The 115,343-nt window shown below is 41.9% G+C and carries 107 protein-coding genes and 1 other annotated feature (1 of these 108 running past the window's edge); of the genes, 34 read left to right on the top strand and 73 right to left on the bottom strand.

What is annotated here, in order from left to right; genetic code table 11:
* The 9 genes from manA to ACWODM_RS06870 all read right to left on the bottom strand — a co-directional run.
* Positions 1 to 672, bottom strand: partial view of a mannose-6-phosphate isomerase, class I gene (gene manA / locus ACWODM_RS06910; protein ID WP_455320642.1) — the 5' portion only. The gene continues 279 nt to the left of window position 1, outside the view; the window shows 672 of its 951 coding nt (coding positions 1-672); its start codon is at positions 670 to 672; its stop codon lies beyond the left edge, outside the window.
* 67 nt (positions 673 to 739) lie between these two features.
* The gene (locus ACWODM_RS06905; protein WP_455320641.1) at positions 740 to 1,711 is read right to left on the bottom strand and encodes a DUF1861 family protein; all 972 of its coding nucleotides are present in this window, start codon (positions 1,709 to 1,711) and stop codon (positions 740 to 742) included.
* The gene (locus tag ACWODM_RS06900; RefSeq protein ID WP_455320640.1) at positions 1,712 to 3,439 is read right to left on the bottom strand and encodes a phospho-sugar mutase; all 1,728 of its coding nucleotides are present in this window, start codon (positions 3,437 to 3,439) and stop codon (positions 1,712 to 1,714) included.
* A 3-nt stretch (positions 3,440 to 3,442) separates the two neighbouring features.
* Positions 3,443 to 4,504: a BtaManbiosPhlase gene (locus ACWODM_RS06895; RefSeq protein ID WP_455320639.1), complete on the bottom strand. Its 1,062-nt coding sequence runs from the start codon at positions 4,502 to 4,504 to the stop codon at positions 3,443 to 3,445.
* 12 nt (positions 4,505 to 4,516) lie between these two features.
* A complete protein-coding gene (locus ACWODM_RS06890) occupies positions 4,517 to 5,413 on the bottom strand; it encodes a DUF1861 family protein (protein WP_455320638.1) in 897 nt (298 codons plus the stop codon).
* A gap of 58 nt (positions 5,414 to 5,471) precedes the next feature.
* Positions 5,472 to 6,308, bottom strand: a complete 837-nt coding sequence (locus ACWODM_RS06885) for a carbohydrate ABC transporter permease (protein WP_455320637.1) — start codon at positions 6,306 to 6,308, stop codon at positions 5,472 to 5,474.
* Positions 6,295 to 7,206 (bottom strand): carbohydrate ABC transporter permease, encoded by a 912-nt coding sequence (locus ACWODM_RS06880; RefSeq protein WP_455320636.1) that lies wholly within the window; start codon positions 7,204 to 7,206, stop codon positions 6,295 to 6,297. Before ACWODM_RS06880 ends, ACWODM_RS06885 begins: the two co-directional genes overlap by 14 nt.
* On the bottom strand, positions 7,169 to 8,230 hold the full coding sequence (locus tag ACWODM_RS06875; RefSeq protein ID WP_455320635.1) for an extracellular solute-binding protein: 1,062 nt from the start codon (positions 8,228 to 8,230) through the stop codon (positions 7,169 to 7,171). The genes ACWODM_RS06880 and ACWODM_RS06875 overlap by 38 nt, the downstream gene beginning before the upstream one ends.
* Positions 8,193 to 8,489 (bottom strand): hypothetical protein, encoded by a 297-nt coding sequence (locus ACWODM_RS06870; protein WP_455320634.1) that lies wholly within the window; start codon positions 8,487 to 8,489, stop codon positions 8,193 to 8,195. Before ACWODM_RS06870 ends, ACWODM_RS06875 begins: the two co-directional genes overlap by 38 nt.
* Before the next feature lie 173 nt (positions 8,490 to 8,662).
* On the opposite strand from ACWODM_RS06870, the gene ACWODM_RS06865 reads away from it, so the two are divergent.
* Positions 8,663 to 9,652 (top strand): LacI family DNA-binding transcriptional regulator, encoded by a 990-nt coding sequence (locus ACWODM_RS06865; protein WP_455320633.1) that lies wholly within the window; start codon positions 8,663 to 8,665, stop codon positions 9,650 to 9,652.
* A 43-nt stretch (positions 9,653 to 9,695) separates the two neighbouring features.
* Here the strand turns inward: ACWODM_RS06865 and ACWODM_RS06860 are convergent, their stop codons facing one another.
* Positions 9,696 to 10,670, bottom strand: coding sequence for a serine hydrolase domain-containing protein (locus tag ACWODM_RS06860; RefSeq protein ID WP_455320632.1), 975 nt, complete (start codon positions 10,668 to 10,670; stop codon positions 9,696 to 9,698).
* Positions 10,671 to 10,833: 163 nt separating this feature from the next.
* Here ACWODM_RS06860 and ACWODM_RS06855 point away from each other — a divergent pair, with 163 nt between their 5' ends.
* A complete protein-coding gene (locus tag ACWODM_RS06855; protein WP_455320631.1) occupies positions 10,834 to 11,076 on the top strand; it encodes a hypothetical protein in 243 nt (80 codons plus the stop codon).
* Between the two features lie 45 nt (positions 11,077 to 11,121).
* On the opposite strand, the gene ACWODM_RS06850 is transcribed toward ACWODM_RS06855, so the two are convergent.
* From ACWODM_RS06850 to ACWODM_RS06820, 7 genes are all read right to left on the bottom strand, one after another.
* Entirely contained in the window at positions 11,122 to 12,021 is a 900-nt protein-coding gene (locus ACWODM_RS06850; RefSeq protein WP_455320630.1) for a ketose-bisphosphate aldolase, read from the bottom strand.
* Between the two features lie 22 nt (positions 12,022 to 12,043).
* Entirely contained in the window at positions 12,044 to 12,898 is an 855-nt protein-coding gene (locus ACWODM_RS06845; RefSeq protein ID WP_455320629.1) for a class II fructose-bisphosphate aldolase, read from the bottom strand.
* A gap of 9 nt (positions 12,899 to 12,907) precedes the next feature.
* Entirely contained in the window at positions 12,908 to 13,987 is a 1,080-nt protein-coding gene (locus ACWODM_RS06840; protein WP_455320628.1) for a PTS fructose transporter subunit IIC, read from the bottom strand.
* 13 nt (positions 13,988 to 14,000) lie between these two features.
* A complete protein-coding gene (locus tag ACWODM_RS06835; protein WP_455320627.1) occupies positions 14,001 to 14,306 on the bottom strand; it encodes a PTS fructose transporter subunit IIB in 306 nt (101 codons plus the stop codon).
* Between the two features lie 14 nt (positions 14,307 to 14,320).
* Entirely contained in the window at positions 14,321 to 14,803 is a 483-nt protein-coding gene (locus tag ACWODM_RS06830) for a PTS sugar transporter subunit IIA (RefSeq protein WP_455320626.1), read from the bottom strand.
* The gene (locus tag ACWODM_RS06825; RefSeq protein WP_455320625.1) at positions 14,766 to 16,268 is read right to left on the bottom strand and encodes a BglG family transcription antiterminator; all 1,503 of its coding nucleotides are present in this window, start codon (positions 16,266 to 16,268) and stop codon (positions 14,766 to 14,768) included. The genes ACWODM_RS06830 and ACWODM_RS06825 overlap by 38 nt, the downstream gene beginning before the upstream one ends.
* A gap of 296 nt (positions 16,269 to 16,564) precedes the next feature.
* The gene (locus tag ACWODM_RS06820; protein WP_455320624.1) at positions 16,565 to 17,371 is read right to left on the bottom strand and encodes a VOC family protein; all 807 of its coding nucleotides are present in this window, start codon (positions 17,369 to 17,371) and stop codon (positions 16,565 to 16,567) included.
* Between the two features lie 413 nt (positions 17,372 to 17,784).
* On the opposite strand from ACWODM_RS06820, the gene ACWODM_RS06815 reads away from it, so the two are divergent.
* From ACWODM_RS06815 to ACWODM_RS06805, 3 genes are all read left to right on the top strand, one after another.
* Positions 17,785 to 18,213, top strand: coding sequence for an HIT family protein (locus ACWODM_RS06815; protein ID WP_455320623.1), 429 nt, complete (start codon positions 17,785 to 17,787; stop codon positions 18,211 to 18,213).
* Positions 18,213 to 18,557, top strand: coding sequence for a YtxH domain-containing protein (locus tag ACWODM_RS06810; RefSeq protein WP_455320622.1), 345 nt, complete (start codon positions 18,213 to 18,215; stop codon positions 18,555 to 18,557). The genes ACWODM_RS06815 and ACWODM_RS06810 overlap by 1 nt, the downstream gene beginning before the upstream one ends.
* Positions 18,558 to 18,692: 135 nt before the next feature.
* The gene (locus ACWODM_RS06805) at positions 18,693 to 19,625 is read left to right on the top strand and encodes a peptidylprolyl isomerase (protein ID WP_455320621.1); all 933 of its coding nucleotides are present in this window, start codon (positions 18,693 to 18,695) and stop codon (positions 19,623 to 19,625) included.
* A gap of 44 nt (positions 19,626 to 19,669) precedes the next feature.
* On the opposite strand, the gene ACWODM_RS06800 is transcribed toward ACWODM_RS06805, so the two are convergent.
* Genes ACWODM_RS06800 through ACWODM_RS06790 form a run of 3 tightly spaced genes read right to left on the bottom strand, consistent with a single transcriptional unit; the run spans position 19,670 to position 24,505 of the window.
* The gene (locus ACWODM_RS06800; protein ID WP_455320620.1) at positions 19,670 to 20,614 is read right to left on the bottom strand and encodes a 3'-5' exoribonuclease YhaM family protein; all 945 of its coding nucleotides are present in this window, start codon (positions 20,612 to 20,614) and stop codon (positions 19,670 to 19,672) included.
* Between the two features lie 37 nt (positions 20,615 to 20,651).
* A complete protein-coding gene (locus ACWODM_RS06795) occupies positions 20,652 to 23,315 on the bottom strand; it encodes an AAA family ATPase (RefSeq protein WP_455320619.1) in 2,664 nt (887 codons plus the stop codon).
* Positions 23,312 to 24,505: a metallophosphoesterase family protein gene (locus ACWODM_RS06790; RefSeq protein ID WP_455320618.1), complete on the bottom strand. Its 1,194-nt coding sequence runs from the start codon at positions 24,503 to 24,505 to the stop codon at positions 23,312 to 23,314. The genes ACWODM_RS06795 and ACWODM_RS06790 overlap by 4 nt, the downstream gene beginning before the upstream one ends.
* A gap of 256 nt (positions 24,506 to 24,761) precedes the next feature.
* On the opposite strand from ACWODM_RS06790, the gene ACWODM_RS06785 reads away from it, so the two are divergent.
* Positions 24,762 to 25,340: a hypothetical protein gene (locus tag ACWODM_RS06785; RefSeq protein WP_455320617.1), complete on the top strand. Its 579-nt coding sequence runs from the start codon at positions 24,762 to 24,764 to the stop codon at positions 25,338 to 25,340.
* 41 nt (positions 25,341 to 25,381) lie between these two features.
* Here the strand turns inward: ACWODM_RS06785 and ACWODM_RS06780 are convergent, their stop codons facing one another.
* The 3 genes from ACWODM_RS06780 to ACWODM_RS06770 form a co-directional block, all read right to left on the bottom strand.
* Entirely contained in the window at positions 25,382 to 25,951 is a 570-nt protein-coding gene (locus ACWODM_RS06780; RefSeq protein ID WP_455320653.1) for a helix-turn-helix domain-containing protein, read from the bottom strand.
* Between the two features lie 202 nt (positions 25,952 to 26,153).
* The gene (locus ACWODM_RS06775; protein WP_455320616.1) at positions 26,154 to 26,495 is read right to left on the bottom strand and encodes a YlbF family regulator; all 342 of its coding nucleotides are present in this window, start codon (positions 26,493 to 26,495) and stop codon (positions 26,154 to 26,156) included.
* 68 nt (positions 26,496 to 26,563) lie between these two features.
* A complete protein-coding gene (locus ACWODM_RS06770; protein ID WP_455320615.1) occupies positions 26,564 to 28,717 on the bottom strand; it encodes a PBP1A family penicillin-binding protein in 2,154 nt (717 codons plus the stop codon).
* Positions 28,718 to 29,000: 283 nt separating this feature from the next.
* On the opposite strand from ACWODM_RS06770, the gene ACWODM_RS06765 reads away from it, so the two are divergent.
* A complete protein-coding gene (locus ACWODM_RS06765) occupies positions 29,001 to 29,855 on the top strand; it encodes an RluA family pseudouridine synthase (RefSeq protein WP_455320652.1) in 855 nt (284 codons plus the stop codon).
* Positions 29,856 to 29,982: 127 nt separating this feature from the next.
* Here the strand turns inward: ACWODM_RS06765 and ACWODM_RS06760 are convergent, their stop codons facing one another.
* The 3 genes from ACWODM_RS06760 to ACWODM_RS06750 form a co-directional block, all read right to left on the bottom strand.
* Positions 29,983 to 30,945, bottom strand: a complete 963-nt coding sequence (locus ACWODM_RS06760; protein WP_455320614.1) for a peptidoglycan DD-metalloendopeptidase family protein — start codon at positions 30,943 to 30,945, stop codon at positions 29,983 to 29,985.
* A gap of 162 nt (positions 30,946 to 31,107) precedes the next feature.
* Entirely contained in the window at positions 31,108 to 31,830 is a 723-nt protein-coding gene (locus tag ACWODM_RS06755; protein ID WP_455320613.1) for a pseudouridine synthase, read from the bottom strand.
* A gap of 114 nt (positions 31,831 to 31,944) precedes the next feature.
* A complete protein-coding gene (locus ACWODM_RS06750) occupies positions 31,945 to 33,591 on the bottom strand; it encodes a putative polysaccharide biosynthesis protein (RefSeq protein WP_455320612.1) in 1,647 nt (548 codons plus the stop codon).
* A gap of 272 nt (positions 33,592 to 33,863) precedes the next feature.
* Between ACWODM_RS06750 and ACWODM_RS06745 the strand changes: the two genes are divergently transcribed.
* Positions 33,864 to 34,094: a hypothetical protein gene (locus ACWODM_RS06745; RefSeq protein WP_455320611.1), complete on the top strand. Its 231-nt coding sequence runs from the start codon at positions 33,864 to 33,866 to the stop codon at positions 34,092 to 34,094.
* 111 nt (positions 34,095 to 34,205) lie between these two features.
* Complete coding sequence (locus ACWODM_RS06740) at positions 34,206 to 34,619, top strand: Ohr family peroxiredoxin (protein WP_455320610.1); 414 nt, start codon at positions 34,206 to 34,208, stop codon at positions 34,617 to 34,619.
* Positions 34,620 to 34,657: 38 nt separating this feature from the next.
* Here the strand turns inward: ACWODM_RS06740 and ACWODM_RS06735 are convergent, their stop codons facing one another.
* Positions 34,658 to 35,773, bottom strand: coding sequence for a glycerate kinase family protein (locus ACWODM_RS06735; protein ID WP_455320609.1), 1,116 nt, complete (start codon positions 35,771 to 35,773; stop codon positions 34,658 to 34,660).
* Positions 35,774 to 36,066: 293 nt separating this feature from the next.
* Positions 36,067 to 36,441, bottom strand: coding sequence for a GNAT family N-acetyltransferase (locus ACWODM_RS06730; RefSeq protein WP_455320608.1), 375 nt, complete (start codon positions 36,439 to 36,441; stop codon positions 36,067 to 36,069).
* Positions 36,442 to 36,549: 108 nt separating this feature from the next.
* Between ACWODM_RS06730 and ACWODM_RS06725 the strand changes: the two genes are divergently transcribed.
* Positions 36,550 to 37,419, top strand: a complete 870-nt coding sequence (locus tag ACWODM_RS06725) for a LysR family transcriptional regulator (RefSeq protein ID WP_455320607.1) — start codon at positions 36,550 to 36,552, stop codon at positions 37,417 to 37,419.
* Between the two features lie 94 nt (positions 37,420 to 37,513).
* Here the strand turns inward: ACWODM_RS06725 and leuS are convergent, their stop codons facing one another.
* The 3 genes from leuS to ACWODM_RS06710 form a co-directional block, all read right to left on the bottom strand.
* Positions 37,514 to 39,928 (bottom strand): leucine--tRNA ligase, encoded by a 2,415-nt coding sequence (leuS, locus tag ACWODM_RS06720; RefSeq protein WP_455320606.1) that lies wholly within the window; start codon positions 39,926 to 39,928, stop codon positions 37,514 to 37,516.
* A gap of 58 nt (positions 39,929 to 39,986) precedes the next feature.
* Positions 39,987 to 40,197: a binding site (T-box leader), on the bottom strand.
* Positions 40,198 to 40,244: 47 nt separating this feature from the next.
* Positions 40,245 to 41,156 (bottom strand): LysR family transcriptional regulator, encoded by a 912-nt coding sequence (locus tag ACWODM_RS06715; protein WP_455320605.1) that lies wholly within the window; start codon positions 41,154 to 41,156, stop codon positions 40,245 to 40,247.
* Between the two features lie 132 nt (positions 41,157 to 41,288).
* Complete coding sequence (locus ACWODM_RS06710; protein ID WP_455320604.1) at positions 41,289 to 43,538, bottom strand: LysM peptidoglycan-binding domain-containing protein; 2,250 nt, start codon at positions 43,536 to 43,538, stop codon at positions 41,289 to 41,291.
* Between the two features lie 272 nt (positions 43,539 to 43,810).
* Between ACWODM_RS06710 and ACWODM_RS06705 the strand changes: the two genes are divergently transcribed.
* The 3 genes from ACWODM_RS06705 to ACWODM_RS06695 are packed head-to-tail and all read left to right on the top strand — an operon-like array spanning position 43,811 to position 45,988.
* Positions 43,811 to 44,467, top strand: a complete 657-nt coding sequence (locus ACWODM_RS06705) for a phosphatase PAP2 family protein (RefSeq protein ID WP_455320603.1) — start codon at positions 43,811 to 43,813, stop codon at positions 44,465 to 44,467.
* Entirely contained in the window at positions 44,464 to 45,450 is a 987-nt protein-coding gene (locus tag ACWODM_RS06700; protein ID WP_455320602.1) for a TIGR01212 family radical SAM protein, read from the top strand. The genes ACWODM_RS06705 and ACWODM_RS06700 overlap by 4 nt, the downstream gene beginning before the upstream one ends.
* Complete coding sequence (locus ACWODM_RS06695) at positions 45,425 to 45,988, top strand: class I SAM-dependent methyltransferase (RefSeq protein ID WP_455320601.1); 564 nt, start codon at positions 45,425 to 45,427, stop codon at positions 45,986 to 45,988. The genes ACWODM_RS06700 and ACWODM_RS06695 overlap by 26 nt, the downstream gene beginning before the upstream one ends.
* A gap of 177 nt (positions 45,989 to 46,165) precedes the next feature.
* Here the strand turns inward: ACWODM_RS06695 and ACWODM_RS06690 are convergent, their stop codons facing one another.
* The 3 genes from ACWODM_RS06690 to ACWODM_RS06680 are packed head-to-tail and all read right to left on the bottom strand — an operon-like array spanning position 46,166 to position 47,937.
* Complete coding sequence (locus tag ACWODM_RS06690) at positions 46,166 to 46,855, bottom strand: MerR family transcriptional regulator (protein WP_455320600.1); 690 nt, start codon at positions 46,853 to 46,855, stop codon at positions 46,166 to 46,168.
* A gap of 1 nt (position 46,856) precedes the next feature.
* The gene (locus tag ACWODM_RS06685) at positions 46,857 to 47,483 is read right to left on the bottom strand and encodes an Hsp33 family molecular chaperone HslO (protein ID WP_455320599.1); all 627 of its coding nucleotides are present in this window, start codon (positions 47,481 to 47,483) and stop codon (positions 46,857 to 46,859) included.
* 58 nt (positions 47,484 to 47,541) lie between these two features.
* Positions 47,542 to 47,937, bottom strand: coding sequence for a DUF4809 family protein (locus tag ACWODM_RS06680; protein ID WP_455320598.1), 396 nt, complete (start codon positions 47,935 to 47,937; stop codon positions 47,542 to 47,544).
* Positions 47,938 to 48,142: 205 nt separating this feature from the next.
* On the opposite strand from ACWODM_RS06680, the gene ACWODM_RS06675 reads away from it, so the two are divergent.
* The 3 genes from ACWODM_RS06675 to pcp all read left to right on the top strand — a co-directional run bounded on the left by ACWODM_RS06675 (position 48,143) and on the right by pcp (position 49,684).
* Positions 48,143 to 48,586 (top strand): helix-turn-helix domain-containing protein, encoded by a 444-nt coding sequence (locus ACWODM_RS06675; RefSeq protein WP_455320597.1) that lies wholly within the window; start codon positions 48,143 to 48,145, stop codon positions 48,584 to 48,586.
* Between the two features lies 1 nt (position 48,587).
* Positions 48,588 to 48,944 (top strand): hypothetical protein, encoded by a 357-nt coding sequence (locus tag ACWODM_RS06670; RefSeq protein ID WP_455320596.1) that lies wholly within the window; start codon positions 48,588 to 48,590, stop codon positions 48,942 to 48,944.
* Between the two features lie 95 nt (positions 48,945 to 49,039).
* Entirely contained in the window at positions 49,040 to 49,684 is a 645-nt protein-coding gene (gene pcp, locus ACWODM_RS06665; protein ID WP_455320595.1) for a pyroglutamyl-peptidase I, read from the top strand.
* 86 nt (positions 49,685 to 49,770) lie between these two features.
* Here pcp and ccmA read toward each other — a convergent pair whose 3' ends face one another.
* The 11 genes from ccmA to ACWODM_RS06610 form a co-directional block, all read right to left on the bottom strand.
* Complete coding sequence (gene ccmA / locus ACWODM_RS06660) at positions 49,771 to 50,796, bottom strand: heme ABC exporter ATP-binding protein CcmA (RefSeq protein WP_455320594.1); 1,026 nt, start codon at positions 50,794 to 50,796, stop codon at positions 49,771 to 49,773.
* The gene (locus tag ACWODM_RS06655) at positions 50,771 to 51,610 is read right to left on the bottom strand and encodes an ABC transporter permease (RefSeq protein WP_455320593.1); all 840 of its coding nucleotides are present in this window, start codon (positions 51,608 to 51,610) and stop codon (positions 50,771 to 50,773) included. Before ACWODM_RS06655 ends, ccmA begins: the two co-directional genes overlap by 26 nt.
* Positions 51,607 to 52,413 (bottom strand): ABC transporter permease, encoded by an 807-nt coding sequence (locus tag ACWODM_RS06650; RefSeq protein ID WP_455320592.1) that lies wholly within the window; start codon positions 52,411 to 52,413, stop codon positions 51,607 to 51,609. The genes ACWODM_RS06655 and ACWODM_RS06650 overlap by 4 nt, the downstream gene beginning before the upstream one ends.
* A complete protein-coding gene (locus ACWODM_RS06645) occupies positions 52,410 to 53,243 on the bottom strand; it encodes an alkaline phosphatase family protein (protein ID WP_455320591.1) in 834 nt (277 codons plus the stop codon). The genes ACWODM_RS06650 and ACWODM_RS06645 overlap by 4 nt, the downstream gene beginning before the upstream one ends.
* Positions 53,233 to 54,312, bottom strand: coding sequence for an extracellular solute-binding protein (locus ACWODM_RS06640; protein WP_455320590.1), 1,080 nt, complete (start codon positions 54,310 to 54,312; stop codon positions 53,233 to 53,235). Before ACWODM_RS06640 ends, ACWODM_RS06645 begins: the two co-directional genes overlap by 11 nt.
* A 192-nt stretch (positions 54,313 to 54,504) precedes the next feature.
* Complete coding sequence (gene rpiB, locus ACWODM_RS06635) at positions 54,505 to 54,951, bottom strand: ribose 5-phosphate isomerase B (protein ID WP_455320589.1); 447 nt, start codon at positions 54,949 to 54,951, stop codon at positions 54,505 to 54,507.
* A 104-nt stretch (positions 54,952 to 55,055) separates the two neighbouring features.
* Positions 55,056 to 55,526 carry a PTS sugar transporter subunit IIA gene (locus ACWODM_RS06630; RefSeq protein WP_455320588.1) on the bottom strand — a complete coding sequence of 157 codons (471 nt, stop codon included), beginning with the start codon at positions 55,524 to 55,526 and terminating at the stop codon, positions 55,056 to 55,058.
* Positions 55,527 to 55,531: 5 nt separating this feature from the next.
* Positions 55,532 to 57,607, bottom strand: coding sequence for a BglG family transcription antiterminator (locus tag ACWODM_RS06625; RefSeq protein WP_455320587.1), 2,076 nt, complete (start codon positions 57,605 to 57,607; stop codon positions 55,532 to 55,534).
* Positions 57,608 to 57,687: 80 nt separating this feature from the next.
* Positions 57,688 to 58,740, bottom strand: coding sequence for a zinc-binding dehydrogenase (locus ACWODM_RS06620; protein ID WP_455320586.1), 1,053 nt, complete (start codon positions 58,738 to 58,740; stop codon positions 57,688 to 57,690).
* Positions 58,741 to 58,800: 60 nt separating this feature from the next.
* Positions 58,801 to 60,069 carry a PTS galactitol transporter subunit IIC gene (locus ACWODM_RS06615; RefSeq protein WP_455320585.1) on the bottom strand — a complete coding sequence of 423 codons (1,269 nt, stop codon included), beginning with the start codon at positions 60,067 to 60,069 and terminating at the stop codon, positions 58,801 to 58,803.
* A gap of 57 nt (positions 60,070 to 60,126) precedes the next feature.
* Complete coding sequence (locus ACWODM_RS06610; protein ID WP_455320584.1) at positions 60,127 to 60,420, bottom strand: PTS sugar transporter subunit IIB; 294 nt, start codon at positions 60,418 to 60,420, stop codon at positions 60,127 to 60,129.
* Positions 60,421 to 60,801: 381 nt separating this feature from the next.
* Here ACWODM_RS06610 and ACWODM_RS06605 point away from each other — a divergent pair, with 381 nt between their 5' ends.
* The 3 genes from ACWODM_RS06605 (at position 60,802) to ACWODM_RS06595 (ending at position 63,765) form a co-directional block, all read left to right on the top strand.
* On the top strand, positions 60,802 to 61,530 hold the full coding sequence (locus ACWODM_RS06605) for a DUF554 domain-containing protein (protein WP_455320583.1): 729 nt from the start codon (positions 60,802 to 60,804) through the stop codon (positions 61,528 to 61,530).
* A gap of 89 nt (positions 61,531 to 61,619) precedes the next feature.
* On the top strand, positions 61,620 to 63,083 hold the full coding sequence (locus ACWODM_RS06600; protein WP_455320582.1) for a DUF1958 domain-containing protein: 1,464 nt from the start codon (positions 61,620 to 61,622) through the stop codon (positions 63,081 to 63,083).
* 163 nt (positions 63,084 to 63,246) lie between these two features.
* Positions 63,247 to 63,765: a helix-turn-helix transcriptional regulator gene (locus ACWODM_RS06595; protein ID WP_455320581.1), complete on the top strand. Its 519-nt coding sequence runs from the start codon at positions 63,247 to 63,249 to the stop codon at positions 63,763 to 63,765.
* A 43-nt stretch (positions 63,766 to 63,808) separates the two neighbouring features.
* Here the strand turns inward: ACWODM_RS06595 and ACWODM_RS06590 are convergent, their stop codons facing one another.
* The 3 genes from ACWODM_RS06590 to ACWODM_RS06580 form a co-directional block, all read right to left on the bottom strand.
* Positions 63,809 to 64,114, bottom strand: a complete 306-nt coding sequence (locus tag ACWODM_RS06590) for a hypothetical protein (protein ID WP_455320580.1) — start codon at positions 64,112 to 64,114, stop codon at positions 63,809 to 63,811.
* A gap of 7 nt (positions 64,115 to 64,121) precedes the next feature.
* Positions 64,122 to 65,645 (bottom strand): ABC-F family ATP-binding cassette domain-containing protein, encoded by a 1,524-nt coding sequence (locus ACWODM_RS06585; RefSeq protein ID WP_455320579.1) that lies wholly within the window; start codon positions 65,643 to 65,645, stop codon positions 64,122 to 64,124.
* Positions 65,646 to 66,001: 356 nt separating this feature from the next.
* Positions 66,002 to 66,478, bottom strand: coding sequence for an S-ribosylhomocysteine lyase (locus ACWODM_RS06580; protein WP_455320578.1), 477 nt, complete (start codon positions 66,476 to 66,478; stop codon positions 66,002 to 66,004).
* A gap of 223 nt (positions 66,479 to 66,701) precedes the next feature.
* On the opposite strand from ACWODM_RS06580, the gene ACWODM_RS06575 reads away from it, so the two are divergent.
* Positions 66,702 to 67,649 (top strand): LacI family DNA-binding transcriptional regulator, encoded by a 948-nt coding sequence (locus ACWODM_RS06575; RefSeq protein WP_455320577.1) that lies wholly within the window; start codon positions 66,702 to 66,704, stop codon positions 67,647 to 67,649.
* A 128-nt stretch (positions 67,650 to 67,777) separates the two neighbouring features.
* On the opposite strand, the gene ACWODM_RS06570 is transcribed toward ACWODM_RS06575, so the two are convergent.
* From ACWODM_RS06570 to ACWODM_RS06545, 6 genes are all read right to left on the bottom strand, one after another.
* Positions 67,778 to 69,439 (bottom strand): glycoside hydrolase family 13 protein, encoded by a 1,662-nt coding sequence (locus ACWODM_RS06570; RefSeq protein ID WP_455320576.1) that lies wholly within the window; start codon positions 69,437 to 69,439, stop codon positions 67,778 to 67,780.
* 22 nt (positions 69,440 to 69,461) lie between these two features.
* Positions 69,462 to 70,289 carry a PTS system mannose/fructose/sorbose family transporter subunit IID gene (locus tag ACWODM_RS06565; RefSeq protein ID WP_455320575.1) on the bottom strand — a complete coding sequence of 276 codons (828 nt, stop codon included), beginning with the start codon at positions 70,287 to 70,289 and terminating at the stop codon, positions 69,462 to 69,464.
* 18 nt (positions 70,290 to 70,307) lie between these two features.
* Positions 70,308 to 71,132 carry a PTS mannose/fructose/sorbose/N-acetylgalactosamine transporter subunit IIC gene (locus tag ACWODM_RS06560; protein ID WP_455320574.1) on the bottom strand — a complete coding sequence of 275 codons (825 nt, stop codon included), beginning with the start codon at positions 71,130 to 71,132 and terminating at the stop codon, positions 70,308 to 70,310.
* A 13-nt stretch (positions 71,133 to 71,145) separates the two neighbouring features.
* Positions 71,146 to 72,099, bottom strand: a complete 954-nt coding sequence (locus tag ACWODM_RS06555) for a PTS mannose/fructose/sorbose transporter subunit IIAB (protein WP_455320573.1) — start codon at positions 72,097 to 72,099, stop codon at positions 71,146 to 71,148.
* 149 nt (positions 72,100 to 72,248) lie between these two features.
* Positions 72,249 to 73,238, bottom strand: coding sequence for a LacI family DNA-binding transcriptional regulator (locus ACWODM_RS06550; protein ID WP_455320572.1), 990 nt, complete (start codon positions 73,236 to 73,238; stop codon positions 72,249 to 72,251).
* Between the two features lie 237 nt (positions 73,239 to 73,475).
* Positions 73,476 to 75,530, bottom strand: a complete 2,055-nt coding sequence (locus tag ACWODM_RS06545; protein WP_455320571.1) for a methyl-accepting chemotaxis protein — start codon at positions 75,528 to 75,530, stop codon at positions 73,476 to 73,478.
* Positions 75,531 to 75,688: 158 nt separating this feature from the next.
* On the opposite strand from ACWODM_RS06545, the gene ACWODM_RS06540 reads away from it, so the two are divergent.
* A complete protein-coding gene (locus ACWODM_RS06540) occupies positions 75,689 to 76,579 on the top strand; it encodes a helix-turn-helix domain-containing protein (RefSeq protein ID WP_455320570.1) in 891 nt (296 codons plus the stop codon).
* A gap of 84 nt (positions 76,580 to 76,663) precedes the next feature.
* Positions 76,664 to 77,185: a hypothetical protein gene (locus ACWODM_RS06535; protein ID WP_455320569.1), complete on the top strand. Its 522-nt coding sequence runs from the start codon at positions 76,664 to 76,666 to the stop codon at positions 77,183 to 77,185.
* A 310-nt stretch (positions 77,186 to 77,495) separates the two neighbouring features.
* Here the strand turns inward: ACWODM_RS06535 and rpoC are convergent, their stop codons facing one another.
* Both rpoC and rpoB read right to left on the bottom strand, forming a co-directional pair.
* A complete protein-coding gene (rpoC, locus tag ACWODM_RS06530) occupies positions 77,496 to 81,146 on the bottom strand; it encodes a DNA-directed RNA polymerase subunit beta' (protein ID WP_455320568.1) in 3,651 nt (1,216 codons plus the stop codon).
* A 112-nt stretch (positions 81,147 to 81,258) separates the two neighbouring features.
* Positions 81,259 to 84,873, bottom strand: coding sequence for a DNA-directed RNA polymerase subunit beta (rpoB, locus tag ACWODM_RS06525; protein WP_455320567.1), 3,615 nt, complete (start codon positions 84,871 to 84,873; stop codon positions 81,259 to 81,261).
* Positions 84,874 to 85,013: 140 nt separating this feature from the next.
* Between rpoB and ACWODM_RS06520 the strand changes: the two genes are divergently transcribed.
* The 4 genes from ACWODM_RS06520 (at position 85,014) to ACWODM_RS06505 (ending at position 88,509) form a co-directional block, all read left to right on the top strand.
* A complete protein-coding gene (locus ACWODM_RS06520; RefSeq protein WP_455320566.1) occupies positions 85,014 to 85,412 on the top strand; it encodes a hypothetical protein in 399 nt (132 codons plus the stop codon).
* A gap of 459 nt (positions 85,413 to 85,871) precedes the next feature.
* Positions 85,872 to 87,191: a DUF1576 domain-containing protein gene (locus ACWODM_RS06515; RefSeq protein ID WP_455320565.1), complete on the top strand. Its 1,320-nt coding sequence runs from the start codon at positions 85,872 to 85,874 to the stop codon at positions 87,189 to 87,191.
* Entirely contained in the window at positions 87,169 to 87,516 is a 348-nt protein-coding gene (locus ACWODM_RS06510; protein ID WP_455320564.1) for a hypothetical protein, read from the top strand. The genes ACWODM_RS06515 and ACWODM_RS06510 overlap by 23 nt, the downstream gene beginning before the upstream one ends.
* Positions 87,517 to 87,552: 36 nt before the next feature.
* Positions 87,553 to 88,509, top strand: a complete 957-nt coding sequence (locus ACWODM_RS06505; RefSeq protein WP_455320563.1) for a biotin--[acetyl-CoA-carboxylase] ligase — start codon at positions 87,553 to 87,555, stop codon at positions 88,507 to 88,509.
* A 44-nt stretch (positions 88,510 to 88,553) separates the two neighbouring features.
* Here ACWODM_RS06505 and menA read toward each other — a convergent pair whose 3' ends face one another.
* The 4 genes from menA to ACWODM_RS06485 all read right to left on the bottom strand — a co-directional run bounded on the left by menA (position 88,554) and on the right by ACWODM_RS06485 (position 92,442).
* A complete protein-coding gene (gene menA, locus ACWODM_RS06500) occupies positions 88,554 to 89,498 on the bottom strand; it encodes a 1,4-dihydroxy-2-naphthoate polyprenyltransferase (protein ID WP_455320562.1) in 945 nt (314 codons plus the stop codon).
* 18 nt (positions 89,499 to 89,516) lie between these two features.
* Positions 89,517 to 90,632 carry an FAD:protein FMN transferase gene (locus ACWODM_RS06495; protein WP_455320561.1) on the bottom strand — a complete coding sequence of 372 codons (1,116 nt, stop codon included), beginning with the start codon at positions 90,630 to 90,632 and terminating at the stop codon, positions 89,517 to 89,519.
* Positions 90,633 to 90,752: 120 nt separating this feature from the next.
* Positions 90,753 to 91,685 carry an extracellular electron transfer flavoprotein PplA gene (gene pplA / locus ACWODM_RS06490; RefSeq protein WP_455320560.1) on the bottom strand — a complete coding sequence of 311 codons (933 nt, stop codon included), beginning with the start codon at positions 91,683 to 91,685 and terminating at the stop codon, positions 90,753 to 90,755.
* A gap of 172 nt (positions 91,686 to 91,857) precedes the next feature.
* On the bottom strand, positions 91,858 to 92,442 hold the full coding sequence (locus ACWODM_RS06485) for a polymer-forming cytoskeletal protein (protein ID WP_455320559.1): 585 nt from the start codon (positions 92,440 to 92,442) through the stop codon (positions 91,858 to 91,860).
* 225 nt (positions 92,443 to 92,667) lie between these two features.
* On the opposite strand from ACWODM_RS06485, the gene ACWODM_RS06480 reads away from it, so the two are divergent.
* The 4 genes from ACWODM_RS06480 (at position 92,668) to ACWODM_RS06465 (ending at position 96,752) form a co-directional block, all read left to right on the top strand.
* The gene (locus tag ACWODM_RS06480; protein WP_455320558.1) at positions 92,668 to 94,599 is read left to right on the top strand and encodes an NAD(P)/FAD-dependent oxidoreductase; all 1,932 of its coding nucleotides are present in this window, start codon (positions 92,668 to 92,670) and stop codon (positions 94,597 to 94,599) included.
* A 117-nt stretch (positions 94,600 to 94,716) separates the two neighbouring features.
* On the top strand, positions 94,717 to 95,133 hold the full coding sequence (locus ACWODM_RS06475) for a NusG domain II-containing protein (RefSeq protein ID WP_455320557.1): 417 nt from the start codon (positions 94,717 to 94,719) through the stop codon (positions 95,131 to 95,133).
* 10 nt (positions 95,134 to 95,143) lie between these two features.
* Positions 95,144 to 95,698 carry a Gx transporter family protein gene (locus ACWODM_RS06470; protein WP_455320556.1) on the top strand — a complete coding sequence of 185 codons (555 nt, stop codon included), beginning with the start codon at positions 95,144 to 95,146 and terminating at the stop codon, positions 95,696 to 95,698.
* A 67-nt stretch (positions 95,699 to 95,765) separates the two neighbouring features.
* The gene (locus ACWODM_RS06465; RefSeq protein WP_455320555.1) at positions 95,766 to 96,752 is read left to right on the top strand and encodes a polyprenyl synthetase family protein; all 987 of its coding nucleotides are present in this window, start codon (positions 95,766 to 95,768) and stop codon (positions 96,750 to 96,752) included.
* Between the two features lie 143 nt (positions 96,753 to 96,895).
* Here the strand turns inward: ACWODM_RS06465 and ACWODM_RS06460 are convergent, their stop codons facing one another.
* The 3 genes from ACWODM_RS06460 to ACWODM_RS06450 all read right to left on the bottom strand — a co-directional run bounded on the left by ACWODM_RS06460 (position 96,896) and on the right by ACWODM_RS06450 (position 99,450).
* Positions 96,896 to 97,531 (bottom strand): DNA alkylation repair protein, encoded by a 636-nt coding sequence (locus ACWODM_RS06460; RefSeq protein WP_455320554.1) that lies wholly within the window; start codon positions 97,529 to 97,531, stop codon positions 96,896 to 96,898.
* A gap of 57 nt (positions 97,532 to 97,588) precedes the next feature.
* Positions 97,589 to 98,935 carry a glutathione-disulfide reductase gene (gene gor / locus ACWODM_RS06455; protein WP_455320553.1) on the bottom strand — a complete coding sequence of 449 codons (1,347 nt, stop codon included), beginning with the start codon at positions 98,933 to 98,935 and terminating at the stop codon, positions 97,589 to 97,591.
* A gap of 62 nt (positions 98,936 to 98,997) precedes the next feature.
* Positions 98,998 to 99,450 (bottom strand): GNAT family N-acetyltransferase, encoded by a 453-nt coding sequence (locus tag ACWODM_RS06450; RefSeq protein ID WP_455320552.1) that lies wholly within the window; start codon positions 99,448 to 99,450, stop codon positions 98,998 to 99,000.
* A gap of 125 nt (positions 99,451 to 99,575) precedes the next feature.
* Here ACWODM_RS06450 and ACWODM_RS06445 point away from each other — a divergent pair, with 125 nt between their 5' ends.
* A complete protein-coding gene (locus tag ACWODM_RS06445; protein ID WP_455320551.1) occupies positions 99,576 to 99,848 on the top strand; it encodes a hypothetical protein in 273 nt (90 codons plus the stop codon).
* An 85-nt stretch (positions 99,849 to 99,933) separates the two neighbouring features.
* Here the strand turns inward: ACWODM_RS06445 and ACWODM_RS06440 are convergent, their stop codons facing one another.
* The 7 genes from ACWODM_RS06440 to ACWODM_RS06410 all read right to left on the bottom strand — a co-directional run bounded on the left by ACWODM_RS06440 (position 99,934) and on the right by ACWODM_RS06410 (position 106,414).
* A complete protein-coding gene (locus ACWODM_RS06440; protein ID WP_455320550.1) occupies positions 99,934 to 101,175 on the bottom strand; it encodes a peptidase U32 family protein in 1,242 nt (413 codons plus the stop codon).
* 32 nt (positions 101,176 to 101,207) lie between these two features.
* On the bottom strand, positions 101,208 to 102,128 hold the full coding sequence (locus tag ACWODM_RS06435) for a peptidase U32 family protein (protein WP_455320549.1): 921 nt from the start codon (positions 102,126 to 102,128) through the stop codon (positions 101,208 to 101,210).
* A 284-nt stretch (positions 102,129 to 102,412) separates the two neighbouring features.
* A complete protein-coding gene (locus ACWODM_RS06430; protein WP_455320548.1) occupies positions 102,413 to 103,120 on the bottom strand; it encodes an HAD family hydrolase in 708 nt (235 codons plus the stop codon).
* Positions 103,121 to 103,133: 13 nt separating this feature from the next.
* Positions 103,134 to 103,439, bottom strand: a complete 306-nt coding sequence (locus ACWODM_RS06425) for a nucleotide pyrophosphohydrolase (protein WP_455320547.1) — start codon at positions 103,437 to 103,439, stop codon at positions 103,134 to 103,136.
* Between the two features lie 187 nt (positions 103,440 to 103,626).
* Positions 103,627 to 104,514 carry a caspase family protein gene (locus ACWODM_RS06420; RefSeq protein ID WP_455320546.1) on the bottom strand — a complete coding sequence of 296 codons (888 nt, stop codon included), beginning with the start codon at positions 104,512 to 104,514 and terminating at the stop codon, positions 103,627 to 103,629.
* Positions 104,515 to 104,664: 150 nt separating this feature from the next.
* Entirely contained in the window at positions 104,665 to 105,534 is an 870-nt protein-coding gene (locus ACWODM_RS06415) for an Rgg family transcriptional regulator (protein ID WP_455320545.1), read from the bottom strand.
* Between the two features lie 331 nt (positions 105,535 to 105,865).
* Positions 105,866 to 106,414 (bottom strand): hypothetical protein, encoded by a 549-nt coding sequence (locus ACWODM_RS06410; RefSeq protein WP_455320544.1) that lies wholly within the window; start codon positions 106,412 to 106,414, stop codon positions 105,866 to 105,868.
* Positions 106,415 to 106,555: 141 nt separating this feature from the next.
* On the opposite strand from ACWODM_RS06410, the gene ACWODM_RS06405 reads away from it, so the two are divergent.
* A complete protein-coding gene (locus tag ACWODM_RS06405) occupies positions 106,556 to 108,682 on the top strand; it encodes a glycoside hydrolase family 65 protein (RefSeq protein ID WP_455320543.1) in 2,127 nt (708 codons plus the stop codon).
* A 96-nt stretch (positions 108,683 to 108,778) separates the two neighbouring features.
* Here ACWODM_RS06405 and ACWODM_RS06400 read toward each other — a convergent pair whose 3' ends face one another.
* Positions 108,779 to 109,384, bottom strand: a complete 606-nt coding sequence (locus ACWODM_RS06400; RefSeq protein ID WP_455320542.1) for an NAD(P)H-dependent oxidoreductase — start codon at positions 109,382 to 109,384, stop codon at positions 108,779 to 108,781.
* Positions 109,381 to 110,067, bottom strand: coding sequence for an NUDIX hydrolase (locus tag ACWODM_RS06395; protein ID WP_455320541.1), 687 nt, complete (start codon positions 110,065 to 110,067; stop codon positions 109,381 to 109,383). Before ACWODM_RS06395 ends, ACWODM_RS06400 begins: the two co-directional genes overlap by 4 nt.
* A gap of 198 nt (positions 110,068 to 110,265) precedes the next feature.
* Between ACWODM_RS06395 and ACWODM_RS06390 the strand changes: the two genes are divergently transcribed.
* Entirely contained in the window at positions 110,266 to 111,414 is a 1,149-nt protein-coding gene (locus ACWODM_RS06390; protein WP_455320540.1) for a cobalamin-independent methionine synthase II family protein, read from the top strand.
* Between the two features lie 163 nt (positions 111,415 to 111,577).
* Positions 111,578 to 111,736, top strand: coding sequence for a hypothetical protein (locus ACWODM_RS06385; protein ID WP_455320539.1), 159 nt, complete (start codon positions 111,578 to 111,580; stop codon positions 111,734 to 111,736).
* A 333-nt stretch (positions 111,737 to 112,069) separates the two neighbouring features.
* Here ACWODM_RS06385 and ACWODM_RS06380 read toward each other — a convergent pair whose 3' ends face one another.
* Positions 112,070 to 115,132, bottom strand: coding sequence for a type I restriction endonuclease subunit R, EcoR124 family (locus tag ACWODM_RS06380; RefSeq protein ID WP_455320538.1), 3,063 nt, complete (start codon positions 115,130 to 115,132; stop codon positions 112,070 to 112,072).
* Positions 115,133 to 115,343 lie beyond the last annotated feature (211 nt).

Genomic DNA, 115,343 nt, shown 5'->3' with positions numbered 1-115,343 from the left:
GATTTCCGGTTTTCGAGCTGGAACAGTGGTCACTTCAATCGATTGCTGGATGTGCAGCTCACGCGTATTGCCTTCTGCATCCTTGCGATCATAATCATACACACGATAAGTCGTATCTGAACTTTGTTGTGTCTCTAGGATCAAGATCCCTTTTCCGATGGCATGAATCGTTCCGCTCGGTACGTAGAAGAAATCTCCTTTTTTCACCGGAACCCGTACTAGCAGATCATCCCAACGTTCTTCTTCAATCATTTTTGCTAATTCTTCACGCGTTTGTGCTGAGTGACCATACACAATCTCTGACCCTGGTTTGGCATCTATCACATACCAGCATTCTGTTTTGCCAAGTTCTCCTTCATGCTTCAAACCGTAGGCGTCATCTGGATGGACTTGTACAGATAAGTCGTCCTCCGCATCTAAAATTTTAACTAACAACGGAAAAACTTCTTCATGAGGATTACCGAATAATTCTTTGTGATTCTTCCATAACTCATCCAGTGTTTTCCCTTGATAGGCACCATTTTTTATCATACTCACACCATGTGGGTGCCCACTGATTGCCCAGTCTTCTCCAATATGATCATTAGGCAGGTCAAATCCAAAGACAGTGTTCAGACGTGTACCTCCCCAAATTTTTTCTTGAAATACTGGTTCCATAAATAACGGTTGCATGCTTCTACTCCTCTCTTCATTCTTGAATATTATAACATGGATCTTCTAGGATGTTGACGAAAAAAAATTATCGTGTTTCTCTCAAATCTATGAACTGAGGATTTATGAGCTTTCCGTAGCCTTTAAATGGATATTCTATTTTAGTAACAGCCTCACAGGTGTCTCCGACCCCTGAATAAAGTGTGCAATAATCTTCGTTATGATAAATGATTCCTGATGGGAAACAACATTCCTTCAAATGCGGTCTCTTCTCTGGTGCTTTTGCAAAACTTTTACTTGTGGCAATCATTTTATAATTTGCGATCACCAATGTTTCTGGTTCTAAAACAAAAGACATCACCGTATAGATACTCTGATCTTCTTCTTTATAGGAGAGATGCCCAATAACTCCTATCTTGCCACTGTCTAACAAATAAGCTTGATTGACACCACCCCATTCTAAAGAGCCAAACAAATCTGGAAGGATCTCGGCATTCTCGATCACATGCGCATTCAAGTCAGCCAGCGAATCAATAATCGTAAAACCAATGAGAGACTCACTACCGTACTGTTCGATCAGTTTCTTATTTCTAGGCCTTGAAAAAACACCGATTCGTCTATCGGCTAATTCAACAAGTCGGATGTCCTTCATATTCTCAGGTCCAGTTGTAAAATATTTCAAATCCTCTAAATCTTGTCCATAGTAAAAATATCCAAAGTAAGATTTTAGTACATCTTCCTCGACTACTTGAACATGTGTACCTCCCATAACGATTTGATCATGAACAAAAGAAATATACGGATCCTCCAACTGATAGTGCATGGAGTCATCAACTAGAGACCATCGATTTTGATCCGTACGCTCGAAAAGTCTAACCCAAGATCTCATCCACTCCTTCCGACGTTCTATGCGACCGTAACTATACCATTTTCCCTTATAAAAAAATGGTTGAGAACAATTATAGACATCCCAGCCTTCCATACCTTCAAAATTCAGAAGACTTGTTTCTTGTACATCTAGATTTTGTTCAAATTTTTCTTTTCTATCTTTTGCGTTCATTTATTTTTCCTCTGTATCTATCAATTTATGAAAAGCTTGTCGTAATTCTTGCAATTTACTTTTTGCAAGTTCTTCTTCATCGTCATTTACAGAATAGTATATTTTCAGTTTCGGCTCTGTACCTGACGGACGGATACACACCCAGTCTTCATTATCCAACACAAATTTTAAAACATTCGACTTTGGCAGTGTCAGCTCATCAGTCATCCCGTTAGAATAATCGGTAATGGTCTGTGCTAGGTAGTCTTCTTTTTTAGCAATTTGAAACCCACCAATACGTGTCGATGAGGTTGTTCGCAACTGTTCCATTTGCTCTTCCATTTGTTTCATGCCATTTTGTCCTTTAAACTCTTTACTTTCCAAGGACTCTTTGAAGAAGCCAAATTCTTGATAAATCTCGCACAATCGGTCAGCTAATGTCTTGCCTTGAACCTTAGACTCAAGAGCAGCTTCTGCCAAAAGTATTGCTGCTTGAACAGCATCTTTGTCACGAACAAAAGGTTCTACCAAGTAACCATAACTCTCTTCATAGCCAAAAAGAAATTTTTTCCCTAGATATTTTTCAGCTAATTCTATTTGTTCTCCAATAAATTTAAAGCCCGTCAGCGTATTTCTCGTTTCTACCAAGTACTTTGCGGCCATTTTTGCACCCAATTCTGAAGTGACAATTGTTTTTGCCAAAAAATATGAAGCCATATCTTCTTGCACGCTTTTTTTGCGTAACAAATAATCGAGCATTAGCACACCTATTTGATTTCCGTTTAAATATATCGGTTCATCATTTTTTAAAATCACCGCACCCAAACGATCAGCATCTGGATCCGTCGCTAAAACCAAGTCAGCTTTTTGTTTTCGCGCAAGATCAAGAGCCAAGTCGAACGCCTCCACTTCTTCGGGATTGGGTGATCGAACTGTTGAGAAATCAGGATCATTTACAATTTGTTCAGGAACTGCAATGAAATCCATAAATCCGAACTGAGTCAATGCTTTTTGAATCAAATTCATTCCTGTTCCATGCAGTGGACTATAAACAATTCGTAACTGGGCTCCGTATTCTCTTACAAATGTTTGATCTTGAATCACTGTCTGTAGTTGCTTGATATAAGCTTTATCTGCTTCCACAGAAAACAGACAAACTTTTCCAGTATCCAAATATTTTTGTAATGGTTTTGCACTGATTTCCAATTCATTCGTGATCGATGCCAGAATGTCCATCAACTGGGCGGCAGTCTCTAATGTTATTTGACCTCCATCCTGTCCATAGACTTTGAATCCATTGTATTCTTTTGGATTATGACTAGCAGTGATCATCACGCCAGAAAAAGCTTGATACTCTCGTACTAAAAATGATAATTCCGGTGTCGGACGTAATTTATCTGATAAATATACTCTTATATCCTTTGAAGCTAAAATACGAGCTGTCCATTCAGCAAACAACTGTGCTTGATGTCTGTTGTCATACGAAATCACAACCCCTTGTGCCATAGCTTCTAAACCCTGATTCTTTATATAGAGTGCCAAGCCCAATGCAACTCGTTTGATCGTATAAACATTCATTCGATTAATGCCCGCGCCAAGCTCTCCTCGCATTCCACCAGTTCCAAATTCAAGGTATCGATAAAACTGATCTTGTAATGTTTCCTCTCGATCATTCGACAGTCTTTTTTTTAACGCTTGATCCAATTCAGCAAAAGAACGCCATTCCTCCAATTTTTCTTTCCAGTTCATTTTCTACCCTTCTTTAACTTGTTTTAGAATCTCACTAATGGACATCGTACAGCCAGCCATAGAAGTATCCGCTACACCGTAGTACATGGTCAGCCGATCTCCATCGACCAATCCTCCACAGCCAAAAACAACATCTCCAAAAAAGCCATTTTTTTCGTATTCTTCTTCAGGTTCCATAATTGGGTGCTCGCTTCTAGCAATCAATTTTGACGGATCATCTAAATCTAGCAATGCTGCCCCCATACAATAGCGATTCTCTGGAGTAGCTCCATGATAAATAACTAACCAGCCTTCCTGTGTTTTGATAGGAACAAGGCCGCCGCCTACACGTCCGCTATCCCATTTACTTGGTCGAATACCAATCAGATGTTTATGATTTCCCCAGCTTTGTAAGTCAGGAGAAGATGCAATCCAAATATCGTAGTTCCCGATACTTTTCAATGATGGTCTGTGTAAAGCATAGTACTGCTCATTTATTTTCTCCGGAAAAATTAGGACATCTTTATTCTCTGGTGCAAATATATTTCCCATATCTTTGAAGATTTTAAAATCCTTCGTGCTCACTAATGAGTCACAAACACCTACGGGAGATACTGAACTAAAGTTGATGTAGTACGTATCTTCTATCTGAGTACAGCGTGCATCCTCAATACCAAATATTTGATACTTGTTATTAGGATATAGCAACGCCTCATCATCTACGGTAAAACGATGTCCGTCTTTACTTCTAGCAACTCGTATATATGAGAGAGAAGTCAAGTAAATAAAACTATCCAGTTTGTCTTTCAAACGTATCATACGTGGATCTTCAAAATCGTATCGTTCATCATTTTTATCAAACTCAACGATTTCCAATTCATTGGTCTCTAAATCAATCACAGGGGCTTTGACTATGTTTCTCTGTCTAGAGATAGGTCGTTCCGCTACACGTAAAAAAAGCAAGACCTCATCTTTATACTGAGCAACACCTGCATTAAAAGCTCCAATCACTTCATGATCTTCATGTAAAGGAGGAACATCTAACGGACATACCAAAGGATTTTCTAAAAAGCGTTCAATCTTCATATGCATTAACCTCTACTTAAATGGATTTTTGATTATAATTTTTTGGGCACCGGCATCACTGATACCAGCGTATAGTGTTGCTGTGTTTTCAGAAAGTACCAGACCTCCACTTAATACAACATCAGTTAAATCAGGTCGCTTAGATGGACCTTCTCTGAAATCCATACGTTCAGCAATGATTTTAGGAACCAGCATCTCTCCTTTTAGCAGATCTAGCTCAAAACTCATTGCATAATAGTGGCGATCACCATTTTCATCAAAATTGGCAATATGTCCGAGAACAAAGACTTGCTCTTCCAACAAATGAATTTCGTTTCCACCGCCCCATTCATCATCTATAAACTGATTCTTTAACAGTGGTGCATTTTCGATCGCAGGAATCGTCAAATCGTCTAAACGATCAATGATGCAATAGCCTATTTTTCCGCGTCCACCTTTTGTGCCTTGGGGCCGAGTCAATACGAGAATCCGATTATCTGCCAATTGTTTCAATCGCAAATCCTTCATTCCTAACGGTCCTTCAAAAATTCTTGTTGCATCATTTATTCCTTCCACACAATAAAAAACTGTGCGCCAGTTTGTTTTTTGTTCATCAAAAAAAACTTCTACACCGCCTAAAATCACCTTTTCATCAACTACCATGTAAAACGGATCCTGCAAGTTAAGCTCCAAACTATTTTCAATTACATACCAATGATTTGACTCTTTTTCTGAGAATAAACGGATCGTTGAAACTTCGCTGTCTCTAGCCTCGACTCTGCCAGCAATAACGATCGCATCTCCCAACTTGAAGGGGGCAGTGATGTTGTACACATCCAGTCCATCGACACCTACAAATGTTAATGTTTTCGCTGGTCCGATCGCAGGAGATTCATGGTATTCTTCTAATAACTTTTTTGTATAGATCACGCTTACACCATCCTGTTCAATAAATATTTTCTAATCACTTGATCAATTAATAATTTTTTTATTTTAATGTGAATTGCATACCATCCTGGAATTGTTTTGAGAAAATCAGAAACAAGACGATCAGTGGCAGCGTCAGTAATACAGAAGCCGCATACATAGGACCCGGATAGGTTCCATATGGTCCAAACATTTGAGAAATCAATACATTAAGTGTTGTAGTAGCATCACTTTTTGAAACAATCATATCCCACAAAAGATTGGTCCAGCGATCAGTATACAAAAACAAAAAGATGACTGTCGTGATAGATTTCGACATCGGTAAAACAATTCTGAAAAGAATATTCATTTCAGTAGCTCCATCCAGTTTCGCTGCCTCGATCAACGTGTCAGGAATTGCTTTAAAAAAATTGGTATACATAAATATCGCCCATAAACTGATGGCAGTCGGGATAATCATCCCTGCATAAGAGTCCAGCAAACCAACATTGGTAATCATCAAAAATTGAGGTATCAATAAAATGATCGCCGGGAAAAACATTTGAAACAAAATAAAGTTATTAACGATTTTTTTGCCTTTAAAATCGATTTTCGCTAACGCATAACCTACCATTAGTGCGAACAGCATCATTAATATTGTCGCAACCGTTGCAACGATGATTGTATTAAAAAAAGCACCTAGCCAAGGAGCATTCGCTGATGTCGAAGCATCCCCAAAAAGCCATGTCCATGAGCGCAAGCTAAAGTTGCTTGGAATCAATTTTCGATCCACTTGATCCCAAGAAGCAAAAGAATGCAACACTAAATAAATGAATGGAAAGGTCATGATCAACATGACCATTGTCGTGACAACATACAGAAATACTGTTTTTGGTTTCGATTTTTTAAGTCCACCCATTTTTTTCACCCCACATTTCTAACAGTTTGCGTATCAAGCCAATCGAAGCGAAGGTAACGACTGAAGCCAGTAAAGCGACAGAAGAAGCATACCCAGATTTAAGCCCCACAAAAGCTTGATTATAAATTTCCATTTGCCAAGTATTCGTTGCAAAATTAGGACCTCCACCGGTCAACTGATAGACCTCCGTAAAGATTCCAAAACTAACGCCTACAGCTAAAACCGTAACGGTAAAAAATGCTGGATACAACATTGGAAAAGTAATTTTCCAAAATCGAGTCCATGCTGAAGCTCCATCAATTGCCGCAGCTTCATATACTTCTCGATTGATGTTCGCCAAGCCAGAGATCAAAATCAATCCATAATACCCTGACATTTTCCATGCGATCATCAAAGATACAATAAAAATTGCTGTGTAAGGATTTCCAAGCCAGTCAATGTCCAAATTGAATCTACTTCGCAGAAAAATATTGAGAGGTCCGTTGTAAGACAATAACCCTTTTACAATCAATGAAGTCACAACTCCACTTGAAAGATATGGAAGAAAAAAAGCAACCATATACAATCCTTTGAACTTAGGCAAGCTATTGACCAACAACGCAATAATCATCGACATAACTAATGCCATAGGAACAAAAACTAGCAGAAATTTGTAGGTTACTATAAAGGCTGACTGGATAGCCGGACTTTTTACAGCTGTAATAAAGTTTTTGAACCCAATAAAATTGATTGTTGGTGAAATCATATTCCAATCAGTCATGGCTAACCAGAACGACCACAATAACGGCAACAAAAAGAAAATCAGTGTAAAGATAATGTATGGGCTGGTAAATAACCAGCCCAAGATATTATTTTTTTCTTCATTCTTGCAGCACCCCTTCAATTGCTGCCTTAGCATCCTTCACTGCATCATTAGCTGTTTTTTCACCTCTAACAGCAGGAACCCAAGCACTTTCACCAAATACTTGCTGAATGTCATTGTATTTTTCATTATCCATTGCAGGTACTGCATACGGAACATTTTCTGCATAAACTTTCATCGCTGGATTTTCTTCAAAGTAATCTGTGAATGCAGCATTCTCAGTAGCATCATCACGAGCAGGGATCAAAGAAGTTACTTCCAACCACTTCATGTCATTTTCTTCATTGCTGTAAACGAATTCTAAAAATTTCATTGCTGCAGCTTGTTCTTCTTCGGTAGCTTGTGCATACATTACAATCCCTTTCGCATCCGCATAAGTAGAGATATTCTCCTCGTCTTTCAATGCATCCGGTACAGCAGGTGTAGTCACTGTATAATTTTTACCAAACTCTAATTCAGGATACTTTTCTTCCCAGTTAGGGAATGTCCACGGGCCTAAATCAGCCATGATACTATCACCATTTTCAAAAGGATCAGTTGCTTCACCAGTACGTAGCACCTTCTCTTGAGATAAGGAATTCATCAAATCAAAGACTTCTTCCAAGGCTGTTTCATCAGCAACAAACTGATTATTTTCTACAAAGTTTGTCCCATTACTTGCTGCGTTGTATAGTGGGAAGAAATCGAACCAACGCATCCATGCTGTGGGATCTGCCAAATCTTTTTTAGCCCACAATGCTTTATCCGTCTCTTTTACTTTTTCAACAACTGCTAATACTTCCGAATAAGTTTTAGGAGCTTCCTCAAAACCGAGCTCTTCCAAGATGTCTAAACGCCATGCAAATAAAATAGGATTGGAATACGCCGGTAAAACGTACTGATTGTCATCAGAGAACTTCCAGCTTCCGATTGTTTGTGTCATCTTACGATTTTCAACGATCGTCTCAAAATTGTCTTGTTCATTCAAAGGTAAGATGGCTTGACTTTCTGCAAGCTGAGCGGCAAAACTTCTGTTGATATTTTCAGATAAAAGTAGGTGCTGTTTTGGACGCAATCGCACTTTGGATTGTTGCCTCCGAAGATGGACTCTCTTTCATTTGACTAACTTCTACTACGATACCTTCATTTTCTTTTTCAAATTCTGTGGCCATCTCCTCCCAATACTTTACCTGAGTAGGATTCGGGGCAGCCCAAAAAGTAACTTTTATTTCTCCATCATTTGTCCCAGAACTATCATTTCCTGAATTTCCACAAGCTGACATTGCTACAACACCCATCAGCAATGCAGATAAACCAATAATCATTTTTTTCGCTTTCATAATGAAGCCTCCTATAAAATATTGTTAGCGTTTTCTCGATTGCATGTTGATAATATCATTCGTAACTTAAAATGTCAACATTATGTAATTATAATTACAAACATTACAAAACTTACATATTTTACGAAAGTATGGTATAATAATGCGTAAAATGAGAATAAGCAGGTGATCATATGAAAAAAACATCTATGCAAGATATAGCTGATGCTTTAGGAATATCTCGCAATTCAGTTTCTCAAGCACTTAGAGGAAAATCTGGAGTGAGTAAATCTACTCAGATATCTGTGAAAAAAAAGGCTGACGAATTAGGTTATCAATACAATGAACATACCTTACAAAATGACAAGAAAAAAATCTTACTAATCGCAACAGAATTTGCTTTTTCACAACTGAGTTTCTTTGGTGAGATTATCAAAAGTATGGAGAATGTCTGCAAAACAGCAGGACATAACTTACAAAATTTTGTCCTTACAAGCGAGATTCTATTAAACCAAAAGCTACCTAAAGATTTAAATAGCTTTGACGGTATTATTATTTTGTCTCACAGTTCGAATAGTTACATAAAAAAAATCATAGATTCTCATTTACCAGTTATACTTGTAGATCATCATGATCCCTCTTTGCTAGCAGATGCTATTCTTTCAAAAAATACTGACGGTGCGTTTCAAGCTGTGTCTTTACTAGCTGATCACGGACACAAAAGAATTGGTTTTATCGGTGATATCGATTTTTCTCCCAGCTATCTAGAACGCTATAGAGGGTATCAGCGTGCCTTTAAAGAATTCAACTTTACTCATGAAGAAGATATCGAACTTATACAGATAGAAGAAACTCAAGGAGCCTTGTTCACAAAGTTAAAAAAAATTCAGCATATGCCTGATGCTTGGTTCTGTGTCAACTCAGGACTAGCTTTTATGTTGAACAACTATCTACAGACAGCAGGATATACGATTCCTGATGACATTGGTATCATCTGTTTTGATGACACGGAATTTACACGCATGGCTGTTCCTCAAATCACTAATGTAGCAACCAATCTTCAATATATGGGACAATTAGTGATAAAAGTTTTACTGGAAAGAATTGCTGATCCCACAGCGCCATTCACCCATCATCAAATTGTTCCACAATTAAATGTTCGAGAGTCTATCAAAATAAACTAAAAAAAAATGTGAGAATTTTGTTATTTTCTCACACTTTTTTTACTTAGTATTTTTCTTCAAAATATTTGCTGATAATCTCATCCCGATGTTTGATATATTCCTCCCGCTCGTCCGTTGGATGAACACGATTGGAAAGAAAAATAAAAGCTTGATTTTTTCGAGGATCCATCAATAAAAACGTTCCCGTGTAACCAGTATGGAACAGCATTCTTTCTTTTAGATCCCAACCTAACGATCGCTGATCTTTCCCTGAGGGTGTTTGATCCTGTAGCAGCCAGTCAATCGTTTCAGCCTTTAAATAGCTGGCATCAAAATACGTTTTTACAAAGCGGTGGATATCATTCAATGACGTGAATAGTCCTGCATTCCCTGCATGTTTACCTAAAACACGCGCTTTCGGATCATGGGTCTCACCTTTCATAATCTGTCCGTTTATTCGCTGAGTTGGCACGATTTGTTCATGAATGACCGGTGGAAACTGACTTTCTGTCATCCCAATCGGTAGCAAGACTTCTTTTTGAAAAATTTCAGTTGCAGGCATCTGATAGAGTTCTTCTAGCATAAATCCCAGTAGGATCGTTCCTGCATCGGTATACAAAACTTTTTTACCTAGGGAATCCCCTGGTTGTAATGTCAGATACGCCTGTCGCAATTCTTCAGCAGATAGCTGATCGCGGTTTTCGATCCACGTTTGTATATCAGAAGTATGCGTCAACAGATGACGCAAGGTGATCTGCTGATTTTGAAAGGCCGGCAAATACCTTTGTAAAGGAGCATCCATTTCCAGTTCCCCTTGCTCCCACAGGCGCAAAACTACGCTAGCTGTACAGATCACTTTAGTCAAGGAAGCAACATCAAAAAGATGCTGTTGAGTCATTTTTTCTTTTTGCGGCAGTGTTGCTGCATATCCTAAGACTTGTGTTTCCTGTTTGTCTGCTTCTATAAACTGATAAATGACACCAGAAAAAATAGCTTCTTTTAATTTACTTTGAATCATTTTTTGTGTTTTAGAATACATTTCCGCCTCTTTCTCCTAGGTATTCCCTCGGTAAATAATCTGATTTTCTTTTGAAATTTTTCGAGATTCTCTTCTCTCTTTTACTCTATTTTACCAAAATTCCTGTTCATTCTGTATATTTGATGGGAAAATAAGGCTATCAAATATACAGGAGTTGACGAAAATGGAACCAAACATTCTAAGTATCAAATACGCTCTGGTCAGCTTCGTAGTCCTGTTCTTTGCTACGATGGTGATCATTGGCTTCTCCTCCGACTTTTCCACTGCCTTAGAGCAGTCTCGAAGCGAACAGTTCCTTCTTTTAGGTGAAACTGCTTGGAAGATCCTGCGTTTCTCACTTCCTCCGTTAATTATCATTGGCGCAGTCTTTTATTTTTATATTTTTCCTAGTCAAAGTAGAGCGTAAAGCAAAAACTATCCATCCGCAACCAGATGGATAGTTTTTTATAGTCTAAACAAATTCTTGTCTAAATGGCTGTTCGTTGTCTGCCCGGTAGATGCTAGCCTTTCCGATGGAATTGAATAGCTCCATTTTTTTCTTCACAACTTTTTTCGCTTCATCGATACATTCTGGATAAATAGCATTCGAATCCCATAATTCAGTACTCGCCAGTATTTCACGACATTTTTTATAAAATGCATATTTGTAATCAGAAGAAATATTGACCTTTTGAATACCGATCGCTACTGCTCGAGCAATTTCTTCATCAGGATTTGCAGAACCGCCATGCAATACTAGAGGAATATCCACTTTTTCCTTGATTTGTTCTAAAACATCCATTTTCAGTTCTGGTTTAACATCTTTTGGATAGATGCCATGTGCTGTTCCAATGGCTACAGCCAATGTATCGATACCGGTTTTTGCTACGAATTCTTCTGCATCTTCAGGTTTCGTATAAATCACCTCAGAAACGCCACCTTCGATCGTTGTACCCGTGTTACCAATCGTTCCTAGCTCTCCTTCAACAGAGATGCCGATTTTTTTACATACATCGACCACTTCTTTGGTAACTGCGATGTTTTCTTCAAAAGGTAAAAGAGAACCATCGATCATCACGGAAGTAAAACCACAGTGGATCGCACGCATGATACTTGCCAGACTATCTCCATGATCCATGTGAATAACAAAAGGAACACTGCTATTTTTAGCACGAGATACCGCATACTGGAAGAACTCATCTTTGACAAAATCTAATTCTGTTGGATGAACGGCAATAATTGCCGGTGAGTCGTTCTCTTCTGCAGCTTCAACAACCACTCGTAAAAAATTACTATCCGCTACGTTAAATGCTCCTACAGCAAATTTATTTTCTTTCGCAATCTCTAACATCTGGCTCATATTAATCAACATAGTATTATTCTCCAATCTTTTTTTATAATGCTTTATTTTCGGAACCTGCAATTTTGATGTATTTCTTGACGACTTCTTTTCCAGCTGCGATCGTTGCATGAATCAGCTCAGGATAGCCGATTGCAGCCTCTGCATCCAGTCGACTTTGGATCTCCGATAATTGGGCTTTCATGAAATCCGACCCCACATTGATCTTGTTGATCCCCAGTGCCACTGAACGACGAATATTTTCTTCCCCTGCGCCTGAACCACCATGTAGAACCAAGGGCAAGTTCGTTGCCGCTTTGATTTTTTCTACAATATCAAAACGAAACTCAGGTACATACCCTTCTGGATAATCTCCATGAGACGATCCGTATGAGAGCGCCAAACAGTCCACTCCAGTTTCCTGAATAAAGCGGATCGCTTGATCCGGATCCGTATACATCTCCTCCTTCGTCCATTGATCGCCGGCCACAGCACCTAAATCACCGACTTCTGCTTCTACACTCGCGTTGAATTGCTGAGCAAAAACCACCAATTCTCTAGTGATACGAATGTTTTCTTCCAATGGATACATGGAGGCATCCATCATGACACTTGAAAATCCTTCATGCAGACATTGTTTGACAAAGGCTACATCTTGTCCATGATCCAGATTGATCGCTACATCTATTTTGGCATTGTTAGCCATCCGAATAATGGGCTTGGTTAAGTAACGATGATCCAAATGCATTTTCAGGTGATCCTGCAGCAAATCGACAATAATCGGTGAATGCAGCTCTTCTGCAGCTCCTATAGCTGCCTTGGCGGTCTCCAAGTTAAAACAGTTGATCGCTAAAACGGCATACTTCTCTTTGTTCGCTTTAGCCAGCATTTCTTTCATAGAAACGTACATAATAACCTCCTAAGAAATTTTGATTGAAGAAAAGTCTACTTCCTCTTCCTCGACATCTTCGACTACCTCTACTGGTTCTTTCTTCAAAATAAACAACAGGATACCCGTAATTGCTGAGCCAATCAGTAAAGCAATCGTGAATTTCAATGGGTCAGTCATTGCTGGGATAATAAAGACGCCACCGGAAGGAACTGGTGAGCCCACGCCCCAACTCATACTTAAACCACCACCAATTGCTGCACCGATCGTACAAGAAGCAATCACACGTAACGGATCGACTGCAGCGATCGGAATAACCCCTTCTGTGATCATTGCTAACCCCATTGGGAAAGCAATTTTGATATTGTCTTCTTCTCCCTGTGAGAATTTTGGTTTTTTGAAGACCTTAGACAAGATCCACGCAAAGGTCACACCAAAAGGCGGAACCATCGATGCTAAAATCTTCACTGCTTCAGGTTCCTGGATTCCTTCCAACAGCATGCCGTCTGCAAAGAGAGAGGCTACTTTATTGATCGGACCACCAAAGTCAAAGGCCGCCATACCACCAACGATCGAACCGAATAGAAACTTCCCTGAACCTTGCAAATTAGTTAAGAATTCAGTCAACGCATTGGTCGCCCAAACAATCGGAACTCCGATGACAAAATACATGGCCAAGCCAACGATAACTGTCGAAGCAACCGGTACGATCATCATCGGCATCAATCCTTGCGCCCACTTCGGAACTTTAAGATTTTTTACTAGGAATAGAACAAAGAAACCAACAATATACCCCCCTAACATTCCGCCCAAGAAACCTGCACCAATGGAATTAGCGATCAATCCCATAAATAAACCTGGTCCAATTCCTGGTCTGTCTGCAATTGAGTAAGCAATCGCAGCAGAAATCACTGGTGCTAACAGTCCCATACCCAGTACACCTAGCGATACAAGTGCATCAGACAAAGAATAATTAGTGGAATAATCGCTAATTACTTGTCCGCCGGTCAGATTTCCAATGGCAATCAGCAACCCAGCTGTGACTACAACTGGCAGCATGTAAGAAATAGCTGTTAGAGCATGTTTTTTTATTTCTAATTTGCGTAACATAAACCCATCTCCTTTATAATTGTTCTTCTATTTTGTTGATCAACCCTTTAGGTGCCTTGATGACTAAACTTGTTGGAACTTCTACTACTTTCTTCCCTTTGAAACGATCTTTTCCTCCTACTTTGATATCTGCTGCAATGATGACTACATCTGCGGTATCGATATCTGCTTGTGTTAATTCATCCTCTGTACCAATGGTACCTTGTGTTTCGATATGAACTTCGTGCCCTAGTGCTCGGGCAGCCTTGATCAGCTTTTCCTTTGCAATATACGTGTGTGCGATTCCTGATGTACATGCGGCAATTCCAACGATTTTCATGATACTTCCCCCTTTTATTCCGGTTTTTTAGACAATAAATCAATCATCTCTTTTTTGGTTGTTGCCTGATGCAGATCTTCAATAAAAGTTTCATCTGCCAGCAGCATCGCTACTTTTTGCAACAATTTGATGTGTAGTGTGTTAGCTTCTAGATTTCGAACAGCAAACAGAATAATCACGTTGACCGGTTCGTCATCCAGCGACTCCCATTCAATCGGTACCAATGTTTTTCCGACAACCAAAGACGTCTTCACGACACAGTCTGATTTCCCGTGAGGAATAGCAATTCCTTGCCCTAAGCCTGTCATTCCCTCCTTTTCTCGATCAAATACATCCTCTGAAAAACCATCAATATCTGTGATCAAATCATTTTGATAAAGTAGCTTCGTCAGCTCAATGATCACTTCTTCCTTTGTCGTTGCTTTCAATTCTAAATTCACCAAATCTTCCGTGATGACATCAGCTATACTGAAGTTTTCTGTTAAATGTTGCTCCATTACCCATTCCTCCTAAAAGTTTCTTCGTTCTTTCCTCATCTTGTTTTGTAAAAACAGAATTAACTAAAATCGTTGGTATTGTTGTTTGATGTGTAAAGTGAATCGTGGTCAAAATCAAATCGATGTCCTCGTATTTGTCTAAATTTTTACTGAATTTTTTAGATGAAAGAACGTCCACGATCTCAATATCTGGAAAAGCCTTTCGAACTTTCACTTTCAACAGCTCTGAAGTTCCGACACCACTGCTACACATGATCAATATTCGTTTTTTTCTTTTTTGCATCTCTTTGTAACGGACAAAGTACAGAACTAAAAAACCAATTTCATCTTCACTGATTGTTGATAAATAAAATTTCTTTTCTGCTTTTCTGGCCACTTGCATCACGTATTGATACATCGTTTGATACTCCAGGCGAATATCTTTCAACAATTCGTTTTTGATAACGATGTCATTTTTCAAGCGATACAACAAAGGGGCAATGTGACTGATTAAATCTTCCTGATACTCTGTGGTATGGATAGAAGCGCCTGTGAGTTTGGTCAATTCTTCCATGAAGTAAGAAGTCAGTTCGATTGCTTCTTTTTCTTTGTTTATGATATGAGTGTCGTTATTTTCCAAACGGGAAGATATCAAATACTGAAATAAGAAAAACGATTCGATTTCGGCTAGTTCATATCCCAGATACCCAGACATTCTCTGAATAACTTCTTTTGAAACTCTATAGATTGAAGGATATTTTTTTATCAGCTCCTCTTCATCGCTGTCTAAACGGTTATCTATTTTTTCAGAGATCTCTCCCTCGCGACTGCGTTTCAGTAAAATATACAGATGAGAGAAGATATTGATGTTGTAGGGATAACTAATACTCGTTCTTAATTTCTTTTCGATAAATTCCAACAGAAACGTAATGTAATCAATATCGTAGGCATTGACATTTTTCGAATCTGCCAAGAATGTTTCATCTATTAGATTCTCCTGACCAATCAAATGATTGACCGCTTTGCGAATATTTTTTTCTTCACCTACTATCGAAAGTCTACGATCCTTCTTCTCTAATTTCAGCTGATACTTCTTCAGAAATACATGCATTTTTTTTGTGTCTTGGATAATCACTGTATCTGTAACAAAATAAGGTTCAAACAGATCCATGATTCTTACTTTATTCGGAGATTTAAAAAGCAGCGTCAGCATGATATTGTTGCGTCGATTAAAAGCTTCATCCATTCGTTCCCCAGTACCTTCGTGACTTTCCTTCAAATACTTCTCATAATCCAAACGAAAACCTCTGCCTACCTCAGAAATGATGATGTCTCCGCTAGAAGACTCTTCATTGATTCTTTTGATAGTTCTATAGATTGTTTTAGTAGAGACATGAGCAAAACTTGCAAGCTCTTGTGCGGTCAGAGTCATGTCATTTTTTATCAATAGTTCTAATAAATGATTTTCTCTCTTGCTTAGCTGCATATCATCAACTCCTTGTACATACTATAGCGCGTTTTTGTAAGCGCAATCTTTTTAATGTGTCCACAACAATGGACATTTCCTTCACAGCTCTAAACAATCTTTGCATCCCGTCCGCTGGCCATCATTCTCCCCTCCTTGCCCTTGATAATTTTTCCTTTCACGATGCCTCTTCCATCATACTTAAAAATATTAAAGAAAAAAGAAATCCACTTTAAATTACAAGCAGATTTCTTTCAACGTATCTATTCAATATATAAAAATAGCACCTCCATTCTATTGATAGAGGTGCTATATTCTTACTTTTTAATAACAAACCACCATTCAACACCAACGACATCGTAGACAGTCAAAAGCGATTTTTTCTTATCTATAAAGAATTCTAGCTCTGTTGATATCAGCTGCTTCTCTAAAGAAAGTAAATCCTCTGGAGAGACAAAGAACTTTAAGATCTCCAGACCAATCACTTCATGACTAGCTATATTGATCACGTCACTACTTTCTTCTGTCACTGAGATCTGGAATTTTTGTTCGTCTAACTGATAGTCCGCCTCTGAATTCTTACGCAAACCTAAAAGATCAGCCAGAAATTCTCCTTCTTTCTGGGCATCGTTCGCGTTTACATGAACTTTATTGAAGTGCGTTTCTTTAGAAAGTTTCGTCACTTTTCCTGTGGCAGCAGTAGACAGTTCTTCCTCACTGTTGATCTTCTCTGTTTGAACAGCATCGATCTCCAACTGATTTCCCTCAGGATCTTTTAAAACAAGTTTCACAAAGTCACTTGAAAAAACAACTTCTGTCAACGGGTAGTCTTGCTTTTTCAAACGGGCATAGATGTCTGCTAATTCAGTAGTCGTTGGTACATTCAAGGCAAAAGACCGCAACTTTTTCACTTGACCAAAGTGATCATCGGCACGTGGGCTTTCTTCCAGCCAGAGCAATTCACTATTGGACTCGGCAGTCCCCATGATCGCCAGCGCATTTTCTTCCCCTTTTAACTCAAATCCTATGAGATCACGATAAAATGCGATCATCTTATCCCGATCCTTCACTCGTATGGCTATCGTTGCTAACTCGACGGTATCACCTAACTTAAAACCTGACATTTTTCACTGCCTCCTTGATTTCCCTTAAATTATTGTACTGATAAAAAAACATTCGTGCAAGAACATTTCCGAATAATTTTCACAATTTTGCCAGTATTTGATTCCAAATTTCTAACAGCTATTTCTTCGATCACCTGATCCTCATTAATCATTGTTAAAAACCTGCATTCGTACAGAGATTCGGTTGTAAGAATGGCTGCTTTTTGTCTGTCAGTCTCTTTTGAATCAATGGATCACCTATATTCTATGCAACGATCAGCTTCAAGCTGTTTTCTTTTAGTATAGAAGAAAGAAATCGTTTTAACAAGTCATGTCTGAAAGAACTTCTCTTTCTGGATACAGAAGAATTTTTATGACACATAAAAACAAAGAATATGGTAAAGTAGGAATAAGAAGAAGAGGAGGCGTTGTTTATGGACAATTGTATTTTTTGTAAAATTATCGATCAAGAGATTCCCAGTCACAAAGTCTATGAAGATGAAAAGGTTTATGCATTCCTAGACATTTCGCAGGTGACAAAAGGACATACTTTGGTCATTCCTAAAAAGCATGTTTCAGATGTATTTGAATACGATGAAGACTTAGCTGCAGAGGTTTTTACTCGTATTCCTAAGATCGCCCGAGCACTGGAAGCAGCTTTTCCAGAAATGCAAGGATTAAATATTCTAAACAACAATAAAGAAATGGCTTATCAAACCGTCTTTCATTCTCATGTTCATCTATTGCCTAGATACAGTAAAGAAGATGATTTTTCGATTCATTTTGGTCATCACATGGAAGACTATACAGCCGATCAATTAGCAGAAATCGCCAAACAAATAGAGATGCAGGTGAAAAAATAATGAAAAACTTTATCAAAGGTCTTGTTTTCGGTGCAGCAGTTGGTGGTGCCGGTGGCTTGCTGATGGCTCCTCGAAGCGGAAAAGAAACACAGATAATGGTAGAAAACTATTTAGATGATACCGCAGATGCTACTAAAGAATTCAACGAAAGTCTGCAAAATTTCCGTAAAGCTGTGGAACAAACCCAGCATACGATCGAAGAAACCGTTCCTTTTGTCAAAACATCTTTGCAAAAAGACATTGCTGCCTTTACATTTCAAGCAGAACCACGTATTGCACGAATCAACGAGCAAGTAGAGCAACTCCAAGATCATATCGCAACTCTGCCTGTCCAGTCTAAATAAGAAATCATTAAAAAATAGACGATTCTATGAATTTTGTTGGAAAGATTTCTTCAAGTCTTTCCAATCTAAAAAAGAGTATGGTATAGTTAGAGCTGTGAAAATTTTAGAAAACGAATAATAGGAGTGCTTGACAAAATGAAGAAAAAATTACTTTTAGCAGTCATTGGCGCTATGAGCGTCTTTACATTAGCTGCTTGTTCAGGAAATAGCAATACAGAGATTGCTACGATGAAAGGCGCAAAGCTGACTGTTGCTGATTTTTATGAAAAAGCAAAAACTGATCAAAACAGCCAAGAAATCGTGTTTGATATGATCTTGTCAGAAATCTTTGTAGGTAAGTATGGCGATCAAGTAACTGATGAAGCAGTTGAAGAAGAAATCAATACAATTTTCGGTGACACCTTTGAAGAACAGTTGGCCGCATCAAACTTGACTCGTAAAGATGTTGAGAGCAGCATCAGAGAAAGACTAGCCTTTGAAGAAGGCTTGAAATCTCACGTTGAATTGACAGATGATGACCTAAAAACTGCTTGGGAAGCTTTCCATCCGGAAGTTGAAGCACAACTGATCTCTGTTGCGACTGAAGAAGAAGCTGCAGAAGTAGTAGACGAAGCTAACGAAGACGGTGCTGATTTCGGCGCGATCGCAGAAGAAAAATCAATCGATCCTTCCAGCCAAGAACAAGGCAACGTGACCTTTGATTCAGCAAATACAGAAATCCCAGAGGAAGTCAAAGCCGCTGCATGGGACTTAGCAGACGGTGAAATCTCTGATCCGATCGCTGTAGATTCTGTTTACGGCACAAGCTACTATGTTGTAAAAATGGTCAAAAACCAAGACAAAGGCAACGACATGTCCCAATTTGAAGACCAAATCAAAGAAATCGCGACAGATACAAAACTGAACGATACTGAATTCACAACTAAAGTGATTGGTGAAGAACTAACGGAAGCAAACGTAAAAATCAAGGACGACGCCTTTGCGGATATCCTTTCAGGTTTCATTACAAACGATGATGCTGCAACTGAAAATTCAGAACCAGTAGATACTACTGAAGACAGCGAATAATCGCGACACTAAAAGCCAGTCAGCTTGACTGGCTTTTTCTTTGTTTAAATTTCTTTGGGAACATAAAAACTGCGATTGTCCAGACCGAAAATCCGATCGGTGTATTCACCGGGAGTCGTTTGACGGATAGAGGTCAACATCATTTGCATCGAGGCGTCTAGATTGTCGATTTGATGCAATATTTCCGCCTCCATGATGCGTGGTCGTACAGGAGAACCATATTCTAACAAGCCGTGATGTGCCAGAACCATATGTCGTAACACTACCACATCTTCTGCCTGTTCATCGATTTTAAGTGCTAGACAGGCTTTGGTGATTTCTTCATCGACTAAGACCAAATGTCCGACCAGATTACCGACCAAGGTATATTCTGTTGACATCGGACCACTTAACTCGATCACTTTACCTAAATCATGCAGAATGATTCCTGCATATAGCAACGAAGCATTTAGCTCTGGATATTCTTTGACGATCGCTTTTCCTAAACGCAGCATCGTTGTCGTATGATAAGCCAAACCACTGGCAAAAGCATGGTGATTGCGTTTGGCTGCTGGATAATCAAAGAATTCCTTTTTATACTGATTCAGCAAATAACGGACGATCCGATTCCAGTGAGGATTAAGGATCTCAAAAAGAGTTTGACTGATTTCTTCTTCCATTTCTTCTTTTTTGATCGGCGCGCGCTCCATGTACAGACTTGGATCACCAGCTTCCTCTGTTTTCGCTAGGCGCAGCTGGATGATTTTTACCTGGGGATTCCCTTGGTAAACTTCTCGTTTTCCTGAAAGAAAAACAACTTTTCCAGCTTCAAATCGCTGGATTTCCTCATCTGAAGCATCCCAGAATTTTCCATCGATCGTACCTGAAGTATCCTGGAAGGTAAAGGCAATAAACTTTTTCCCATTTTTTGCCATTCGGACATCGGCATTTTTAATCAGTACAAACATTTGAAAGGCTTCATCTACTGCTAATTCTCGTAATTTTTTCATTTGGGTTCAACGTCTTCTCCTGTCAGAGAATCGTCTCTCACATCCTTTGCATGATTTCCACAACAGGTTGGTGGAGTCTTTGATAATAGCTTACCATTTCTTGGTCAGAAGACAAACAAATGACTTGATGTTTTTGACCAAATTCTGCAAACAATTTTGCCAGTTGCTCTTTGCGTTCACTGTCATAATGCAGCCAACCATCATCAATGATCACTGGACTGACTGCTTGTTCCTGTAAGGACAAGTAGGCAAAGCGGACCGCCATGATCAGCTGGTCTTTGGTTCCTGTTGACAAGGTATAGATATCCAGCAAAGTCTCTTGTGAAGTCACATGGAGAATCCCATCCAGCAAGCGGACAGCTTGATAACGACCCTTCGTCAGTGTTTTAAAATAATAAGAAGCACGTTGCAGTAGCTGTGGCAATTGCTGTTCTGAAAGTTCGGTCGCCAGATCACTAAGAAAAGCCGCTAGCACCTGATTAGTACTCCAGGTGATCGCCAACTCTTCGATCTCTGAGAGTAGCCGACTTTCTTCCTGATACAATTCATCCAAAACACCATCGATCTGTAACTGTTCGATTTGCAGCTGACTACGTTGTTTTTCTTCCGAGAGCTCAGAGATTCGCTGTTGCAGCGTTTCTTGTTGTTGTTCATTTTCAGCTAAACGTCCAGCCAACACTTCCCAACTGATACTTTCTGGAAAAACAGGTGTCAGCAGTTGAGTGAGTTCTACTTTTCGTTCTACTTGTTTTTGCTGTTGTTCCCACTGCTTGATCCAAGTTGGAACTTCTGTTGGATGAGACAAACCAAAGCGCTCCAATAGCTGACCAAAATGTTCAAACAGTTCGTCACGATTTTCTTTGCTTTTTTTCAACTGTTGCGCCAATAGTGTACTTGGCTGTTGTAAACGAGTCAGCTTGATTTCCTGCATTTCTGTTGTAAATCGACTGACTAAGGCTAATTTTTCTACGATGGCTTTATTCGATAACGGCAACCAATCTGCCAACAGCTCAAACTGCTGATCGATTGCTGCAATACTCTTTCTATTCACTGCTTCTTTCTGCTGAAGTTCTTGGAACGATGCCAGCTTTTGATGAAATTTTTCTGCTGCCAACTGATAGTCATGGATCATTTGGCGCCAAGAAAGATAGTCTGGATCATTGCCAAAGAATGGTTGCAGATAGTTGATCAACTGCTCTTTTTCCTGCTGTGTCCGCAGGACCTGTTCTGTTTCAGTAGCGATCTCTGCCTTTAGCTGATCCAGCTGCAGTGATTTTTCCTGCCACAGCATTTTGTTCTGTCCAGACGTTTTGCTCCCTGCAAAGAGAAACACTCCCGCACCGACTACTATTCCCGCCGATCCAAGCCCTAACAACCAGCCTTTAAGTGGCATTGGAAGCAAAAAGCTGACTAACAGCAAGAAGATACCCACGCCTGCAATAGACAGTCCGATCCCTGGTTTCAACTGCTTTCCTAATGCCGGAAGTTTCTTTTCTAATTGAAGAACTTCTGCTTCCAAAGGTTGGATCTTTTCTTCTAGCCACTGAATACGTGATTTTTGCTGAACTGACTGTTGCTCTAAGTCTTCTAGTTGATCCAGCAAGCGATAGATTTGCTTGTCTAAAACAGGTGGTGTTTCTCTTTGCCATCCCCAGTGTTTGGAAAGCTGAGTCAACTCCTGATCGGTCGCCTGCTGCTCTGCGAGTAATCGCTCTTGCTCGTCGATTAATCGAGCGATCGCTACCTCTTGGCGAAGAAGTGCCTGGATCGCTGCTTCCTGATCCAAATAAAAGAAATAACGATCGGTCTCTTGTCCTTGCTCCAAACGTGACAGTTCTTCCTCTTTTTTACGGATCTCTTCAGACAGCTGCTGGTACTCCTGATAAAACATCCGTAATTGTTGCTGTTCTTCGTCAGAAATGTCACTCTCTTTTAAAGTACGCAATTCTTGCCATTCTTCGTACAAGGACCAGTTGATTTTTTGCTGATTGAGCTGCTGTTGCTGTTGCTGCAGCTTTGAAAGCTGCTCTCTCAATTGCTTTTGCTGATCCAAAGATTTAGCGACTCGTTGGTAGGCTTGTTGCACGTCTTTTTCCTGTGTTTCTTTTTGTAAGATCGTTTCCTTCAATTGCTGCCATTCCTTCAGGCGTTGATTCAACGGCAATCGTTGTCCTCTCGGTTTGAACAGTTGTTGATTGTTTTTTTGATAGAACTGAATCTTAGCCATTAATTGCTTGCTACCACTGATCCCTAAAGAAATTAAGGCAGCGTGCAACTCCTTTTCCTGCAAACGGCTGACTTCAGACAATTGTTCTTGCTGAAATGTAAAAACATCCTGAAAGACATCCTGACTCAGCGGAGAAAGTAGTCGCATCAAAAATGCTTCGTCTCTTTCTTCCTCACCGACCCATACGCTGGCTTTTCCCCGATTCATTTGTCGAAACCGTTCGATCCGTACTTCTTCATAAGGTTCGATAGACAGCCATAGCTTCCCGCCATAAGCAGCTCCGTCCAAAGGTGTGTAATCACGTTTTCGCGCGCTCTTCTTGGGAAAACCAAACAACATGGCTTGGATAAACTGATACAAAGTTGACTTTCCTGCTTCATTGCTACCAAAGAACAGCTGATTGCCTACTAAAAAATCGAACTGCTGCTGACGATACTGACCAAAACCGGTAATTTCTGCTTTTATTAGTCTCATCGCTCTTCCTCGCTCCACCGAAATTCTTGTGTTAATGTTTCTTCTACTCTTTTAACTGTTTCTTTTTGTAGATTCTCTATTTGAATACTTCGCTTGATCAGTGGATGAGTCGTCATCTCTTCCACGATTTCCGTAAAAACGGTTGCTTCTTGATAGTTTTGTAAAAGCTGCTGGGCGACCTCTCTACCAGTGATTGTCAGCTTCTCTGCCTCAGGGGTCTCATAAAGCTCTATCTGATAAACAAGCTGCTGATAATTTTGACGCTGCAAATATTCGTTGAGATAGGCAATGATCTCCGGTTTTTCTTTTTCCGTGAGCCACTGATTGGGCAAATTCTCTGTATTGGTTAATAGTAATTTAACTAGCTGTGAATGAGACGTTTGAAAAGCCTGCATCATTTGTGTTAATGCTTCTTTTGCGGTTCGTACGCCTGCTAAGGAAAGTTTTTTCTCCACCCAATCGATCACTGCCACAGATCGGCTCTCCACTAAGGTTTGCGTCCCATTCCAGGTAACCAACTGGACGCCATGAATTTGCTCTTCCTTTTGAGTATGTCCTTGAGGTGCTCCCGGGTATAAAATCGGTGGTTGCTGCTTTAGCACTGTCGGCACATGGACATGACCTAGCGCCCAATAGTCATAGTTTTTTTGCTGCATCTCAGCAACTTTGAACGGCGCATAGTTCTCCCCATTACTGTCTCCATGGTACATGCCAATATGATAAGTAGCCTGTCGCGCCGGAAATTCCTTGACCATCGACTGTTTGATCCACGGGTGACGATAGCTGAAGCCGCTGATTGCATAAGAGACACCTGTTTGCGTCTCTCCTTGCAGAGTCCTTACTTGCTCCTCAGTAAATAACTGGACATTTTCAGGAAAATCAAACCAGTAACGCTCCTGCTCGTAAAAATCATGATTGCCAAAAATCAGGTAAACAGGAATCTTTTTTTCTTTCAGCCGGTTCATCTGTTGAAAAAACTGATGTTGCGTTTTAAGACTTGGTCGATTTTGATGAAACGTATCTCCCGCCAGCAACAAAAAATCCACTTGTTCTTCCAGTGCAAGAGAAACAATTTTTTCCAATACCTGTTCATTCGCTGAACGAAGCTCTTTTACCTTATTAGCAATTAAATGCAATCCTTCAAATGGTCGATCAAAATGCAGATCTGCACAATGGATAAATCGCAGCATACTCAAAATCCTCCTTTTACTTCCCTTCATTTTAACATTTTTTATTTCTATCGTCAGTAAAATACGAAAATTCGTTCGCCTTTTACTTTGGTGATCCCTCTTGTTTTTCTGTCTGGTGTTTACCTAGGTAATTCAAAAAAGAAAATATCCTCACTTTCAAAACACACAAGCTTTTTGATAGAATCTATGTTAAACTTTATATATTCAATACTTAGGTAAAACCGCAGTAATCACTAGGCAAAGGAGATTGGATTCAATGACAGAAGAAAACGGAAAAACACTCACTCAGTTAGCAAATGAACTTGGTGTGTCTCGAGACAAGGTCATCTACCGCTATAAAAAACTACCTGAAGACTATTATTTTAAAGAAAACAATACAATTTATATCAAAGAAGCTGGAGTTCAACAAATCATTGACGAGCTGGGAGATGATGTTACCGAGGGAACACCTCAGGAAGAAGTAGAACAGACAACCATTTCGATCAGTGACTATTTAATCGAACAACTCGCTAAAAAGGATGAACAGATCGAGCAATTACAGAAGCTGATCGACCAACAGCAACAGCTAAATGCTGAAGATAAAAAACTGATCAAAGAACTGCATCAATATTTCGCTTTGGAAGCACCAAAAGAAGCAGAAATAAAAAAATTAGAAGAACCCGAAACAACTATAACGGATGAAGAACAAGAAACCGAGGCTAGCGAGTCAGCTCAGCAAATCGCGAAGCTAGAGGAGCAAATCCAGAAGGCAGAACAACTAAATCAGGAAAAAGAACGCTTGGAGCAGGAACTTTCTGCTTTGAAACAAAAAAAATGGTATCAGTTCTGGAAATAAAAAAATCTGTCACGTGGATCATGTGACAGATTTTTTTACTTTTAAAACGAGAATGGCAAATGGCCTAACCACGCCAACAATCCTGCTACTAAAGCAAACACCAGCACGATAACAGCTTTGGCCAAAAAATCCTTTACCTTGTTTCTTTTGGCTCTGGCAGCTTCCACATCTCCATTTTCCATGTAGGCAACGATCTCTCGGTACGTTCGAACATCTTGCCTTTTTTTCCATCTCTCAACTTTCAATGCATAGTACATACCGATCAACCATAGAATCCCTGGAAGAATCAGTCCTTTTTGTCCGAAAAAAGCTGTCAGCGGTCCAACTGTTAGCATAGCTAAGACCAAAAAGATCAGCATTCCATAGGTATCTTTGTCTTCTTCTGCTCGTTTAACGGTTTTCTTCATCATTTCCACGTCTCCTTTAACTAATTCGTCTAAGGTAGTGTCAAATAAGACACTGAGCAGTAACAAATTATGAACATCCGGATAGCTTCGTTCATTCTCCCAGTTGGAGATGGTTTGTCTTGAAACAAAGATTCTTTCAGCCAATTCCTCCTGAGAAAAACCTGCACTCTCCCGGTATTTTTTGATTTGCTTGCTCAAGTTCATTTTGGTCACTCCTTCTACCTCCACTTTAGTCAAAAAAGAAAATGTCTGCTATCAAAATTCTTTATGATCCTATATTTTACCTATGTAAAAATCTTTTATCACTGAAAAAACAACAAATCAGCTTGCTCTGATTTATAGTATACGCATTTGTTCCTAGGTAATAAAAAAGCTGTAAGATTTCACATCCTACAGCTTTTGCATATTAGTCTTCGTATAAATCTCTCAATGGTGTCATGATGATACGGTTCAAATCATTCAATACTAAGCTGAATGCTTGCTCTGTTTGCATAAGATCTGCGATCAACGCTTCTTTTTGGATTTTTTCTGCTAAAGATTGCGCTCTTTCAGCATCGGCATCGGTCATTTCTTGACCTTCAGACATTTTTTGCTGCATAGCCATTTGAAACTCCTGAAATTCTTTGAAGACTGCATACGCTGCTGCGTCCTCTTTTAATTTGCCAAAACTTTCGCTTAACGCTTGAAACTGCTCCATTTCACGAATTTCACGTTCCAGTTGATTGGCTGTGTCATAAATGTTAGACATACTAAATTCCTCACTTTTCTTTAAGTTATTCATTTATTGTAACATGTTCTATTTGCTGTGGCTAATGGTTATCTGAATCGATCACGAATTCCTCGAATGATTTCTTTCGTGCCTTCTTTAAAGTATTCACCAAATTGTTTCAAACCACTTTTGGCTTTTTCTGCAAGCTCATCCACATCTTCTCTCCAGGCACTGTCGTCTGCTTCTGGCGATTCTTCTGGCACTTGGTCCGCAGCCATCATTTTCCCGCCGGTTGCGTAGGCATCAGCCACAGCAAAGGAAGTTCCCTGAGTATACGGCAGAATTCCTTCTGCTTCCGCTCTAAAGATCGGTCCAACCGTTTGACCACTCGAACCTGTTAAATAATGATTTTCGCTAGTCAGTTCAAAACCGATCCAGGTAGAAATGACTACATCTGGTGTATAGCCAATGATCCACTGGTCATTGTTTTTTGTTGCATCGAACTCTGTTTCTGTCGTTCCTGTTTTTCCAGCCATTGCATAGCCGTAGGGACTTGAACCAGAAGCTGTTCCGTTAGAAAAGGTTCCTAAAAGCATACTCGTCATTTCATCGGCTGTTTCCTGAGAAATCACTCGTTTGCCTTTGGGCTGCGTATTATCCACGATCACAGCGCCGGTTGAATCAACGACTCTCGTAATCAAATGTGGTTCATACAGTGTTCCGCCATTAGCAAAGACACCATACGCGCCAGCCATCGTCATTGGGGATGCCCCATACTGCAAACCGCCTAGAGCCAAGCCCCAATATTTATCCGAATCGGTCAATTCCAGACCGAATTCCTTCGTTTTATTGTAACCTTTATCCAAACCGATCTCATGCAACAGCCAAACTGCTGGCAAGTTCAAACTACGGGCAACTGCTTGATACATTGAGACTTCTCCCTGATAGTCACCGTTATAGTTTTTGGCATCGTAATAGCTTTGCGGTTCGTCTTTTAGAATACTGTCTGGCATATAACCTGCTTCCAGTGCTGCGGCATACACGCTCAAAGGTTTGATCGTTGATCCTGGAGACCGTCGCATGTCTGTTGCAAAGTTGTAACCCCTAAAGGTATGCTCTCCTCTACGTCCGACCATCGCCTGAACTCCACCGGTTTGTGGATTCAGAGCCACAGAAGCCGACTGAACCATCGTACCATCTTCGGCATTTGCCGGAAAATAACCGTCGACTGTATAGGTAGCTTGCATATTAGTCTGATAGTTCTGGTCCAATGCTGTATAAATTTTGTACCCTCGGTTCATGACATCATCTGCATCTAGACCGTAATCATTTTCAAGCTCATTCAAAACAGCATCGAAATAATAAGGATAGGCGTAACCGGCATTTGCTTGATCGTACGCATCGTACAACAGATCTGTAATAGCGATTTGCTTTTCCTGATCGGCCGTTGCTTGATCTAACTTCTCATTGTCAACCATCACGTCCAAGACTGTCGCACGACGATTAGTCGCTGCTTCAGGCTCATCGATCGGATTGTAAATGGAAGGTCCCTTCAGCATCCCTACCAAAGTAGCAGCTTCTCCCAGAGACAGATCTGTAGCATCTACACCAAAATATTTCTTAGAAGCATCCTGAATCCCCCAAACACCATTCCCAAAATAGGAAGTATTCAAATACATCGCCAGAATTTCATCTTTGGAATATTTTTTCTCGATCTCAATGGCTAAAAACAATTCCTTGGCTTTCCGATTGAACGTCTGATCCAGCGTTAGATACGCGTTTTTAGTCAACTGCTGCGTGATCGTACTTCCACCTCCGCCTGAGGTATCTCGGCGAATCACCATCCGTACAGCTGCCCGCATCAGACCTTTGATATCAAAACCAGGATGGCTGTAAAAACGTCGGTCTTCTGTAGAGATCACTGCATCGATCACATAAGGCGATACCTGATCCAAGTCGACATAGGTTCCCTTTTGTGCCGACATTCTGCCAGCTTCTTCGCCTTCTCTGTCGTAAATGACCGTTGCTTCTCGCAAGCCAGATTCTAATTCTCCTACTTTGGTCGTCTTAGCAATATAAAACAAATAAATGCTCATGATCAAAACAAAGACCAGACCTAAAAGTAAAATGATTTTATTGACATGATATTTTTTCCAGATCCGCTTACGCCACTGATGAAACCGTAAAAGATAGGGTTTCATCCATTGCCAAAAAGCAGACACATATTTTTTTATTGTTTGGAAAATGCGCTGAAAGTCCATCGATTCCCCTCCTCTAAGCAAGTGTAGCATATTTTATTTTGAAAAAAATACGACTATAGACGTAACTTTGTCTCTATTTTAAAACAGAGACACTTAACCTTGCCTATTTTAGCATTGAAATACAAGGAATTGTTTATTTTTTCCTTAAAAAAATCTAAAGATAGCAGGAGGGTATGCGAAAAATGAGGTGAAGTCAGCTTCATACAGTAACGCGTTTCTAGGTAAAAGCAACTGGAAATTGTAACGAAAGATGATATAATTCTAACGAAAGGAGCATCCAATGATGAAGTATTCAATCACTTTACCCAGTAGTCAACCGACGATGACACTACGTGAGCTACTGGAAAAAGAATGGCTCGTTCCACGAAAGGTCCGTCATTTTTTACGCATCCGTAAATTTGTATGGATCAACGATGAACAAGCGATGTTCCATCAAAATGTTGCAGCTGGCGATACCATCACTCTACAGCTTGAAGAATCTGACTATAGCTATCAGTCCGTACGTTTCGGCAATAAAAACAAGATTCAGCTGCTCTATGAAGACGAGCATTTGATCATTGTCAATAAGCCCGAAGGAATCAAGACACATCCGAACCAACCCGAAGAAACGGGGACTCTACTCAACGATCTTGCTGCCTATCTGAAAGAAAAAGAACAGCGAGCCTATGTCGTCCACCGCCTAGACAAAGAAACCAGTGGCGTGATTTTGTTCGCTAAAAATCCATTAGTCTTACCGATCTTGGGTCGCTTACTGGAACAAAAGAAAATTTATCGTCGCTATCAAGCTGTCGTCCATGGAAAAATCACTCAAGATCAGACAATCCATAAAAAAATCGGCCGGGACCGTCATGATCGTCGGAAACGTGTCATCGACGAACGCAAAGGAAAAGCCGCAACGACACATCTGACTGTCCACGCAACTTTTCCAAAAACTAGCCAAGTCTACTGTGTGTTGGATACCGGACGTACCCATCAAATTCGTGTCCACCTGGCAAGTATCGGACATCCAATCGTTGGCGATCCATTGTACCAAAACAAAAAAGGCAAGCGTCTGCTACTACACGCTTGTGAGATGTATCTGATCCATCCATTTACTCAGGAAAAATTAACTGTGACCGCTTTGCCGGGGTTGTGGTAAAAAATTGGGTAAAGACGCTAGACAAAGAAAATACCCTATGAAATTTGTTTCAAAAACATTGATTTCATAGGGTTTCTCAATTTTCATTAGTTAGCGTAGATCACAAACTTCTTCTTTTTTTCTATAATCACAATAAACCTGCTGGGTCCACGTAGTTGCTCCACAAGCTGGTGCTCAAACCGAAATGTAGATGGACACCAGTGGAAGTACCCGTCGTTCCCATTGTTCCTACTTGTTCTCCGACAGTCACTGTTTGACCGACACTCACAGAGATTTCAGTAAGATGCATGTAATAAGAATAATAACCATTGTCGTGTTGTAAAATGACACAATTACCTTGACCTGATCCAAATGCGGCTTCCACAACTACACCATTGCGGGCTGCCAAGATCGGTTGACCCATGGGACCAGTAAAATCGATCCCATTGTGCTGAGTTCCTGAAACTCCTGTCGGATCATTGCGGAAACCAAATCGACTGCTGATTGTAATCGGACCCTCTAAAGGCATGGCAAAGCCTCTTTTTTCAATTTTTTCCTGTTCCTTCAGGTCGACTAGCTTCTCTTCTTCTTCCATCAAACGCTCAGACAATTCCTGATCTTCTTTGGTCAAAGTTTGCTGACGTTCTTGCAAGGTGTCTAGTTCTTCTGTTGCTTCCCGAAGTGTTACTTGCTGTTCTTCTAGTGCATCGGTTGTTTCTTGAAGCTCCTGCAACAGTTCGTTGCGGTGACTATTGTTAGCCGATGCCATTCGCAATTGTTGACCAATCTGTGCCGGACCTGATTGTTGGATCTGATTGACGCTTGTAAAGGCGACATTTCCCAGCTGTGTTTCGATCGTCGCTTCTTGTTCTCTCTTCGATACTTCTAGTTTCTGGATTTCTGCTTGTGTCTTCTTTATCGTTTCAGTCAATACTGTTAATTGCTCTTCGATAGTTACTTGTTCCTGACTTGCTGTTGTTTGTTGCTCTTCGATCATCGTGATCACCGATGTAGTTTCCTTGATCTGTTCTTCTATTTCAGAAGCTCCTACCGTATGTGGCAACAAGACAAGGGCACCGACTGCAACAAGAAATAATGATTTGATTTTCAATTAAAACGCTCCTCTGTTTTTTTGGGCCGATAGACACTTTAACACGTTTTGTCTACGGAACAATAACAGAGGTTTAACAATTTAGTTGCGAAATTATTGATTTTTTACAAATATTTTCATTTTTGAAGTCGTTTATGACAATTATTACGTAAAAAGGAAAGCTTATGCTCGCTTCTCCAATAACTGGACTTCTTCAGGCGTCAAGGAACGGTACTCTCCATAAGCTAGTGACTCATCCAATTGTAGACCGCCCATACGGATTCGTTTCAAATAAGTCACTTCTTTCCCGACAGCCTGAACCATCCGTTTGACTTGATGGAACTTGCCTTCATGCAGAATCAAATGGATGCTACAGCTCTCTGAAGCTTCATCGACTGCAGTGATCGACAAAGTAGCCGGCAGACACTCTTCTCCCCCATCGATCGTCAAGCCTTCTGCAAAGCGCTCCTGGTCTTTTTCGGTTAAGATCCCAGATACTTCTGCATAATATTCTTTTTCTACATGACGCTTCGGTGAAAGCAACCGATGCGCCAGTGCGCCGTCATTCGTGATGACTAGCAAACCTTCTGTGTCCTTATCCAACCTCCCTACCGGAAATAGATCCTCCCGATAAGACTCATCGTCAAACAAATCCAATACGGTCTCTTCATAATCATCCACGGTAGCAGAGATTACTCCCGCCGGCTTGTTTAGCAAATAGTAGAAATCTTTTTGATAAACCACTTCCTCGCCATCCAAAAACACCTGATCTTCGATTTCCTTTACTTGGAATTTATCTGATTTGATGACCTCACCATTGACTGTGACCCAGCCTTTTTTGATCAAGCCTTTGACTTCTTTGCGAGAACCTAAATTCATATCTGCCAAGTACTTATCTAAACGCATCTTTTTTTCTCCACCTTCTTCGATTCTTCTTGACTCATCAGCCTGATACTAGCTGATAACTTTCTTTTACATATAGAAAGAATTCGGAAGAAGTACTCCTCCGAATTCTTTTGTTTATTTGATTCGCAATGTTCTTCTAAAACGCGCCATTCCTGAGCCAAGTAATTTGTCAGCCAAGCGGATTTTCAGTGCCATATAGATATAGATGAAGCCGCCAACTGCTGCCACCAGTAAAATCAAAAGAAATGACTGGAACTTACTTTCTTGGCTCAACATCAAACCGAAGATCCCTTTGCTGATCCCTGCAAAAACCATCATGACCAGTGTCATCAAAGTAATCAATACGGTACGTTTGAAGGTCAGATTCGGATTGAAGCGGGTTCGTTTGTGGATCTTGCGTACATTCAAATAGCAGGTCACTCCTAAACCTAATGTCGTTGAAAGGATCGGACCATAAGATTCCAGCAAGTGAATACTCATTGACTGGGTCAAGATCTTCACGAGTAAACCAATCAAAAAGAAGACCAGTGCAGATTTATTTTCGTACAATCCCTGTAGCATGACTGATGTCACCATGAACAAGCCTTGGACCAGTCCTGACAAACAAACCACAACTAACAGATTGGCACCCAATTGGTTTGGATTATAGAACAAGGTATTCAATGGATAGGCCAGTAGAATCATGCCAAAGGTGGCGGGCATCATGACAAACATATACAGCTGCAGGTTGTTGCTGACTAAGCGCGCCAGACCAGCAGCATCCTTTTTAGCATAAGCTTCTGTGACTAAGGGCAAGCCCACGATCGCCATAGAAGTCGCTAAGCCAATAACAACCATTGATAGCTTATCCGGATTTCCGTTGAACAAGGCCATCAGCGAGATTAGCTGTCTTTGAGAGTATTCGGTAAAGCCACTCATGACCCGAACAAAGGTAAATTGATCCCATAGCTTGTAAATTGTGATTCCTGAACCGAGAATAATGAATGGGATTGCTTCTTTGATTGTCGTTAGCAATAGTCCTACAGCATTGATCTCGACCGTTTCCACACTGCGTTCAGCCAGGATATCCATCTTGATTTTTTCTTTTCGGAAATAATAGATCAGAACCGCCAGTCCGGCAAGTGCCCCAATAAAGGCGCCGAAAGTCGATTGAGTCACCGCAGCGACGTAATCACCACTACCAAGTCGCATGATCGAGAAAGTCGCGATCAGTATGTAAACGACACGCGCAATTTGTTCAACAAGTTGAGAAATTGCGAAGGGCGCGACATTCTGAATCCCTTGAAAATAGCCACGGATCACACTCATGACAGGAATCACAAGAAGCGCGACACTCAAAGAGCGCAGTGAGGGGATCAAGTCTGTTCCTCCCCGAGAAACATTGGCCAAGAAAGGGGCCATAAAATACATGACCAGCGCACTGATCACCCCAAAGACTGCCATGACCTGCAAGGATCGTGTGAACAAGTGCTGACTTGTTTTGTACTCTTGTCTGGAGTTATGGAAGGCGACTTGTTTGGCGATCGCTGAAGGAATTCCAGCAGTGGCGATCATAATGAACAAGGCATAGACGGTGTAGCCAATATTGAACAAGGCATTCCCGACTTCCCCGTTTTCACCTAGCCAGTAATACCAAGGTAATATGTAAATAACGCCTAGCAGTCGAGAACCGATATTCCCGATCGTCATCCAAGCAGAGCCGCGAGCCATCTTATCCTCGTTGGTCAGTTCTACTTCTGTTTGTTTTGTATTATTTATCATTCAGTTTTTCTCCATCTTCTTTCATACGTAATTCCTATTTTAATGGGAAATGAGCTTTGTCGCAATCTATTTTTTTATTTCGTTACATGGATTTAACAATCATGCAACAGAAAGCGCTCTTGTGTGATCTCAATCCCATCATAGCCTGAGCAACTTCGACAAATGATTTGTAACAAAAATGTTACAAATTTTACTTTATGAAAACATTCATTTTCTTACAGCAAATTTCTAGTATAATGAATTGAATTTAAAATTAGAGGGAGCTTGGTTGCATGTCTACTAAACAAAAAAAACTTACATTTTATACGAGCATGGGATTAATGGGCATGATCGTCTGCCTACTAGGTTGGAAACTGCTGACTGTATTAGGGATCATCGGCTTATCAGATGCTTCTCACATGTACGCACGTTCTACCGTTCCTTTCGGTTTTGTGCTTGTCTTGTTTATCCCAATCATTGCAACGATCACGCTATTTTTTGGTCTGGCGAATACAAAGAAATAAACGACGTCTCCGGATGTCGTTTTCTTTTGTCTTTTCAAAGCACTTCATTGTTCATTCTTCGTTTTTTGTACTATAGTAAAAGTAGATAATAAAACGAAAGGGTGTAGATGTATGAGTAAAAAAATGGGTGTTTCAACTGTTATCAACGAAGGTGGTCGTGAAGGCGTAAGCAAGTCGTTAAGTGGTCATTTAGAAGTAAAAACAACCGGTACTAAAAAAGAAGGCTATACAAACCCTGAAGAATTATTTGCAGCAGGATTTTCAGCTTGCTTTAACGGTGCTCTGATTTTCCCATTAGAACGTGACGGACATGGAGATCTTCCTCGCTCGATACGTGCAGAAGTTACTTTGTTAGGAGACCTACCTGATTTTACAACCTTGCACTTGGCTGTCCATTTGATTGGTAAGATCGAAGGCTTGTCTAAAGAGCAAACATTGAACTATATGAAAGAAACCGATGATATTTGTCCTTACTCTAAAGCAATCAAAGGCAATGTCGAAGTTACTTTCGAAGCAGAAGAATAAACGCAAAAAGATGTTTCGCTTCGGCGAAACATCTTTTTTTATTGCTTATTGAAGACACGACTAAGATCCGCCGCTAACAGTCGAATATTCTTTAATGTCCTTGTTTTCTCCATCGCCTCTTCCAAAGAAATTGGTCCTTGTTGGATACTAAAAACACCCAGCATCAATTGCTCTAGCTCACCTAGGGTGGTTTGACGACTGCCACAAAGACCGATCACAGGAATATTTTTCTCAGCCGCGGCTTTTGCTACTCCAAAAGGAACCTTTCCCTGTTCGGTTTGCGCATCCATCTGACCTTCACCTGTGAAGACCAGATCCGCTCCCTTCAGCAGCTCATCCAAACCAATCATTTCCTGAATCGTTGGAAAACCCGGAACGATTTCTCCATCTATTAGCTTGATTGCTCCGCCCAATCCGCCGGCCGCTCCTGCACCAGAAACCTTATCCAACTCCAATTGATAGTCCTTTTGGATCTGTTTCGCGATTTTTTTCGCTTGCTTTTCCAGCTCGACTACTGTTTCTTCAGAGGCGCCTTTTTGCGGGGCAAAGATCTTTGCAAAACCCTTGTCACCCGTATAAGGATTCGTGACATCTGCCAGCGCAAACAACTGTACCTCTCGTAAGCCTTCATCTAGGGAAGAAAGCGATAATGACTCGGCTGCTAGCAGTGGATTTCCTTTATCCGATGGCTTGAGGTCTGCACCTAGCGCTGCCAACAATCCCAATCCACCATCTGATGTACCGCTACCGCCAAGCGACACATATATTTGATCGACCTTTCGTGCCAAAGCATCCTTGATCACCAGACCCAACCCATAGGAAGAAGCCTGACGAACGGCCTCATCAGAAGGTTTATTCAGATGGATACCGATAAATGCTGCAGATTCAATGATTGCCGCTTTGTTACCATCGATCGTTGTCAACAAGTAGTCAGCTTCCAGTTCTTTTCCTAAAGGATCCTGAGTTTTGACGGTGATCCATTCACCATCAAGGGCTGCATAGATGGCTGCCATTGTGCCTTCGCCGCCATCCGCAATCGGAACATTGATTTTCTCTGTCCAAATAGCTGCCGGCAAATCCGACAAAACCGCTTGATTCAATTCCTCAGAGCTGGCACAGCTCTTAAAAGAATCAATGATCGACAATACTTTCATAATATCCGACCTTTCTCGCTTTTCTTCTATTATACCCCACCACAAGAGATTCTTACTCACTGTTACTCGTGAAACTTTTATGACTCAAACGACGACTAGTCGGCTGATTGACGAAACAGTAAATAAGTCTATTTCTTCTAAATATAAAAAACGTATACCTTATCTCAATTGACAAAGTACACGTTTCATCCTAAAATAGTGAATCAACAAGCATGCTTATTCTGTTGTTACTCTAATCGATTTTTCATAGTTTTTTTTTAAAATTGGTGGCATTCTTGATTTTTTTCACAAGACTATTCAAAAGAATTATTGATCATAAAATAACTCATGCAGACCACGCAGCCATTCTTGATTTTCATAGCTGGTCTTGAAGCCCCTTTTTCAAGTAAGATCAATTCCTTTGCTTGATTTTTTACCGCATAGTCCATACATTCTGACAAAACTTTGTCCCCTACGCCATTCCCTTGAAAACTTTCATTCTTGTCAAGTCGTAAAATCTTCCATTTTTTGTCTTCCGGTTCAACCGTACAAGTCGCAACTACTTTGTTGTTTTTCATTGCTACATAGACGATCGGACGTTGTGCCAAGTCATCGCTAAGTTGTTCTAGTGTTGCAGTTTCTTCTTCGAGTAATTCGGGATGTTTCTTGTCGATTTGAATAATTTTCATAAATATCCCCCATTCCTGAAGTTTCTGACTTCTTACTTTAAGTATACGTCCCATTTTTAGATAAGTGAAACCAATCTTATTAATACTACTATAAGGTAAGGTGATACATTGGATAAATTTTTAATTCTTCAAAAAGTAATCGAAACGGGCAGCTTTACCCTTGCAGCCGAAGAATTAGGCTACAGTCAATCTGCCATCAGTCAAATCATCCACCGCTTAGAGAATGAACTGGACATTCAGCTTCTAGTGCGCTCTCGTTCAGGGATTCGATTAAAAAAAGATGGTCGTGATCTGCTTCCTTTGATTGAAGAGATCATTGAAAAAAGACAGGCCTTGGATGCTCGAATCTCTCACATCAAAAAATTGAATGCAGGAACAGTTAGAATTGGCATCACTTCAGGTGAATCTGCCCGATGGTTCGCCTCTATGATCAAGGATTTCCAAGAGCTCTATCCTAACATCCAATTTATCATAAAAAAAGGCAGTTATCGCTCTGTTGCTAAGTGGATCGAAACGGAAAGTCTCGACTTGGGTTTACTTCCATCCCGTGCAGCAGCAAATCTAGAGACCAGTACCTATATTAGTCACCCATTTTGCGCAGTGCTTCCGAAAAATCATTCCCTAGGGAAACACTCGGTCATCGAATTGAAGCAGTTAAAAGAAGAAACGCTAGTTGTTTTAGATCAGGGACCTTTCAACGAAATCTTGGAATCCTTCAATGGGCAGTTTGACAGTCGCAGAATCAAATATCAGGTAAATGATCCTTCTCTTCTTTTGCCGATAGTTGAGCTAGGTTTAGGGGTTGGCTTACTGCCACAGCCAGCCTTGGCTGATCATAGCTATGAGATCATTAGCCGACCGATCTCTCCTGCCTTGCACAGTCACCTTTCAGTCGCTTGCAAGAAAAAAGAAAATCTATCCTTTGCCAGTCAACAATTTATTGAATTTTTATTGGAAAATTATGAAGAACTCGATTAAAACTATCTAGGGAATACCTAGGTAATCTCCATTTTTTATACTATCAAAAAAACACCTTTCCATTTTTACTTGGAAAGGTGTTTGCTGTTCTTTCTTAGTTCGCAACGATATTGACCAGTTTACCTGGTACAGCAATGACTTTGCGAATCGTTTTTCCATCGATGCTTCCTTGGATGATCTCATTGCTCTTGGCAATTTCTTCCATTTCTTCACGGCTTGCTTGCGCAGGTACGTTGATTTTCGTACGTACTTTTCCGTTGACTTGAAGAACGATCTCCACTTCATCTTCGACTAGGGCAGCTTCATCATAAGCTGGCCATTCAGTGTAAGAAATTCCCTCTTCATTGCCAACGATTTCCCACAACTCTTCACCAAAGTGCGGAGCGATCGGTGCCAATAGTTGAATAAATCCTTCGATATATTCGTAAGGCAACGCATCTGCTTTATAAGCATCATTAACAAAAACCATCATTTGAGAGATCGCTGTGTTAAAGTGCAGCTGCTCGAAATCTTCCGTTACTTTTTTCACGGTTTGATTGTAGACTTTTGTTAGTTTACCATCATTGAAGGTCGTGATCCGGTCACGCATTTTGCCATTTTCATCCACGATCAAACGCCACACGCGATCCAAGAATTTCCGGCTTCCTTCCAGTCCATTCTCACTCCAAGCAATCGATGCATCCAATGGACCCATGAACATTTCATACAAACGCAAGGTATCGGCGCCGTATTTACTCACCACATCATCTGGATTGACTACATTGCCACGTGATTTCGACATCTTCTCGTTGTTTTCTCCCAAGATCATCCCTTGGTTGTACAATTTTTGGAAAGGTTCTTTCGTTGGAACCACACCAATATCATACAAGAATTTATGCCAGAAACGCGCATACAACAAGTGTAGAACCGCGTGCTCTGCACCACCGATATAAATATCTACCGGCAACCAGCGCTCTAGTTTTTCATAACTTGCCAATTCGTTTTTGTTGTGAGGATCGATAAATCTTAGGAAATACCATGAGCTTCCAGCCCATTGTGGCATCGTATTGGTTTCTCGGCGTCCTTTTTTCCCTGTTTCTGGATCAACAACATTGACCCATTCATCAATATTCGCCAATGGAGATTCCCCTGTACCACTTGGGCGAATGTCGTCTGTCTGTGGCAAACGCAATGGCAGCTCGGCTTCGGGAACAGTCGTTGTTGTGCCATCTTCCCAATGGATCACTGGGATCGGTTCTCCCCAATAACGCTGACGAGAGAACAACCAGTCGCGCAAACGATAACTGATTTCTTTTTGACCAACTGCTTTTTCTTCCAGCCAGGCAACAATATTCTCGATCGCGTCTTCTTTATTCAAGCCATCCAAAAAGTCTGAATTGATGTGCAAACCATCTTCTGTATAGGCTGCTTCTTCGACATTGCCGCCTTCAAGAACTGGGATGATCTCCAAATCAAATGTTTTGGCAAACTCATAGTCACGTTCGTCATGGGCAGGAACCGCCATGATTGCGCCAGTTCCGTAAGTTGCCAAGACATAGTCGGCGATCCAGATCGGGATTTCTTTCCCGTTGACTGGATTGATCGCGTAAGCGCCTGTGAAGACCCCTGTTTTTTCTTTCGACAAGTCGGTACGGTTCAAATCAGATTTTTTCGAAGCCATATCGACGTAAGCTTCAACTGCTGCTTTTTGTTCAGGTGTAGTAATTTCTTGAACTAGCTCCAGTTCGGGTGCCAAAACTGCATAAGTCGCACCAAACAAGGTATCTGGACGAGTTGTGAACACCGTAAAGTCTTTGTCTGTTTCCGCTACCTTGAAGGTCACGTTGGCACCGACAGAACGTCCGATCCAGTTGCGTTGCATGTCTTTGATGCTTTCAGGCCAATCCAAATCATCCAAATCATCCAGCAAACGATCAGCATAAGCAGTGATTTTCAACATCCATTGACGCATCGGTTTGCGGACAACATCGTAACCCCCACGTTCACTCTTGCCGTCAATCACTTCTTCATTTGCAATCACGGTTCCCAATTCTGGGACCCAGTTGACTGGAACTTCTGCTTCATAAGCTAGCCCATGCTCATACAGCTTCGTAAAGATCCATTGTGTCCATTTATAGTAGTCTGGATCAGTCGTATTGATCTCACGATTCCAATCATAGCTGAAACCTAGTGAATTGATCTGACGACGAAATGTCTCAATATTTTTCTTGGTAAATTCCGCTGGATCATTCCCAGTATCTAGTGCGTATTGTTCTGCTGGCAAGCCAAAAGCATCCCAGCCCATCGGATGCAACACATTGTATCCTTGACTACGTTTGAAACGAGACAAGATATCGGTCGCGGTGTAGCCCTCCGGATGCCCCACATGCAAACCTTGTCCAGATGGATAGGGGAACATGTCTAATGCGTAAAATTTTGGTTTTCCTTCTTTGTCAAATGTGTTGAAGGTATTGTGTTTGGCCCAATATTTTTGCCATTTTTTTTCAACTTCCTTGTGATTGTAATTCACCACTGTCTCCTCCTTAAAATAAATAAAAAAATCCTATAAGAAGCACAAATAAAGCCTCTTATAGGACGTAATTAACTAACGTGGTACCACCTATTTTCGCTGGATATCCAGCCTCGAACGCTGTAACGGTCGTCACCGTGTCTTTCCTACTTTCTTTCAGAAAAACAATCACTCAAAGGCGAGTTCAAACGGTTCTCTGTACATTCTCACCAGCCATGTACTCTCTAAAAACAGAACGCGATCTACTACTCCTTTTCAAACGTGAGTCGATTCATTGAATACATACTATCAAAAAAGCTCTTTGAATTCAATTTATTTATTTAGATTGTGGAAATTCTTCAAAATATTGGCGCAATTTTGTCAGGAACACTTCGCCGATCCCTGAGATCTTGCGTTTTTTCTTCTTGATCATGACCATTTTATTTTCCGGTGAATCCGCCAGTGGAATCAACACGATCCCTTGGCTTTTGGGATCTTCAACCAAACCAGAACCAGAACCATAGGCATCCGTGCCTTGTAGAATCCCTGTCAAGGTTGCCCGATCACTCGTATGGATCACCTGAGAGATTCCTGGAAAATCGATCAAATCCTCAGCAAAATAGGTATAATTATTGGTTTCCTGCGTGAAACGTACTTGGGCATAGTCATGCAGATCGTCCAAATGGATCACAGACTGTTTGGCTAGTGGATGCCCTCGTCGCATAAAAATGTGTGTCTGGAAGGTCGTTAAGATCTCATATTCCAGTTCGCCATTTTCCAATAATCGACTCAGCCCTGCCTGATTGGATTCATTAAAGAGTAAGATACCGATCTCACTTCGGTACTGCTCCACATCTTTGATGACATTCAGCGTGGTACTCTCAAAAATTCGAAAGTCATTGTAATCCTGAAATTCGTGAATCAGTTGACTCATGATGATCGAAAGAAAATCGTAGTGCTGACTAGAGATCGAAAAATGCTTCTCATGCTGCTCGTTTGCCAGATAACGGTTTTCTAGAAGCTCCACCTGTGCTAAGATCGGCTGCGTGTATTGAAAGAAATCCATGCCCTCCGAAGTTAAGGACGCACCTTGTCTGGTACGTTCAAACAATTGAACATCCAGTTCTTTTTCCAGTTCTTTGATTGCATGCGACAAACTTGGTTGGGAAATATAAAGTTTTTTTGCGGCTTCTCTAAAACTACCATTGTTAGCAATAGCAGCAACATAACGCATTTGTTGTATATTCAAATGTTCCTCCTCCTGTCCAGACGATTTTATTTTCTATAGTACGAAAAAGTTTATCCGTTGGTCAATCTTTTTCTGAGTAAAATCAAAAAATACCGTAACTTTCTTATGAGAGTTACGGTAAATGATTAGTTTTTAGCTAACTTTCAATGTTTGTCCAACATAGATCGTATCTGAATTGAGATTATTCAATGAACGTAGTTGGCTAACAGAGGTATTGTGAGATTGCGCGATCTGCCATAAACTGTCTCCCTGTTTTACTTGATACTGTTTACTGGCATTTTGTTGTGTAGTACTGGATGTGTTGCTCGCACTACTACCGCTTTGGCTTGTTTTCAGCTTTTGACCAACCAAAATCAAATCGCCACTGATATTGTTCCAGCTGCGTAATTGGCTGATTGACACACCATTTTTGCTGGCGATCCCTGAAAGTGTATCTCCAGCTTTAACTGTGTAAGTTGATCCGCTGTTATTTTGACTAGTATTGCTTGTTGAGCTGCTTGTATTGCTTGAGTTACTTGAACTGCTTGAAGAACTCGAGCTGTTAGAATTGCTCGTATTACTTGAGCTACCACTTTGACTCACTTTTAGCGTTTGCCCTACATAAATCAAATAACCGCTGATATTGTTCCAACTTTGTAGTTGGCTAACTGTTACGCCATAGCGTGAACCAATTGCTGATAAAGTATCTCCATTTTTGACTGTGTAAGATGTGCCTTTGTTTTGGTTAGAGCTGTTTGACGAATTGTTCGTATTACTTGAGCTACTTGAATTGTTCGAGCTATTAGAATTACCCGTACTGCTCGAACTACCACTTTGACTCACTTTTAGCGTTTGCCCTACATAGATCAAATGACCGCTGATATTGTTCCAGCTTTGTAGTTGGCTAACAGTTACGCCATAACGCGCACCAATTGCCGACAAAGTATCTCCTGATTTGATCGTGTACGTCGTGCCTTTGTTTTGGTTCGTGTTGTTTGACGAATTGTTCGTATTACTTGAGTTGTTTGAGCTGTTAGAATTACCCGTACTGCTCGAACCACCACTTTGACTGACTTTTAGCGTTTGTCCGACATAGATCAAATGACCGCTGATATTATTCCAGCTTTGTAATTGGCTAACAGTTACACCATAACGCGCACCAATTGCCGACAAAGTATCCCCTGATTTGATCGTGTACGTCGTGCCTTTGTTTTGATTTGAACTACTTGACGAATTGTTCGTATTACTTGAACTGTTTGAGCTACTTGAATTATTGCTACTGCTTGAACCACCACTTTGGCTCACTTTTAACGTTTGTCCCACATAAATCAGATGACCACTAATATTGTTCCAGCTTTGTAATTGGCTAACAGTCACACCATAACGCGCGCCGATTGCCGACAAGGTATCCCCTGATTTGATTGTATAGGTCGTGCCTTTGTTTTGATTTGAACTGTTGGACGAATTGTTCGTATTGTTTGAAGAACTTGAGCTGTTAGAATTACCCGTACTGCTTGAACCACCGCTTTGGCTCACTTTTAACGTTTGTCCCACATAAATCAAATGACCGCTGATATTGTTCCAGCTTTGTAGTTGGCTAACTGTTACGCCATAACGCGCGCCGATCGCTGACAAAGTATCTCCTGATTTGACCGTATAGGTTGATCCAGTACCGGTTGTCGGAGTAGATGTACTCCCGCCACCACCAGTATTCGTATTGATCATACCACCAGAATTTCCTGAAGCTGGTGAATCAAAACGAGTCAAATTGTAATTTTCGATCACACGGTTCAATGTCGTATTGTAGTTTGGATCCGTTGCATAGCGACCTGTCAACCAGGCTGTGGCATCACGATAAGAAGAGGTGTTGCTCTTCCAAGCTCCCGCATAATAATACACACCTGACTGGAAGGAAACGGTTCTCAACGTGCGTGCGTTGTCGCTAAACGATTCTTGGAAAGATGGATATTTTCTAAATGGTTCTTTCATCGTCACGTATCGGCCATTTACAAATTCTTGGGTGTTCATGTAGACCGTCTGACCGTTATAATTGCCTTTAATACCAAATAAATTATGATAAGGGGCTTTGGACAATAAACTTTGACCCCAACCACTTTCAATAATTGCTTGCGCGATCATCACAGAAGCATACAAATCATTGCTGTCTGCTACGGGTTTCGCGTAATTTGCGATCTGTTCAATAAATTGTGCCGGGGAGGAATACGAAGCAACTGCGCCAGAAACATTATCCGCCTGAACATCGACCAAAGGGAACAAGGGCGTAACCGCAGAAACCGCAGTCACAGTCGTACCTAAGATGGCCGCGCTTTTTTTCATTTGACGTTGTAAAGCAGTCTGTTGCTCTAATTTTCTGCGTTCTTTTCTCGACAAAGTCTTTCCCATTTTTTTACCTCCAAATGATTATAGAATGATAGATTAATTATACACGGATTTAATTCTTAATAAAAGTTTAAACAGCCCTTTTCAACATTTGTAAAATCTCTGTAACATGAAGTTTTTTGCACGCTTTTCTCAACATGAAGCCAGGCTTCATTTCCCTGTCTTTTCACCACCTCTCGCTCTTTTTGAATGTTGCAACTTTGTGACTAAAACTTCAATACAGAACGAGCTGTGCTATAATGGTTTCCATAAATAGAATTGCTAAAGGAGTCCTCATGAATAATAAAAATTACACACGAATACTGGGAAGTCTTTCACTGGTTATATTGGCTTTTTTAGGCTTCTCCGTTAAATTTTATCCTAGCTGGCTTCTACCCTTCGATGAGACCGTGACGCAGGCTGTTCGACAGCTGTATCCTAGCTGGAGTCCTTTTTTTCTACAGGTCACAAGACTTGCGAATCCTCTTACAATCATCCTGTTGTTCTTGGTGGTTCTTCTCCTTTTGCTTTATGGCAAACGACGCGTTGAAGCTATCTGGTTTTCTTCAGGAGTCATTGGGATCGCTGGAATCGCCAATCCAGCAATCAAGCTCGTCTTTATGCGAGAACGCCCGACACTAGAGCACCTCGTTACGGAACACAGCTTTAGCTTTCCCAGCGGACACTCCGCAGCAAGCATGGTCTTTTATGGAACCTTGATCTGTTTGATTCCATTCTTGATTAAAAACCCGACAGTCCAGAGAATCCTGCAGGTTCTTCTTGCTAGTTTGATCCTTTTAATCGGGATTAGCCGGATTTATTTGGGGGTCCACTTTCCAAGTGATATCCTCGGCGGCTTTTCATTGAGCTTGACGTGGCTTTTATTCACTTATCCGCTGTTTCAAAAAAATATTTTACAAGCAAACAAAGTTAAGGAGAGGAAGAAAAAATGACCTCATTCATTTATGCAGAAGACAAAAACAAACGATACCATTCTTGGAACTATGCCTTGAGACAGCAATTTGGCGGCAAAATTTTCAAGCTCGTGATCGATGGTGGCTTTGACTGCCCCAACCGTGATGGGACTGTCGCGCATGGCGGCTGTACCTTTTGCAGTGTTTCCGGTTCTGGAGACATGATCTTAGCACCGGAAGATCCTCTGCCTATCCAATTTGAAAAAGAAATCCAACGAATGCATAAAAAATGGCCGACAGTCGATCGTTATATCGTCTATTTTCAAAACTTTACCAATACACACGCTCCTTTGAAAGAAATCAAAGAACGCTTTGAACAAGTGATCCATTTGCCTGGCGTGGTCGGTTTGTCGATTGGTACACGCCCTGACTGTCTACCGGACGACGTTGTAGAATATCTGGCTGAACTCAATGAGCAGCGGTATCTGTGGGTCGAACTTGGTTTACAAACGACTTTTGAAGAGACGAGTCGTTTGATCAATCGCGCGCACGACTATCAAACTTATCTTGAGGGTGTCGCTAAATTACGCAAGCACAACATTCGTGTCTGTACGCATTTAATCAATGGTCTACCTGGTGAAACAGCTGAAATGATGCGGGAAAATGTTCGACGAACGATTTTGGATAGCGATATCCAAGGAATCAAGCTTCATCTGTTGCACCTGATGCGTAATACCCGTATGCTGCGTGACTATCACGAAGGACGTTTACAATTACTTTCAAGAGATCAATACGTAGAGATCACCTGTGACCAATTGGAAATGATCCCTGAAGAAATCATCATTCATCGACTGACAGGTGATGCTCCCACCGAGACTTTGGTCGGTCCCATGTGGAGCCTGAAAAAATGGGAAACGTTAAACGCAATCAACGATGAAATGCTCTATAGAGATTCCTATCAGGGAAAATTCAACGTTCGAAAGGAAGAAGCTGCTCATGTTGGCAACTGCTCTGCATTTTAGCCATAGTCTACTGAAAGAAACCGTCCAACCAGGGAATCATGTCGTTGATGCAACGATGGGAAATGGAAACGACACTGAACTTCTGGCTGAACTAGTAGGAAAAACTGGCAAAGTTTATGCTTTCGATATTCAGGAGCAAGCCTTGAGAAATACACAGGATCGTTTAACTAAACGCCAGTTGCCCTCACGTGTCAAACTAATTTTGGATGGTCATGAACACCTAGGGAATTATCTAGAGACTACCGAAGAGATCCACGCGGCGATTTTTAATCTCGGCTATTTACCAAAAAGCGACAAGCAGGTCATCACCTTGCCTGCAACTACCCAACAAGCGCTAGATACGCTTTTACAGCATCTTGCTCATCGAGGTCGAATCATTATTGTGGCTTATTATGGTCACCCAGGCGGTGAAGAAGAGCTAACAACCGTTCGTGACTATTGCAGCAAGCTGCCACAAAAGGAATACAATGTCCTGAACTATCAATTCATCAATCAGCAAAATCAGCCACCGATCTTGTTTTGTATTGAGAAAAAATAAAAAAATGCCTCCCGAAAGTTGGATTTTTTTGGTCTAACTTTCGGGAGGGCGTTTTATTTTATATTAGTTTATAGCTTTTTTGAAAGCGAAGAAGAAACGAAAAGAAAGCAAAAAACACCTATGTACTACCGAGGGAATTCCTTCTAGCTACTAAAAAGCGATCAAAACCCCAATTTTTTAAGAAGGATCTTGATCGCTTTCTTTGATTTTCTGTTTTAGATACTGGTACCATTCTTTTTTCATTCCAAGGGCTTGATCAGGATATTTGGCATAATACTTTTCGGCAAAAGCCGTCAATTCAGCTGAACTCTCGTGATCAAGACTCATCTGTTGCCAGTATTTCATACATTTTTCTACCAAAGGATCGTCAGCAGGCAACTGCTGTTCATAGCAAAGCTCCAGCTCCTTAAAAAAGGTTTGGGTCTCATTCAAGTCAAAGGGCTGCAAAGGCTCTGCCTGTATTTTAGCCAGCAGTTCTTCTGAAATCTCCTCTTCTCCTAATAAAAGCAATAGTTCAGGAGAGACTTCTCTTCCCGCTTCCAAATGACTTTCGATCCGAGACAGCTTCATCAAGCGTAGCTGCAATTCCATCAACTCTGCTTCGACTCGCCGTTTTTCCTGATAAATAAAGGTCGCCAACGACTGTTCCTTAGTCAAGACTTCTTTGATTTCTTCGAGAGTCATCCCCATTTTCTTCAAAGAAGTGATCATGAATAGCTGCGAAAAGGACGAACTGTCATACATTCGATGACCGTGTTCATTTTTTCTTGCCGGATGGAGCAGACCGATCTCATCATAATACTGCAAGGTACGGACACTCACGCCTGCCAAATGACTGAATTCTTTGATTTTCAAATATCTTTCCATCTTATTCCACCTTCTTTTGCCACAGGACTCTTCCTAGCTCTTCACCAGCCACTAGCCAGTTTGCCAGTGGCAGTTCTTGTTTTTGCAGCACTTGCTGGCGGATGTCTGCTAATGCGGACTTTTCAACAAAAGGCATGCCTTGCAACAGGATTCCGCTGGTAGGCTGCTCTTGAGAAATCAAAAACTCGCTCAACAGCTGTTCACTTTGCAAAGAAAAACCTGTTAATGCTTCACCGGGTCTCTTGTTAAGAAAAGCAACTGTGCCAGTATGCAAACCTGTCTGCCAGTTTCCAGTGGTGATCGAAAGGATTGCTGGACGATTCAACCAACTTTCCAACTCAAAGTCTTCCTCGTTCATTTTTTCCGAATATTCCAAAGACAAGTTGTTTTGCTTGATCTCACAAAATATTTTTTCATTCTTACCAAATCGGTACAAAAAACTGAATTTTGTATGAAAATCATGGATGCCACCAAATAGTACGGCTGCCGTTATCGCCTCCTCCAGAAAGGCTCTCGCTGCCTGATTTCCTGAAAACGAAGCCAGCTCTCTTTGGACTAGCTCCCGACTATCTACAATGACCAAACGACAATCTTTTTGTACCGTCAAAAATTTTATTGTATTGAACAATTTCCTCACCTCTAAGAAGGAGCATAAACTATCACGTTACGTGAGGAGCAAGAAAAACTTATTTTTCGATTTCAAAGGTAACTTCCTCCAATTCAAAAATATCGGTCAAAATCCGATTCACTTGATTAAACAAGGCCTCATTACCTGGATATTTCGCAGCAGACTTCATCTCCTTGCTGCCAGACCGATACACGAAAACCCCATATTCTTCTAGCAATTGTATCGCTTTGTCTTCTTTTTTAAATTCGACATACTCTTCCATAAAATCGATCCTCAATTCTTGACGATACCCAGCTTTTAAAACCACTGCCATCACCAAGGAAGGAACATCCAAATCTTCCAGTGGTGTATTGATGTTCCTTAAAATCAGATTGTAAGAAGTCGTTTTTACCGTTGGACAGGCATTGCACCCACCATTGACTAAATCTGTTGAACGACTGATTGTTGCTTGCATCCTGATCCCCTCCTTTTTGTGATCATTTTAACATATATCAACCTTTTTGTACTAGTTACCTTTTCAACTCCTATTACCACGGCATTCCCTAGGTAACTTTTCGAGGCCTCCTAACGAATGTTAAACTTATTTGCGCAATTGACCGCATCATTTGATAGAATTTGCGGACTTTTTTCAGTATTATTTATTGTAGGAGGTAGAAAAAATGAAAAATTTTGGAGAGCAAGTCTATCAATTAAGAAAAGACTTTGGACTATCTCAAGAAGAAGTAGCAGAAGCATTGGGTGTTTCTCGACAAACGATCTCTAACTGGGAACATGGCCTCGCTCAACCTACACTCGATAAGGCAGTAGAATTGGCACATTTGTTTGAAGTCTCGTTGGATGAACTCGTTGGAAAAAAGAAACAAGCAACAAAAGAGTCCAATAAACTTTTACACTCTCTGCTGCACCAACCCGTGACTATTTATTTGTACCCCAATCCCGATTCCAATACATGGATCTCTATCAACAAAACGATTTTGAAACACTGTGAAATCACCGAAGTCAATCCAAACAGCATTCGAGTCCTCACGCTAGAAAAAAAACTGAAAATCGAACGATTGATCTTTCTTAAAGATATCGCCGGTTTTGAAAGGGAGTGCAACTGATATGTGGCCATTAGTCATCGTTTATGCAGCCCTCCTGCTCTATACTTTTTTAGACGACATCCTTTCATTGTTCAAAAGTAAAGATCCCCATTATCAGAAGGAGCAGGAAAGACAACAATTAGAACAAAAAAATGAACAGTCGGAAATCATCCAACAGTTACACGCATTGATCGGGCAAGAATGTCAGTTAGAAAGTCGACAGTTTTCCCTCTTGTCTAAACCCAACAAGCTGACAGCCAAGATCCTTAACGTAGAGGAGGACTGGATCGAGTTTTCTTATACCAAAAAGAGTAAAACCTCCACGATCCTCTTCCAAACAAAAGAGATCCAAAGTGTTTCCAAGATCATTGACTCGTAGGATCTCCTAGCATTTACCTAGGTAATTAAAAAGAGACTTCTCTTCACTCTTTACAATATTTTGAGGTAAAATAAATAGGCAAGGAGGTTTCATCCATGAAAATTTTAGTTACTGGTTTTGATCCATTTGCAGGTGAAAAAATCAATCCAGCTTGGGAAGCAGTCAAGCTACTACCAGCTCAGATCCAAGGTGCCGAGATCATCAAGCAAGAGGTCCCGACTGTTTTTGGTCGATCGGCCGAGGTAACCAATCAGGCGATTTTAGAATATCTGCCAGACGTTGTTTTGGCTATCGGACAAGCAGGTGGGCGTTCAGCCATTACACCTGAACGAATAGCGATCAATATCGACGATGCCCGTATCCCAGACAACGAAGGCAACCAGCCTATCGATACACCGATCCAAAAAGAGGGACAAGCCGCTTATTTCACGCAACTGCCTGTCAAAGCAATGGTCCAAGCAATCAAAGATATTGGCCTGCCGGCTACTCTTTCCAATACAGCCGGTACCTTTGTGTGTAATCATCTTATGTATCAAGTGCAGTACTTGATTGAAAAAGAATTCCCGAAGATGAAGGGCGGTTTTATCCATGTTCCCTTTGCTTCCCCTCAGGTCATCGATACCGATCAATTTTCTTTACAACTGAGCGAGATCACCGCAGGTTTAACAAAAGCCATCGAAGCAATTGTCTTGTTTGATCAAAAAAATGACCTACAAACGATTGAAGGCACGATCCATTAAATACAAAAAAACTTCACCAGTCAGCAGATCGGTGAAGTTTTTTATTTACCTTGGGATTACCTAGATGATTTGATCAAGAGGCCTATCTAAGCATTCGCAGCCTTTTTGGCATCTACCACGATCACATCTTCTGTATCGATATACAGTGCCTTGGTCTCAGGGATCTCATGCCAGTCATTCAAACGATCTACAACGATTTCTTTGCCGTTGCTTGTTTGGAAATGATAGCGACGGATGTTCCCCAGAGTGACCACATTTTTTAAGGAGACTGGTACTCTGAAAGCACCTTGCAAAGGCTCCATCGAAATCAGCTCTGGACGAATATAGTATAGATACTGATTGCCCATTTTAGAAAAATCAGCCGTGTATTCCTCTAATTCAAACCATTCAAAACAAATATTGTTTCCGATAAAATCGGCAACAAAAGGACTAGCTGGTGCTGTGTACAGTTCAAACGGTGAAGAAGCCTGAACGATTTCTCCTGCTTCCAACACAAACACTCGGTCGCTGATCAGCATCGCCTCTTCCTGATCGTGAGTCACAAAAATCATCGTCATGTTCAATTCACGTTGAATACGGCGCAAATCTTTTTGTAGCTGCTTGCGAATCTTAGCATCCAACGCACTCAATGGTTCATCCAGCAATAAAATCTTCGGTTCTGTAGCCAAGGCACGAGCCAAAGCCACCCGTTGTTTTTGACCACCGGATAAGCGTTGAACATTGACGGATGAAAATTCTGTCAATTGGACCAGATCCAACAAGTTGAACACACGCTGATTCAATTCCTCTTTGCTCAGCTTTTTGACTTTCAACCCGAAAGCCACATTTTCAAAGACGGTCATCGTTGGAAAAAGAGCATATTGCTGAAACACAAAGCCAATGTCACGATCTTTGGTTGGCTGTGCTTGAATTTCTTTATCATCTAGTTCGATCACCCCTTCTTGAGGCTGTTCCAAACCAGCAATACAGCGAAGCAAGGTTGATTTCCCACAACCGCTGGGACCTAGCAATGTCACAAATTCTCCTTTTTGGACATCAAAGGAAACATTATTCAAGATCTTTTTTTCCCCGAATGAGAGAGACAGATCACGAATAGTTAAGTAGTTTGTCATTCGTTTTTACCTCCGCTGTTTCTTTTTTCTTAAGTTTTAAAGTGACTGATCGTTGCTTCTTGTTCATGTAAAAAATCCCGAAGGCCACAGCAAGGAGAAATAGGAAATACAGAATCATGACAGCACTTGCCACATGTCCATTTTCATTCATCCGTCGTAGCATATAGATTCGAAGTGTTTCAAAGCGACCGCCGATCAATAAATTCGTTAGCATGTATTCGCCAAACACGGAAGAAAAGACCATCAAAGAAACCAAAGTCGTTCCTACCTTCAAATTCGGGATCAGTACATAGCGAATAATCTGGAACATCGGTGAGCCTAAGGTCTCTGCTGCTTCCACAAGTTCCTTCATATTTACCAAGCGCATTTGATTACTAATACCTAGGTAAACCACAGGTAACATTGAGATAAATAAAGCCCCTAGCAATACAAGAAACATTGGGAGACTTGACTTCGAATAGGTACGGAGTAAGGCAGTAACAAGAATTACCCCAGGGATTGCATAAGGTAATAAAACAATTTTTTGCAGGGCTTTATCCCATCTTGGGAAATACAGATTGATCCAGATCATGGTAGGAACCAGTAAAATGAAGATAATACCGGTCATCAAGCCCGCCAGCAAGAAGGAACGCCCCACTGCCCATAGAAAAGCCGGATCACCAAGCAACTGTTGAAACCATTGCAGGGTAAAATCATCAGGAATGATACTTTTTCCCCAAGAAGTCGAACTAGCATAAAAGAACGTAGCGATCAATGGGCTTAAATAGTACAAGCCGAAAAGGAACAAGAGAATGGGTACAACTATTTTTTTCATTTGCGCTCCTTTCGACTAACAAGAGCCATTAAAGTAATCATCAACAAGCCAAAAATCACGGACAAGGCACTTCCCATGTTCGGCTTGGCAAAGACATCACCAGAAACAAGTGAAGCAATTCGGACAGTCAGTAGATTCACATTACTACCGGTCAACGCATAAGCTGTCTCATACGTCCCCATCCCATTGGCAAAAAGGATGATCCCGGTCGTCAACAAGGAAGGTCTTAAAAATGGAAAGGCTACTTTGCGCCAATAGTAGAAGTTACTCGTGCCCAAGGTTGCTGCAGCTTCTCCCCATTCTTGTTTGACTTCCTTCATACTCGGGTACAAAAACAGCACCCCTAAAGGAATTTGGAAATACACATAGGTCAATCCCAATCCCCACCAAGAATAGAGATTGAAAGCTTGCAGTGAAGGCATCAATAATTTTAACACCCCAGCATTTCCTAGCAAAATAATGAAAGAAAACGCTAAAGGAATCCCTGCAAAATTGGCGGCTAAATTGGAAATAAAGGTGATCTTTTCTTGTGTTTTATTCGATAACTGCAACAAGCAAAGGCAAAGAACGATTGCTCCAATCAAACCTAACACACAAGAAACCAGCGCGATCAGTAAGCTATTGAAAAATGCCTGATAGTAATAGCCATTTGTGAAAAATTCTTTGTAATTGGACAACGTCCAAGCACCCGTCGTGTCTAGTTGAAAACTGCCAATAATCATAAACAGCAGTGGTACGATTAAAAAGGCCACGAGCAGGCTCAACAAGGGAACCAAACCCCAATAGCGTTTCATTTTGTTCATTCCCTCCTTTGACCAGCACCGATCTGCATGTGTCCACCAGTGTCGATGGACAGTAAACTACAGATCAAAGCTGGCAGCTCCAATTGATTCATTTGCTGTAAGCCGCTGTTTTTTGGAAATTTTTCAGAAAGGATGAAGAGCGGTACTTCCCGATGGGCAGGGAGAGTCCCACCGTGCAAACCCTTCTCATCCATTCCGTGGTCGGCAGTCACTAAGATTTGGTAACCCATTTCTAACCAAGCTGGGATCGACATTCCCAAAAGCGTATCTGCAAAATTTACGGCTGCTGCATATTCTCTGGAAGCAGCCGTAAATTTGTGTCCAACATCATCAATATTCATCGAATGGATCAACATATAATTAGGCTGATAGGTTTGAATAATATGATTCGCATCAGCAAAAACATGTGAATCTGGATAATAGTCTTCACTGTAAAAAATCCCATGTTGAATCGCTTTGTCTTCATCGTTTTGAATCCGATGACGAGAGATATCATACGGTGCTTCGTTGAATAACTCACTTTGCCAGTAATACGCAGCGGCACCGGTTGTTCCTCCAGCTTTTTTGACTAGATCAAACAAGGAAACTTCTTTTGAACGTCGCACATGACCGTTCGTCAAAATACCATTTTTGTAACTCGGAACTCCTGTTGCCAACACTTCATACAAAGGACGAGAGTTACTTGGCATTTCCGAGATGATCTTGATCCGTTCTGCTTGCTGATGCTCCACCAAATGATTCATCACACCCATTTGTTCGACCGCCGTATCATAACGGCAGCCATCAAGCACGATCAGGATCAATTTTTCTTCTAATTGCTTATTTGACATGGCTCAAAACCTCTTTTTGCCATAATTCTGGTAGACTCATCGCCGTTTCATCCCATTTTGCATTGTCTTTCACTGGTTCTGCGGATTCATAAGCAGAACCAGGCAATAATTTTTCAGCAATCTCTGCTGGCAATTCAACACTTTCACGAATCGGACGCGCATAGCCCTCTGCTAAGTTGATTTGGCCTTCATCTGATAAAATGTATTCTCTCGCTAATTTCGCTGCATTTGGATGTGGTGCATTTTTGTTGATGATTGTTGTATAACCACTGATCACTGAGCCATCAGAAGGGATCGTTACTTCAAAGCGGTCCGCATTGATTTGATCTCTATAGTTCAAACCATTGAAGTCCCACACGACTGTTACGTCGATTTCACCTTTTTCCAAATTGGCTACACTCGCATCTACTGAAGAAATACGATCCGCTTGCGCCAATTCTTGGAAGTACTGCAAACCTGGTTCAATGTCAGACTCGTCGCCACCTTGTGCAATTGCTGCAGCCAATACCGCAAACTGTGCTTGGTTGGCTTTTGTTACATCGCCGACAGCTACCTGATACTCCCCATTTGCCAAATCTTCCCAAGAAGTCGGTGCTTCGCTGACATTGTTTTTATCTGTCAAGAAAGCAATCGTTCCCGTATAGCTCAACAACCAGTGACCTTCGTCATCCTTCGCCCAATCAGGAATTTCATCCCAGTAGCTCGTTTTGTAAGGCATGGTCAAATCTTTGCTGACTGCCAAAGGGCCGAAGCTGATACCAACATCGCCAATATCCGCTGTTCCTTTGGTACCTTCCGATTCAAATTTTGCCAATTCTTCAGCACTAGACATGTCTGTATCTGTTTGTTTGATACCATATTTTTCTTCGATGTCATCCCAAGTGCCTACCCAGTTTGCCCAGCTATCTGGCATTCCTAAGCTGGCGATTTCGCCTTCTTCTTTGGCTTTTTCAATGATCGTATCTAAAGAATCATCTGCAGATGCGTTGCTTTCGGTTGCTTCTGATCCGCATCCTGCAAGAGTTGTTAGTAAAATCATACTTGTTGTTAATTTCGTTAATTTTTTCATTTCTTCACCTCATCTTTTGATAGGTTCATCCTAGCAAAGCTTTGTTAATTTCTTGCCAGTTTTACGAAAAAATCGGATAAAGCTTGTGGATGTCTCGTTAAGAATGTGGATTTTTGGTAAAGTGAATGTTCTCTTTTGTTAAATAAAAAAAACGGACAGCATTCTGTCCGTGAGAATGCTGTCCGTTTTGGATCAATTGCCTTGTTCAATTTTTGCCAGTTTTTGCAGACGTCTTTCGTGTCGTTCTTCCGTAGAATACTCTGTTGACACCCATGTATCGACGATCATCAATGCTAGGCCTTCGCCGAGTACTCGCTGCCCTAAGCATAAAACATTGGTATTGTTATGCTCTTTTGTTGCTTTCGCAGAAAAGACATCGCCGACTAGTGCTGCTCGGATTCCTTCAACTTTATTCGCCGCAATACTCATACCGATCCCTGTGCCACAAACTAAAATACCGTAATCGACTTCTTTTTCGACTACTTTTTGAGAGACTTGCTTGGCATAGTCAGGATAATCGCCAGGCGTTGCGCTGTCGGTTCCAACATCCGTTACTTCGATTCCTTTTGCCTGTAAATGTTCGACAATTGCACTTTTTAATTCATATCCGCCATGATCATTTCCAATTGCAATCTTCATTTGTATACCCCTTTTAGTTGTTTATTCCTCACACTCGGTACTTGCTAACGATACTGCTGGCGAGCAGAGGTCTGTTACACACACTATTCTACCAATTTCTATCTTTAAAATCCATTACTCTCCAGCAATGCCAAAATTTCATCTTCTGTTGTTTTTCCAGAAAGTTCATTCAGCAGCTCAGTATGTTGCATCAAGCCCATCAAATTCTGTAGCATCGCTAGCTGTTGATGCGGTTGATTCAAGCCCAAAATGAAAATAAAGTTCGCTGAAACAGCTAGGCTGGCATCATCCATCCGTTGGAAGTCAACTGGATTTTCTGGCATGATAAATGCGATGAATTCCTCTTTGACGCATTCTGCATCGGTATGAGGAATCGCAATACCATACGTTCCTTGATCGATTCCTGTTGGAAAGACTTGTTCACGTTCTAAAATTTTTGGCAGAAACGTATCCGTTACCCAATCTTTTTCCACTAGCAGCTGATTCACTGTTGAGAAAAGTGCTTCTCTGTCTTCAAAGCTGTCTCCAATTAGAATAGGCGCCCCTTTTAAATAATCTGTTACTTTTTTTGTCATGTTCATTACCCCCAATATTTCATTCGATATGAGCGAAGTGTTTTGTACGCTTTGGCCGGATCAGAAATCTTTAGCAGCTTTGCAATATAATCTTCTCTGCCAGCTAGATCCATGAGCTCCAGCAATGCATCTATGTGTTTTTCATTATTGTTTGAAGCTAGCAACACAATCAAATGTACTCGCTCGCCAGTTTCCGTGACAATTCCTTCTTTAAAAATGCCAAAACTCAATGCCACGCCAAGTGCGCCTTTTTCAGGTTCAGTATGCGGTAACGCCAACTGATGTCTAAAGACGATATATGGCGGAATCTCTGACATTTCTTGTTTCAAGGCTGTCAAATACTGAGGTGTGATAATTTCTTCAGTAATCAACGGTTGACTTAAAATTTCCAAGGCTTCATGCCAAGTGACCGCATTTTCCTCAATAATGACGCGATTAGAACCCAGCAATTGATCAAAGTGAATCGCTTGATCATTGACTGCTTCTGTGATCGATGCATTTTCTCTCAATAAGTTCAATACATCTAAAAACAAAGCTTCTTCATCAGGTATGTCTACATTCTTCTTCACCTGAGCGACGATCTTTTCTGCAAGTCCAAAATCGTCCATGCCGACCAATGTATCGTTCATCACTTTTTTGCGAAGCTGTAGTTTCCCTTCATCCGTCAAAAAATCTTGGACTAAATAAAAGCGTTTGTCTGTTTCCAAGGGTACGGATGAAAAAACGATATCTGCTTCAATGTTACTCTCATAAAATTCTCTCAAAGAAAGTGTTCTTATGAAGTCCATCTCAGGAAAAAGTCCTGTCAAACTTCTTTCCAGAAGCAGGGAAACCGAGATCCCGTTCGTACAAACGATGATCGCTTTTTTTCTTTCTTCATTAGGAAGCACACTGTCATGCTCTAACAAATGTCCACCAAAGAACAGTGCCAGATAGAAGATCTCCGTCTCAGGAATCTCTTTTTCAAAGAAATGCTCCAATGGTTTCAATGACTGCTTCACCAAATAGAAGACTGAAGCTACACCCATATTTTTTAGTCTTTCAATATCGACTTCATTCAAATGCATCCGATATTTGATACGATAATACGCCGGCCGCATATGGATCATGATCCGGTTGCGTAATTTTTTTTTGTCCACGATCGTGATGTGCGCGATTTTTTCAAAATTATTGATCACACGTTCAACGGATCCTTCCAACTGAGAAAGTTCTCCGTCTGACAAGATATCCATTTGTGTAAGATTCGTTGACAAGAATAACAAGGTAAAGTAGATCATTTCATTAAAATCTGCACACTCGACCTCATCTGCGAAGAAAATTTCCTTGATAACATTATATTCCTTCGTTTCCTGTAGCTCAGCATAATCCAATTCAAAATCATAGCTGATACGTTTTTCCCTATTGATCCGACGATGGAGCAACAAGGTGAAGACCGGTAAGTGTCTGATTTTGTCATCCGAGTAACGAATGTTCAGCTTCTTTTCTACTTGCTCGACTTTTTGTTGGTATTCCTGTAATTCCGGAGTGTCTATATCTGCAAAACGCTTTAAAAGGAGCTCGTTACTGTCAAATTGACAAATGTCATTGACCGTCTCAAACAGCAGCTGTCTGCGATTCCATTCATCTCCTTCGATCCGATATCCCTTTGAACGTAAATATTCAAGTTTGAGTTGATGGTTAGACAACAGACCGGTCAAGTCCTTTAAATCTCTGGCCACCGTATTTTTACTAACATTCAATTCAACAATAAAGTGATTCATAGACAGAAAATCCGTCTTGGATAACAGCATCAGAACGATCAGCTGTAGCCGTTCTTCCGGCGACAGATACACCTCGATCTGCTTGCTTTTGTGCAGATCGTTGAATTGTTCATTGACTGCCCTCGAAACCACAAAATGTCCATTTTGAGTTCGATAGATCGTTTCCAGCTGCATACCTTCCAAATAATCATTCAACTTTTTCAGCGAATAATTCAGCTGAGAACGCGTAAGATCCAATCTTTTACCAATCGAACTACTCGTCTCTTTTGGATTACTCAATATTTCCATAAATAGCTGGTTTGTTCGTACATCTAATTCCATGTTAATCCCTTCTGGAAACCTACCGCTGATTAGCCAAGAGAGAGTCAGAAAAATTTCTGACTCTCAGCTTTGCTAGACTATCATTCGTTGGATTGAATCATTACTTTGATTTCATCGCCAGACATTACACTTTCAAACGCTGAACGCCAATTTTCTAAAGAGAATGTTTTTGTGATCATTTCGTCGATATTGATTGCTCCTTTGGCAAGCAAATGCAAAGCGATTGGCCAATCATACGGATTTTGAGAACGGCTTCCTACATAATTGATCTCTCTTTGAATGATCGATTCTAAATCGAGTTCATTCATTTTGTCTTTGAATAGGCCCACCTGTACAAAATCGCCGCCTTTTTTCGTCAACGGCAATGCTGCATTGACTGCCATGATAGCACCGGAAGCATCGTAAACCTTGTCAACGCCATAACCATTCGTCTCTGCAAGGACAACTTCTGCCAGATCTTGTTTTTGTGTATTCACAATGATATCTGCACCCATTTTTTTCGCTAGATTCAAACGATGCTCGTCTTTGGTGATTCCAGTAACGATCACTTTCGCACCGATCTCTTTGGCGATCTGTACCAAATACAATCCGATTGGACCAGGACCGATCACTAAAATCGTATCCTTCAATTCTAAACGGCTCTTTTGATACATTGCATGGACACAACAAGCAACTGGTTCAGTCATTGCTGCTCCCTCATAGCTTAGTTGCTCTGGCAATTTGTGTGCGTATTTTTCTTTGACTAGCACATAGTTTGCCATCGAACCATTTTGCTGAGTTCCTATTCCTTTTCTATTAGAACACAAATTATACTCTTCTTTCAAACAATAGTCACATTCATTACAAACATGGAAAGTTGTTTGACTCGTGACACGATCATTTTCAGCAAATTTAGTGACATCCGCGCCAACTTGCACGACTTGACCTGAAAATTCATGTCCTAAAACAACGGGTGTCTTTGGATTTTTGTACTCGCCCTTGAAGGTGTGGATATCAGATCCACAGATTCCTGTGTAGGCAACCTTTACCAAAAGTTCGTCTGCTGCGGGTACTGGAACATCCAGCTCCAATAATTCCATTTGATCGTATCCAGGAGCAGTTTTTGTTACTCCTAGCATTTTTTCTGTACTCATTGCTTTCAGCCTCTCTGTTTTAATCCGTTTTATTGATAGAAGTTACTGACTAAATTTCGCTTAGATTCCGCCGCCGATCAATTGTCCAACTTTCAAGAAGATCCATTTCAAGAAGTTTCCACCTGTATCAAAGTTAGTGATTTGTGCTGCACCTTCTGGGAATGCTACAACGCCTTGCGCCATTTCTGTAAGTACTGGTGCATAGTCTGTTGCCATCCATAGAGCAAATACCATTACGACTGTACATGTAAGTACTGAGTGTAAGATGTTTCCTTTACGGCTAGGTACGATCATCCCTACGAAGAATGGAATCGTTGCTAAGTCACCGAAAGGTAATACACGGTTACCTGGTAGAATAACAGCCAAGAACAATGTGATTGGAACCATTAGCAAACCTGTTGACAATGCTGCTGGAGAACCAGTTGCCAATGCCGCATCCATACCCAAGAAGATTTCGCGATCGCCATAACGATCTTGCAATAGCTTTTGAGCACCTTCTTGAATTGGGATCAAACCTTCCATCAAGACTTTAACCATACGTGGCATTAAGAACATAACCCCACCCATTGTCATACCCATTTGTAAAATACCAGAGATGTCATAACCACCAAGTGCTGCCAATGCCGCACCGATGATGATACCCATGATCATTGGTTCACCGAAGATACCAAAACGTTTTTGGATTGTTTCTGGATTGACGTCTAATTTGCTGATACCAGGAATACGGCTGATTACCCATCCAATCGGGATACCAAGAACCGCATAACCAGCTGTTGAACCAGTTGATAGTGCAACCCCTTCAAGTCCATAGTACTCTTGTACAGCTGGCGCAGTTAAATCCGCCATGATCTGTACGAAAACAGTAAAGATGATTCCGGCAATTACACCGAAGAATAAGTTATTTGTCAAGATATACACTGTTGCTGATACTGAAGCAACATGCCAGTAGTTCCAAATATCGATGTTCAATGTTTTTGTCCAGTTGAAAGCCAACATGATCAAGTTAACGACCAAGATGATCGGAATCATCAATCCTGCGATTGGCTGTGCCCAAGTTGCCCCGGCAACCGCTGGCCAACCAGCATCGATAATCGTCAAATTCAAACCAAAACGCTCAACCATCGCTTGTGCTGCAGGACCTACACTTGTTGTCAATAAATTAATTACTAAATTGATCCCAATCATACCAATACCAACTGTGATCCCTGCAGTGACTGCTTTCGCCGGTTTTACTCGGAAAACTAACCCTACGATAAAAATGATGATAGGCAACATAACACTTGGGCCCATATCTAAGATACTTTGTACTACATTCATCAATGCATCCATTTATAATACCTCTCCATTCTGTAAAATAATATATGAATAAATTCCTTTATTCCCCGACTAGTTCAATACTTTTTTTGCTTCTTCAATAATTTTTGCTTCGATTTTGTCTGTACCGATCCCTGTTAAAAAGGCCATTGCTTGAATTGCAGGAATGTCATATTGTTTTGGCAACATTGTTGTAGAAATCAACATATCTGCACCTGCTTGTTTTCCTGACGCTTCTGCGATCTTGATTTGTTCAATATCCACTGGAATATTGTTTCTTGCGAATAAATCCTCTACTTTTTTCATTACAACGGTAGATGTAGCAATCCCTGCGCCACATGCAACTAATACTTTCAATTTTCTCATTTGGTTTCCCTCCAACTAACTATTTTTTGTCTGTACAAAAACAACACTTAAAACCAGCATGCTTTTCTCTGTTATTTTTTACATTCTCATCATATCTTACAACCGCTTACATCACAATCTAATTCCAGACTCACTTTTATCTAACCAATTGTGCAACATGAGTATTTTGTGAATTTTTTAGAGGTCAAGTCCGGTTCATCAGCAATCACAGCGCTTTCCATTGTTCAAAAATCTGTTATTTTCTGAATTTTCTTTCAAAGGTTTTTTTCAGCTTATTATAAGGTAACAACTATTTTTCACAGCTCTTTTTTGAAAAGAATTGCTTGCTCGGACTGCTATCTGATAGACTAGATACAATGAAAAAGAAAGAGGGTTAACAGGGTGCCAACAGGAATAATAATCAATACCGTTTCGATTTTGCTGGGGGGAATATTTGGAGGTTTGCTGGGTAATCGGCTGACCGATACTTTCAAGATGAATCTAACCATGATTTTTGGTGTGTGTTCAATGGGAATGGGGATCTATGCGATCGCTCCGATGAAGTATATGCCGCCGGTCATTTTTGCCTTGGTGATCGGAACAGGGATCGGCTTATGGATCCATCTAGGTGATCGAATCAATCAAAGTGCGGCCTTGATGCAGCGACCGATCGCAAGACTCTTCCCAACGGAACATCTTGATCTTTCACAAGAGGAATTTATCCAGACACTGGTCACGATCATTGTTTTGTTCTGTGCAAGCGGGACAGGGATTTACGGCAGCTTGGATTCTGGTATGACCGGCGATCACTCGATCTTGATTTCCAAATCGATTCTTGATTTTTTTACAGCTGTCATTTTCGCCTGTAATCTAGGGTATGTCGTTTCTGTGATCGCTATTCCTCAGTTCCTTATTTTTTATGGTCTTTTTTTGATGGCAAAATTTATCTTTCCGCTAACAACTCCGGAAATGATTCTTGACTTCAAAGCATGCGGTGGCTTTTTGATGTTGGCCACAGGTTTTCGAATGATTCATCTTAAGATGTTCCCCACTGCCGATATGATTCCGGCGATGATTCTTGTCATGCCCTTCAGTTGGATCTGGGTCAATTGGATCCTGCCGTTTGTTTAAACTTTCTTTAACCTTTGGATAACGATTTCTTTTTGCGAAAATTGTGATAAAATAAGACAAACAATCAACCTTCGTAAAGGAGTTTTATCTTGAAAAGAAAAATAATCGGACTGTGTATTCTAATGTTCAGTATTTTCTCTGTCTTGCAACCGACTTCCGTCTTGGCGGACACGCTTTTAGAACAAGCGCAAGAAGCCGGCTATCAAATACCCGAAGCGAATTTGCCTGAAGCTGGTATCGTCATTGAAGCAGAGAACGGCCAAATCCTATGGGAACAAGATGCTGAAAAAGAGATCAACCCTGTCGGTCTATCGAATCTGATGACACTTTATTTGACCTTTGAAGCACTCAAGGACACCGACCTTACGCTAGATACTCTGGTAACGACCACCGACAACCAACAGGCGATCGGACAGCTCGCAACGATCAGAAACAACAACGTGATCGCTGGTGTGGAATACAGCATCGCTGACCTGATCCAGCTAGCAGCCGTGCCTTCTTCCAACGTTGCCACAATTATGTTATCCCATACGATCGATGAACAAGATGGCCCATTTGTCACAAAAATGAATCAAAAAGCGGAAGAACTGGGGATGACCCAAACAACGTTCAATACCGCAACAGGTGTCCCTGCAATCGAATTCAACGGCTATTACCAACCAGAAAGCTACGATTTCTATACGGGCAATCAGTCAACAGCCAAAGACTTGGCGATCCTGACCTATCATCTGATCAAAGATTTTCCTGAACTGCTAGAAATCACCAACCAGTCGACGATCACCGTTTTGCCAGACTCTCTCTATGAAGAATCCTTTGATTCGGAAAACGAATTACTAGCAGGTGGTACCTTTGCCTCTAGCGGTGTAGATGGATTGAAATACAGTGGTGACACAGAGAGCGGCTATCACGGAATTACCACTGCTCGACGTGACGGCTGGCATACAATCACTGTTCTCTTGGGCGTAGGTGATCTAAGCAATCCAGAGAGCAAACAATCCTTGTTCGCCTTAAGCGATACCTTGCTCACGTCCGTCTTTGATACTTACAGCTATACTGAGTTATTAGGCGCTGGTTCACAAACAGTCAACGAAGAAACGATCAAAGTAGAAAATGATTTTTATGTAGTGACCCCTAAAGATCAAGAAGCCTCATTCACCTTGACTGACGGCGAGATCACCTTGGAAAATGAACTTCCGGTCGTGTCAGATACCGTGACTCCGATCAAGGCTGCTTACGTAGTAGAAGAATCCGAGTTAGAACAAAATTTAGAACGATTTCCTTTTCTAACTACCCTGCTCAATATCGTTGAAATCACCAAGCTAACGATTCTCTCTGCCGGAGCAATTGTATTGGGAATAATTTTCTTACTGATGTCTGCCTTTATTCCAGGTCACACAGAAGAAGAAGACGGAGCAGAAACTGAGTTTGAGACTCGTCGTAGACAAAAGAAACGCAAAAAAAGAAACCTGCCTGTGAAGCAAATCTTAGTTGTTGTCGGACTCCTCAGTTTGCTCAGTGGCGTTGTTATTCTGTCCATCCAATATTTGATTTGATCGAAGCATTGCTCTATGCAATGCTTTTTCTTTCCCTCGGGAATTACCTAGGTAATCTCCAAGTGTCAACTTCCCCTTACTCCTTTAGAAAAACGACAAATGTCAAGAGCCTTTGATAGCGGAGATTCTTTCAGTCCACTATATTGAAATCAGGAGGTGCGTAATGAACATTGGTGATAAACTAAAAGTGACTCGCAAACAATTTGGCTATACTCAGGAAGAAATCTCAGAAAAAATTCATGTCAGTAGACAAACGATTTCCAGTTGGGAAAATTCCAAAAGTTTGCCAGACGTAACTAGCTTGATTTTATTCAGTGATCTTTACGATCTCACTTTAGATGAACTGATCAAAGGAGACGAAAACATGATGAAAGAAATCAACAAGAACGATCAATTAATAAAAGAAACGAAATTTTTAGGCCATGCTCGACTAGCAACCGAGATTAGTTTAAGCAGTGCCATCTTACTTTATTTAGCAGAACAGTTTTTCCATCTACAAACAAGTAGCTGGCTTCTGCTCTTGCTGATCACCAACACGATTCCTTATCTAGCAATAAATAAGCAGAAGGGACAAAGTCTCTTTGTCCTTGCAAAACAACAAACCCTCCGAAAGGCTGTAGGCGTTTCGCTAGATATTATCACAGGCTTTTTGCTGGCCTTTCTATTCAGCCGCTTTCTTTAAAAACAAAAAAATCATGTGGACATTCGCCACATGATTTTTTTATTTATTCTGCATCCTGATCCAAGTCGATCTCAAAGCCATCAAAGACTTCTCCGTCATAATATTTCATCAGCTGATCGATCGAAAGCAACGAGGAAGTCATTTCCTCGGTCGATTCCTCCGGTACTTGCGCTTCGGCATATTCTTGATAGCGTTCCATCAATTGACGGTACATCTCTTTTTTTGAATGCCCCTCAGCTGTAAGAAAGGGCAGCTCCCTTAGATAAGCAGTATACACCGGTTTGTCGGCTACAAATTCCACTGGTAACTCAGCGACAGTCAGATTCATTTCCTTAAAATGCTCAAACATAGACGTCCTACCCTTCGATCTCAATGACACGTTCAACAAATTCTTCATAAAATTCCTGCTCATGGGAAACGACCACGACTGTTCCTGGATATTCTGCTAAACTTTGTTGCAAGCTTTCTTTGGTTTCCTGATCGATATGGTTCGTTGGTTCATCCAAAATTAAAAAATTTCCTTCTGTCATGGTCATTTGTGCCAATTTTACCTTAGTTTGCTCTCCACCACTCAGCATTTTTAAAGGTTCCTGTGCCAACTGATTAACTAATCCTGCACAAGAAAGCTGTCTGCGTAATTCTTTTACTGTCGCTTTCGGATAAAGATTACCTAGGTATTGCAGAGGTGTTTCCAAGGGACTTTCCCAGACCAATTCTTGAGAAAAATACGTGATTTTCGTGTTTGCAGGAAACTGAAATTCCCCGCTAAGTGTTGAAATTTCACCAATCAAGGTTTTCAATAGGGTCGATTTTCCGATACCATTGAAACCTCGGATCGCGATTTTTTCTCCATAACGGATCGTTAGATTGATTGGTCGCAACAACGGACGTTCATAGCCAACAACTAACTCATCGGTAGTCAATGCCAAGGTACTGACGATTGGTTTGTATGGAAATTGGAAATTCGGTTTTGCTGTGTCACTTGGTGGCGTCAACCGATCAATCTTGTCTAACTGCTTCTCACGACTTTTAGCCATTGTCGAGCGGGAACCTGCCTTGTACTTACGGATGTAGGCTTCGGTTTTTTCGATATGACGTTTTTGGGCTTCGTATTGACGCAGATAGCTCTCGCGATTCGCTTCCTTCTGCTTCAAGGCTTTGGTCAGATTTCCAGTATATTTGTTCAATTTGCCAAACTCAATGTCCGCAATATGGGTCGTGATCTCATTTAAGAAGACCCGATCATGAGAAACCACCAAGAAGGTTCCTGAAAATGTTTGTAGAAAGTTCGTCAACCATTGGACATGCGTATCATCCAAATGATTGGTTGGCTCATCCAAGACTAACACATCCGGTTTTTCCAACAGTAATTTAGCCAAAATGACCTTAGAGCGCTGCCCTCCGCTTAGATTTTTCAGAAAACTGTCCAATCCCAAGACATCGATTCCCAAGCCTGAAGCCATTTCTTGGATCAAGGTACCCATCTGATAAAACTCCCCTTGGTCCAACTGTGTCTGCAAGCGACCGGCTCTCTCCAACAGCTTGTCTTCCATTGTTTCACTGTAGCTAGTATACAAAGCTGTGATTTCTTGCTCAATATCTAGTTCCTTCTGAAAGGCTGTTTTTAGAAATTCTTCGATCGTCAGCGTTTCATCCACGCGAACATACTGATCCAAATAGCCCAACTGATGGTTTTTAGCAAATTCGACTCTGCCATCATCCGGCAAAATCTCTCCTGTAATGATCTTGATCAAGGTCGATTTTCCGGCACCGTTTTGCCCGATCAAGCCGACATGCTCCCCTTTATTGATTTGCAGATTTAATTCTTCATATAAGATTTTATCTCCAAATTGTTGTGTAATATCGATTAAACTTAACATCTTGTCTCTCCATTTCTTGTAGGTGTTTTTTGGCAGAAAAAAACTGCAGACACATCGTCTACAGCACCACCATCTATCCTCCATCGAAAACACGGCAAAAAAACGTGCCTTTTCGATGAAGCGGCTATAGCCTGCTCTTAACAATGCTTCATCTTCACTGGTTGTCAAGAGCTGCTTTTCTGATAAATTTCAAATAGGATTTAAAAAACATACGAAACATCCTCTCGAACACAAGTCTAACATGCGCTTGAAAAAATGTCTAACAGTGAAACTATCTTAGGGCTACAAAAAACATCGTTTCTCTCCTATTCAGAAGAAAAACGATGCTTGTTTAACAAATTTATTTCACCATATTTTTATTTCACCACATTGCGGACAAAGGCATCGTCGCTGATTCCTTGTTCAATGACTAGCTTGGCATATTCTTTCGCACCAAAGAGCGAGTGATCACGGTAATTGCCACATTCTTTTTCAGAGACTCCTTGAATATCTTCAAATTTTGTCTCGTTGGCAATGATCGTCAAGACCTCTGTCATGACCTTCGCAACTTCTGTGGCGCTAGGAACGCCCCAAGTGATCAAATGGAAGCCTGTCCGACAGCCAAAAGGCGAAATGTCAATGATACCTTCTAGACGGTCACGCATCAAATCTGCCAACAAATGCTCCAATGTATGGATCGTTCCTGTTGGCATCTCCTTTTCATTTGGTTGTAAAAAACGCAAATCATAATTAGCGATCACATCGCCTTTTGTCCCTTTTTCTTCTGCAATCAAGCGCACATAAGGTGCCTTGACTTTCGTATGATCCAGTGTAAAACTTTCTACCTCTGCCATCTTCTTCCTCCTTGTACTTTCTGTTTCCTCTATTCTACCTCTTTTGACAAAATTTTTCATCCATTGTCTAAGATTCCTTGATCCGTTGTTCATTGCCCCCATATTTTCCCTTAATGTACTAAAAAAAGTAAATTAGAACAAAATCCCTTCATCAAAGACTGAACTTCCCACTCTTTTCAACCGATTGATTATAATAACTACATTGTTCAAAGGAGGGGATGCCATGAATCGATCAAAAAGATTGTCACACTCTGAAATAGCTCTTGCACTGTCGTCAACAAAGAATCCAAAGACTGCCTCCTCGTGCCCTTTGACTCCAATCAAGCAGACACGCTCGATTGGTCTGTTACTCAGTCATATGCAAAACTCCTTTACGTCACTACTCGTTTCCTCGCTCACCAAGGAATTATCAGCATTAGGCTACAACCTTGTCGTTCGAGACTTAAAAAATGACCCCCAACTCTTGGAAAGTCGATTGACTGATCTGCTGCAATATCCAGTAGAGGGACTGTTCCTTTCTGAGATTGAGTTATCAAAGGAACAGCAGCAATCATTGGAAGCACTCGATCTGCCTATTGTGTCGATCAGCACGCCAATCAGTTTGGCAAAAGCAGATTCAATTCTACTCAATAATCGAACCACTACAGAAAAAGTTCTGGCACGCATGATCGAGTCTGGTCATCGACGGATCGGCGTTATCGCTTCGCCACAAAATACCTTCATCACCAAGGAACAGTTGCAAGGCGTGACTGATGCTGTTTATGCTAATCAGGCTTTTGTAGAGCATATAGAATTCTATTACGGTGATTACTCCACAGCGAGCGGCTATAAAGGGATGCAACGACTACTGGACCAAGAAGTCACTGCTGTTTTTTCCTGTAACTATAAAATGGCGATCGGCGGATTGCAGGCTCTTTATCAGCAAGAGTTGCCGATAGATCGACAGTTGTCCTTTGCCAGCTTCGACTACACAGGCGGACTAGACAGTCTCTATCCAAATGTAACCACGATCCATCAACCTATCGAAACGATCGGAAAACTGGCAGCACATCGCATCTCCAAGAAAATCCAATCACAAAATCAATTAACCGGCGCCACCTATATTCAATACAACACCATCCATTGGCAAGACAAACTCATCCCTACTACAAAAAAAGTCACCCTTATTTAACAGCGACCCTCATTTTTACTCTTAGAACATGCGCAATCTCGCTGAAACAGAAAACTCTTTCATATATTTATGAACGAAACTAAAAAAGCAGTCCACATTCGGATTGCTTTTTTAGTATTACTCTATTTTTATTCAGTCACTTCGACAATAAAACTTTCGTACGGACGTAATGCACCCATCACAGATTCTCTAGGCTGGTTTTGGATCATAAAGCGATACGCTTTGTCCCCAAAAATTTCGTCTACTTCTTGTGTTTCTTCAGACAAATTGGCAAGCACGATCCAGGTTTGATCCGCTGTTTGACGCTTGTAGGCAAAGACAGCTGGATGTTCTGGCAGAAGCAACTCATAAGTACCTTCTTTTAAAATCGTTTCTTTGTGACGTAAAGCGATCAATTGTTGATAGTAACGGAAAATCGAATGCTCTGAAGCCAAATCTGCCTCTACGTTGATCTCTTTGTGGTTTGGATTGACCTTGAACCACGGTGTCGCCGTTGAGAAGCCGGCATTTTCTTGGTCATTCCAATGCATTGGTGTCCGAGCATTGTCACGACTCACTTTATGAACAGCCTGTAAGAAAGCTTCCTTCGTCAAGGTTTGTTGATTCAAGACAAAGTGCTCGTAATTGCCGCGCAACTCGATATCCACGTATTCTTCCAATTCAAATTTCGGATTGGTCATCCCGATTTCTTCTCCTTGAAAAATATACGGTGTTCCCTGCATTCCATGCAAGATCGTTGCAAAAGCCGTTGCGGATTCGTAACGATACTCTTCATCATTTCCCCAGCGAGAAATGATACGAGCACGGTCATGGTTCTCAAAATACAAAGCATTCCAACCACGATCTCTTAAATTGACCTGCCAGTCGCTCATGATTCGTTTCAAAGCAACGATGTCTGGATTCTGCAAGGCCCAACGACCGTTGATATCGCCCTTCTTGCGGTCGATATGCATGTGTTCAAAGGTAAAGACCATGTCCAACTCTTCCCGCTTCGGATCAACCAACAGATGTGCATCTGCTGCTTTAGCTGCCGGTGCTTCACCGACACTCATCATGTCTAACGGTGTCAACGCACGCTGATTCATCTCGTGGATAAATTCATGCATCCGAGGACCGTTTTGCTGATTCGAAGTCGTCAATGGACGTTCGTTATCTGGAAAATCTAAATCTTTGGAAATCGACGTGATGACATCCATGCGCCAGCCATCTATTCCTTTTTCTTTCCAGTAATGCATCATTTCATAGATCGTTTCGCGAACCTTAGGATTTTCCCAGTTCAGATCCGGTTGTTCCTTCGCATAATAGTGTAGATAATACTGCTGACGAGATTCGTCCCAAGTCCAAGCTGAACCGCCGAAGCTTGATCCCCAATTGTTAGGTTCTTTACCGTCAGGACCTGCATCCTTCCACATGTAAAAATCACTGTATGGATTGTCCTTTGATTTCCGGCTTTCTTGGAACCAAATATACTGATCCGACGTATGGTTCGCCACGAAATCCATAATGATCTTGATGTCTAACGCATGCGCTGCTGCAATCAAATCATCCATGTCTTCATTAGTCCCAAACATTGGATCGATCTGATAGTAATCAGCGATATCATAACCGTTGTCAATTTGTGGAGAAAGATAGACTGGACTAAGCCAGATCGCATCGATGCCTAGCTCTTTCAAGTAAGGCAGCTTTTCTTCAACCCCTTTCAAATCACCGATTCCGTCGTTGTTCGTGTCGTTAAAGCTTTTTGGATACACTTGGTAAATAACCGCATTTTTCCACCATGCACTACGCATTTTTCGTCTCCTTTCGTTCTTCTTAGGCAATTCCTAAGAGAGATAACACAATTCCTAAAATAATAATGCCAAAAATCAAATAATTGATCGATATATTTTTCTTTTTCATCAAGTAAAAGCTAAACAAAGTAATCAGCAGTGGGATCAAGCCGACAAAGATCTGATCCAGCATTTCCTGCGTATTCATAACCACTTCGTCACCCATGACCATGTTCCATTTGATTTCCAGATTGACCATCTGACTCGTCATCGCTCCAACCATCGCCAAACCAACAATGCTGGCCGCTTTGGTCAAAATGTTGATCAAGCCGTTCTCATACAAACTTGAGATGTAAGAAGAACCTAGTGAGTAGCCTAGCTGACCACCTTTCCAGCGTAAAATCTGAACAGGTACATTGAACAATAGTAAGAAAATGATTGGTGCTAAGACATTACCTGCCTGAGCCAGACCAACCGCGATCCCTGCAGAAATCGTACGCAAGACACCCCAGAAAACAGAGTCCCCGATCCCAGCTAAAGGACCCATTAAACTTGTTTTGATCGCATTGATTGATTCTGAATTGAAATCTTCTTTCTCGCTGTTTTCTTTTTCCATTGAGGCAACGATCCCTAAAACAAAAGGATACATCGCAATATTTGTATTGAAATAAGACATTTGACGAACCATTGCTTCTTTCTTGCCTTGTTCGTCTCCTTTATAAAAAGTATCCACAAAAGGCTGTAAGGCATAGGACACCCCTGAGGCTCCTTGTTTTGAAGGAGTTACCGCAGAATAAAGCGTAAAGGAACGCCAGTATAGTTGTTTCAATAATTTCTTTTCATTGGTTGTTTCAGTTGATTGCTTCGCCATGGTTTTCGTTCCTCCCGTTTATTTGAAAAATTCGTCTAATTCTTGATCTGCTTTATTTTTAGACATTGTCGCTACACCTTTTGGTACACTTGTCAGCTGTTGTTTGATCTGTTTCAAATCAAGATCACGACTCGCGCTGACAACCGCAATGATCACTGCCAAGACTGCCACTGCAATCAGTGGTGTTTGGAAATAAGCGATCAAGACAAAACCAAGGAAGTAATACACTGCTACTTTATCATCCCACAAGATTTTCAACAACATCGCCATCCCAACAGCAGGCAATAGATTTCCGGCAATACTCAATCCATGAACGATCACCTCTGGAATCTGTTCCAGTACACGTTGTGTCGCATTGGAACCAAATAAGATCGCAAAAAATGGAATCAATGAATAAATAAACCATTGCAACGCCCACAAACCAAAGTGTAGCTTCGCGATCCCTTTGCTGTTGCCTTCTTGCGCCATATTGTCGAATTTCACTGCAAAAGGTCCAACGACCCCAACGTACAACAAAGTTTTAACTTGCAGACCGATGATTCCCAGCGGTACAGCGATCGGGATCGCTACTTCTACCCCTGCGTTCATATTGATCGCAAAAGCCGTTGCTAAGGCAGTGGCCAAACCTGGTTCTGCAGAGCTGGCACCACCGATATTTACCACACCCATAAAGATGGTTTCCAAAGCGGCACCCACCAGTAAACCAGTTTGAATATCACCCAGCAATAAGCCAAGTAACGGACCGATCACGATTGGACGGCCAAGCATAGTAAATCCTAAAAGTTCTTGTCCTCCGACTGTCAGGAAGACAACGACAGCTACAATAATTGCTTCTAATAACATCCTTTTCTCTCCTCTACTTTACAAATGATGACGCTAATTCTTTTTTATCTGCTGGTACATTTTGCAAGGCCGCTTCTGGATAGATCTCTACCAGCTTGCCTAGACTTTGCATTTCTTCTGGTGTCAGCATCACGAACTGTGTCAAGGTTTGTTTGTCCCCTTCCACAGCTTTACCGACATTCCCAATGTTCAAATAACTCATATTTGGTACTTTTTTGGCTAAACGTAACGCATCGCCAACCGTACGAACAAGAACTAGCATCCGTCTCGTTTTGGCACGAGGCTCTTTTAAGATCTCCGCCACATCATCGATTGAACGGATCAGTACGTTGATGCCAGACGGTACTGCCATTTTCAAGGCCATTTGCTGTGTTTCATTTTCTGCTGCCTGATCGTTAGCGACTAAAATCCCCTGCAGATTCAATTCACGAGACCAAACCATTGCGATCTGACCATGAATCAAGCGCTCATCCACACGTAAAGTCGTCGGGATGATCCCATCCAAAACTGGTGCTTCGACTTTTTCTTCAGCAACTTCTTCCGCAACAACTTCAGTTTCTGCTACAGCTGGTGTAGCTTCAGCTACATTTGCCACTAACTGCATCGCATCTTTCCCATTTTCCAACAAAGCTTGAATATTTTCTCTCGTATACACATCGGCACCATAAATAATTTCAATGATCACTGGCAAATTAAAGCCTGCAACAATAAAGACGTTCTCTTTGTCCTGAGCTGCAAGAGTCATTTTTTGATTGACACTGCCTCCAAACATATCCGTGAAGATCACTGCTTGATCCTCGTCTTTTAAATTGTCAAAAAATGTGGCGATTTGCTCTTCGATCTCAGGTGCATCCTCCACGTACGCAGACATATAGGTAACATCTAAATCTTTTCCAGCAAATAATTCCAGCGTACTTTGAATACCTTCAGCCATTTTTGCATGTGAAGCGATCGCAAACTTCTTCATAATGTTCCTCCTTCAAAAATTTTGGAACGTTCCAAATCCAATGAATGAAAAACCTTCCAAATAAATACTTAACGCTTACATTTGGAACGTTCCAAATTTATAGTTTCACTATACAATAAAAAAACCTTTTTATCAAAGGTTTTTTTGAATTAGTTTCTTGTAGTTTTGCCCTTGATATAATACACCGGCAGATAGACCGTGGCACTCGGGCGTTTTTTCTTTTGCTTCAACAATTTCTTCAGCGAAACGATACACTGCTCCACGATCAAAGGAATCGGCTGACGAATCGAAGAGATGAAACGCTGCTGCTCTGGGTACATTTTGCCCCCATCAAAACCAATGATCTGGATCGCTTGAGGAATCTGATAGCCCAGCTCCTCCAGAGTAGTTAGAGAAAAATCCGCATACTGATCGGCAACCGCAAAAATACCGTCGTAGGCAAAACCTTTTTGATGTTCGGCAGTCAGAAACGCTGCCAACTCAGGGTAAAATTTGTCCTCATGATGCGTAGAGGCAAAAATCGTATAAGACACACCTTGCTTCTGACAATAGTCAATAAAGCCCTGCGCACGTTTGCCATAGTTGATCGCCGTCTTTTCCGTACTTCTAGTAATCAGCAACAACTGACGAGAACCTTTTTCAATCAGCTTCGCCGCAGCCAATGCCCCCCCTTCATAATTTTCCGGAGAAACACAAGGCGTCGTATCGGACAACTTTTTCTCGATGGAAACGATCGGCAAGTCGGTCGTCAGATAAGGGGCCAGATCACTATAGGAGATCGTGATGATTCCTGCGACCTTTTGCTCCTTCCCCATTTGAATATATTCCAGTTCTTCTTTGATCTCGTTATTTGAATTGCACAGCAGCATTTTAAAATTCTCTTTGCGCAAGGCTTGCTGCATCTCATGAGTCAACTCCGCAAAGAAAGGCGTCAGTGTCGACGGAATGATGAATACCACTAAGTTGGAGCGATTCATTTTCAATTCCCTAGCCGTCACATTTGGCACATAATTTAGCTCGTCGATCGCTGCCTGAATCTTCTTTTGCGAGTCTTCCTTAACCTTGACACCATTGATATAGTTCGATACCGTCCCCCTTGAGACTCCTGCAAGCTGCGCTACATCATTCATTGTCGGCATCGTTTTTCTCCCCCTACTTCCACTTCTTTTATCTATCATACAATAAGTCCTGTTTGCTTTCTAGAGGGAAAGGAAAACTGCTGTGCGTTGGATCAAAAACGTCTGCTAGTGACCTAACATCGAGCCTTTCTGATATTTTCTATTAGTTGGAAAGAATATTAGTCGAAAGAAACAATTGAAGAGCTAGAAAAAACATAGAGCATCGATTTCGAAAACCAATGCCCTACGTTTTTACATTTACTCTTTAATGATCGTCAAAGCGGCCATCATTCGTTTCAATTCATCTGCAATTCCTTGCAAGTCACCGACGTGTCCGACAAATTCTTCCATCGTCGCCAGAACTTCTTCGGCGTTGGCAGAAACTTCTTCGGTTCCGGCAGCATTTTCTTCGGTAGAAGCCGAAATACTTTCTAGATTCCCTAGGACATTGCCTTGAATGTTCACGATGCGATCGGTCGAGCCTTCGATACTTTGGATATTGTCGAACATCGCTGTCGTACGTTCGAAGACATCCTGTGCTGAAGTGATCGCCTGATTGATCAGATGGGTTTGATTTTCGCCGCCTTCCAAAGAACGTGACGTTTGTTCAACCATTTGTTTCGATTGGTTTTGAATCGTCCCAATGATCGTCTCGATCTCTTTGGTCGAGTTTTTGCTTTGTTCTGCTAATTGACGAATCTCAGAAGCAACGACGGCAAAACCTTTGCCTGATTCGCCGGCACGAGCCGCTTCGATCGAAGCATTTAATGCCAACAGATTGGTTTGATAAGAAATATCGTTGATCACATTGATGATCTGAGTGATTGCCTGAATGCTTTGATTCATGCCATCCATTCCGTTGACCAACTGCGACATTTGTTCCATTTCTTTTTGCCAGCTAGCGTTGACGGCATTCATCACTTCCATACTTTGCTGATTACTTGAGTTGGCATCCTGTGACTGCGTATCCAATGCCAATACGCTAGAAGTCAGCTGCTGGATCACTTCTGACAGTTGTTGCATCTGAGTCACGCTGTGTTCAGTTTCTTGTGCTTGCGTTCCAGTGACTTCTGCTACACCAGTGATCGTATCAGTGACTTCGCTAGTTGCTGAAGTCGTCTGTTGTGCTAATTCCAATAAAGCATCTGCCATATCAGCCACTCGTTCACTGTGTTGCTGAGAATTGTTCGTCAAGACTTCGACACCATCAACCATGTCATTGTAACTCGCTGCCAAACGATGGATCTCATTACCATTGGCATCTGGGCGCAAGAGATTTCTAGCTCTCTGAGAAAGGTTAGTGATTGATGTCTTTGGTTGTTTCTCAGAGATCTTGCGATAGATTCCCTGCTTCATTTCGCCAAATAGATTGACCAAGACCATCAGGATTTCTTGGATCACGTTTTTGATGATAAAAGCAAACACAGTGACAATCAGAAGCATAATGATCGAATCGATGATCGAAGAGATCAGTAATGCTCGAATCTCTGGTGTATATTCTCCAGTATGGATCGTCGAGAAAGCCCAGATAAGGTCGTCTCCTCTATGCCCTTTGTTAAAATAGAAGCTCTCGACACCTTCTGGCAGATCGTCTCTTAAATATAAGCCCGGCTCGGTAGTGTTCTTTACAACTTGGAACAAAGGACTTTCGCTACCACCGTCTGCTCCGATACGTTCGGGATCGGTATCTGCCACGATGATTCCTTCACTCGTGATCAGTGAGATATGTCCCGTACGTCCGATATCCAGACTTTCCAGCATTTTTGTTAAATTTCCATAAGAAACATCAACACTAAGTACGCCCCAATCGCCTTGATCGTTGTAGATTTGCTTAGAGATCGTGTTGACAAAGTGACCAGTCACTAAATCTTGGTAAGGAACAGACCAAACACCTTGTCCATTCCCTGAAACCGCATCTTGGAACCAAGGACGATCACTCGGACGATAATCATCCGGCAAATCATTGGTCGCTATAAACTGATCGTCAAAAGTAGCAAAGGTGATTGCTGTGATATCTGTGTCTCCACCCATTGATGTTCTTAGAACTGGACGAATTTTTGTTAAATCAAATGCTCCCTGAAAGACAGCTTCTTCCGCTAAATGATTCAAACGAGACTCCGTATTATTTAAAAGACCTTCCGTTTCAGTCATTACTGCTTCAGTCCCACTAATTTGACTCTCTAAATTTCTTTCTCTCAATAAATTGGTCGTCGTCATAAAAGAACTCGCCAACATGACAGCGATTGGTAATAAAGCTACGATGAATAAGACCAAAATGATGATACCGCTGATACTTTTTTGTTTTTTCTTCACTTTCAAACCTCTTCTCCCAAAATTCACTTTCAATGATACTCTTTTCTTTATCGGTCATTTTCGTAAATAGTTAAATCAAGTAAGCCTTTTCGAAAAAAATAAAACTAGAATTCTCCTTCTAGTTCGAGAATCGTTGGTTTCTCTGAACTTTTTGTGTTATGCTTGGATTTAACCCCTCGATCTGGATCATGTTCAACATTCTCCAAGTACTGGATGATCACACGGAGTATATTTCCAGCGAGCAATTAGTTGAGCTGTTGAAAGATCCCACGATCAGTCAGGTAAAGAAATTATTGTGTGAATTAAAAACGTATATAGAGGAATGCTATCCTGAACAAGAAGTCAGCTTGATCATCAGTAAGCGCAACGGTGTCAAATTACAGAGAGACTCTGACAATAATCTCCAAAAATTATTCAACTATATCGTTTCTAAGAATCTGGCTTACAGTGTCTATCGGACCTTGCTTTTTGAACGATCTGTTTCGACTTCAGAATTTTGTGAAACGCAGTTTGTCAGTCTATCTACCCTTCAAAGAAAAATCAAGGAGATCAATACTTCTTTAGATGAGTATGGACTACATATCACCTTGTCACAGCAATTGAATCTACAAGGCAAAGAATCGACCATTCGTTGTTTTTCTTTCATTCTGCTTTACATGATGCATCAAGCCAATAGATTTCAGAAATCTATTGGCTTGATGCATTGGATGACTACTTGGATTTGGCTAAAAAAGTCAATCAAAATCTCTCTGAACTTTTTACCCTTTCAAGAAGAAATTTTAGGTATCCATCTGTTTATCACGAATTCAGCAGTCCAAACGGGGCACAATCTCGATTTTTCAGAGGAAAGTTTCCCTTACTTTGATGCGATTCATTTTCCGAAAAAACCAGAATTCTTAAGCGAATGGCAAGATGAGGACTGGCAATTCTTATTATTGATGGCGCATAACTCTAATTTAACCAACTATGAGATTCCTTTAGATTTTTCTGGGATAGAATTTACGGAATTGAAGCAAGATTTCAACACTTGGATCAGGCTTTTTTTTTAATACTTTATTCCGGTAGACCCAACAAAAATTGCTTTTTTATATGATTATTTTTTTAAATTATATCTAGGAAGCTTTTACTTTACTGTGGATGACCGCTTATTGTTTTCTTTTCCGGGCATTCATTTTACTCAGGATAATGAAACACACCCTTATTACTTGGCTCAATTCAAAAAATTCTGGGAGGAATTTTCTCATAATAGTGGTACCTGGATCAAAGGACATTTTGATATGCATAGTTTGTTGCTATATTCGTATCTTCTGCCAGAAACAAACTTTTTACCCGAGATCAAGTTATACTTATATACAGATCTTTCTCCGCTGTTATTTGAGCATACCAAAAATTCTATCAATAATTATTTTTTAGGTAAATATACGATTCACTTCGTTTCAGATTTGAAAGAGAGTGACTTGATTGTTGGAACCGTGCATTATCCTGAAATAGATTTCCAAGAAAATCAAACATTGATCCTGATTCAAATCCCACTCACGCAGAATGATTATGAACATCTGGACGAAGCCATCAATCATCTTTTGCTTAAAGATATGGGCCGATCGACTACGAGCAGGACTTGCGTTGTCGCCGTGTGTAGAATTCAATGTGAATGAGGCACAGTTGCCAATTTTATTGGTTACTGTGCCTCTGAAGCTTGAAAGCCGTGAGACTACAGGCTCACGGCGGTTCCACGGCTCGACCTAAGCAAGACCTTCTCGCAGTGCAGCGGCAGACTCAACTGAGATTAGACTTACATGAATAACACGAAAGCCAATCCTATTGCGAATAGGGTTGGCTTTTTTACGCTCTTTCTTAGGCTGTAAGAACTCGGGAATGACTCTAACTAACTAATTCCCAAAAAAAAACGAACACGTTTCTGTCATCAAAGACAGAGAAACGTGTTCGTTTTGTACTGCTAATGAATTAGCTTAATTCATTCATTGCATCTTCCGCAGCCATTTGTGCTTCGATGTCTGAAATGCTGTAGACATTTTCGCTGGCAACAGTGACTTCTTTTGGCTCCATGTTGCGGTAACGAGGCATACCAGTACCAGCTGGGATGATTTTACCGATGATAACATTTTCTTTCAAGCCTAGAAGTGGATCTTTCTTCCCGCGGATCGCAGCATCAGTCAACACACGTGTTGTTTCCTGGAAGGACGCAGCAGACAAGAAGCTGTTGGTTTCCAGAGATGCTTTGGTAATACCTAGCAAGACCGGACGAGAAGTCGCAGGGACACGTCCTGAAACGATTGCTTGGTAGTTGCGGTCTTTAAAGTCAGCGATATCCAACAGTGTTCCTGGTAGGATATCTGTTTCACCTGGATCCATGACGCGGACTTTGCGTAGCATTTGACGAACCATTACTTCAATATGCTTGTCGCCGATCTCTACCCCTTGCATACGGTAGACACGTTGTACTTCACGTAGTAAGTAGTTCTCTACTGACAGTACGTCACGAACTTGCAATAGATGTTTTGGATCGATCGAACCTTCTGTCAATGGTTCACCACGGTGGATCATATCGCCTTCAGCGACTTTCATCCGTGCAGTGTACGGCACTGTATAGGTTCTTGTATCAGTTTCACCTTTGATGGTTACTTCTTTCGTACGTGTAGCGGCATCTTCAGAAATGTCAACCACGTCACCTGTTACTTCAGTGATGACTGCTTGCCCTTTCGGATTACGCGCTTCAAAGATTTCTTGGACACGAGGGAGACCTTGAGTGATATCATCTCCGGCAACCCCACCGGTATGGAAGGTACGCATGGTCAACTGAGTACCAGGTTCACCGATCGATTGCGCAGCGATCGTACCTACGGCTTCGCCGACTTCTACTTCATTACCAGTCGCCAAGTTGCGTCCGTAACAATGCTTACATACACCATGTTTGGTGTTACATGTGAAGACTGAACGGATCGAAACTGTTTCGATACCAGCTTCCACGATTTGTTTCGCAAGATCTTCTGTGATCAATTGATTCGATTCCAGAAGGATCTCGTTGGTTTCTGGATGAGAAATTGATTTACGTGTATAACGTCCAACCAAGCGTTCTTCCAGTGATTCGATGACTTCGTTTCCTTCGCGGATCGCTGAGATATCCAAGCCACGGTCTGTGCCACAATCGTCTTCACGAATGATTACGTCTTGGGCAACATCTACTAGACGACGAGTCAGATAACCTGAATCGGCTGTCTTCAAGGCTGTATCAGTCATTCCTTTACGAGCCCCGTGAGTAGAGATAAACATTTCCAAGACAGTCAGACCTTCACGGAAGTTCGAGATGATCGGCAATTCCATGATTTTCCCACTTGGAGCGGCCATCAATCCACGCATACCCGCAAGCTGCGTAAAGTTGGAGATGTTACCACGGGCTCCAGAGTCAGACATCATGAAGATTGGGTTTTTCGCATCTAGAGACTCCATCAGTTTCAACTGAATCGAATCTTTAGCTGCATTCCAAACGCCAATAACACGTTCATAACGTTCATCGTCTGTGATCAAACCACGACGGAATTGTTTCGTGATCGACTCTACCTGTTTATGGGCTTCGTCAATAATATCGTGTTTTTCTTCCAGCACCATGATATCAGCGATACCTACAGTGATCCCTGCATGAGTGGAATGTTTGTAACCTAAGTCTTTCATACGGTCCAACATGCGTGATGTTTCGGTCACGCGGAAACGTTTGAAGACTTCGGCGATGATGTTCCCTAGATTTTTCTTCTTGAATGGGCCAATCAATTCTTGTTCTTTGATAAATGCTGGGACGTCTGTTCCGGCTTCTATAAAGTACTTGTCAGGTGTTTGGACTGTCAAGTTAAAGTCTGTTGGTTCATTCAAATAAGGGAATTCCGGCGGCATGATCGAGTTAAAGATGATCTTACCGACAGTCGTTACCATCAAGCGTTGTTTTTGTGCTTCAGTGAATGGTTTTTCACCCAAGGTTGTTGGGTTCACAGCAACACGAGAGTGCAAATGGACATAGCCATTGCGCCATGCAGTGACTGCTTCATCCATGTCACGGAAGATCATGCCTTCACCTTCACGTCCATCTTCTTCCATTGTTAGGTAGTAGTTACCCAAAACCATATCCTGTGATGGTGTAACAACTGGTTTACCGTCTTTTGGATTCAAGATGTTTTGTGCAGCTAGCATCAGCATACGTGCTTCAGCTTGCGCTTCTTCGTTCAATGGTACATGGACCGCCATTTGGTCCCCATCGAAATCGGCATTGTAGGCTTCACAAACAAGTGGATGCAGACGGATCGCACGTCCTTCGACCAAAACAGGTTCAAAGGCTTGGATACCCAATCTGTGCAAAGTAGGTGCCCGGTTCAATAGAACTGGATGCTCTTTGATCACATCTTCTAGTACGTCCCAAACTTCGTCTTCTCCACGTTCGATTTTGCGTTTTGCATTTTTGATATTTGAAGCGATCTCGCGTTGAACAAGCTCGCGCATGACAAATGGTTTGAACAATTCGATGGCCATTTCTTTTGGAAGACCACATTGGTACATCTTCAAGAAAGGTCCAACAACGATAACCGAACGACCTGAATAGTCGACACGTTTACCTAGCAAGTTTTGACGGAAACGACCTTGTTTCCCTTTCAGCATATGAGAAAGAGATTTCAACGGACGGTTCCCTGGTCCAGTTACTGGACGACCGCGACGACCGTTATCGATCAGCGCATCCACTGCTTCTTGCAGCATGCGTTTTTCATTTTGCACGATGATGTTCGGTGCGTTCAAGTCTAACAAACGTTTTAGGCGGTTGTTACGGTTGATCACACGACGATACAAGTCATTCAAATCAGAAGTGGCAAAACGACCACCTTCTAATTGGACCATCGGACGTAGATCCGGTGGGATAACTGGCACAACATCCATAACCATCCAGCTTGGTTTGTTTCCAGAGGCACGGAAGGCTTCCAAAATATCCAAGCGGCGGATCGCACGCGTACGTTTTTGACCAGAAGCTGTTTTCAAGTCTTCTTTCAGCTCGGCTACTTCGCTGTCTAAATCTACAGAATCAAGCAGTTGTTTGATGGCTTCAGCACCCATCGCTGCATTGAATTCTTGACCGTATTGATCACGTTTTTCACGATACTCACGTTCGGTCAATAGTTGTTTTTTCTCTAAGCTTGTATTTCCTGAATCGATCACAACATAAGAAGCAAAGTAAATGATCTCTTCCAACGCACGTGGACTCATGTCTAGGACAAGACCCATACGTGACGGAATACCTTTGAAATACCAAATATGAGAAACTGGCGCAGCTAATTCAATGTGACCCATACGTTCACGACGAACTTTTGAACGAGTTACTTCGACACCACAACGGTCACAAACGATTCCTTTGTAACGGATACGTTTGTATTTACCACACGCACATTCCCAGTCTTTGGTAGGACCGAAAATACGCTCGTCGAATAACCCTTCGCGCTCAGGTTTTAAAGTACGATAGTTGATTGTCTCAGGTTTTTTTACTTCACCGTAAGACCAGCTTCTGATTTTTTCGGGAGAAGCCAAACCTATTTGCATACTTTCAAATTTATTTACATCGATCAAAAGGGGTTCCCTCCATTTCATTTCATGGCTACAAACAGACGAACAAGTCCCTCATGAGACAGCCCTCGTTCGAAGGCTTTCAAACGAGGCTAACTCTGTGAGGTGTTGCTGTCTAATCTAATGGAGCGTCTACTGGTTTGTTTTCTTCATCAGCAGGTTTTACTTCCACTCCGCTTTGTGCGTTTTTATCGGCTTCGCGGGCATTTTGCTGCTCGGCAAATTTTGTCAACGCATCGACTGTGATCAAATCATCGTCATCGTCGTCCATGTCACGAAGTTCGATTTCTTGTTCTTCAATATCTAGGACACGCATATCCAGACCTAGTGATTGCAATTCTTTGACCAGTACGCGGAAGGATTCCGGTACGCCTGGTTTTGGAATTGGTTCACCTTTAACGATCGCTTCATATGTTCTCACACGTCCCACGACGTCATCTGATTTATAGGTCAAGATTTCTTGTAAGGTATACGCTGCACCATAGGCTTCCAGCGCCCAAACTTCCATCTCTCCGAAACGTTGTCCACCAAATTGAGCTTTACCACCAAGAGGTTGTTGTGTAACCAATGAGTAAGGTCCAATTGAACGAGCATGTAGCTTGTCATCGACCATATGGGCAAGTTTGATCATATACATGACCCCAACCGAGATACGTCCGTCAAATGGTTCACCTGTACGTCCGTCATAAAGAACAGTTTTCGCATCGCTGGCCATGCCGGCTTCACGAACAGTGTCCCAAACGTCCTCATCTGATGCACCATCGAATACTGGTGTTGCTACGTGGATACCTAGCTGACGAGCTGCCATCCCTAAGTGCAATTCCAATACTTGTCCGATGTTCATACGTGATGGTACCCCTAATGGGTTCAACATGATATCGACTGGTGTACCGTCTGGTAAGAAAGGCATGTCTTCTTCCGGCATAATGCGGGAAACGACCCCTTTGTTTCCGTGACGTCCAGCCATTTTATCTCCTTCGTGAATCTTACGTTTTTGAACGATATACACACGAACGAGCATGTTCACGCCTGGAGACAATTCATCGCCTGCTTCACGAGTAAAGATTTTCACGTCATGGACGATTCCGCCGCCACCGTGAGGCACACGTAGTGATGTATCACGGACTTCACGAGCTTTTTCACCAAAGATCGCATGCAATAGACGTTCTTCTGCAGAAAGTTCCGTAACCCCTTTAGGAGTGACTTTCCCTACTAATAGATCGCCATCTTGAACTTCGGCACCAATGCGGATGATCCCCATTTCGTCTAGATCTTTCAATGCGTCTTCCCCTACGTTCGGGATTTCGCGAGTGATTTCTTCAGGTCCTAATTTTGTATCACGAGCTTCTGATTCGTATTCTTCGATATGAACAGAAGTGTAGACATCATCTTTAACTAGACGACGACTCATGATCACGGCATCCTCGTAGTTGTACCCTTCCCAAGTCATGAAGGCAACCAAGACATTTTGACCTAATGCCATTTCGCCGCTTTCCATTGATGGTCCATCGGCTAAGATATCGCCAGCATCCACTTTTTCACCTAATGAAACTAATGGACGTTGGTTGTAGCTTGTTCCTGAGTTTGAACGACGGAATTTGGTTACGTGATAAACATCCAATGCACCGTTGTCGCGACGAACGCGGACTTCAGACGCATCGACGTATTCAACGATCCCGTCATGTTTACATAGCAAGGCTGCTCCCGAGTCATGGGCAGATTTGTATTCCATCCCAGTTCCGACCCAAGGGGCTTGTGGATTGATCAAAGGTACTGCCTGACGCTGCATGTTGGCACCCATCAAGGCACGGTTGGAGTCATCATTTTCCAAGAAAGGAATACATGCTGTCGCGACCGCAACTACCTGTTTCGGTGAAACGTCCATGTAGTCGACTTTATCGATCGATACTTCCAGGTTTTCACTGGTTGCACGAGCCATAACGACATCATTGACGAAGTTTCCATCTTCATCCAGCAAGCTGTTTGCCTGAGCAACGACGTAATGGTCCTCGATATCAGCTGTCAGGTAATCGATTTGATCGGTTACTCTGCCTGATTCGCGGTCTACGCGTCGATAAGGTGTTTCGATAAATCCGTATTTGTTGACTTTCGCATAAGAAGCCATACTGTTGATCAAACCGATGTTTGGTCCTTCAGGTGTCTCGATCGGACACATACGGCCATAGTGAGAATAGTGAACGTCTCGGACTTCATAGCCGGCACGGTCACGCGTCAAACCACCAGGTCCTAAGGCTGATAGACGACGTTTGTGGGTCAACTCACCTAGTGGGTTCGTTTGATCCATGAACTGTGATAGCTGAGAAGAACCAAAGAATTCTTTGATACTTGCCACTACTGGACGAATATTGATCAATTGTTGTGGTGTCAGTGTTTCTGTGTCTTGAATAGACATACGTTCACGTACCACACGCTCCATACGAGCTAGACCAATACGGAATTGGTTTTGCAATAGTTCACCGACTGAACGGATACGACGATTCCCCAAGTGGTCGATATCATCGACGTTGCCGATTTCTTCCATCAAGTTGAAGAAATAACTCATTGATGCAACGATATCTGCTGGACGTACCGTACGTACATTTGATTCAGGATAGCCGTTACCGATCACAGTTACTTCACGTTCCGGATCTTTCGGAGAAAAGACTTTGATGACTTGCACGGTCATTGGATCTGTGACTACGCCGTCTTCTGATGGGTAGTAAGTCACGGAGTTTAGTCCATTGACTAAGTGCTCGCCTAATGCGCCTTCTAAGACTTGGTGAGTCAACACGGTACCTTTTTCAATGATGATTTCGCCTGTTTCAGGGTCAACCAAGGTTTCGGCTAGTGTTAGGTTCAACAAGCGTGTTCTAAGATCTAATTTTTTGTTTACTTTGTAACGTCCAACGGCTGCTAGGTCGTAGCGGCGTGGGTCAAAGAAACGTGCATTCAACAAGTTACGTGAGCTGTCTGCTGTTTTTGGCTCTCCTGGACGAAGACGCTCGTAAATATCTTTCAAGCCTTCTTCGGTACGAGAGTCGCTTGCGTTTTTGTGCAAGTCTTTTTCGATCGTGTTACGTAGTGATTCACTTTCACCAAAAATCTCAAAAATCGTATCGTCTGAACCAAAACCTAAGGCACGAACCAATACTGTCAATGGGATCTTACGCGTACGGTCGATACGTACGTAAGAAATGTCTTTGGCATCTGTTTCCATTTCTAACCATGCGCCACGGTTAGGGATCACAGTTGAACCAAAGCCTTCTTTTCCGTTTTTGTCTACTTTACCGTGGAAATACACACCCGGTGAACGGACTAATTGGGAAACGATGACACGTTCTGCCCCGTTGATAATGAATGTTCCTTGTTCAGTCATCAATGGGAAATCGCCAAAGAAGACTTCTTGGGCTTTGATCTCCCCTGTTTCACGGTTCGTTAAACGCAGCGTTACATGTAGTGGTGCAGAATAGTTCGCATCGTGTGCGCGGGCTTCTTCTACTGTATATTTCGGTGCTTTCAACTCATAATCTACAAATTCCAAGGACAGGTTTCCATTAAAGTCATCAATTGGCAAGATGTCTTCAAACATTTCTCTTAGTCCTTCATCTAAGAACCACTGATAAGAATCTGTTTGAATCTCAATCAAATTCGGTAATTCCAATACTTCACTGATACGTGCGAAACTTCTGCGTTCGCGGTGCTTTCCGTATTTTACTACGTGTCCAGCCAAGCTCTTCACCCCTCTAAAAAGTCTTTCAAAATACTGATCTGATAATTACATTTTCGTAACAAATGTTAAATTCTTGTTACAACGAACATTTTTTGCGGCATTTAGGCAAAAAAAAACCAAAAATAGAAGTGCTTCTTTTTTTGAAGTATCTACTTTTGTTTCCCTATTACGAAGCCGGAACGGACAATATTTCGCTCCTGCTCATTGCTGTTCAGATAGTTTTTGCAACTACTTATTATACACAGAACTTTATTTCTTGTCAAGAGCAAGTCTTGCTTTTGATTCTTATCGAAAAACAATGTGTTTGTATGCGGGAATGTGGGAAACTGGCAGACTGGCTGTCCGGAAAATCTCCCTCATTGTGCAAGATCACTTTGAGCCTCTTCCAGAGTCTCGCAGCTTTCGGCGTTCAAAGCCAACGTAAGCAGCAAAAGTACATTGCTGCAACGCTGGCTAATTCATCCTCATCTCTGGTGCACGATGAGGGGCGTTCCTACCAGACATTCTTCCAGTTTCCGACGTTTTTTGTCACTACATAGATTGACTATCGCAGTGCCTCTACTTGACATGTAGAAAGAATATATAGAAGTTTTTGTAAAAATCGACCCCGAGTCAACTTTTGAAAGTTGTCTGTGACGCCTTAGTCATACCGTCTCATTTGATATTCTTTGCTCTTCTAATTTATTCGATATTTGCAAGAAACTGGAAGGAATAGCCGTAGGAAATTTCTCGTCGTGCCTTAAAGGAGCTTGGATGAATTACTCTGAGTTAGTGGGTCACCACTTACTCAGAGTTTGAACGCCAGCAGCCAAGAGACTTTGTAAAAGGCTCCCGGCGGTCCGGCACCACGAGAAAAATTTCCGAAGGGTATTCCTGAAAGTCACCCCTCAAAAGCTTTTGGACAAAAAATATCCAAGTAAACTGAAATTATATTGACTTCCACGTAGCAAAACCTATATTGTTAAAGTAGACAACTAACTATAGAAGGAAGTGACTGCTTGGAAAAGAAATCGATTAGTTTACATACCGGCAACAAACAGCCGCAATTACGCTCACAGGTTCTCAAATATCGCCTGTTGATCATTTATAGTCTTCTACTGATCCTGATCGGTGTCCTCAGCGAGACACCTGCAGAACTGTGGTCAGGGACGCTCCGTATCTTGACCTCTCCGAGTAATCTCATGACTGATTATTTTGCCGTTGGGAATTTTGGGAGCGCCTTTTTAAACAGTGGACTTTTGACGCTTTCTAGCATCCTACTCGTCTACTCACGAGGCATGACTGTCAGCGGACCGCTGATCGCTGCTTTTTTTACGGTCTCTGGCTTTTCTTTCTTTGGGAAAAATCTTTTTAATTCTGTACCGATTATTTTAGGCGTGCTTTTGTATGCAAGATTCGTTAAGAGACCGCCTTCTCAATACTTGCTGGTGGCCTTATTCGGTAGCGCCGGTTCTCCGATCATCAGCTACCTGACCTTTGGCACAGGCCTACCATTGCCTGTGAGTCTGACACTGGGCTATGCAGTCGGGATTCTCGTCGGCTTCATGCTGCCTTCACTGTCTTCTCACTTTCTGCAGTTCCATCAAGGATTTTCGCTTTATAATGTAGGCTTTACTGCTGGGATCGTCGGCATGATCGTAACCAGTGTCTATCGTTTGTTTGGTGGAGAAATAGCGGTCGTTTCGATTGTATCGACAGACTACCATCTCCTTTCAGCGACATTGCTGATCGTCTTTTCACTGCTACTTTTCCTGCTAGGATTTTTGCTGAACGATAAGTCCTTCAAAGGGATGCAAGCAATCTTTCAGTCTTCAGGAACCTTGGTGACAGACTTCGTCGCGATCTCCGGAATCGGTGCGACCTTGATCAATATGGCCTTGATGAGCATCATTCTTTGGACCTTCGTCATTTTGATGGGTGGAGAGTTTTCAGGACCGATCGTCGGCGGGATCCTGACAGTCGTCGGCTTCTCTGCGTTCGGGAATCACTGGAAAAATAGTCTACCTATCCTGATCGGTGTCGTTCTGGCTTCCAAGTTTTCTCCTGAGCTTTCAAACAATACCTTTACTGTCCTGCTGTCGGCGATCTTCGGTACGAGTCTGGCTCCTGTCAGCGGATATTACGGTCCTGTAGTTGGGATTTTCGCAGGCTTTTTCCATATGACATTGGTCTCCAATGTGACCTATCTACACGGGGGATTAAATTTGTACAACAACGGATTTTCTTGTGGTTTTGTCGCCGCTTTTATGGTACCGTTGTTGGATAAACTATCACAAGTAAAAAAGGAGAAAAAGTATGCTGGAAAAAGAAAAGTCTAGACGAATCGTGGACGAATTACTCACTTATTTCTTTTCTCACGATATCGACCAGGTTTCCCTTGAATTAGCTTTTTCAGACGACGGTTTTCTGGCAAAGATCCAAGGAGACTGCGAGGAGATCCCCGATGATATCTATGATTTTTTAGAGATGCTCAACGTTCCCAGAGACATGAACTTGGAAAATTATTATGACGAACTACTGGGCGGTCATCAAAGTCTACACGAAGAAAAAGACTACAATCTTTTAGGGATGATGATCGACAGTGCCGATATCGTCTACGAAGACAATCAACTAAAGATGGATATTTTTAGAAAAAAGTATTAACAAGCTGACAAGCAGTGGGAAAGGAGATCCTTTTTGATGAACACCAAGCAAAAAGTCCTAGCTTTATTACGACAAGAGGGTTCTGTTTATTCTGGTGAAAAGCTGGCACAAGAAATCGGCGTTTCACGGACGGCAGTCTGGAAAGCGGTCCGCGAGCTGGAAAAAATGGGCTATCATATCGAACGCCATGCTAACGGGTATCAGTACCTAGCTTCGGATGTGTTGGAAGCCTCACAGATCGCCCAAACGAACTTGCTCGCTGACAACATTTATTTACTGGATGAGACTGAATCAACGATGAAGGATGCCAAGCTAGCAGCTATGGATCAACAAGTGACTCCCGCATTATTCGTAGCAGAAACACAGACAGGCGGTCACGGTCGCTTCGGACGACCCTTCTTTTCTCCTAAGGGTCAGATCTATATGAGTTTGCTGCTGAATCCCAATCAGTCTTTTGACGAATTGCCTCAATATACCCTGCTGGCAGCAGTCGCGGTGTCTTTGGCCATCGATGAAGTGACTGGCAAACAGACCGAGATCAAATGGGTCAACGATATCTATTTGGAAGGCAAAAAAATTTGTGGCATCTTGTCGGAAGCCATGAGTGATTTTGAAACCGGACAGATCAGTCATGTGGTTTTAGGGATGGGGCTCAATTTTTCGATTCCGCCTCAGACCTTCCCAGAAGAGCTACAAAAAAAAGCTGGTTCGCTGTTTCCTGATGGACAGCTGCCGGTCTCTCGTAATCAATTGATCCAACTAATCTGGCAAAACTTTTTTGATCTACTTGATGGTTTGCCGGATGCCAGCTATTTAAAAGTCTACCGGCAAAAATCCTTTGTTTTGGGCAGAGTCGTTAGCTTCACGCAACAGGGTGTAAACTACACCGGAAAAGCGATGGCCATCTCAGATCTAGGAGAGCTGCTCGTAGAAACATCAGAGGGAACCAAAGTCTTGTCCTCTGGAGAAATCAGTCTCCAATCAATCCATTGAAAAAGCCGTTGAACCTGGCATTCAGCGGCTTTTTACTCTTTTATTTAGAAGAACAAGCTCAGTAGCAGACCCAAAGCATAGCTACTGTTGAACAGCACCATGTTTTTGATCGCATAACCGAAACTTCTTGGATGGGGCAGACTTTCCTGATGCTCTTTTAAATTTTTATAGATTTTTGGCAGTGTCAAAAAGGTCACTAAGATCGGCCAGCGATACACACCCAAAATCCAACCGAGGAAAATCGCCAGATAACAGCCATACATCAGCCCTTGAAACAGCAAGACCCCTTGCTTACAACCGATATAATAAACCAGCGTGTAGCGATGGTTCTTGATATCTGTTTCCAGATCCCGTAGATTGTTGCCCAGCATGATATTGGCAATCGTGAAAATCAATGGTAGCGAAGCTAGAACAACAGCTAAGATTCCCCAAAGCTGTCCGTTCAATGCAAAGGTTCCTTCCTGAAAATCAATCGCCAAAAAGAAGACTTTTTGCTGCAAGGTATTTAAGTAGACGGTGATCGCAAAGATTCCTAACCCCATCGTGACACCACTGAAGATTTCTCCCAGTGGCATCCGTGACAAAGGAATCGGTCCAAAGGTATAAAAAATACCGATAAAACAAACGATCGCTCCCATAACTAGCAGCAACCAACCAGTCAACCAGCTCAACAGTAGTCCGATCAACAGGGTCAGTCCGATCATCAACAAAATCATGCGACGAACCAATGTTGGCGAAAGGTTCTCACGTCCAATCACGTTTTGCTGGTACTTGTATTCTTCTGATTTCGCCTTCTCAAAATCCATGTAATTGTTGATCGCCGTGGTTGCCATATCAAAAATCAGCATACCGGCAAAAAAGAGTAGGGTATAGCCCCAATGGCTCTCCTCAAAATACGTAAGAGAAAAGAGAACGCCCATAATAAAAGGGAAAAAGCTGGCGACCTTCGTCCGAATCTCGACCACTTCCAAAAAGTTTTTCAATGACATGTGCTTCCTCCTGCTTGTTTACTCTAATTCACTACGGTCACCCATCTCGTAACCGGAATTCTCGTCTAATACAAAGGTCTCTTGAATAGCTTCTGTGACATATACCCGACCTTCTTTGGTCACAAAGATCGCATCGGTTCCTTCAGGTGTTTCCTCTTCGATGTAAGCCAGCCCTTCTGTGACCCCTTTGTCAAAGATCACGGTGGTCAGACCATCGCCATCGATCGATTTGTCTGTGATGACGGTGACACTGGCGATGTCATTGTCATAAGGATAACCAGTCTTGGAATCAAAGATATGGTGATATCGCTCGCCATCGACTTCTAAAAAGCGCTCATAAATTCCTGAGGTCACGATCGTTTTATCGGATTCTTTGATTGATCCTAGAATCGTTCCACGGTTGTTGTTAGGGTCTTGAATTCCCACGTTCCAGTCTTCGTTCGTTCCTCGCCAGCTGTGACCCATCACAAAAATATTTCCGCCCAAGTCAATGATCGCGGAAGTCACACCCTGTTCTTCCAGAGCCTTGACGACTTCATCGGCGATGTAGCCTTTGGCGATCGCTCCCAGATCAATGATCATCTTTTCGTCTTCCAGATAAACACTTTGTTCGGCATCATTGAATTGGATTTTTCGATAATCAATGTGTTCCAACGCCTCATCGATCTCCGATTGTTCTGGCTTACGAGCATCGTCAAAACCGATCCGCCATAATTGCGTGATGGCACCGATCGCCATGTTGTAGCCACCATCAGACTCTTCGCTGTACTGATAGGCATGCTTCAGCAAATCGTAAATATCCTCAGAGACCTCCACGGATTCCACGCCAGCTTGTTCATTGATTTTGTCGATCTCGGAGCCTGCTTGGTTGATCGTGATCTTGTCTCCTAGTTCGGCAATTCGATCAAACGCCGGTTGTAGGGCATCCTCTTTTCCTTCATCGTACACTCGGAGCCGGATATAGGTCCCCAACAAGAAATCCTCTTGTGCGTAAGGGTCTTGGCGTAGACCAGCTGCTGCAGCTACCTCGGAGCTTTCTGTGTTTTCAGAGCCTTGATTTTCTTTATCACTGCAAGCAGCCAAACTGCCGATGATCGCAGCAGCTACCAAGAATAAGGCAAATTTTTTCTTCATGCTTTTCCTCTTTCTATTACTTTTTGTTTATCATAGCCTGTTTTTTCTTCCTTGAAAAGAATTTTAGACAAAAGAAAAGGCTGAGCGATTCGCCCAGCCACTTTCCTAAATTGCTTGCTTTTAGTTTTGAGCGACAAAGTTGTCTACAGTAATGGTTGCTGTATCGCCTTTTTCTGCCGCATTGATCAATTGTTCTGCATAAAGAACAAAGGTATGGAAGCTATGAGTTGCTCCTGAAACCACTTCGATGTCTCCAGGCACACCCTCTTCGTCAGCCATTTGAGCTACGAATGACTCATTGAATTCTGGAATGAATTTTTCCGGTGAGTTGCCGGCTTTGTCTTCCATCATTTCGTTGTAGTTTTCGTCGTCTTTTTTAGATTCGCCTGCTTCATTCACGTTGTCATAGTTTGAAGCGACGATCTTGCCACCTTCAACATCGATCGAGAACACGACACGATAGCCGTTGCTGTAATTTTCTTGTTCAAGTGTATAGGTACCGTCTTTTAATTCTGCACCGTTATCGATTTCAATTGTTTCAGTGTTGCCCGCTTGCGCTGCTTGGATCAATTGTTGTGCATAATTTTGGAAGGAATGGAAGCTGTGAGTTGCCCCTGAAACCACTTCGATCGCTTCTGGATCTTGCTGCGCAACTAAGGCTTCATTAAATTCTGGAATAAATTTCTCCGGTGAATTGCCCGCTTTGTCTTCCATCATTGTATTGTAGTCTTCATTTTCTGTTTTCGATTCGCCTGCTTCGTTCACATTGTCGTACATTGAAGTTACGATCTGACCACCTTCAACGTCGATTGTGAATACGACACGGTAATCATTGCTGTAGTTTTGTTCTTCCAGTGTGTAGGTACCATCTACTAAGACAGGACCAGCTGCTGGTTCTTCAACTATTGTTTCTTCGGTACTCTCGACTACTTCAGATGTCGCTTCTGTGCTGTTGTCGGCGCTGCTATTGCTGTCATCGGATGAACATGCTCCTAATACGAGTGTTGTCAAAGCCAATACCGCAAAGCCTGTTACTAATTTTTTTGCTTTCATTTTCTCTCCACCTTTTACCCTAATACTTATTTTTTCACAAACTTATTTGTGATACATCTAACATTGTAATGGAAATTGAATGGAAGTCAATAGTTATTTGAAAATATTTTCACATAGTTTTTAGACAAAAAAAAACTCCCACCGTTTGTGGAAGTTTTTTGTGTTGATAAGCTTATTCAGCAACAGTTACATCGCCTGTTACAGAAGCACCCTCTTGATCAAGAACAGCTGAATCTTGTAGTTCTTGTGTGTCAAAAGTAATGTTTCCTTCTACAGTAGCTCCATTTAAAACAAAGCCTTCTGCTTTCACTTCGATGTCACCTACGACTGTTCCGTGTACGATGTTGAAGTTTGGTGATTCAACAACTAATTTCGGTGTAGTCAATGTGTATTCGGCTGTTACGTTACGATCTTCATCTTGATCATACAAGGCTAATTTGCGGTAAACATCCTCTGCGTCATCGCCTCTATTGTGGAATTCACCTGCAACAGTCACATCAGAATCAAATGTAACATCGTCTGTTAGAGCAATAATCCAGTTTCCGTCTGCGCTAAGTGCAGCTTCGATCACGTCTGCTTGATCGCTGATCGATGCCGTTGAAACAACATCTTCTTCAGATGCTTCTGTTTCGACAACTTCTGACGTTTCTACTGTTGAAGCATCTGTAGCAGAATCATCATCAGAACTACATGCAGCTAAAAGGCTCCCACTTACAAGTACCAACGCTGCTAATGATGCAAATTTGATTTTTTTCATGTAAACATCTCTCCTTTGTTTGTATCCAATCGTTACCTCTGATAACACCCATATTTTAGCACAATTTTCCCAAAAACAATAACCTTTTTCGTCCTTTCATTGCACAAAGATCTTTTTTTGTGAAATTTTTAAAAAAGTTTAGACAAATAAAGGAAATTTCTATATAATGAAGGAGATTGTGTAATTATTACTAATTTATTTTTTACTTATAAGGAGAGATTTACAATGTCTAAGAAAAACATTGTCGTTGTCGGTGCAGGGTACGCAGGGGTATCCGCAACAAAAGTTTTAGCCAAAAAGCTAAAAAAAGACAATGATGTGTCCATCACATTAATTGACCGTCACTCATACCACACTATGATGACTGAGCTGCATGAAGTCGCTGGTGGTCGTGTAGAACCGGATGCTATTCAATATGATTTGCAACGTTTGTTTGCCCGTCAAAAGAATGTGCAATTGGTCACTGATACGGTTACTGCGATCGATAAAGAAAACAAAGTGGTTCAAACAAAACTTGGTTCTTATTCTTTCGACTACCTTATTCTAGGAATGGGTGGCGAGCCGAATGACTTTGGAACACCAGGTGTTAAAGAAAATGGCTTCACACTATGGTCTTTCGAAGATTCACTACGTATTCGCGAACACATCTTGGCAACCGTTGCCAAAGCAGCGATCGAACCAGATGCAGCTGTTCGTAAAGCGATGTTGACTTTCGTTGTCTGCGGTTCCGGCTTTACTGGAATCGAAATGATCGGCGAACTGATTGACTGGAAAGATCGCTTAGCCAAAGATTTTAAATTAGATCCTAGTGAAATCACGTTGAAAGTCGTTGAAGCAATGCCGACGATCTTGAATATGCTAGGCCGCAACGATGCTGCCAAAGCTGAACGCTACATGGAATCAAAAAATGTTGACCTTGTCTTGAACGCACCGATCGTGGAAGTGGCTCCTGACCATATCAAATTAAAAGATGGTTCAGAGATCCCAACGCACACTTTGATCTGGACTGCGGGTGTCAAAGCAACTTCTGACGCTGCTGACTTCGGTTTGGAATCTGCACGTGGACAACGTCTGATTGCCAATGAATACATGCAAGCAAAAGGCTATGAAGATAAAAATATCTATATTATTGGAGATTTGGTGTACTACGAAGAATTCCCAAATACACCAACACCTCAAATCGTTCAAGCAGCTGAACAAACAGGACACACTGCAGCAAGCAGTATCGTGTCTGAGATCAAAGGCGGCGAAAAACACAAATTCAAAGGAAACTATCAAGGCTTTATGGTATCGATCGGTGCCAAATGGGGTGTAGCGAACTTGTTCAACAAGATCCACTTGAGTGGTTTCTTGGCGATCATCATGAAGCACATCGTCAACTTGAAATACTTCTTTGATATTCGTTCTGGCTACTATATGTTCCAATACTTGATGCACGAAATCTTCCACATCAAAGATGATCGTACAGTTGCCCGCGGACATACTTCTCGTTACGGTAACGTCTTATGGAGTGTTCCATTGCGTATCTTCTACGGTTTGGTTTGGTTCCTAGAAGCCTTCACGAAAATCGTTGGTGACGGTCAATGGTTGAAACCTAGCACTTGGTTCGGCGAAGGTTCTTGGTTCACTGGAAACAGTGTCTTCCCTTGGACTTGGGACTATGTAACGGATGCAGCAAGTGCTGCCAGCGGAACTGACGCTGAAAGTGCAGCAAGTGGTGTTGTCGATGCAGGTGCTGAAGCGGTTGAATCTGCTGCTCACTTTGGTCTAAGCTATGCTTACGGTCATGAGCCAATGGCAGTCCTTGATCAAGCACCTGACTGGTTCTCAAGCATCATGAAAGTCATGATGCCAAACATGGAAGTCGCTATGTTCTTCCAAAAAATGATGGTCTTCGTTGAGATCGGGATCGCATTGGCATTGATGGCTGGTTTGTTCACTTGGTTGTTCAGTGCTTCCACCATCGTCCTTGTTGTTACCTTCTGTCTATCAGGTATGTTCTACTGGGTAAACATCTGGTTCATTCCAGTTGCCTTTGCTTTGATGAACGGCTCTGGACGCGCGGTTGGTTTAGACCGTTGGGTAATCCCTTGGTTGCAACGTACACTAGGTAAATGGTGGTACGGTACACCGAAATCCATGTACGGATCAAAATAAATAAGAATTTCAATGGCTGGGACATCTATCTAAGGTTCCAGCCATTTTCAAAATGTTTATACAGTTTTTCCAGTTTATGCTAGAATGAAAAAGGAAATAATTAAAAGGAGGCCACTCATGAAAATCAAAGAATTTATCCAAAGCAGTCAGTTAAAACCATGGGATGGCGCGATCGTTCTACTCCTTATTCTTAGCTCTTTTTTACCGATCGTTATCTTTTCCTTTCAACAGACCGCGCACGCCAGTGAGAAGCAAGCGGTATTGCGTGTTGATGGCAAAGAGATCCGTTCCTTTGATTTGTACGAGGGACAGGAGCGCTATACTTTTTTATATGAAGATCCTCACGGCGACTACAATCTGATCGAGATCGAAGACGACCAGATCCGCATTCAAGAAGCTGACTGCGGTGACCAAATTTGCGTCCGCAGGGGTTGGGCTTCAAACAATGGCGAGACCATCGTTTGTCTGCCTCACCGAGTCGTGATTGAAATCCAAGCATTAGATGGGAGTGACATTGGCGATTTAGATTACTGATCGCCTGACTATGAATCGTTTACGAAAAATCATTTTTATCGCGTTACTCGTCGCGCAAGGCGTGATCATCGGTCTGATCGAGAACATGATCCCTTATCCTTTCGCTTTTGCTCCCGGTGCCAAACTTGGATTAGCCAATCTGATCACGATCATCGCCCTGTTCACGATGCCTAAGAAAGAAAGTTTTCTACTTGTTTGGATGCGTCTGATCTTAACCACGCTACTAGGTGGCACGGTCTCTACTTTTCTTTACAGTATGAGCGGCGCCCTCTTGAGTTACTTTGGGATGCTGCTTGTCAAAAAGCTTGGACCTAAAAGAGTCAGTATTATTGGCATCAGCGCGACCGGGGGCTTCATGCACAATGTTGGTCAACTAGTGACTGCTTCTTGGATCGCTCAATCTTGGACCGTCATGCTCTATCTGCCCGTGCTTTCCTTTCTAGGTATTCTGTCTGGAATCGCGATCGGGATCGCCGCGAATTATCTACTGCGGCAAGTCAGCACGCTGCGGCGTTTCCAGCTAGAGTACGAAGAGCAAACACAGGTGAAATGGCCGACGAAATGATCGACAAAGACGGCAAGCCACACCTTGACAAAAACTTTACTACTTTAACACGAACAAGGAGATTTTTATGAAAATTCATCCAATGTGGAAGGAGTACCCACAATTGCAGCCAGAGTTGTCGCAAACTCTGACTCTAATGGAAAAATCTATTCAACTGAAAAACAAACCCGTACAGCAAGCAATCTTAGACATGATTCAAGCCGGCGGTAAATTGTTGCGCCCTGCGTATCAGCTACTGTTTTCACAATTTGGACCGGAGCAAGACCGTGAAAAAGCCGTGGCTTTGGCCGCATCGATCGAGATGCTGCACACAGCGACCCTGATCCACGATGATATCGTCGATGAAGCAGACCTGCGCAGAAATCTAACAACGATCCGCTCGGCCTTTGGCAACAGCACAGCGGTCTATGCTGGAGATTACTTGTTCGTTTCTTGTTTCAAATTAATGGCGAATTACGCCAGCTCGATGAAAAGTCTGCAAAAGAATTCCCGTAGCATGGAGAAAATCCTTTCCGGCGAGCTGGGACAAATGGAAGATCACTACAAATTCGATGTGACGCTTGAGGAGTATTTGACAAACATCTCCGGCAAAACAGCCGAATTGTTCGCCCTCAGCTGCTCAATCGGCGCCCTGGAAAGCGGCACAAGTGCACTATTTGCTAAGAAAGCACAGGATATCGGTCACCAGATCGGCATGGCCTTTCAAATCATTGACGACATTTTGGATTATACCCAGTCAGCAGACGCGATCGGCAAACCCGTTCTGGAAGATGTCAAACAAGGCATCTACTCTCTACCGCTGATCTACGCCCTAGCAGAAGATCGGGCGGCACTTCTCCCACTACTGGAGAAAAAAGACGCCATGACGGCCGCAGATACCCTGCAGGTCCATCAGCTGGTCCATGACTTAGGTGGAGTAGCCAAAGCCCAGCAGTTAGCCACAGACTACACTGAGCAAGCACTCAAAAATATCCAAAAGCTGCCGGCCAATTCTTTGCAAACAAAAGAAACCTTGCTGGCGATCACTGAAAGCATCTTAACCAGAGAAAATTAAAAAAACGGCTCTGACAGAAGAGAAAAAAATACCCGAACAAGTAGAATGATTGTGCAACGAGGACCTACGAGACCTCAGAAACAATCTGCTACCGTTCGGGTATTTTACTGTTCAATTGACTTCTGTTCACAGCCGTTTTTTGGTTACTGACGCTGTTTGGCCACCTGCATTTCAATGAATAGCGGCAAATAGTTTGGCGTACAGTTTTTAGAGACGAAGTCATCCTTGTATAAGCCGGTCTCTTCTCCCAACTGGATGCACCGTGCCCGATAGGCTTCTTCAAAGATTCCGATCTGGGCAGCCGTGAAATTCATTGCCCACTGGACTGCAGGCACTTCTTCAACGATTCTTTCCTCGATCTTCTCCAACAAAAATGCCGTGTTTGGTGGTGGTGTTTGTCCCATCCAACGCAAGCGAGCTTGGTAATACCAAAACACTCGTCTTTGCAGAGGAGAATCACTGTCCATCCAGGATTCCATTAAGACGATCGTCTGCTTGCTTTTCATCAGCTGATTGGCCATTAGCCAGTCGATCAATTGCGTACTTTCTGATTCGTTGTAAGTCTGCATGTCTTGATCCAATACATCAATGACTTCCTGTGTGAGCTGTTTCTTGTCTAGGATCAAGAGGGCCAACTGACGGGCAGAATATTCTCCTGATGCCCAAAGCTCCATTGCTAACTCATGATTGGTTTTGAGGCTTTTTGCTAGCTTTCGCAAATCACCTAATTTGGTTGTGGGATCACTGATTTGTTGCAGGATTTCTTGCGCTTGTGTCATCTACTTGCTCTCCTGTCTGTTTGATCGTATTTTTGCTCGATATTTCTGAAACGAATGTTAGCGCATCGTGACAAATTCTTCTGAACCTGTTGGATGGATCGCTACCGTATTGTCAAAATCTGCTTTGGTGGCGCCCATTTTGATCGCAACTGCAAAGCCCTGTAGCATCTCATCGACACCCCGACCAATGCCGTGGAGTCCAATGATTTTTTCTTCCTTGCCTAAACAAACTAGCTTCATCTCACATTTTTCGCGGTAGTCATTCAAAGCAAAATACATGGGTGTGAAACGTGAACGATAGATCTTGATCTCGTCTTCACCATATTTTTCGATCGCCTCTTCTTCGGACAAACCAATAGTCGCAATCGGTGGATGGGTAAAGATCACACTAGGAATCAAATCGTAGTCCAAATACAGTTCGCTTTGGCCATTGAATAAGCGTTCCGACAAGCGACGACCTGCTGCGATCGCTACAGGAGTTAGATCGAGCTTGCCAATCACATCTCCTACTGAATAAATGCCCTCTGCCGTTGTGTTTTGAAATTTGTCGACTTGAACGAATCCTTGTTCAGTTAGTTTTACATCAGTGTTTTCCAAACCTAACTGATCAACATTTGGCTGACGACCACCAGCAAACAGCACACAGTCACCTGTCAATGTTTCCCCATTCTCAAAGGTCACTGTGTATAAGTCAGCCTTTTTCTCGATTTTTTGAGGAACATAGTGTGGATAAGTTTGGATGCCGGCTTCTTCGTAAATCTCCAGTAAATTGTCTGAAAGCATTTTGTCAAAGCTGCGCAAAGGTCGCTCTTTACGAAAAGCCCAAGAAACCTCACTGCCCAAACCGTGGATCACGCCTGCAATCTCTGCCGCAATATAGCCAGCACCTAGCACGACCATCTGTTTCGGCGCTACTGTCAGTTCAAAGAAACCGTTGGAATCGATCGCGTACTCGCCACCAGGAACATCCAGCTCAGAGGCTCTTCCTCCCGTAGCAATCAGAATGTTCGGTGCCGTGTATTTTTCTCCAGCAACTGTTACCGTATGGTTATCCACAAACTGTGCATAACCTTTGACCACTTCTACCTTGTTGCTGTCTAAGCCTCTTTGATAGGCACCATGAAGAAATTCAATGTATTTTTCACGCTTATCCACAAGCTCTTTGAAATTGAATGTTTCCACCTGTGGATAAATCCCGTAGCTTGGGGCATCTCGCTGAATCATTTCAAGCATGTCACTGGCCTGCCACATGACTTTTTTAGGCACACAACCCACATTGACACAGGTGCCGCCCAATTCATTGCCTTCGATCAGTAATACTTTGGCGCCGTGCATTCCGGCACGGTTCGCAGAGGCGATCCCTCCACTGCCGCCACCAATTACGATATAATCAAATGTTTTCACATGTTTTCCTCCTAGACTCTTTTTCTTCACGCTATCATTGACGGAACTATCCGTCAAGCATTTCAGATGTCTTGTGCCAAGCGCACCATATCTCTTAGAACCAAGCCATTTTCAATGATTGGTTCCGGATAATGACGGACAAAAAAATCACGGTCGATATGAGTCATCCGAAAGCCACATTTTTGGTAAAGATACAATTGCTCGACACCGGTACTGCCGGTTCCCACCTCGACGGTCTGGTACTGCCCGGCCTTAGCCTGTGACAAAGCTTCCTGAATCAGCTGTTGCGCGATTCCCTGTCCTCTGTATTCAGCCAAAACCACCAGATTGACGATCTCTAAGGTGGCTGGTCGTGTCGGTAACAATACCAAAACACCCACAAGCTTTTCATCAATAATGGCTTCCAAGACTGTCCCACGTTTGACATAGGCAGCGACTAACTCTTTGGCGGGATCTGCCTCTAAAAACAATTGATTATGAGCAGTAGTCAACTGCTTTGCTTTCTGAATCTTCATCACACCCGCTCCTCTCTTCTTTATTCTACAATGAAAGGCCTAGGAAACCAATCCTGCTCTTTTGTTACTTTTTCTTGACTTACCTTTGACTTTCTGACTATGCTAGAAGTGAAAGTGAGGGGATAATGATGCTCAACCATTTAGATACCTTTAGTACAATCGTTGTTGCTGGTATTTTTGTAACGTCCTTACTACTATTGATTGCTTTTCTCCTGCGTCTTACCAAAGGATTGTTTCTGGCTCGTTTGCCGGAGCAGTTCAAAAAAGACCGTTACGATCCTCGATTTGCCAAGGAAAGAAATGCTGGACAACGCTTCAGTGCGCTGGTTTTTCGCTACGTCCCGCCCTTTTTCGTTGCCTTTGCCCTGTTACAGCTCTTGTTGTTTATCTTCAAATAAAAAAGCGAAACTGCTGTAGTGAATCCCAAAAGTTAGATTTTTAGTCTAACTTTTGGCGTTCGCTACATACGCGCTTCGCTTTTTGCTATTTTTTCTTACGCATCATATCGCCTGGCTGAACTGACTGAGCAACCTTCATCGTGACGATCATCATAGGATTCGGTGCTCGATCGATCGATTCGCCTTCTTCATTAAGCATCGCTTCAACGGTTTGTTCAAAGTGATGGAAGCCTGGTCCATAAAATTCGATCTCATCGCCAACTTCAAATAAATTCCGTTGACGAATCGTTGCTATGTTTGTCTCTTCGTCGTAATTTAGCACTTCCCCAATAAATTTGTATTGAGGGATCTTGCGACGCTCACCGAACAGCTGCTCGTTCTCACTTGGTGTATTGTAGTAAAAACCAGTCGCTAGCTCTCTTTGTGCGACTTTCCACAATTCATCGACCCATTCTTGTTTGCAGACATAGTTTTCAGGATCTGCCATGTAGCTGTCAACGGCTGCCTTGTAGACATTGGCTACGGTGGAGACATAATGGATCGATTTCATCCGGCCTTCGATCTTGAAACTATCGACACCGTTTTGGATCAAATCAGGAATATGCTCAATCATCGACATATCTACGGCACTCATCGAAAATTCTTCGGCTACCGCGCCGTTTTCTGTCAAGCTGCGTCGTTCTGTCCCAAAAGGCATGTCAAAGAGATCGTATTTCCAACGACAAGACTGCGAACAACCGCCACGGTTCGCATCCCGCATCGACATATGGTTCGACAAGGTACAACGACCGGAATAAGAAATACACATCGCGCCATGAATAAAGGCTTCGATCTCCACGTCGGTATGTTTACGAATTTCTGCGACTTCTTCCATTGATACTTCACGTGCTAATACGACCCGTTCCAAACCTTCTTCTTTCCAGAATTCTAGGGTTTCATAATTGGTTGCAGACGCCTGTGTCGACAAGTGGATCGGCAAACCAGGTGCTTCGGTCGCACAGATCTCGATCAATGCTGGATCAGAAACGATCACAGCTGAGATCCCGACATCTCGCAGTTCACGGAAAAATTCTCCCGCCCCTTCCTGATTTTGTTCATGGGTCACCATGTTGGCCGCCACATAAACTTTGGCATCATGCGCTTTGGCAAAAGCGACGCCTTCTGCCATTTGTTCGTAGGTGAAATTTCCGGCACGACTCCGTAATCCATAGGCATTTCCGCCAATGTATACGGCATCAGCACCGTAATGGATCGCTGTTTTCAATTTTTCCAAAGTCCCAGCTGGAGCTAAGACTTCGGGACGTTTCAATGCTTGTTTGACTGTCATTTGAATGGCTCCTTTTACTTACTTTTCTCTATTTATTTGATTTTGTCTGGTTCGATATAATAAAAACCAGTCCCCAATTCACGATTTTCTGGATGTAGCGCTTGGATTTTTTGATATAATTCACTGGCTAAATCTGCGGACCATTCTGCTGACGCTACGGCTTGTTTGGCTTGCGCATATAGACGAGCGATTTCAACAAAAGCATTCCCCGGTGTAAAAATACCGTCTAGCTTCCATGTTTGGCAACCGGTCTCCTGTAGTTGCTCCAACTCTTTGACTAAACAGACGTCATTGCTGGCAAAAATATGGGTGCCGTGGCTGTCTTCAAAAATCGAATAGTGGGTCTCTGCTTTTTTCGGTTCCTGTAAGAACAGCCCCCGCTCTTTATTTTTCTCTTCATCCTGCTGGGTGAAATGATAATAGTTTTCCAATAACGGACGCTTCGACTGATGGATGCAAGTCGCACCATAAACTAGCACTTCGACCGGTACCTCGACTTTTTCCGCCAATGCTTTCATCTCTTCAAAGGGCACTTCTCGGGCTAAAACCGCACCGATGGCTCCTTTTTTAGCCCAAAAATTGATCTGACGCGAACTAGTGACCAGAGTCTCTCCATCATAAACGAAGGGCAGATCCCATTCTGGGTGCTTATTCAATACATAAACGACACCGGCATCTCCAACAGAGACTTTATCTACATTGATCTCGTGTAAAAAAGCTAAGTATTCAGGAAGTAGCTTCATTTTTTCCGGGTGCATCAGTCCATTGACCGCCACCATCGCTTGCTTGCCTGCCCCGTGAGCCAAGACAACCAGCTCTTTTTGCTCTTCTCTTGAAAAAGAATGTGGTAAACGCAGACCAAACGTCTCTTCACCAAAGAAAATCGTATCTGCGAAGGGCAGTATTTTTTTTGCTTGTGCTATCGATTCAACAGTTGTGATTAGTTCAATCATTTCGATACTCCTATACTTGTGTAAAATTTCCTTGCAACTCTATCATATTATCACAAGCAATCGGCTTTTCCAATAGAATTCGTGTAATTATTCACGATAATTTCACAAGTTTTTGATTTGTATTTCACATAAACATTCATTACTTTATCCAACAAAACTAGAGATAACGATCGACTATTCCTTATAGATTGCTTGATTTCTATTATTAAAAAATTTTAATTTGTGAAAATAAAAAATAATTATCGACGGTTATCCCGCGTACAAAAAAAGACAGACGTTGCCGTCTATCTTTCGGTAAATAATTTTTTGATCAGGGGAAAGACTGCTTGTTCTTTCGTCAGACAATGATCCTGTCTGGCAGGATTTTCCAAGGGTGCACGATTTCTGCGATTGAGCCAGATTACTTGCCAGCCAGAATCCTTGGCACCAATCACATCATTGGCATAGGAATCACCGATATAAGTCAGCTCGGCAGCCGGTACAGACAAACGCTCTTCGACCAATTGAAAAATCTCTTTGTTGGGTTTGGCCACACCGACTTCTGAAGAGATGAAAATATGTTCCGCTGGTATCCAGTTCGTCAGCTGCAGTTGATGGACTTTGCGCCATTGATGAGCGGTCGGTCCATTGGTGATGACCCCCAATGGAATCTGGTTGGTCAAGCAATGATCCAAGATTTTTCGCATGTCGTCAGTCAGTTCGATCTCTCCTTGGAAACGGGCGTAGTCGCTCTGGAAAGCCTGGGCTTCTGCGTCTGAGATTGTCCAACCAAACTCCTGACAAGCCTGCTGGATGCGATAGATGCGCATCTCCTCCATCGGAATTTCTCCGCGTTCTGACTGGTGGAACATGGCATCACTAAACTTACGAAAAGTCAGGTACAAGGCTTCCATATCTGTTACTGAAAAGTCAAAGTTTTTTTCTACAGACCGCTGAAAAGGCACCAGCTGGTCATACAAGGTGTCGTCCATATCAAAAATCAAGGGTTTCATAAGTGTCCTCCAATTATTTAGGGTCGATGGGATATTTGATGGCATTTTTTTCGATCTTTTCCTCAATGATCGTTGCCACATCCAAGCCCAGATTGTCTGTCAGCATCAAGGTATAGATCAGCACATCCGCAATCTCTTCCTTGATATTGTCTAGATTTTTTTCGATCGCTTCTTCAGAAGAAAGCCATTGGAAGTCCTCCAGCAGTTCTGCTGCTTCGATCGAGATCGACAAAGCCAAGTCTTTCTCATTGTGATATTGCCGCCAATTGCGGTCATCTCTGAATTGGTTGATTTGTTTCAATAAATTTTGCAGGGTCATCAGCGCTCCTTTGTCTTTATAAGTATCCTTCTATTCGCTTCAATCTCCAATTGATTTTGCATCGTCACACTGTTCCTAATTTTTTATATTAAGTGAGTGTCGCTTTTCTGGAAATTGTCTCTTCTATTATAGTATAGCTCAGTGGAAATGAAAAAACACCTTGACTGGCAAAGTGTTTTCATTCATTCTAATTTTTTCCAGAGATCCATAGATACCAGTAAGATTTCATCATTTGAAAAAACCTCTCTTCTTTTTTGGGTTTTTTTGGTTCAAAATACTGGTACTGTTCTAAATTGACCAGATTGCTCCTCTCAAAGTGCTGAAGATTGGATGGGGAATCCAACCTCTCTTGCTTGGCAATCTTGGTATGGGTACTTGGATGCTCAGAGGTGCTATTTTGATTGGTTTGGATTCTTCGCAACGATACCAATGTTTTGGTATTGGTATAAAACAAGGGCCGCTTTTCCTGAGCCTCTAACACCGAGTCCATGTAAGCATAGACCTTGCTAGGGGTGATCTCTCCCCATTCATTGGCTACTGCTGCTCCCTGCAGACCTTCTACAACTAATTTAGTAAAGCGACTGGTAGTTTCCGAGGCATCATAGATTTGATCATTCCACAACAGGGTCACTCCTTCATGAAAGACCTTTTCTGCATCCTGACAACTTTCTATAACCGGTCCGTTGTGACGGACATCCAGAATGATGATCTTATTTTTCGCCTTTGATTTGTTGGCGATCGCAAAGACATCATGCAAAGACAGTCCATCATCGTCTCTCATGCAGTCCGAGGTGATCAGATACCCTTCTGTTTGCCGAAAATAACCATAACCGGAATAATAGAAGAGAGCTGTCTCACAGTCTTTTGTAAACAAGTCTAGCAACGCGATCTTTAATTCCCTAGCCGAAATACGATGTGCTTCATCCTTTCCACTTAACACAGAAGTAGCAAAATTTTGTGTACCATCTCCATGATGCAGTAAGATATCTGCGACACGCTGGGCATCTGCCGTAGCATGGGACAACATAGGACGGGTATCATAGTAATCCAGTCCAGCGATCAACGCTCTCCTCATCGTTCTCTCCTCCTTTACTCTGTTCATAAAATTACTTTTGCAATCATTCTTTAGTTTACCGTTTATTTTCTATTGTACCGAAAAAGGCTGCGCATAAAGCAAAAAACACCGCATACGAACTTGATGTTCGTATACGATGTATAAAAAAGGTTATTGTAAGGCAAAATCTACCTTGAACATTTTTTCGATATACAACAATAACTCATAATTCATTTGATAATGCTGACGAGAAGATAAAAATTCACAAACTTGGAGAGCCTGACGTACTTTTTCCTTTCCTTGTTCGTTTCCTCTGATCGTGTCCCAGATACCGTTCAGTAACAATCTCAAATTTTTCTCAAAATACATGTCCTCTTCCAAAAAGAATTCATCCAATCGTTCCAAATATTTCCAAGCGAAGCTCCGTTGATTGTTTTGAATAAAGTAGACGATCGCATTGGAGAGCATTCGGAAGCTTTCACTTTTTCCATCGCGACTGTCTTTGTATACCGAGAGACTGATCAGCGCTCGCTCCAGGATCATCTCCACGAACTCTGGTGTGAAGGCATACATACAATTATTGAAAAGCACCAATTCATAGTGCGTCCAGGTTTGCGCGTTAATCAGATATTGGTAAACATCTGAATCTCGTACATCGATCTCTTGATTGTTCAAGCGGGCAGCCAGGATCTCACAGAGGCTGATCAAATGTTCTTCGCGTTTGGAAAGCATGCGTTCCTTGGTTCGGCAAAATTCAGCGATTCGCTGCAGCTCAGCAGTGTCTCGGCTCATAAAGGCAACGATCATTTCTTTCATCATCCGATGAATGGCATTGGTTTCTTCTGGGTAGTTAAAAATTTTCAGCTCATCGTAATCCAGATTGATGCGTTGTAGGAAATAAGTGAATTTAGTGATCGTAGTATCTGCCGTATTTTTGACAAAACGCTCGTAAACAGAGCGACTAACTTCGTCGCCACAAACTTCTGCAATGGAAATACCCTTTTGTTTCCTTACGCGTTCAACAATTTCCCAAACTTCCATGCCACTCTCTCCTTTATTCTCAATTGATTGCCTCTTAAACGACTAAAAAAATTTTTTTAAGCGGTGTTTGGTCACCTTTGCAACATTCCACGTTATCATTTACTTAAGAAAACAACAACCGAGGAGGTGAGCACTATGTGGTGGTGGATCTTACTTAACTTCTAGTCGCTATCGGACCCTATAGTGCCAATTGATTTATTTTATGCTCTAATCATAGCATCTAATCAGAATTTGTCATCTTTTTTAGACAGACAATGTCGTAAAAATAAAAAAGATCCAATGAATCGTTCTCATTGGATTATTTTTTATGTTCTGCGGTTGTTCGCTAGCCTTACATTTCATACACCGGTTGCATGCTGCCCTCGACATCGACAAAGTATTGCTTCGGTTTGAATTCATTTTGATAGACATTGACGGTCCCGTCCAAATACGGCAGCGGATCGTAACGCAGAATCCGACTCTTGAACAAATAGGTGTCTCCGCGGTCGTCTGTATACGAGCAGGTGAGGTAGCGTTTATTTTGATAATTGACCTGCACCGAAGAATATTCCAGATTTAAATTGTGGCAGACGATCGGCTGTTCCATTTCCTTCAAGCGCTGGTCGCGATTATTTTTGATGATTCGACGAATGAGGACGATCCCTCCGATCAGCACCAGAATCAGCGCCGGAATACCAAATGCCAAGAGAAAAATGCGGCGAAACATCTGTAAATTCTCCTCATTGTAAGGCATGGGCACACCATTCAGCGTAAAACTAAAATTGTGAGGTCCAAACGGCACGACCTGCATCACAAAGGCCGGTATCATGAAGAGAACTCCCATAAACAGCAACAAATAGCCTACCCAGTCGAAATTGTAGTAGACACTTTTCTTTCTCATTTGCTTTCCCTCCTTCTTTATCATGACTCCTTATAGTCATTTTACCTGATTAGCTATGAAAAGAACAAAAAAACAGGCTATGTTCTCTTGCCAGACCGTGCTAAACTGAAGGCAAAGCACTCACTACCAAGGAGGGACACCATGAAGTTATTTATCAACGACTACGACAAAGAAAGTGTGGAGAAAGCCGAAAGCCTCTTTTTCAACGGCAACGGGCATCTAGGCATTCGTGGCAGTCTAGAGGAAGACTACTATGATTATTATGCGACCAACCGGGAAACCTATATCAACGGCTTTTATGACACCAAAGAGATCCAATACCCAGAAAAAATGTTTGGTTTTACGCCTACAGGTGAATCGATGATCAGTGTGATCGATGGTCAGACGACCTTGATCACGATCGGCGATGAACGCTTCCGCATCAATGAGGGTACGATTCGTGACTCAAAGCGCTATGTTGATATGAGCCAAGGAGTGACGGTCCGCGAATTGACTTGGACTTCTCCTTCACAAAAAACGACTCGGATCACAATAACACGTCTGGTTTCCTTCGTACACAAAAATCTATTTCTGCATAAATTCGATTTTGAACGCGTCGATCATCAGGAACCAATCACCTTGGAAACACACTTGAACATCGCCCCGATCCGGTCGATCGACAAAGACGATCCTCGCATGAGTCATGAGCTGACCAGCGTCGAAGTCACCGCCGTCGATCTGGTGCAGCAAAGTTGTCAGTTCCAGACCCGACAAGCCCTGCTGCCGGCAGAAGTCAAATGGCAACTCAATGTGCCCCATACAGCTGAAAAGACGGCAGAACGGATCCTTCTACAGTCAACGCTCGCTTCAGAGAGCTACGTCAAAATCTTGAGCTATGCACGTCAAGGAGAAGAACATTCTGGACTGGAACTAACCTTTGACGAAGTCTTGGAGCTACAGAAAGCCTATCTGGCAGATTTTTGGCAGGATGCGCAGATCCGGATCGTCAGCGAGGCGGACTTGGAGGAGAGTGTCAATTACAGCTCTTACGCCTTGTTGCAATCATTGGGAACCGATGGCAAGACCAGCATTGCTGCCAAAGGCTTGAGTGGTAGTGGCTATGAAGGACATTATTTCTGGGACACTGAAATGTTTATTTTCCCCGTCTTCCTACACCTTCAACCAGAGCTGGCCAAAGCAATCTTGAGCTTTCGGATCAATACTCTGGAGGGCGCTCGGAAAAATAGAGAACTTTTTGGCTATCAGCAAGGGGCTCTTTATCCTTGGCGCACGATTTCCGGCAGTGAATCCTCGGCCTTTTTTGAGGCGGGATCCGCACAGCATCATATCAATGCCGACATCGCCTATGCCTTTATTCGCTATTTCCAATATACCGATGACTTTGAACTGATGCTCAACGGTGGACTAGATGTGTTGGTCGAGACCTCACGCTTGTTTCTAGAGATCGGTTATGAGAAAAACGGTCGTTTCCATCTCGATAAGGTGACCGGACCCGACGAATACACGGTACTGGTCAACGACAATTACTACACTAATCGGATGGTGGGACACCAGCTGGAATGGACCGCCAAGATTGCGAGAACACTCGCAGCAGAACAACCACAAGCCTATCAAAAACTGGTGGAACGTCTGCATTTGACTGAAGAAGAACTGTCAGAAATGATCCGTTGCAGCCAAATCATGGAACAACCTTTTGATGAAACACTGGGGATTTTGGCGCAAGACCGCGATTTCTTGAACAAAGCCCACTGGCCCTTCAGCAAAGAAGAGACCCAGTATCCCTTGCTACTAAACTATCATCCGCTCGTGATCTATCGCTACCAGATCGCCAAACAAGCCGATGCTGTCTTAGCACTGATGCTGTTTCAGGATGAATTTGATCCCGAGACCGTTCGCAAAACCGTTGAATACTATGATCAGGTGACCACACACGATTCTTCTCTGTCTTATTCGACCTTTTCCATCGTTTACAGCCGACTGGGCGAGCTAGAAAAAGGCTACCGCTACTTTTTGGAAAACGCGCGGATGGATCTGGACAATCTGCATCACAATACCAAAGACGGGATTCATACGGCTTCCATGGGCGGCACCTTCCTATCGATCGTTTATGGCTTTTGTAATTTGACGATCAAAGACAATAGCCTGCAGATCGAACCCCATCTGCCAAAAGAGATCCGCGAGATCCACTTGCCAATCCAGTTTCAAGGAAAATCCTATTACATCCACGTCACCCAAGACGAACATTGGATCGAAATACGGACCAATTAAAGACAAAAATATCCAAACAGTAGAAGAATGGTTCCTTCTAACTTGTTTGGATATTTTTGTTTTGCTTTTACTGATGACATCGTTCCTTTGTGCGTGCTATATTTTTTCTTCGATCAAGCGTTCTGTTGCTGTCAAATAGTTTTCCAGTTCCTCACGAGAAAGATAGGGAACCCGTCCGTAAAACACATGGTCGACGATCTCTACGTCGATACTGTTGAACAGCCATTCAGAGGTCAAGGTCTTGATCGCTCTTGTCAATTTAGTCTCTTCCCCCTCCAGATTCTGCGGCTGACCAGTCGGTGTCAAAAACAGCGCCCGTTTGCCGGCAAATCGTTTTCTCGGTTCATCCGAAGTAAAGCTGTAGGCAAAACCATGCTGGAAGACCCGATCGATGTAGCCCTTCATGATCGCTGGCATGCCATTCCACCAGATCGGGAAAAGATAGATCAACAGATCGCTTTCCATGATTTTTTCCTGCTCTTTTTGGATCTCTTCCGGATAGGTATCGTTCTCCCGAACAAAAGCGCCCTCTGCAGTATAGATCATGTCTGGTCCCTGCAGGATTGGATCAAAACCCATTTGATACAGGTCTCTGACCTCCACCTCGATGTGCTTCTTCTCCAATGCTGCAACGACTCTTTGCAGTAGTGCATGAGAAAAGCTTTCCTTTCGGGGATGTGCGTAAACGATCAGTGCTTTCATGGTTTCTTGTCCTCCTCTTTTTCGATTGCTTGTAGCTGTTGCATCAAATGATAAATGATTTTGGCAGTGATCCCCCAGATCATTTTCTCTTGGTAACGATACACATAGACCTTATGCCGTGCCGCACCCCAAGGTTCATGGTAGATTGACGGCAGATTCAGTGTGTCCGACGGTAAAAAGATTTCCTTTTCTCCAGTCTCACGATCGATGGCATAGGGATGGACCCGAACTTCACAGTTATAGAGCTCCGGCTCGTTTTGCAGGAAGTAGGCGACCGGTACGGTAAAAACTTCGGCGACCTCCGATTCACTGATCTGAAAATGCTCCAGCTTTTCATGCACGATCCCCAGATAAGCATGGACCAGCATGCCTGTTGGTACGATCTGCATACCCAAATTTCCCAACAATTCGATCGTTTCTTTGGCACAGCCTAGTTCTTCGCAGGTCTCACGAATAGCGGTCATTTTCGGCGAGTGATCGGTCGCGTCAATCTTGCCACCTGGAAAACAGACCTCGCCTCCTTGACGAATCTGTGGGGCTCGTTTTTCAAAAACAAAATGGTATTCCCCCTCGATCCAAAGCAGGGGCACCAAAACGGCAGATTGCAGATACTCTGCCATGTCAGTGAGCGGCGGTAAATCAGTCAGTGTTTTTTTGAGCTGCTTCAATTGTGTTTGCTTCATAAGGGACCTCGCTGTTTCTCTTTTAGTGACAGAATGATTGATTTTCATATCTATTATAGCAAGAAATCAGCGCAAAAAAGAAGAACGGATTGTTCGGTTATAGATTTTATCTATTACCATTCCCAAATAAAATGTATTATCTATTCTATTTGTTTCTTGCTAGAATGGGTTCACGACTTAATTTTGGAGGAAACAGACATGACAACAGATAAATTTCAATTAGTAGGCTCTCTTTTGCGCCCTCATGACTTATTAGATTATAAAAATAAAATCGAACTCCGTGAAGATATCCAATATCCTTTTTACGAAGCCTTCGATGGCTATCAAGAAACAGAAGCCGCTTCGATCCAAAACGTGATTGCTGATCAAAAAGCACACGGTCTAACCGTCCTGACAGATGGCGAGCATGGACGTTCTATGTGGCATCTGGACTTCCTTTGGGGCTTGGATGGTGTTGAGCGCTACATCGCTGATCAAGGCTATGCCTTTGAAGATCTGGACGGCGGACATTTTGAGACCCGCAAGGACATCGGCATTCGCATCACTGCTCCTTTATCCGGGAAAAACCATCATTACTTGAACCTCTACAAAGAAACGAAAGCACAAGCCGAAGACCGCGATGTCAAAATCACTGTCTGGGGAGCTGCCCATGCCTTTACAGAATTGACCGTCTTTAATGATCTTGTTGGTGAAGGACAAGTCTATGCAAACAAAGACGAGCTACGAGCAGGCCTAATCAATGCCTACAAAGAATTTTTGACAGAATACAAAGAAGCTGGCGGAGAAATCGTTCAGTTCGATGATTGCTTGTGGGAGCTATTCGCAGAAGACAACGACAAGAGCTTCTTTGCTGCAGGGAACGGCGGACTGGAAAATCTAGCCGACGAATTCGTCGCGATCAACAATGAAGTAGCAGATTTTGCCCATGAATTAGGTTTGAAGGTCTGGACACATAACTGCCGTGGAAACTACCAAAGCCGTCACGCAGCTAGTGGAACCTATAAAGCAATCGCGGAAAAATTTCTACGCGATCAGCATTATGACCGCTTCTTCTTAGAATGGGACGACGATCGTGCCGGTGATATCTCGGCACTGGAAGCCTTGAAGGATCGACCAAATGTCGAAGTCGTACTTGGCTTATTATCCAGCAAGACCTCTACACTGGATGATGAACAACGCGTGATCGACCTGCTGGACAAAGCCAGCGAGATCCTGCCAAAAGAACGTCTCTTCCTTTCACATCAATGTGGCTTTGCTTCTTGCGACTGCGGAAACGAATTGTCTACCGAGCAGCAATGGGCGAAAATCGACCAAGGACAAAAAATCGCTGCGGCGTACTGGGGATAATCTAATTAAAAAGACTCTGCTTTTGCTGAAGTTTCAGTAAAAACGGAGTCTTTTTTTGTAAAAATATTTTCAGAACAGACTTATTTTTTAGAAAAACAATCGATTGAGAAATCAATGACTTTCAGACAATTTGTTATTCTTTTGAAGAGGAGAGGAATAGGCAATGAGTTATGTGGTGAAAATACAAACTACCTGCGGAGAAGTCAAAGAAAAGACCTTTCCAACCTATCGAGAGTCACTATGCTACGCCACGAATTACCGACGAGTAAAAATCAGTCAGATCCTTCAAGACAAGAAAGTGATCAACGAGTTTCATTATTAGTTTATTGGTTGTTGGTTTCTCAAATATTCTCTGTACGAAACGACCGCCTGTGGGATTTAGGCGGTCGTTGGTTGGTTTGTGGGGTTAATGAGTTGTGGGTTGAATTTTTTGAGTAACATTTTATTACTAGAAAATATTAGGAACTACTAGAAATACTAGAAACTTTTTTCTAGTAAAGCAGTGATAGCTGTTTTCGAGTAAGCTTTGTAGGGAACTTCTTTGGAGTGGTATTGTCGTTCTCCCTGCTACTTGCTTGTTTTTAGATGATTATATAAAAACTGATAGTAAAGCTAAATAACTTTACTATCAGTTTATTCAGCTTTTCTAATTCATTTACCTATCCCTCAAAGGCAATATTTCATTTTTGACCATTTTTTCAAAATCTGAGCGGACATTCTTCCAATACCTCAGTTTAGAAACTGGATCTTCCACGGTTTGCTTGTAGTGCTCATAGTCAGCAGAACTTTTCATCTCGTTTTCGCCACTCTGTTTTTTCTTCTTAGGATTATAATTCAGAGCAACATACGCCGCAGCATCCTCTTCCACAGACCATTTCTGAGAAAAATCTTGAATGGCTTGGTATTCGGTCTCTTGTCGCATGTTTTCTAAAATAAGTGACACATTTTGATCTCGATAATTCTCTGGATTCAGTTGGATATCATCCCATAAATGTTTCACTAATTCTGCTAATTTCGCATTGTTTTTAGCTAAATCATCAATATAACGACTCACTTCTAGAGAAGCCTTTACATCTTCTCGCGCAACTAATTCATATTCATCATCTCCACTTGGTACAAAGGCTTGGATAAGCATCAAAATATACTCATAATTGATATTTTCCGTCTTAACAGACTCTAATTCATATTCAATATCAATTTCAATCTCTATACCATCAGGTTCATCAATCAGCTCTCTAATTCGCTCTAAAGCATTATGATATTTACCTGAAAACTCCTCTACTTCGCTAAATTCAATTGGAAAAATAGTTCCCAATTGCTCAGAATCATAGTCTGTATAGACTTGAACTGCAGTGAACGTTTTATCTAGTCGTTGATAAGCTTTAACAAACTTTTTCAACTCTGCCAAACTCATACGATCAATATCGACCTGTCTTGGAGAAGGTGTTGCTTCTTTTAACTCTCTAATTGCCTCTATAAAAGCAGCTTTCGCCTCATCCCAGTCGGGAGCCAATACTTCACTTTCACCACCGTTTGAATAAAGAACTAGTGCGTCCTTTACTTTCTCTTCAAAAGTTTGAGGCGTTTGAAACGTGACAATTTGTCCATATTTTTTAGTTTTATCAAATAAACGATTGGTTCTTGAAAAAGCCTGAATCAAATCATGGGGTTGCATCGGTGGTCGATCAATAAACAACGTCGACAAACAAGGTGCGTCAAAGCCTGTTAATAATCGATCAACGACAATAACCAAATCAAGCTGCTCTGAGCGTGCCTGGTATTTCTCTTTTTTGCGAGCCAAACGGTCATTCACATTGCGATTATAGCCACGCATGGTGTCAATCTGATAACTCGTTCCAAACTCTTGATTATAAATCTGTAGCGCTTCTTTCATCTTATCCTGATTCATCACTGACACTTCTTCATTCTCTGAGATTGAATAAGTAATCGCTACTTTCGGGAAGTCAGGCAACACACGTTTTGTCTCCTCATCAATTTTTAAAGAGGTCTCGCCTTTCTTTACTTTCTGAATTAAGTCAAAATAACGTTGTGCTTGCGCAATTGAGGAAGTTGTTAAAAGTGCATTGTAGGTTTGCCCCACACCTTTTGTAAACCCAAGCTTCTTTCTAGACTTGTTTAAAATCGAATCTAGAACTTCCAACATATGCCGTTCATCTTCATAAATTTTTTTAGGTAAATGGGCTTCTTTTTCTGCTAATCCTAGTAAATCAACATCTAAATCTCCGTTTGCATCTGACGCAAGAATCGCTTTATCTAGTTGCTCTTCAGAAAACGTCGATTTATATTCCACTTGAAAGCCCAAGACTGCATTGTCATGAATGGCTTCCTTAACGGTGTATTCATGCAATCGTTCTCCGTATTGTTGTTCGGTCGTGCGAGGCAAGTCGCCCACTGCTTTTTTTGCATTTTCAACAAAAATTGGTGTCCCTGTAAAACCATACCAAAGGGATTGTACAAAAAATTCTTCTATTTCTCTTTTTTTCGCTGAACTGACTGCACGATGACACTCGTCCACGACAAAAGCAATTTTTGACTGTGCTAGTTGCTCATATAGCTTCGTTCCCACTTGATTCACGAAACGGTGCATGACATAGTTTAATTTTTGAATAGTTGTCACGATCACATTACGATCTTCAGATAATAATTTCTTAATCAAATCATTTACATTATCTGTTTCGTCAATTGCAATCACATCATTTTCAGCATAGGACGTAAAGGAAGTCGTCGTTTGTTGATCCAAATCCACTCGGTCGACGATAAAAATTGTTTTGTTTATCGAAGGAATCTGCAAGAGATTTCGAGCGACTTTGTAAGACGTCAAAGTTTTCCCAGAACCGGTCGTATGCCAGATATAACCAGATTTATGTTGACCAGATGCTTTTTTGACTGCTTCAATTGCATGAATTTGATAAGGTCTGAGTAAAATCAAAGCTTTCTTCTCATTATCAATTACTGTGTATTGCGTCACCATTTTATGCGCCATCGGAATAGACAACACATCTTGTGTAAACTCGAGATAATCGGTGACTGGTTGATTCTCTTCATCGACCCATTTCGTTAAAAATTGTTCGTTCAACTTGGTATCCTGTGCAGAAGCAATATACCTCGTATCTGTTCCATTGGTCACGACAAACATCTGTACAGATGAAAAAATCCCAGTAAATTTTCCTTCTTTCAAATACTTTTTAATTTGACGAAAAGCATCCATATACGGATGAGAACGATTTTTCAACTCAATATGAATCATCGGCAGACCATTAATCAATAGCGTCACATCAAAACGACGATTTGCATCTTGTATCGACCGTTTGTCCGACTTGAATTGATTAATGACCTCGTAAGAAGAAATACCCCCAGCGATATCTTGACGATTAATCACACGCAAGCGAATCGTTCCTAACTTGGCATCCTCACGTTGAACTTCAACTTTTGCTACACCATTTTCTCCAGTCAACCAGATCGCCGCTTTATAAAAACTAGAAAAATTTAACTGGTTTTGAATTTGGCGAAATTCTTGTTCAGTTAAAGGAACACCTTGTAGTACATCCTTATTGTTCACCTCTAGCTTTTGACGGAAATTCTCCCATAATTCTTCTTCTGTATGTAAATCCTTGCGATAAACCCATTGTGAGTCTCCATTGATCAAGGATTGGACTAAATTATTTTCAAGAATTTGTTCCGCTGTAAAACGCGCCATGTAAACACCTCATTTTTAGTAAGTATTAAATAAAGTATAGCATAGAAAGAGGGATGAAAGCGTTGAAAATTAAGAGATACGGTTGATTGGGAACAGCGTAGGTTGGGAGAAATAGCTCCTCTACGTGGTGGTTTCGCATTTAAGGGTGGAAGTTTCAAGAGTAGTGGCGTACCAATTGTTAGAATTTCAAATATTTTATCAAGCGGCATAG

It is taken from the genome of Enterococcus olivae, from assembly GCF_053760925.1.
The sequence above is the reverse complement of the archived record's forward strand: the minus strand, read 5'-3'. Positions and strand labels throughout refer to the sequence as shown.

Excerpts from the sequence above, each read along its gene's own strand:
- ACWODM_RS06430 (WP_455320548.1), bottom strand. The coding sequence starts at position 103,120 with ATGAAACCCTTGATTTTTGATATGGACGACACCTTGTATGACCAGCTG.
- ACWODM_RS06805 (WP_455320621.1), top strand. The coding sequence starts at position 18,693 with ATGAAGAAAAAATTACTTTTAGCAGTCATTGGCGCTATGAGCGTCTTT.
- rpiB (WP_455320589.1), bottom strand. The coding sequence starts at position 54,951 with ATGAAGATTGCAATTGGAAATGATCATGGCGGATATGAATTAAAAAGT.
- ACWODM_RS06740 (WP_455320610.1), top strand. The coding sequence starts at position 34,206 with ATGAGTAAAAAAATGGGTGTTTCAACTGTTATCAACGAAGGTGGTCGT.
- ACWODM_RS06825 (WP_455320625.1), bottom strand. The coding sequence starts at position 16,268 with ATGCAGCTAAGCAAGAGAGAAAATCATTTATTAGAACTATTGATAAAA.
- ACWODM_RS06840 (WP_455320628.1), bottom strand. The coding sequence starts at position 13,987 with ATGTTACGCAAATTAGAAATAAAAAAACATGCTCTAACAGCTATTTCT.
- ACWODM_RS06785 (WP_455320617.1), top strand. The coding sequence starts at position 24,762 with ATGACAGAAGAAAACGGAAAAACACTCACTCAGTTAGCAAATGAACTT.
- pplA (WP_455320560.1), bottom strand. The coding sequence starts at position 91,685 with ATGAAAGCAAAAAAATTAGTAACAGGCTTTGCGGTATTGGCTTTGACA.
- ACWODM_RS06815 (WP_455320623.1), top strand. The coding sequence starts at position 17,785 with ATGGACAATTGTATTTTTTGTAAAATTATCGATCAAGAGATTCCCAGT.
- ACWODM_RS06590 (WP_455320580.1), bottom strand. The coding sequence starts at position 64,114 with ATGTTTGAGCATTTTAAGGAAATGAATCTGACTGTCGCTGAGTTACCA.
- ACWODM_RS06645 (WP_455320591.1), bottom strand. The coding sequence starts at position 53,243 with ATGTCAAATAAGCAATTAGAAGAAAAATTGATCCTGATCGTGCTTGAT.
- ACWODM_RS06750 (WP_455320612.1), bottom strand. The coding sequence starts at position 33,591 with ATGATAAATAATACAAAACAAACAGAAGTAGAACTGACCAACGAGGAT.
- ACWODM_RS06855 (WP_455320631.1), top strand. The coding sequence starts at position 10,834 with ATGGAACCAAACATTCTAAGTATCAAATACGCTCTGGTCAGCTTCGTA.
- ACWODM_RS06735 (WP_455320609.1), bottom strand. The coding sequence starts at position 35,773 with ATGAAAGTATTGTCGATCATTGATTCTTTTAAGAGCTGTGCCAGCTCT.
- ACWODM_RS06615 (WP_455320585.1), bottom strand. The coding sequence starts at position 60,069 with ATGGATGCATTGATGAATGTAGTACAAAGTATCTTAGATATGGGCCCA.
- ACWODM_RS06440 (WP_455320550.1), bottom strand. The coding sequence starts at position 101,175 with ATGACAGTCAAACAAGCATTGAAACGTCCCGAAGTCTTAGCTCCAGCT.
- ACWODM_RS06495 (WP_455320561.1), bottom strand. The coding sequence starts at position 90,632 with ATGAAGAAAAAATTTGCCTTATTCTTGGTAGCTGCTGCGATCATCGGC.
- ACWODM_RS06675 (WP_455320597.1), top strand. The coding sequence starts at position 48,143 with ATGAAAAATTTTGGAGAGCAAGTCTATCAATTAAGAAAAGACTTTGGA.
- ACWODM_RS06795 (WP_455320619.1), bottom strand. The coding sequence starts at position 23,315 with ATGAGACTAATAAAAGCAGAAATTACCGGTTTTGGTCAGTATCGTCAG.
- ACWODM_RS06830 (WP_455320626.1), bottom strand. The coding sequence starts at position 14,803 with ATGGAGCAACATTTAACAGAAAACTTCAGTATAGCTGATGTCATCACG.
- ACWODM_RS06810 (WP_455320622.1), top strand. The coding sequence starts at position 18,213 with ATGAAAAACTTTATCAAAGGTCTTGTTTTCGGTGCAGCAGTTGGTGGT.
- ACWODM_RS06480 (WP_455320558.1), top strand. The coding sequence starts at position 92,668 with ATGTCTAAGAAAAACATTGTCGTTGTCGGTGCAGGGTACGCAGGGGTA.
- ACWODM_RS06625 (WP_455320587.1), bottom strand. The coding sequence starts at position 57,607 with ATGGAATTAGATGTACGAACAAACCAGCTATTTATGGAAATATTGAGT.
- ACWODM_RS06580 (WP_455320578.1), bottom strand. The coding sequence starts at position 66,478 with ATGGCAGAGGTAGAAAGTTTTACACTGGATCATACGAAAGTCAAGGCA.
- ACWODM_RS06650 (WP_455320592.1), bottom strand. The coding sequence starts at position 52,413 with ATGAACAAAATGAAACGCTATTGGGGTTTGGTTCCCTTGTTGAGCCTG.
- ACWODM_RS06575 (WP_455320577.1), top strand. The coding sequence starts at position 66,702 with ATGAATCGATCAAAAAGATTGTCACACTCTGAAATAGCTCTTGCACTG.
- ACWODM_RS06695 (WP_455320601.1), top strand. The coding sequence starts at position 45,425 with ATGTTGGCAACTGCTCTGCATTTTAGCCATAGTCTACTGAAAGAAACC.
- ACWODM_RS06780 (WP_455320653.1), bottom strand. The coding sequence starts at position 25,951 with ATGAACTTGAGCAAGCAAATCAAAAAATACCGGGAGAGTGCAGGTTTT.
- menA (WP_455320562.1), bottom strand. The coding sequence starts at position 89,498 with ATGTCATTGAAAAACTTTTTGGAAGTGGTCGAGATTCGGACGAAGGTC.
- ACWODM_RS06540 (WP_455320570.1), top strand. The coding sequence starts at position 75,689 with ATGCTTGGATTTAACCCCTCGATCTGGATCATGTTCAACATTCTCCAA.
- ACWODM_RS06405 (WP_455320543.1), top strand. The coding sequence starts at position 106,556 with ATGAAGTTATTTATCAACGACTACGACAAAGAAAGTGTGGAGAAAGCC.
- ACWODM_RS06450 (WP_455320552.1), bottom strand. The coding sequence starts at position 99,450 with ATGAAGATTCAGAAAGCAAAGCAGTTGACTACTGCTCATAATCAATTG.
- ACWODM_RS06380 (WP_455320538.1), bottom strand. The coding sequence starts at position 115,132 with ATGGCGCGTTTTACAGCGGAACAAATTCTTGAAAATAATTTAGTCCAA.
- ACWODM_RS06620 (WP_455320586.1), bottom strand. The coding sequence starts at position 58,740 with ATGAGTACAGAAAAAATGCTAGGAGTAACAAAAACTGCTCCTGGATAC.
- ccmA (WP_455320594.1), bottom strand. The coding sequence starts at position 50,796 with ATGACAAACTACTTAACTATTCGTGATCTGTCTCTCTCATTCGGGGAA.
- ACWODM_RS06425 (WP_455320547.1), bottom strand. The coding sequence starts at position 103,439 with ATGACCCTGCAAAATTTATTGAAACAAATCAACCAATTCAGAGATGAC.
- ACWODM_RS06730 (WP_455320608.1), bottom strand. The coding sequence starts at position 36,441 with ATGAAAATTATTCAAATCGACAAGAAACATCCCGAATTACTCGAAGAA.
- ACWODM_RS06790 (WP_455320618.1), bottom strand. The coding sequence starts at position 24,505 with ATGCTGCGATTTATCCATTGTGCAGATCTGCATTTTGATCGACCATTT.
- ACWODM_RS06475 (WP_455320557.1), top strand. The coding sequence starts at position 94,717 with ATGAAAATCAAAGAATTTATCCAAAGCAGTCAGTTAAAACCATGGGAT.
- ACWODM_RS06585 (WP_455320579.1), bottom strand. The coding sequence starts at position 65,645 with ATGTTAAGTTTAATCGATATTACACAACAATTTGGAGATAAAATCTTA.
- ACWODM_RS06465 (WP_455320555.1), top strand. The coding sequence starts at position 95,766 with ATGAAAATTCATCCAATGTGGAAGGAGTACCCACAATTGCAGCCAGAG.
- ACWODM_RS06435 (WP_455320549.1), bottom strand. The coding sequence starts at position 102,128 with ATGATTGAACTAATCACAACTGTTGAATCGATAGCACAAGCAAAAAAA.
- ACWODM_RS06460 (WP_455320554.1), bottom strand. The coding sequence starts at position 97,531 with ATGACACAAGCGCAAGAAATCCTGCAACAAATCAGTGATCCCACAACC.
- ACWODM_RS06640 (WP_455320590.1), bottom strand. The coding sequence starts at position 54,312 with ATGAAAAAATTAACGAAATTAACAACAAGTATGATTTTACTAACAACT.
- ACWODM_RS06900 (WP_455320640.1), bottom strand. The coding sequence starts at position 3,439 with ATGAACTGGAAAGAAAAATTGGAGGAATGGCGTTCTTTTGCTGAATTG.
- ACWODM_RS06565 (WP_455320575.1), bottom strand. The coding sequence starts at position 70,289 with ATGGCGAAGCAATCAACTGAAACAACCAATGAAAAGAAATTATTGAAA.
- ACWODM_RS06860 (WP_455320632.1), bottom strand. The coding sequence starts at position 10,670 with ATGTATTCTAAAACACAAAAAATGATTCAAAGTAAATTAAAAGAAGCT.
- ACWODM_RS06385 (WP_455320539.1), top strand. The coding sequence starts at position 111,578 with ATGAGTTATGTGGTGAAAATACAAACTACCTGCGGAGAAGTCAAAGAA.
- ACWODM_RS06395 (WP_455320541.1), bottom strand. The coding sequence starts at position 110,067 with ATGAAGCAAACACAATTGAAGCAGCTCAAAAAAACACTGACTGATTTA.
- ACWODM_RS06905 (WP_455320641.1), bottom strand. The coding sequence starts at position 1,711 with ATGAACGCAAAAGATAGAAAAGAAAAATTTGAACAAAATCTAGATGTA.
- ACWODM_RS06555 (WP_455320573.1), bottom strand. The coding sequence starts at position 72,099 with ATGAAGAAGTTTGCGATCGCTTCACATGCAAAAATGGCTGAAGGTATT.
- ACWODM_RS06690 (WP_455320600.1), bottom strand. The coding sequence starts at position 46,855 with ATGGAAAGATATTTGAAAATCAAAGAATTCAGTCATTTGGCAGGCGTG.
- ACWODM_RS06655 (WP_455320593.1), bottom strand. The coding sequence starts at position 51,610 with ATGAAAAAAATAGTTGTACCCATTCTCTTGTTCCTTTTCGGCTTGTAC.
- ACWODM_RS06895 (WP_455320639.1), bottom strand. The coding sequence starts at position 4,504 with ATGAAGATTGAACGCTTTTTAGAAAATCCTTTGGTATGTCCGTTAGAT.
- ACWODM_RS06505 (WP_455320563.1), top strand. The coding sequence starts at position 87,553 with ATGAACACCAAGCAAAAAGTCCTAGCTTTATTACGACAAGAGGGTTCT.
- ACWODM_RS06755 (WP_455320613.1), bottom strand. The coding sequence starts at position 31,830 with ATGCGTTTAGATAAGTACTTGGCAGATATGAATTTAGGTTCTCGCAAA.
- ACWODM_RS06485 (WP_455320559.1), bottom strand. The coding sequence starts at position 92,442 with ATGAAAAAAATCAAATTTGCATCATTAGCAGCGTTGGTACTTGTAAGT.
- ACWODM_RS06770 (WP_455320615.1), bottom strand. The coding sequence starts at position 28,717 with ATGGACTTTCAGCGCATTTTCCAAACAATAAAAAAATATGTGTCTGCT.
- ACWODM_RS06865 (WP_455320633.1), top strand. The coding sequence starts at position 8,663 with ATGAAAAAAACATCTATGCAAGATATAGCTGATGCTTTAGGAATATCT.
- ACWODM_RS06800 (WP_455320620.1), bottom strand. The coding sequence starts at position 20,614 with ATGAAAAAATTACGAGAATTAGCAGTAGATGAAGCCTTTCAAATGTTT.
- ACWODM_RS06595 (WP_455320581.1), top strand. The coding sequence starts at position 63,247 with ATGAACATTGGTGATAAACTAAAAGTGACTCGCAAACAATTTGGCTAT.
- ACWODM_RS06630 (WP_455320588.1), bottom strand. The coding sequence starts at position 55,526 with ATGACAAAAAAAGTAACAGATTATTTAAAAGGGGCGCCTATTCTAATT.
- ACWODM_RS06820 (WP_455320624.1), bottom strand. The coding sequence starts at position 17,371 with ATGTCAGGTTTTAAGTTAGGTGATACCGTCGAGTTAGCAACGATAGCC.
- ACWODM_RS06710 (WP_455320604.1), bottom strand. The coding sequence starts at position 43,538 with ATGGGAAAGACTTTGTCGAGAAAAGAACGCAGAAAATTAGAGCAACAG.
- ACWODM_RS06880 (WP_455320636.1), bottom strand. The coding sequence starts at position 7,206 with ATGCTAAGGCAGCAATTGAAGGGGTGCTGCAAGAATGAAGAAAAAAAT.
- ACWODM_RS06415 (WP_455320545.1), bottom strand. The coding sequence starts at position 105,534 with ATGGAAGTTTGGGAAATTGTTGAACGCGTAAGGAAACAAAAGGGTATT.
- ACWODM_RS06445 (WP_455320551.1), top strand. The coding sequence starts at position 99,576 with ATGATGCTCAACCATTTAGATACCTTTAGTACAATCGTTGTTGCTGGT.
- ACWODM_RS06765 (WP_455320652.1), top strand. The coding sequence starts at position 29,001 with ATGAAGTATTCAATCACTTTACCCAGTAGTCAACCGACGATGACACTA.
- ACWODM_RS06835 (WP_455320627.1), bottom strand. The coding sequence starts at position 14,306 with ATGAAAATCGTTGGAATTGCCGCATGTACATCAGGAATCGCACACACG.
- ACWODM_RS06845 (WP_455320629.1), bottom strand. The coding sequence starts at position 12,898 with ATGTACGTTTCTATGAAAGAAATGCTGGCTAAAGCGAACAAAGAGAAG.
- ACWODM_RS06550 (WP_455320572.1), bottom strand. The coding sequence starts at position 73,238 with ATGCCGACAATGAATGATGTAGCGCAGCTTGCAGGAGTCTCAAGGGGG.
- ACWODM_RS06420 (WP_455320546.1), bottom strand. The coding sequence starts at position 104,514 with ATGAGGAGAGCGTTGATCGCTGGACTGGATTACTATGATACCCGTCCT.
- ACWODM_RS06850 (WP_455320630.1), bottom strand. The coding sequence starts at position 12,021 with ATGTTGATTAATATGAGCCAGATGTTAGAGATTGCGAAAGAAAATAAA.
- ACWODM_RS06680 (WP_455320598.1), bottom strand. The coding sequence starts at position 47,937 with ATGCAAGCAACAATCAGTCGTTCAACAGATTTAGTCAATGGTGGGTGC.
- ACWODM_RS06470 (WP_455320556.1), top strand. The coding sequence starts at position 95,144 with ATGAATCGTTTACGAAAAATCATTTTTATCGCGTTACTCGTCGCGCAA.
- ACWODM_RS06705 (WP_455320603.1), top strand. The coding sequence starts at position 43,811 with ATGAATAATAAAAATTACACACGAATACTGGGAAGTCTTTCACTGGTT.
- ACWODM_RS06390 (WP_455320540.1), top strand. The coding sequence starts at position 110,266 with ATGACAACAGATAAATTTCAATTAGTAGGCTCTCTTTTGCGCCCTCAT.
- ACWODM_RS06670 (WP_455320596.1), top strand. The coding sequence starts at position 48,588 with ATGTGGCCATTAGTCATCGTTTATGCAGCCCTCCTGCTCTATACTTTT.
- ACWODM_RS06510 (WP_455320564.1), top strand. The coding sequence starts at position 87,169 with ATGCTGGAAAAAGAAAAGTCTAGACGAATCGTGGACGAATTACTCACT.
- pcp (WP_455320595.1), top strand. The coding sequence starts at position 49,040 with ATGAAAATTTTAGTTACTGGTTTTGATCCATTTGCAGGTGAAAAAATC.
- ACWODM_RS06400 (WP_455320542.1), bottom strand. The coding sequence starts at position 109,384 with ATGAAAGCACTGATCGTTTACGCACATCCCCGAAAGGAAAGCTTTTCT.
- ACWODM_RS06610 (WP_455320584.1), bottom strand. The coding sequence starts at position 60,420 with ATGAGAAAATTGAAAGTATTAGTTGCATGTGGCGCAGGGATTGCTACA.
- ACWODM_RS06885 (WP_455320637.1), bottom strand. The coding sequence starts at position 6,308 with ATGGGTGGACTTAAAAAATCGAAACCAAAAACAGTATTTCTGTATGTT.
- ACWODM_RS06570 (WP_455320576.1), bottom strand. The coding sequence starts at position 69,439 with ATGCGTAGTGCATGGTGGAAAAATGCGGTTATTTACCAAGTGTATCCA.
- ACWODM_RS06410 (WP_455320544.1), bottom strand. The coding sequence starts at position 106,414 with ATGAGAAAGAAAAGTGTCTACTACAATTTCGACTGGGTAGGCTATTTG.
- ACWODM_RS06700 (WP_455320602.1), top strand. The coding sequence starts at position 44,464 with ATGACCTCATTCATTTATGCAGAAGACAAAAACAAACGATACCATTCT.
- ACWODM_RS06745 (WP_455320611.1), top strand. The coding sequence starts at position 33,864 with ATGTCTACTAAACAAAAAAAACTTACATTTTATACGAGCATGGGATTA.
- ACWODM_RS06560 (WP_455320574.1), bottom strand. The coding sequence starts at position 71,132 with ATGTTATTAGAAGCAATTATTGTAGCTGTCGTTGTCTTCCTGACAGTC.
- ACWODM_RS06870 (WP_455320634.1), bottom strand. The coding sequence starts at position 8,489 with ATGAAAGCGAAAAAAATGATTATTGGTTTATCTGCATTGCTGATGGGT.
- ACWODM_RS06775 (WP_455320616.1), bottom strand. The coding sequence starts at position 26,495 with ATGTCTAACATTTATGACACAGCCAATCAACTGGAACGTGAAATTCGT.